A 115,343-nucleotide genomic window follows, 5' to 3' on the forward strand; every position below is an offset into this window, starting at 1 on the left:
GCACGATCGAGCACGATCTCGGGATAGTCGCTTTCGGTGATGCGTGCATAGCCGACGCTCACCGTGACATGGCCGACCTGCGGGTAGGCATGCTCGCCCACGAAGCCGCGGAAGCGATCGAGGACGTCGTGCACTTCGGCCTCGTCCTGGGCGGCCAGCAGCACCACGAACTCTTCGCCGCCGAAGCGGAAGAGCACGTCGCTCTGTCGGAAACAGGCACGCATCTGTTGCGCGAGCATAAGGATCACCTCGTCGCCGTACACGTGACCGTAGGTGTCGTTGATGCGCTTGAAATGATCGATATCGAGGATTGCGAGGAACAGCGTCGTCTCGCCATCGGCCGCGCTGCCGCACGACGACGGCGCCCGCGCGCGCTGGCGCTGCAGCTTCAGGAGCCGCTGCAGGCGCTGTTCGAAGCTGCGGCGGTTGTACAGGCCGGTGAGCTTGTCGCGTTCGCTGTCGTTGAGCAGGGCGATGTAGTTGCCGTAGATGCGTGCGAAACCCTCGACCATCGAGCGCACGTCGTCGAGCGCGTCCTCCGATTCCAGCATCAGGGCGCCGATGGCGGCATGGTCGCGCTGGATGGGAATGACGAGCCGGCTGATGCCGTCGTCGGTCACGTCGCTGATCGCCTCGAGCATCTCCATCGCGCACACGATCGTGTCGATGGGGTCGCCTTCGCGGCCCGGATCGATGGCTTCCACGACGAGACCGCCGTCGGCTTTGCGCGAGCACACCACGATCGATTCGACCGGGTGCTGCATGCTCTCGCCACGCTTGCACAGGGTGACGCTGTTGACCGGCACCAGCTCGGCGAGCGAGAGCACCACGCTGTGATCGAGCGCGTCGATGTCGCGGTGGTGCGTGAACTCGGCCACGGAGGCGAGCAGGCGGGATTCCGGCAGGATGCCGGCCAGGGCATGCCAGGGCGCTCTCATCGACGCGGCGCCCTCGCGATGGACGCCTCGCAATCTGTGCAACGGATTCGCACCAACCACCTCCCCCGAGTGGGGCGCGTACTCCGCGTCCCTGTGTGCATGCTCATGGCTCGCCCTGCCTACTGCTTCCCCTGAACCTTGATAGCGGCAGATCAGTTCGTAACTTTAGGGCAAAAGACGAAAGAAGTGACGAATGTGTGAAGGACGTCCCGTTTTTCGATCTTCACAAAGATGAAGCGATGTGTCAGGCGTGCGGCGGCCAGTGGCTCAGCAGTCCCGGATCCACACCCACCCGCCGGCACGACCGCGACGCCACCCCTTCCGTCAGTGCCGCACGGAACAGCGGCGCCATGCCGCGCAGCGCGATGGCGGCGAGTCTTGCCTTTCGCAGGTCGCCATCCGTGCGGCCCAGGAGCTGGTTCGCCCAGTCGGGAAGCAGGGCGGCCCCGGCGTGCAGGAACACGTCGCGCGAGAGCCCCGCCAGCGGCACGGGGAGGTCGAGACGCGCCAGGACGTCGAGCACGGTACGCGAGCGCTCGCCGAAAACGAGCGATGGCCGGATGCCCTCGATGTATGCGTCGAGCGCGGCGACCGATCCCGGTACGTCGCGGGCGCCGAGCGCCTCGGCGATGCGTCGCGTCTCGTCGAGGTACGTGTCGGCGATGCGATCGGTGACCTCCAGCGGACCGTAGGTCCGGAAGCCGGCGAGGAAGCTCGACATCTCGCTGACGTGGACCCAGGTCAGCAGGTCCGGATCGTCGGCGGCGTACGGAACGCCGGCCTCGTCGACGCCGCGGACGTGGCGATGGATGGCCCGCACGCGTTCGATCATGTCGTGCGCCGCCGCGGTGGGCGCGTAGGTGGTTGCGCCGACGAACGCCGTGGTCCGGCGCAGGCGTCCCACGAGATCGCCACGAAAGTTCGAATGGTCCCACACGCCGGCCAGCGCACGCGGGTGCAGGGTCTGCAGATAGAGCGCGCACAACCCGCCGGCGAGCATGCCGCAGAAATCGGCATGCATGCGCCACGTCACGCTCGATGGGCCGAAGAGGCCAGGGTCGCCGGGCGGATGGTCGTAGTCGATCGCGCCGGTCTGCGGTCGCGGGAATGCCGTCAGCACCCACCGCCGGATGGGCGCCGAGGCGGGGCGCAACAGGTGGCCGAAGGCGCCCACCGGTCAGTCGCCCGTGAGCCAGCCCCGCCATTTGAAGAACAGCACGGGCAGGAGGATGCTGAGCGCGATGGCGCCGAGTGCGAGCGGGTAACCGTAGGTCCAGTCGAGTTCCGGCATCCGCTTGAAGTTCATGCCCCAGATGCCGGCGAGGATCACCGGAGGAATCGTGGCGACGGAGGTCACCGTCAGCACCTTCATGACGTGGTTCTGGTCGGTGCTGATGAAGCCGAGGCTGGCGTCGAGCAGGAACTGCAGCTTGTTGGTGAGCTGGTCGTCGAACTCGTCGAGCGTGCGCAGATCGTGATCGACCACGCGCAGGCGCAGCTCCACCTCGTCGGACATCCACTCGGGCTTCTTCGCGCGCACGAACGACACGATGCGCTGCACGCCCAGCATCGACGAACGGTTGCGGGCCTGGGCGCCTTCGAGACGGCCCACCTCGAGCATGCAGTTGCGCAGGGCGGGTGTACCGATGCGCTCGCGGGTGAAGATGCGGTCGGACAGTTTCTTCAGGTCGCCCGAGACGTCTTCCATGAGCTGCGCGGAGAGGTTGACGATCGCCTCGATGAGCGTGGCCAGCGCGTCGGCGCTGGACTCCCAACGGTGGCTCCTGCAGCTTTCGCTGGCGAGGTCGAAGGCGGGCGACGCCTCGAAGCGCAGCGTCATCAGCACGCGGTTGGTCACCACGATACCGACGGGTGCCGCGTGATGGCCTTCGCCGCTGTCCGCGAAGTAAGGGATCGACAGATACATCGCGTCGTCGTCGGTGCGGATGCGGCTCGACAGCGCGAGGTTGCCGAGATCGCCCCGCTCGGGCACGCGCAGGCCGGTGATCTCCGCCGCGCACCGGCGCTCCTCCTCGCTGGGGTCGAAGAGGTCGATCCAGATGGGCTTCTGCGGTTTGCCCGCCCCCGGTTTCCATGGGGTGGGGACGCCGCTGTGTCCTTGCTCGTGGATGATCAGCACGTACGAAAGGCCCTGAGAGATCGCAGGAAGTTGCCGGCCATGGGCCGGAGCCTGACGCAGTTTACGCCCGCGGTGTTTGCGCGGCGTGGATGGCGCAACGCCGCGGACGCGCGCATGCTTGCGTGCAGGCCCCTTCCGGAGATAGATCGATGAGCGATGTCGCGAAGCCGTTGGAGATCGTCCACGACGAGACGAACCAGGTGTTCCGGGCCACCGTGGACGGGTACGACTGCGAGGTCGAATACCGTCTGCGAGGCCACACGATGGTGATCACGCATACCGGCGTGCCGTCGCCGGTCGGCGGCCGCGGCATCGCCGCGCTGCTGACGAAGCGCGCGGTCGAAACCGCCGAGGCGAAGCACTGGAAGGTCGAGCCGGCGTGCAGTTACGCGGAGACGTGGTTCCGGCGGAATCCGGAATACGGTCGCCTGCTGGCCTGAGCCCGCGCTCCTGCAACGCTGCCGGGGTACGTGTTAGGTTTCGCCTTCCGAAACACGACCAGGGCACCATCGATGCGTACAAAGTGGATCGCCGCCGCCATCGCGCTTGCGTGCGCGGGCGCAGCTCATGCCGACACGTCTGCGAAGAAGGCGGAGGATCCGCGGATCGCCGCGATCCTCGACTCCCTCGGCAAGGTCCGCACCATCGAATCGGTTTCGCTGTCCCCCGATGCGAAGCATCTCGCCTGGACGGTGAAGACGAACGGCAAGACGGTGCTCGAAGTCGCCGACGCCGACGGTCGTAACGCGCACCGCGTCACGACCACCAAGGGGTGCAGCGAATCGTCCGCGCTGTGGGCGCCGGACTCGCGTCATCTCGCCTTCCTCTCCGACTGCGCCGGCAAGGCGCCCGGCGTGGAGGAGGGCAGGCAGAACGACGTCCATGTCGCCGACATCGGTGCCAAGGGCCCGCCGCAGCGGCTCACGCGCCTCGCCGGCTACGTCGACGGACTCGCATGGCGCCCCGACGGCAAGGCGCTGGCTTTTCTGTACGTGCCGAACGCCACGCGTCGCGCGAGCGCCACGGCCGCGGCGAAGCCGCAGATCGGCGAGATCGGTGTCGAAGGCATCGAAGTGCAGCAGGTCGCCATCGTCGACGCCTCGGGTGGCGCGGTGCGCACGGTCACGCCGGCCGGGATGCACGTCTACGAATTCGCGTTCGCCAACGACGGTGGCCGCATCGCCTACGTCGCGGCCGAACCGCCGGGCGACAACAACTGGTGGATCGCCCGACTCTACGTGCAGCCGACGACGGCCGGCGGCAAGCCGGTCGCGGTGGTCGACACCGTCAAGCTCAACGGCCCGCTCAAGGACATGCAGATCGCCGTGCCCCGGTTCTCGCCGGACGGTTCGCGCATCGCCTTCATCGGTGGCCTGATGAGCGATCAGGGCTCCACGGGTGGCGACATCTGGACCGTGCCTGCGGCGGGTGGCGGCGCGCCGGTCGACGTCACGCCCGGCATCCATACGACGCCCGCCTGGATCGCCTGGGCGGCGGACGACAGGCTCATCGTCGGCGAGCACGCCGCGGGCGTCAGCCGCGTATCGCGCTACGACCTGCCGGCCACCGGGGCGGCGACGGCCACGACGCTGTCCGACCTGCCGATGACCATCGGCGACGGTCGTCTCTCGATGTCGCTGTCGCTGGATGCGGCCGCCACGAAAGCCGCCTTCGTCGGCAGCGCCTTCGAAACCGCGTACGAAGTGCAGGTCGCCGGGCTGGACGGCGCCATGGCGCCGAAGGCCGTCACCGCGTTCAACGCGGGCCTGAAGCCGTCGTGGGGCAAGGCCGAATCGATCTCGTGGAAGAACGAGGGCAACGACGTCCAGGGCTGGCTGCTCTATCCCGCGAACTACGACCCGAAGAAGCGCTACGGCATGATCGTGGCGATCCATGGGGGCCCGGCCGCCGCCGTGACGCCTCGCTGGCCGGGTGTCGGCTACGGCGGTGCCCCGCTATCGGCCCTCGGCTACTTCGTCTTCATGCCCAATCCGCGCGGCAGCTACGGTCAGGGCGAGGCGTTCGTGCAGGCGAATCGCAAGGATTTCGGCTACGGCGACATGCGCGATGTGCTCGCGGGCGTGGACGCCATCGAAAAGACCCATCCGGTCGACGACAAGCGCCTCGGCCTCACCGGCTGGAGCTACGGCGGCTTCATGACGATGTTCGGCGTGACCCAGACCCAGCGCTTCCGTGCCGCGGTGGCCGGCGCGGGCATCTCGAACTGGCAGAGCTATTACGGTCAGAACCTGATCGACCAATGGATGAAGCCGTTCTTCGGCGCCTCGGTGTACGACGATCCGGCGGTCTACGCGAAAAGCTCGGCGATCAACTTCATCAAGCAGGTGAAGACCCCGACGCTGATCGTCGTGGGCGAGCGCGACGCCGAAACCCCGGCCCCGCAGTCGTTCGAGTTCTGGCACGCGCTGCGTGCGCAGGGCGTCCCGACGTCGCTGGTGGTGTATCCGGGCGAAGGCCACGGCTTCGCCCGCGACGAGAGTCGCCGGGACGTCCTGGCCCGCGCGCTGGCCTGGTTCGACCGCTATCTTTCGGCGCCCGCCCGCTGAACCGAGGGTATCCGCCGACCCTCCGAGGGGGTCGACGGATTGCGTTTTTTCGCGGACACAGCATCATGCGGGAGGGAGAGGCCGTCTCAGGGCATCGAAAGACGCCGACGGATTTCGTCGCACGACCTAAAGTCGAGAGAGGGAATGGCCGATAATCCTGGGGACAAGTGGCATTGCGTCCGGCCTTCTCGCGAGGCGGCCGGCGTCGCCCTTGGGTCTTTCGTTGAATCCGCGGGTCGGTCGCCATGCGCGCCGGTCGGCAACGTGTCCCGCAACCCGGGCCGGAGCGTGGCGTGCTGACATATCGTAGTGTCGAGGGCGGCTGGCATGCCGCATCGAATTGCGCCCGCGGGTCCATGTTCGGGGCCGGCGGCGAGTCGGTCTGCACGCCCTTCAGCACCGGCGGCGCGGGCCTGGGCTGGCTGGCGGCCCTGCTGGCCGTCTGCGCCCTGGCGGCCGTGGCCATCGCCTGGCTGCTCGGCCAGCGTCGTCGCCTGCACGCACGCCTGCACGATCCGCGCGAACAGGCCAGCCGCGCGCTGGCCTTCCACGCCTACCACGACACGCTCACCGGCCTGCCGAACCGCGCCTACGTCATGCGCGAGCTCGAACAGGCGCTGGCCGCGCCGGAAACCGCGTCGCTGGCGGTCATGTTCATCGATCTGGACGGCTTCAAGTCGATCAACGACACGCTCGGCCACGAGGCCGGCGACGTCTTCCTGCGCGCCGTGGCCACCTCGCTGCGCAGCAGCGTGCGGGCCCGGGACATCGTGTCGCGCTTCGGCGGCGACGAATTCGTGGTGGTCGTGCAGACCTACGGCGGCATGGAGAACCTGGTGCGGGTCTGCCGCAAGGTGCTCGACCTCGTGTCGAAACCGGTAAGCGTTTCCGGCCAGCTCGTCGCCGTCAGCCCCAGCATCGGGGTGGCCGTGGCCCCCCAGGACGGCCAGCTGGCGGCCACGCTGATCCGCAACGCCGACGCCGCCATGTATGCGGTGAAGGAAACCGGCAAGGCCGACTTCCGGTTCTACGAAGAGGGCATGCTCGAGATCGCCCGCGAGCGCCTGGCGCTCACCGTGGAACTGCGCGAGGCCCTGCAGGCGGGCGAGCTCACGGTCGAATACCAGCCCAAGCGCAACCTGCGCGACGGCACGCTCGCCGGCGTCGAGGCGCTGGCGCGCTGGCACCACCCCACGCGCGGCGACGTACCGCCGTCCGTGTTCGTCGCCATCGCGGAGCGGTCGGGCCTGATCCACGCGCTGGGCGAATACGTGCTGCGCGCCGTGCTCAATCAGGTGCAGGCCTGGGACGCGTCGGGCACCGCCGTCGACTACGTCGCCATCAATCTGTCGATGCACGAGCTCAGCCGCCCGGCCTTTGTCGACACGCTGCATCGTGCCGTGCGCTCCTATGGCGTCGATCCCACGCGGATCCGCTTCGAGCTCACCGAGTCGTCGGCCATGCGCCAGCCGGAAGAAACCATGCGCCAGCTCGTCAAGCTGCGCTCGCACGGCTTCGACCTCCTCATCGACGACTTCGGCGCGGGCTACTGGAACCTCAGCCACCTTCGCGAACTGCCGGTGGGCACCATCAAGATCGACCAGTCGTTCGTGCGTGGCAGCGCCATGAACCTCGCGGATCGCGAAATCACGGAGGCCATCGTCGGCCTCGCCAAGAAGCTGAACATGCGCACCATCGCCGAGGGCGTCGAGACCGAAGCCCAGGCCGACTGGCTGCGCGAGCTCGGTTGCGACATCGGACAGGGCTATTTCTTCGCCCGCCCGATGACCGCCGACGCGTTTAGCCGTTACCTCGCGCCGACACCGGTCTATGCAGGCTGACCGCCTGAAGCGGATCGCTCGTTTTCCGCGTCTTCGAGCACGCCTGATCGCCCTCGCCGGGTGGCTGTGCTGTGCGCTGGCGATGGTGGCGGCCGCGCAGGACGCGCAGCCCGTGGGCGTCGATCCCTGGGCGGTCTACGAGGCCGCGTGGTTCGACACCGTGGGCGTCGCCGACGGCCTGCCGCATTCCACGACCACGGCGATCGTGCAGGATTCGCGCGGTCTCATCTGGATCGGCACCTTCGGCGGTCTGGTGCGCTACGACGGCTACCGCATGCAGGTTTTCGGACAGGAGCCCGACTCCTACGCCGGTGCCGTGCTCCCCGATTCGTACGTGCGCGCACTGATGCCGCTGCCGGACGGCGGCCTGCTGATCGGCACCAACGCGGGCGGTCTCGTCCGGTTCGATCCGGTGAGCATGCGTTTCCACGTGTACCCCGTCGGCCCCGGCGGCACGTCCAACGGAAAGATCTTCGCGATCGCGCGCGCCCGCCAGCCCGGGGTGTTCTGGATCGCGACCGAGAGCGGTGTCGACCGGCTCGAGCTGGCATCGGGCAGGATCACCCGCGAGTCCATGCAGCCCGGCGACGCGAAGGACATGGTGGCGCGCACCTTCGTCGTCAGCGAGGACAAGACCGGTAACCTCTGGGCGGGCACGGACAATGGCCTCTTCGTGCGTCGCACCGGGGGCCACTTCCTGCGCGTGCGCTCGCAGGACCCGAAGGTCGACGAAATCCTCCACGACCAGGTCTGGGCGCTGCTGCAGGGCAGCCACGACCGTCTCTGGGTCGGCACGGGGCAGTCCGGCGCGATCTACATCGATGCGAGCGGCCAGGGCCGCGAGGTGCCCGGCTTTTCGGGCAAGAACGGGCTCGCACGCCGGCGCACCGTGCGCGCGTTCCACGAAACACCGCAAGGCGTGCTCTGGGCGGCCACCGACGGCGCGGGTGTCGTCACCTACGATTACGTCACCGGTCAGCTGCGCACGCTGGCGCATGACGCGGCGATGCCGTCGTCGCTGCCCGGCGACATCACCCGCGACATCTTCCAGGACACCTCGGGCAACATCTGGGTGGCCACCGAGCTCGGCGCCGCGCACTACGACCCGAACGGTCGCAAGGTGTTCTCGGTGCTGCCGTCGCCGCTGGAATCGCACACGCTGTCCAATGCCAACGTGCACGCGGTGTTCGTCGATCCGCGCGGGCGCGTGTGGCTCGGCCTGGGCATGGGCCGCATCGATGTGCTCGACCTGGCCAAGGGCACCATGCGTCACCTCCAGCTCGGTGGCGAACAGGCCGAGCGCGACGTCCAGGCGTTCGTCGTGGCGCCCGACGGCGCCATCTGGGCCGGCGCCCAGGGTATCTCGCGCATCGATCCCGATACCTTCGAGATGCGCAGCTCCATGATCCCGAGCCTCGATGGGCGGCTGATCCTCTCGATGCGGCGGGACGGCGACGACCTCCTGATCGGCGGCTACGACGGCCTGTTCCGTTACGACACGAAGACCGGCGCGGTGACGCAGATGCGCCACGACGACGCCGATCCGAAGAGCCTGGTGGGCGATCAGGTCCGACACATCGTGCGCATGCCCGACGCCTGGTGGTTCGCCACGATCAGCGGCATCAGCATCGCGTACGACGGCGAGAAGAGCTTCGTGAACCTGCGTCACGATCCTGCCAACCCGTCGAGCCTCCCGCACGACTACACCGGGTCGATGGCTTTCGATTCGCGCGGCCGCCTGTGGCTCGGCACGTTCGGCGGCATCGCGTACCTCGACGACTTCAAACCCCGGGGTCCGTTCCGCTTCGGCCTGATCGGTTCGCGCGACGGCCTGACGAACACCAAGATCAACGCGCTGCTGGTGGACCACGACGATCGCATCTGGGCGTCCATGGCCAACGGCGTCGCGATGGTCGAGGCCAGCACGCATCGCGTCGCCGACCTCGGCATCCGCGACGGCCTGCGCATTCCCAGCTACATCCATCGGGCGGCGGCCGAGGCGCCGGGTGGCGAGCTGATGTTCGGCGGCCTCGGCGGACTTACCGTGATTCGTCCCTATTGGGAGGCGCCCGCCGCCGGCCCGGCGCGACTCGCGATCACGCACGTGTCGATCAACGACAAGCCGCTGCCGCTGGACCAGGTGCCGGGCGACGGCGATTCCGTGACGCTCGGAGGCGACGGCCGCAACCTGCGCGTCGATTTCGCGCTGCTCGATTTCCGGGCGCCGCTGGAAACGCATTACGCCTACCGGATGGACGAGGCCGACGGCGCCTGGAATACCGTGGCCCGCGGCATCCCGCCAAGCGCGATCTATACCAACCTGCCCAGCGGCACCTACACGCTGCGCCTGCGCGCGACGGTGAAGGGCCTCGACGCACGTTCGGTGGAGACCTCGGTGCGCGTCGTGGTCACGCCGCGCTGGTACGAAAGCCCGTGGACGCTGCTGCTCGGCGTGGCACTCGGCGTGGCGGTGTTCTTCGGCCTCGTGTCGCTGCGCACGCTCTACCTGCGTCGGCGCGCCGAACTGCTGCAGGCCCAGGTCGACGCCCGTACGCGCGACCTGAAAACCGCGAACGAGCGGCTCGATCACCTGGCGGGCACCGACGAACTCACCGGCTCGCTCAATCGTCGCCGGTTCCTGGAGCAGGCCGAGCGCGTGCGGCAGGGTGCCGCGAACGACGGTATCCCGTTCAGCGTCGTCCTCATCGACATCGACGATTTCAAGGCGGTGAACGACACCTACGGCCATCTGGCCGGCGACACGGTCATCCGCGAGACGATGCGCGTGATTTCGTCGATGTGTCGCGCCGACGATCTCGCCGGCCGATTCGGCGGCGAGGAGTTCATCCTCTGCCTGCCCGGTGCGCTGGCCGAGCACGCGCTGGACATCACGGAACGTGCCCGCCATGCGCTGGGCGCCATGGTGATCGTGCACGGCGACTACCGCATCCGCATCACGGTGAGCGCCGGCGTGGCCATGTGGCGCGCGCCCGAGTCGCTGCATTCGCTGCTCGGGCGGGCCGACGAGGCCCTTTACCAGGCCAAGAACGAAGGCCGCAACCGCAGCCGCATCGCGAGCCTGTAAGGTTCCGTGGGAGCCAGCAGGCTGGCTCCCACCTCAGTCCCGGAAATTCTCGAACTGCAGCGGCAGCTCGATATCCGATTTCTTCAGCAGCGCCATCGCCATCTGCAGATCGTCGCGCTTCTTGCCGGTGACCCGGACCTTCTCGCCGTTGATCTGCGCCTCGACCTTCAGCTTCGCTTCCTTGATCTTCGCGATGATCTTCTTCGCCACGGGCTGCTCGATGCCCTGCTTGACGGTGATCTTCTGCCGCGCCTCGGCGAGGTTGGTCTCGACCTTGCCTTCGTCCAGCGCGCGCAGGTCGATCTGACGGGCGGACAGCCGGGCGCGGAGGATCGGCAGCATCTGCGTCAGCTGGAACTCGTTGTCGGCCTTCTGCGTGATCACGTTTTCTTCGAGCTCGAACTTCGCGGCCGTGCCGCGCAGGTCGAATCGCGTGGACACCTCGCGGTTGGCCTGGTCGACCGCGTTGACGAGTTCGTGCTTGTCGACTTCCGAGACGATGTCGAAGGAGGGCATGGGCGTGGATCCTTGTCGATGGGAGCGGGGCACGAGTTTACGCGAGGGCGGTATCATGTGCGTTTGCACGGCGGATACGAAGCATGGAATACGACGTCCTCGTCGTCGGCGCGGGAGCGGCGGGCCTGATGACGGCCATCGTCGCCGGTGGGCGCGGGCGCCGGGTGCTGGTGGTCGACCATGCGAACCGGGCCGGCAAGAAGATCCTGATGTCCGGCGGCGGGCGCTGCAATTTCACGAACACCGCCACCACGCCGGCGAATTTTCTCTCGGCGAACCCGCATTTCTGCAAGTCGGCGCTGGCGCGCTACACCCCGTGGGATTTCATCACCATGGTCGATCGCCACCGGATCGCGTGGCACGAGAAGGCGCCGGGCCAGCTGTTCTGCGACGAGTCGTCCAAACAGATCGTGCGCATGCTGCTCGACGAATGCGCCGCCGTCGGCGTGCGCGTGGAGACGAGTTGTCCCGTGTCGCGCCTGCGTGCCGTCACCGATGGCTTCGCCTGCGAAACGCCGCTGGGGCACGTGCGCGCCACGTCGCTGGTGGTCGCCACGGGCGGTTTGTCCATCCCCAGCCTCGGCGCGACGGGCTTCGGCTACGAGCTGGCGAAGCAGTTCGGCCACGCTGTGCTGCCGCTGCGGGCGGGGCTGGTGCCGCTCACGATGAGCGGCAAGCACCAGGAACGCTTCGAAGGCCTGTCGGGCGTGGCTCTCCCGGTCGAGGCGCGGGCGAACGGCGCGTCGTTCCGGGAGGCCATGCTGATCACCCACCGCGGCGTCAGCGGACCGGCGATCCTGCAGATCTCGTCGTACTGGGAGCCGGGCGCGGACCTCCGCGTCGACCTTCTTCCGGGCATCGACGCGGGCGAGGCGCTGCGCGACGGGCGCGCGGAGCGCCCCGCGGCGGAACTCAAGACGGTGCTCTCCGGCCTGCTGCCGCGGCGCCTCGCGGAGCGTCTCTGCGAGGTATGGCTGCCGAATCGCCCGATGCGCCAGTACCGCGACGCGGAGCTCAACGACATCGGTGCCCAGCTGGCCGACTGGCCGGTGGTGGCCAGTGGCACGGAGGGCTATCGCACGGCCGAGGTCACCCTCGGCGGCGTCGACACGGACGAGGTGTCGTCGTCCACGATGATGTCCCGTCGACAGCAGGGCCTGTATTTCGTGGGTGAGGTGCTCGATGTCACCGGCCACCTCGGTGGCTACAACTTCCAATGGGCCTGGGCCTCCGGTCATGCCGCCGGCCTGGCCGTCTGAGCGGAGCAGGATCATGCGTATCGGTTTCATCGGTTTGGGCAGCATGGGTGCCGGCATGGCCGGCAACCTCGTCAAGGGTGGCCACGAGGTCACGGTATGGAACCGCTCGCCCGGTGCGGCGCGGCCGCTGGCGGAGCAGGGCGCCAGGGTGGCGGAGAGCGCTACCGCGGCCGCCTCGGGCGTCGAGGTCCTGCACAGCATGCTCGCCAACGACGCGGCGGTGCGCGATGTGTTCCTGGACGGGGGCGTGCTCGACGCGCTGCCGAAGGGCGCCGTGCACGTCAACCACGCGACGATCTCGATCGCGCTGGCGCGCGAACTCGTCGAGGCGCACGAGCGTCGCGGTCTCGGCTACGTATCGGCGCCGGTGTTCGGCCGTCCCGCCGTCGCCGCGGCGGGTGGCCTCAACGTCGTCGCGGCCGGCAAGCCGGATGCCCTGGCGACGGTACAGCCGCTGCTCGCCTTGCTCGGCGCGAAGGTCTGGCCCATGGGCGACGATCCCATCCGCGCCAGCATCGTCAAGATCGGCGGCAATTTCCTCATCGGCACGGCCATCGAGAGCATGGCCGAGGCATCGGCGCTCACCCGCGCCCATGGCGTGTCCGCCCGGGAATTCCTCGAGGTGATGGGCGGTTCGCTGTTCTCGTCGCCGGTCTACACGATCTACGGGGGGCTGATCGCGGAAGAGAAATACACGCCCGCCGGCTTCAAGATGTCGCTCGGCTTCAAGGACATCGGACTGGCACGCTCCGCCGCCGAGGCGGAACGGGTGCCCATGCCGTTCGCCAGCGTCCTGCACGACACGTTGCTGGACGCCATCGGCGCCGGCGACGGCGATCTCGACTGGGCCGGTCTGGCGCGGGTCGCGGCCGCCCGGGCCCATCTGAAGGATTAGGGTCGGAGTTTTCCTGGTGCGTTAAGCGGATTTACGCACGTCTTCACAATCGCTAGCCCGCCGGCTCCGCGACAATCGGGCCGCACGCTGTGTGCGGTTCGCAGGATTCACGTCATGACGGCAAGCTGGAAAAAGGTCTACGAAGGTCAGCACGAGGGGCGCAAGGTCGAGGTCCGCGAGTCGGACGACAACACGTACAAGGTGCTCACCACGCAGACGGTGCACGAGGAAGGCATCGCCTACCAGGACGGGCCGAATTTCGTGCACATCTCGCCCAGCAGCATCGGCGAGCAGGTCGAGAGCGAAGTGATGGCGCGCAGCACGCTCGAAGAAGCGCTGAAGGAGCTCCACTTTTCGCCGGATACGATCAAGAGCATCTGCAGCGGACTGGCTTGACGGACGAGCGCGCGTTTCTGCCATGATGGCGCCTCGTTCCCCTGAAGGCGCACTACCTCCATGGCAGAAACGATGTCCCCGACGATAGAGCGCACCGTTCCGCGCATCCTGATGTGCGCGCCCACGTTCTTCGAGGTCGACTACGTCATCAATCCCTGGATGGATGGCCATGTGCACGACACCTCGAGCGAGCGGTCGGGGCGGCAGTGGGATGCGCTGAAGGACACCGTCTCCCGGCATGCCGACGTCGTGGTGCAGACGCCCGTGCAGGGGCTGCCGGACATGACGTTCTGCGCGAACGCCGGGCTCGTGTTCGGCAACACGTTCGTCCCCAGTCGTTTCCGCCACGCGCAGCGCCGGGGCGAAGAAGCGCCCGATCGGGCCTGGTTCGCGCATCACGGTTTCGACATCGTCGATCTTCCCGACGGCATGCTCTTCGAGGGCGCGGGTGACGCTCTTTTCGATCGCGGCGTCGCGCGTCGCCTGTGGCTGGGTCACGGTCACCGATCCGACGTCGCGGCCGGCCCCGCGCTGGCGCGCCTGCTCGACGTGGAGGTGCTGCCGCTGACGCTCGTGGATCCGCGCTACTACCATCTGGACACGTGTTTCTGCCCGCTGCCCGATGGCTACACGCTGTACTTTCCCGACGCGTTCGACGCGGCATCCCTCGATCGCATCGAGCAACACGTGGCGCCGGCCCTGCGTATCGCGGTGGACGCGCACGACGCGGCATCCTTCGCGTGCAACGCGGTGAGCACGGGGCGCGTGGTGATCCTCAACCGCGCCAGCGGTGATCTTCGCGCGCGCCTCGAGGCGGCGGGATTCATGGTCATCGAAGTCGCCCTGGACGAATTCATGAAGGCCGGCGGCGCGGCGAAGTGCCTGACCCTGCGGCTGGATGAGCTGACGAACGGATAGCTGGCGGCCTGGCTACCTTCGGGCGGGAGCCAGCCTGCTGGCGATGGTTGCTCGCGATGAAGCCACCGGCCGCCGGGTGGGAGCACCCTTCGCGCGCGAGCGCGCTCCCACGGAAAGCTACGACCGCCGCCGCGCGAGCCACTTGTCGAGCTCGTTGGCGAAGGCCTGGCGGTCGCGCGGATGCATCGCCGCGGGGCCGCCGGTGTCCACGCCGGCCCCGCGCAGTTCCTCCATGAAGTTGCGCATCGACAGGCGTGCGGCGATGGTGTCCTTCGTGAACATCTCGCCGCGCGGGTGCAGCGCCAGCGCGCCCTTTTCGATGGCGAACGACGCCAGCGGAATGTCCTGGGTGACGACGAGGTCGCCCGGCTCGACGCGGCGCACGATCTCGTCGTCGGCCACGTCGAAACCGCCCGGCACCTGCAGCGCGCGGATGAAGCGCGACGGGGGCGTCCGGATCCACTGGTTGGCCACGAGGGTCACCTCTACCTGCTCGCGGTCGGCGGCACGGAAGAGGATGTCCTTGATGACGTTGGGACAGGCGTCGGCGTCGACCCAGATGCGCATGGCGTCAGGCGTCCTGCCAGTCCACGTGGCCGTCGACGATCGTGTTGGTGCGGCCGCCCACCCAGACGGCGTCGCCGTCGATGCGGATGATGATGCGCGCGTCGTGGCCGACTTCCCGGCCCTGGCTCACCACGTAGCCGCGTGCGAGCGTCCCGCTCGTGTCGCGCTGGGCGATGTAGGCGGCGATCAGGCCGTTGGCGGCGCCCGATGCGGGGTCCTCGACGATGCCGACGCCGGCCGGGAAGGCGCGAACCGCCAGACCGTCGGCGGAGCGCGCGAAGATGCACAGCCCGAGGGTATCCGTGGCCATGGCGAGCGCGCGGATCGCCGCGTGGTCCGGTTGCCAGCTGCGCAGGGCCGCCTCGTCGGCGAATTCGGCGATCCACCAGCGGCGCCCGCCCTCGACGCAGGCCGGCGGCAGCAGGCCCGGCTTCACGCCGTAGAGCACGGCGGACAGCGTCTCGCCGCCGCGCGATGCGTCGCTCACGATGCGCGCCTTGGGCGACTGCACGAAGAGCTCGCGCGCTGTGCCGTCTCCCTCGACCCGGATCGGCAGCACGCCGGCGCCGCATTCCTGCCACACGATACCGGCGGCGTCCGGGCGGACCATGCCCGCGTCGAGCGCCGCGTGCGCGCTGCCGATGGTCGGGTGACCGGCGAACGGAATCTCCTTGGTGGGCGTGAAGATACGCGCGCGGTAATCGGCGCCTTCCGCTCTGGACGGCAGCAGGAAGGTGGTCTCGACGAGGTTGGTCCAGTGGGCGAAGCGTTGCATGCGCTCGTCCGACCAGCCGTCGGCGTCGATGACGACACCGAGCGGGTTGCCGCCACCATGACGGGCGGCGAAGACGTCGAGCTGCTTGTAGCGGATGAGGGGCATCGGGGGGAACCGGGGCGGGGAGACCGCCATGATAGCCGTCCGCGGCCGGCGGGGCAGGACCGTGCGGCATTCGACATCGGCGCGCGATCCCGCCAAGATGCGCGCTGGCAAGAGCGATAAGGACGCTGTTTCAACGCATGATCACGCTGCTCATCATCCTCGTGACCTGTGTGGTCTCGATCGTCGCCTTCCGTAACCAGCGCCTGCTGGACGACCTCATCCTCTGGCCCCCGGCGCTCACCCGCAGCCGCGAGTACTACCGCCTGGTCTCGTATGGACTGGTGCATGCCGACGGCGGGCACCTGTTCTTCAACATGTTCTCGCTGTATTTCGCCGGCCGGATCATGGAGCAGTTCTTCACCGCCGCGATGGGTCCGCTGGGTTTCCTGACGTTCTACATCGGCGCGCTGGTGTTCTCGATCCTGCCGTCTTACCTGGCCAACCGCCGGAACGCGGGCTATCGCAGCCTCGGCGCGTCGGGCGCGGTGTCGGCCATCCTCTTCGCCTTCATCCTGCTGGCACCGTGGGCGCGCATCTACCTCATCGTCATCCCGATGCCGGCGATCCTCTACGCCGTGCTTTTCGTGGTGTATTCGATCTACATGGACAAGCGCGGCGGCGACAACGTCAACCACAGCGCGCATCTGTGGGGTGCGCTCTATGGCGTGCTCGTCACCATCGCACTGCGGCCCGCGGTGCTAGGCAATTTCCTCGCTTCGTTGTCCTCGCCGCAGTTCTGAGCACGCGGAAACTGAATCCCTGCAACGTCCGCATGTGACTTCGGGCCGCAGCTGTTACATCATGCGTGCCGTCCGGAACGAAAAGCTGTCGATTCGATGACGTCCGGCATGAACGCGACTTCCCGGGTGGGGTGGTTCGCGTCGCCTACTACCGCATGAGGAATGAACGCATGGCTACGACCCGAAAGTCCGCCGCGAAGAAGTCCGCGGCACGCAAGACGGCCACGAAGAAGACCGCCGCCACGAAGGCGACCCGCAAGAGCGCCGCACGTCCGGCGGCGAAGCGGGCGTCCGCGAAGAAAGGCACTGCTCGCAAGGTCGCCGTGAAGAAGACGGTGGCGAAGAAGTCGGTCGCGAAGAAGACGGCGAAAAAGGCCGCCGTGAAGAAAACCGCGGCGCGGAAGCCGGTCGTGAAGAAGTCGACGGCGAAGAAGTCGACGGCAAAGAAGTCAGCCGTGAAGAAGTCCGCCGCGAAGAAGTCGTCCGCGCGCAAGGTGACGGCGGGAAAGACCTCGGCACGCAAGAGCCCGACGCGGGCATCCGCGACGCGCAAGGCCGTCGCGAAGAAGGTGGTGGCGAAGAAAGCCGCGCCGCGCAAGGCCGCCGCGACGAAGGCGCCCGCACGCAAGACCGCCGCCACGAGCGCACCACGGAAGGCCGCCGCCAGGGCGCCGGCACGCAAGGTCGCCGCGACGCGGACGGTCGACACCAGGCCCGTCGCGCGCAAGCCGGCCCCGCGAAAGGTGGCGGCGACAGTGACGAGCGCGCCGCCGCTCGCAGCGAAGCCGAAGCCGCGCGCGACGCCGAAGCCGCGTCCCAGGGCGACACCCGCCGCGCCCGCGGCGAACGACGAAGCGGTGCAGCACATCAGCCAGGAAGAAGCCGTCGCGCACATCCAGGCGTTGCTCGACGCCAAGCGCGAACGTGATCGCCAGCCGCCGTCGTGGCCGTCGGGCGAGCAGCACGCGGCCGGTTCCGTCGACAACGGTCCGGTGAGCGGCACGAATCCCACCGCCAAGGTGCCGTCGCCGGAGGCGAATCTGCCGAACCTGTCGCACGAACGCGGTGACCAGCAGAAAAGCAAAGGCTGACGCGAAAGCTGAATGAAAGAAGAGGGCCGCCACGCGCGGCCCTCTTTTTTTAGCGGCCATTCAATCGGGCGGGCGCAGTGTCCGGGTCGTCCCCACGGAGATCGCCCCCATGCGTCGAGCGCGTGCACTGTTGCTGGTGCTGGCCGGTTGTCTGCCGCTGGCCGGCTGTTATTACGATCCGGGTTACGGCTACGTGCGCAACGGCACGGGCGGCGACGCTTACTACGGCGAAGAGACCACTGTCGTGTCGCCGGGTTATGCGCCGGGCTATTACGGTGGTTATGGTGGTTACGGTCCGGGCTACACCAGTCTCTCGGTCGGTACCGTGTGGTACGACGGGTACGACGGCCGGCGTTATGACCGCGATCGCAACTGGCGTGGCACGCCGCGCGGCGATTGGCACGACCGGCGTCCCGGCAACTGGCAGGGCGACCGTCGACCGCCGCCGGGCGGCTGGCATCGTGGCGATCGCGACAACGACCGGAACGACCATCGACCGCCGTCGCGCCAGTGGCAGCGCGATGGCGACCGTCCGCGCGGCGGCAACTGGAACCGCGGCGGCGACCGCGCGCAGGGCGGCAACTGGAATCGTGGCGGCGACCATCGTCCGCCGCCGTCCGCCGGTGCCCGGCCGACACCGTCGCAGCGCCAGTCCGGCGCGGGCCGGGATCGCAGCCGGTTCCGCAGCACCACCGACTGAGATATCGCGCGCCGACATGTAATCGGCACGGGCTGACGACGCGGCGCGGTCCCGGCGGAAGGCGGAGAATCGTAGCCTCGACGTTCCTCACGTCGACGCCGGAATCGTGCCGCCACTCAGGCTTTCACTCGTCTCCTGTGCGATCGCCGCGACCGTCGGTTGCGTCGTCGTGCAGGCCCTGCCTGCCTTGCCGGCGTGGTACTACCTGGTGCTCGCCGCGTCTGTGTCCCTCGGCATCGGCGTCCGCTCGCGACGCCCGACGCTGCGCCTCACGGCCATCGTCGTGTGGTTCGCGGTGTGGACGACGTGTCGGGCGATGTGGGCCATGGACGCGCGGCTGCCGGCGGACGACGAGGGCAGGGACATCGTCGTCGAAGGCCGCGTGGTCGACCTGCCGCGGCGCATCGGTGCGGATGCGTCGTTCGTCTTCGCACCCGTGTCCGCGGACGCCGGGTCGACGCTCCCGGGTGGTCGTCTTCGCCTGACCTGGTATCGCGCGGCATCGCCACCGAGGGCTTGCGAGCGCTGGCGTCTGAACGTGCGCCTTCGCCGCCCGCGCGGCACGGTCAATCCAGGGGGCGGGGATGCCGAGCGCACAGCGCTGCAACGAGGCATCGTCGCGACGGGCTATGTCCGCGATTCGACGCGGAATGCGCGGCTCGCCACGCCAGTGTGCATCGACGGCGTTCGCGAACGCATCGCTTCGGCGATCGACGCCTCGGTGGGTGCGCGCGACGCGCGCGTGCTCAAGGCGCTGGCGGTCGGGGACACGCGCGGTCTCGACGCCGCCGACTGGGACGTCGCGCGGGCGACGGGCGTGTCGCACCTCATCGCGATCTCGGGGTTTCACGTGGGCGTGGCCGCGGGTGGTGGCGTGCTCTTCGCACGGGCGCTCTATGCGTGGCTACCGTGGCTGGCGCTGCGGCTTCCGCGGCAAGTGGCGCAGGCGGCGGCCGGTCTCGCGGTATCCGGGGCCTATGGACTGGTCGCGGGCATGAGCCTGCCTACGGTGCGCACGCTGTTGATGGTGGCCATCGTCGTGCTCGCCGGGCTCGGTCGCCGCCGCGCGGGCGGCATGTCGTTGCTCGCGTTCGCCGTGCTCGCGGTGCTGGCGGTCGATCCGCTGTCCGTGCTCTCGGCCGGATTCTGGTTGTCGTTCGCCGGCGTGGGTTTCCTGATGCTTTGCGTGGCGCCGCGTGAGCGCGGGTGGCGCGGTTGGGCAGGCGAGTTGCTGCGGGCGCAGGCGGCGATGACGATCGCGTTGTTGCCGCTGTCGTTGTGGTTGTTCGGCACGGCGTCGCTCGTGGGCTTCGCGGCGAATCTGGTCGCCGCCCCGTTGGTGAGCTTCGCCGTGGTCCCGCTGACGTTGCTGGGCTGCGTCGTGCACGCCGTGCCCGCACTCGCGGACATGCCTTTCGCGGCGGCCGCATGGCTGCTGTCGTGGCTGTGGCGCCTCCTGGAGGCGATGGCGGGCTGGCCCGGCGCGCGCATCGGTGTGGCGGACAGCGCACTGCCCGCGACGCTCCTTGCCACCTTCGGCGCGGCCTGGCTCTTCATGCCGCGCGGCGTGCCCTTGCGCGGTTACGGCCTCCTGCTGTTTTTGCCGCTCGCATGGCCGCCGCGCGACGACCCCGGAGGTGGCGCATTTCGCGCGTGGGTGCTGGACGTGGGGCAAGGGCTCGCCGTCGTCGTTCGCACGCGGTCGCACACGCTCGTCTACGACACCGGCCCCGCGTACGCCAACGGCGGCGACGCCGGCGCCGGCATCGTGTTGCCCGCGGTCGCCGCGCTGGGCGCCGGACCGGTGGACCGCCTCGTCGTCAGCCATGGCGACAGCGATCATGCGGGTGGCGCGCCATCCATCATGCGGCGGTATCCGTCGGCCTCGCTCCTTTCGGGCGAACCGGGTCGCGTCGGGCTCGGCGCCCGTCATTGTTCCCGCGAACGGTCGTGGACGTGGGACGGCGTGCGCTTCCGGTTCCTTTCCGTGCCGGTCCGGGCGGGCGAGACCACGAAAAGCAACGACCGCTCGTGCGTCCTGGTCGTCGAGGGCGCCGCCGGACGGCTGCTATTGACCGGCGACATCGGCACGGCGGCGGAGCGGCGCATGCGTCGCGAGGATCTCGCCTCCGCGTTGCCCACGGTGACCACGATGGCCCACCACGGCAGTCGGCACTCGTCCGGCGCGCCATGGCTCGACGCCGTGCGGCCACGGATCGCGGTCGCTTCCGCGGGCTGGCGCAACCGGTTCGGCCATCCCCATCCCTCGGTCGTCGACCGCCATGCCGACATCGGCGTCGACGTCTACACGACCGGTCGCAGCGGCGCGACGCGCATCGATTTTCCAGCCGATGCGCCGCCGGCGGTCGTTCGCGAATGGCGTCGGCCCGTCGAGCGGTACTGGCGCGAATGATCCGGTGCGTTACCGCATGCGTCGGGACGTGACGGAATGCGCAGCAATGGTCACGCCGGACTCCGGAATGCTGCGCTGCATTTGACATTCGAAATTTAGAACGATTTAAATGCCGATTCCGCAAACGAGGGGATAGCGCGTGACGGCATCGAAGCAGGCTTGGGGAAGGGCGGTTCTGGCACTGGCGATCGCGGCGGCCGTGGTGCCTTCGGGCGTCCTGGCGGCAACGGCGCGTTTCGACAGTTCGTTCGAGGCGAACGATCCGGCGCTGCTGGCCAAGGCCACGGGTGGTCTCGACCTCCGCGTGGTGGGCGGCCCGCCCGCCGAGGCCGTGCTGACCGCCAAGGCCGACGTCGGCTTCACCGGCACGCACTCGCTTCGTTACACGGGCACCGCGACTGGCACGGCCACCGCGGCTCGCCTGTTCGACACCGACGTGCCCGTGGAAGAGGGCACGACCCTCTCGTGGCTCGTGTTCCCGCGCTCCAACAAGAACGACCTGACCAATCCCGCCAACTACGCCGCCGTGGATGTCGTCTTCGACGACGGCTCGCGCCTGTCGACCACCACCGCGCGCGACCAGCATCGCGTTCCGGCGACGGCGAAGGGGCAGGGCGAGGGCCGCGTGCTGTATCCCGACCAGTGGAACTACGTGAGCGTCGACCTCGGCGCGGTCGCGAAGGGCCGCCGCGTCCGGTCGATCGAGTTCGTCGCCGACGCGCCCTCGGGCAAGCATTTCGAGGGTTACCTGGACGACGTGCGCATCGGCATCGTCAAGGACACCCGAAGCACGCACCCGACCGACTACGTGGACACCCGCCGTGGCTCGAACGCCAACGCGAACTACTCCCGCGGCAACAACTTCCCCGCCGTGGCGATGCCGCACGGCTTCAATTTCTGGACGGCGACCACCAACGCCGGCTCCAACTGGATCTACCAGTACCAGGAGCGCAACGGCGCCGACAACCGCCCGCGCATCGAGGCCTTCGGCCTGTCGCATGAGCCGAGCCCGTGGATGGGCGAGCGACAGACCTTCCAGATCATGCCCGCGCAGGTCGCTTCCGGCGTGCCTCCGCTGAAGCGCGAAACCCGCGCGCTGTCGTTCGGCCACGACGCCGAAACGGCGCACCCGGATTACTACCGCGTCGGCTTCGACAACGGCATCGTGACCGAGATCGCGCCGACCGACCACGCGGCGATGTTCCGTTTCACGTTCACGGACAAGCGCGCTCAGCTGGTGTTCGACAACCTCGACGACCGCGCCGCCGTCACGCTCGACCCGGAGCACCGCGCGATCCAGGGCTGGTCCGACGTGAAGAGCCGACTCTCCACGGGCGCGACGCGCATGTATTTCTACGCCGAGTTCGACAAGCCGGTCGCCGATAGCGGCCGCCTTACGGGCGAGAAGCGCGACGCCGCCTCCGCGTGGTTCGGCTTCGACACGTCGAAGAAGGGCGACCGCACCGTGACCATGCGCATCGCCACGTCGCTGATCGGCGTGGATCAGGCCAAGGCGAACCTCGCCCAAGAAATCGCCGCGAAGGACGACTTCGACAGCGTCCGCGAGCGCGCCCGCAAGGCGTGGGACGACCGACTCGGCATGGTCAGCGTCGAGGGCGCCACCCGCGACGAGCGCACCATCCTGTACTCGAGCCTGTACCGCCTCTTCCTGTACCCGAACAGCGCCTACGAGAACACGGGCACGAAGGACCATCCTGTCTACAGCTACGCCAGCCCGTTCTCCGCGCCGGTCGGCGAGAACACGCCCACGCGCACCGGAGCGCGCATCGTCGAGGGCAAGCCGTACGTCAACAATGGCTTCTGGGATACGTACCGCACGGCGTGGCCGGCGTACGTGCTGTTCACGCCCAAGGAAGCCGGGCAGATGATCGACGGCTTCGTGCAGATGTACCGCGACGGCGGCTGGATCGCCCGCTGGTCGTCGCCGGGTTACGCCGATCTGATGGTCGGCACCAGCTCGGACGTGGCCTTCTCGGACGCATGGCTGAAGGGCGTGCGCAATTTCGACGTCGCGTCGTTCTACCAGTCGGCGATCCGCAACGCGTCCAGCGTCAGCACCGACGTGAAGGGCGCCGGCCGCAAGGGCATCGAGCGCGCGTTGTTCAACGGCTACACCGACGACAAGGTCAGCGAAGGCCTGTCGTGGTCGATGGATGGTTACATCAACGATTTCGCCATCGGCAATCTCGCCGCGGCGCTGTCGAAGGATGCGTCGGCGGGCGGCGATTACAAGAACTACGCCGACGACGCCATCTGGTACCGCGAGCGCGCGCTGGGGTACGCGAACCTCTTCGATCCGGCAGTCGGCTTCTTCGTCGCCCGCGATCCGGCGGGCAAGTGGCGCTGGACCGCGAAGGAATTCAGCCCCATCCGCTGGGGCGGCGACTACACCGAGACGAACGCCTGGAACATGGCCTTCCACGCGCCTCAGGACGGTGCGGGTCTCGCCGGCCTCTACGGCGGCCGCGAGGCACTCGGCGCCAAGCTCGACGGCCTTTTCAACACCCCGGGCAAGTTCGAGGTGGGCGACTACGGCGACGTGATCCACGAGATGATCGAAGCCCGCGACGTCCGCATGGGCCAGTACGGCCACTCGAATCAGCCGTCGCACCACATCATCTGGATGTACGACGAAGCCGGCCAGCCGTGGAAGACGCAGGACAAGCTGCGCGACGCGGTGTCGCGCCTCTACGTCGGCAGCGAGATCGGTCAGGGCTACCCCGGCGACGAAGACAACGGCGAGATGTCGGCGTGGTACCTCTTCGGCGCCGCGGGCTTCTATCCGTTGCGCATGGGCACGCCCGAGTACGTCATCGGTGCGCCGCACTTCCCGCATCTGACCTTCACCCTGGAAGGCGGCGCGCGCATCGACATCCGCGCCCCCGGCGTCAGCGACACGAACCGCTACGTGCAGTCGCTGAAGGTGAACGGCCAGCCGTGGAACAAGCTGACCCTTCCGCACGAGGTACTGGCGAAGGGCGCCACGCTCGACTTCGAGATGGGCCCCGCGCCCTCGAAGTGGGGCACGGGTCCCGACGCGTTGCCGGCGTCGATCACGCCGGAAGGCGAAAAGCCCGCGCCGCTGCACGATCTGACCCGTGCCGACGCGGTGACGATCGGCGGCCGCAAGGACGCGAAGCTGGCGGCCGTGGCCGATAACGACTCGTCGACGGAGTTCGCCCTGCCCGAAGGCAAGGCCGAGATCGCCTACCGCTTGGTGGAGGCCGCGACTGCGAAGGTGTACACGATCACGTCGGCGGCCGCGCTCGCGGCACCGTCGCAGTGGACGCTCCAGGGCTCGACCGACGGCAAGCAGTGGACGACGCTGGACGAGCGCAAGGGTGAGGTCTTTCCATGGCATCGCCAGACCCGGGGCTTCGTCGTCGCGCACCCCGGTGCGTACGCGCAGTACCGTCTGGTGTTCGAAGGCAAGGGCGCCACGGCCGTGGCCGAGCTGGAGCTTCTGGCTCCCTGACAGCACCGCGGGACCGTGGAGGGCATGTGAAGACTGCCAAGGACGCCTCAGTCGGCGTCCTTGGCCCTGCTATCATGCCGCACTGACTTTTCTGGTTCCGGGGTTCACGTGCTCGAGATCCTTCTGGCTGGCGGCTGGGCGTTGGCGCCGATCCTCATCTGTTCGCTGGCGGCGCTCGCCATCGTGCTGGAACGCTTCTGGGCGCTTCGCCGCGCGGCCGTGCTGCCGCCGGGGCTGGGTGTCGAGGTCCGTGAGTGGGCACGCTCGTCGAAGCTCGACGCCGCGCACCTCGCGGCCCTCGAGAAGGGCTCGCCGCTGGGCGAGCTCTTCGCCGGCGCGCTGGCGGTCCGCGACCGTCCCCGCGAGCTGATCAAGGAGCGCATCGAAGACACCGGCCGCCATGTCGTGCACCGCATGGAGCGTTATCTCAGCACCCTCGGCACCATCGCGCTGATCGGTCCGCTGCTCGGCCTGCTGGGTACCGTCATCGGCCTGATCCGCATGTTCATGAACGTCATGGCCGGCGGCATCGGCGATCCGACCAAGATGGCCGGCGGTATCGGCGAAGCCCTGATCTGCACGGCGTTCGGCCTGATCGTGTCGATCCCGGCCTACGTGCTGCACCGTTATTTCCGTTCGAAGGTCGGCGGCTACATCGTGCTGATGGAAAAGGAGGCGACCGCGCTCCTCGACGACCTGTCGGCACCGCGTCCGGTCGCCCGCCGTCGCACCGCCGCGCCGGAAGCCGCCGCGTCGCAGGCCGGTTGATCCATGCGCATCGGTTCCCGCCGCGAAGACGACTTCGAGATCAACGTGATCTCGTTGATCGACGTGCTGCTCACCCTGCTGATGTTCTTCGTGCTCAGCACCACGTTCATCGAACACTCCCGGCTCAAGGTGAACCTGCCGAAGGCCGACGCCGAAGCGCGCGAAGGCACGGACAACGCGCTGACGCTGGTCGTCGATCGCGATGGCCATTATTCGGTGGGTAGCGACGAAGTGGCCGGCGAGGGCATCGAGCCGCTGAAGAGCACCATCGAGCGTGTCGCCGGTCCGGACCGCGGACGGCTCGTGGTCATTCGCGCCGACGCCATGACCCCGCACCAGAACGTGGTGCGTGCCATGGACGCCCTCGGCCAGCTCGGGTTCACGCGTCTCTCCATCGCCACGACTCCCGGCGACGTGGCGGCATCCCGGTGAGCGCGCAGAAGGTTTCGGTCTGGGATGCCCGCACCTGGCAGACCTACAAGCGCCTGCTGAGTTACACGCAGCGTTTCCGCACGGCCGGCTACGTCGCCATCGTGGGCATGATCGTCGACCCGATCTGCCTGTCGGTGTTCACCGGCATGCTCAAGCCGCTGATCGACAACCTGTTCGTCGACAAGGATCCATACACGATCTTCTGGATGCCGATCTGGATCGTCGGCATCTTCCTCGTGCGCGGCGTCGCGTCGTACTGCACGGATTACGGCATCGCATACGTCGGTCGCAACGTGGTGCAGGCGATCCGCGTCGATGTCTTCGCCGCCTACCTGCGGCTGCCGGCGACGTTCTTCGCGCGTGAGCCTTCGGGCCAGCAGATCTCCCGCATTACGTATACCAGCGAGCAGGTGGCCTCGGCCTCGGCCGATTCGCTGAAAGTGGCCGTGACCGAGGGCCTCACGGTCATCGGCATGCTGTGCGTGATGCTGTATCACAGTGCTTACCTCACCATGGCCCTGCTGGTACTCGTCCCGTGCGTCGTGGTGATCGTCACCGTGATCAGCCGTCGTTACCGCAAGATCAGCAAGCGCATCCAGGGCAACATGGGCACGGTGACGAGCGCGGTGGAAGAAGCCGTCGCCGCCAATCGCGAGGTCCGCATCTACGGCGGCCAGGTGCGCGAAGAAACGCGCTTCGGCGACGTGGCCGAGCGTCAGCGCCATCTGAACCTCAAGGTGTCGGCGACGAGCGCGATGTCCAGCGCCACGATCCAGACGACCGGCGCGGTCGCATTGGCCACGCTCGTGTTCCTCGGCACGCGTCCCGACGTGCTGAACAACATGACACCTGGCGTATTCACGTCGGTACTGACCGCCATGGGCGCCATGCTCCCGTCGCTCAAGCGGCTTGCGGGTATCCAGGCGAGCCTGCAGAAGGGGGTGACCGCGGCGGACGACCTCTTCGCCATCATCGACGAACCGGCCGAAGTCGATAACGGCACCGAAGAACTCGTTCGTACGAAGGGCGACATCCGCTTCGAAGACGTCAAGCTCGTTTACGAGCGGAACAACCATGTCGCGCTTCGCGGCGTCGACCTTGTCTGCGCTCCCGGCACCGTCACCGCGCTCGTGGGCCGGTCCGGCAGCGGCAAGTCCAGCCTCGTCAGCCTGCTGCCCCGGTTCTACGAGCCGACGGAAGGCCGCATCCTTCTCGACGGCCGCGACTACACGCAGTATCGGCTTCCGTCGCTTCGCCGGCAGATCGCGTGGGTCGGGCAACACGTGGTGCTGTTCGACGACACGGTCGCCGCCAATATCGCGTACGGCGAAATGGCCGGCGCATCGGAAGCCGACATCGTCGCCGCGGCGCAGGCCGCGAACGCGATGGAGTTCATCGAACGGTTGCCGGAAGGCCTGAACACGCGCATCGGGCAGGGCGGCAATTCGCTTTCGGGCGGACAACGCCAGCGCATCGCCATCGCACGCGCGATCCTGAAAAACGCGCCCATCCTCGTCCTCGACGAAGCCACGAGCGCGCTCGATACCGAGTCCGAACGGCTCATCCAGGATGCCCTCACACGCCTGATGCGCGATCGCACCACGCTCGTCATCGCGCATCGCCTCTCCACCATCGAGCATGCGGACCAGATCGCCGTGATGGATCAGGGTCGCATCGTCGAACTCGGCACGCATCGTGAACTGCTCGACAAGGGCGGCCAGTACGCGGCCCTGCATCGCATGCAGTTCCACGAGCAGGCCCCGGCGGCCTAAGCCGTGGCCCTCGGTGCCTCGTTGCAACGTCGTTGGTACGGTGACGGCACGCCGCCGTTGTGGGCCCGCGTGCTCGAGGCGATCTACGCTCGTGGCGTTCGCCGTCAGGCCGAGCGCTTCCGTGCAAACCCGGCCAGCGTCGTCAGGCTTCCGGTGCCGGTGGTCGTGGTGGGCAACATCACGGTAGGCGGTACGGGCAAGACGCCGCTGATCGTCGCGCTGGCAAAAGCCATGGCGCAGCGCGGATTCCATCCGGGCATCGTGAGTCGCGGTTACGGCGGCAGCGAACGTGGCCCGTATCTGCTCACCGGCGACGACGACCCCGCCCGCGTGGGCGACGAACCGAGCCTCATCCGGCAGAGCGGCGTACCCGTGGCGATCGGGCGCGAACGCCCCGAAGCCGCCCGGTTGCTCGTCGACGCCGGCTGCGACCTGATCCTCGCCGACGACGGCCTCCAGCATCACCGGCTGGGTCGAGACGTCGAAATCTGCGTCATCGATGGCGAACGCCGCCTTGGCAATGGTCACCTGCTGCCGGCAGGCCCCTTGCGCGAGCCCGCCGATCGCCTGTCGACCGTCGACTTCATCGTCGTCAACGGCGGCGTGCCGAAGGGCCATGAAATCGGTATGACGCTGGAAGGCGGTGTCGCGGTAAACATGGCAGACGACAGCATCGTGGCCCCTCTGAGCGATTTCGCCGGTCGGCCCGCCCACGCGGTCGCCGGCATCGGCAACCCGTCGCGCTTCTTCGCCAGCCTCACGGCCCACGGCATCGCCGCGCACGGCCATCCGTTCTCGGACCATCACGCATTCACCCGTGACGACTTCACCTTCGCCGACGGGTGCCCCGTGCTGATGACGGACAAGGACGCCGTGAAGTGCCGCGCGTTCGCGCGTCCGAACTGGTGGCGCGTACCCGTCCGGGCGAACCTCCCCGAGTCGTTCTACGACGCGGTGGCGCGGCGGATCACGACGGAAGGGTAGCGACGGCTCGGCTTGCACCATCGCGTTGGGTTTCGCATGGCCGCGAAGTGCCCTCGTCGCACCGGCTCGGCTTCGCCATCGCGTTCGGTTTGCGCTGTCGCGAAGAGCCGTCGGCCGCCGCCCTCGGCGCTCCGGGCTTCACCGTCGCTTGGGAAAGGATGCCGCTGCGCGGCCATGTTCGATGGCTGACGCCCCTGCGCGCCCGCGCGGCGAGCGGGGGTTTTCGACTCGGCTCCTGCCTCGACGAAAACGGCTGGCCATCCGGGCCGGCCCCCTGCGGGCCTGATCCGCCCGCCGCGCTCGGTTCCGCAAGTCGCGCCAAGGGCGGCGGCCGACGGCTCTGCCGACCGGCTAGGCAAGCTGCTTGTGTAGGAGCCGCTATGGCGGCGAGCTCTTGGCTTTATGTGGGAGCGGCCTTGGCCGCGATGGGTGCTTGCGGCAAGCACCCATCGCGGCCAAGGCCGCTCCCACAGACAGGCGGCCGAAGGCATCGCTCGCAACGGCAAGCACCCATCGCCAGCAGGCTGGCTCCCACCCGACGGTAGCCGTCTTGTCGCCACCCGGCACCTCAACGGTCGGCAGAGCCGTCGGCCCTCACCCTCGGCGCGACTTGTGGAGGCGAGGGATTCGCGCGGATAAGGCCCGAAGGGGGCCGGCCTGGATGGCCGGCCGTTTTCGTTGAGGCACGGAGGCCGAATCGAAAACCCCCGCGCGAAGCCCGTGCGCGCCGGGGCGCAGCCATCAGACAAAGCCGCGCAGCGGCACCCTTACCCAAGCGACGCCGGAGCTCGGAGCGGCGAGGGTGAGGGCCGACGGCTCTTCGCGGCAACGCGCAAGCCAACGCGACGGCGAAGCCGAGCCAGAGCGCCGAGTGCGACCGCCGACGGCTCTTCGCGGCCACCCGAAACCCAACGCAATGGCGAAGCCGAGCCCCTCGGACGCAAAAAAAAACCGGCCGCAAATGCGACCGGCTCTTCATCACCGCAATGGACCCAGTGCTTACTGCACGCGCTGCACGTTGCCCTGGTCGTCGACGACCACGATGTCGCCCTGACGGATCGCCGAGGCGTCCTTCACCTGCACGTTGGTGTAGCCGCCGGTGCCCATCTTCAGGCGCAGCGTGTAGCTCTCGCTGCCGCCGCCCTTGCCGATCGCGTTGCCGGCGAAGCCGCCACCGACCGCGCCGCCGACGGTGGCGAGGGTACGACCCTTGCCCTTGCCGACCTGGTTACCGAGCACGCCGCCTGCGATGGCGCCAATAACGGCACCGGCCGTGCCGTGTTCGCGGCCGGCGACGACGTTGTGCTCGATGCTCTGGACCACGCCGCACTGGTCGCAACGGACGTAGATGCCGTCGGGACGGGTCAGCGTCGCCGCCGAGACGGGGGCGATGGCGGCCGTGGCGAGCAGGGCGGCGAGGGGTAGGCCAAGCACGGTCTTGATGTTCATGGAATCTCCTTAGGACGATGGCGAGTGTAGTCGTCTGCGGCACCAGTCTAAGCATGTCGACTGAACGAAGGGCGAGCACGATTCGCACTTCACGTCGTTGATGGATACTAGGCCGATGACTACAGCCATTGTCTGGTTCCGCCGCGACCTCCGTCTTGCCGATAACCCCGCTCTGACCGCGGCGCTGAAGGCCCACGACACGGTGATCGCGCTCTACATCCATGCCCCCGGCGAGGAGGGCGAATGGGCGCCGGGCGCCGCCAGTCGGTGGTGGCTGCATCACTCGCTGCATGCCCTCGATAAGACGCTGCGCAGGCACAAGGGGCATCTCCAGGTGGTGGAAGGGCCCTCGCTGGATGCCCTGCGCGCCACGATCGCGGCGACGGGTGCCGAGGCCGTCTACTTCAATCGTCTCTACGAGCCGCGCATCGTGCGTCGCGACAAAGCCGTGCGCAAGGCGCTCGAAGGCGATGGCGTCGAGGTCGCGTCGTGCAATGCCGCGCTGTGGTGCGAACCGTGGGACATCGCGACGAAGCAGGGCGACCCGTATCGCGTGTTCACGCCGTTCTGGCGAAACCTGCGCACGCGCATCGAGGGTGTGGAACCGCTTCCCATACCCGCGCGGGCATCGTTCGTCGACCTTCCAGCCGGAGCGACGATGGCCATCGACGACCTGAACCTGCTGCCGACGCTCGACTGGGCAAAAGGCTTCGCGGAATGGACGCCGGGCGAGGACGGCGCGCACGAGATGCTCGCGCTGTTCGCCGACGACGCGCTCGGGCACTACGCGGAAGGGCGGGACCTGCCGGCGCGCCATGGCACCTCACGCCTGTCGCCGCACCTGCACTGGGGTGAGATATCGCCGGTACAGATCGCCACGGCCCTGCGCGAGCACGCCGCGCGTCGACGTTCGGCCGACATCGAACCGTATCTCCGCCAGCTTGGCTGGCGCGAATTCGGGCATCACCTGCTGTTCCATTTTCCGAAGACGCCCAGGGAGAACTTCAATCCGGCGTTCGACGGCATGCGCTGGGCGAAGCGCGATGCGCACGTGCTTCGCCGGTGGAGGCAGGGCAAGACAGGCATTCCCATCGTCGACGCCGGCATGCGCGAGCTGTGGGCCACCGGATGGATGCACAACCGCGTGCGCATGCTCGTCGCCAGCCTGCTGACGAAGAACCTGCGGCAGCACTGGGTGATCGGGTCGAAGTGGTTCTGGGACACGCTCGTCGATGCCGACCTGGCGAACAACGCGATGGGCTGGCAATGGGTCGCCGGCAGCGGCGCCGACGCCGCGCCGTATTTCCGCATCTTCAACCCCGTGACGCAGTCGGAGAAGTTCGATCCGGAGGGCGCGTACATCCGCCGCTGGGTGCCCGAGCTGGCCCAGGCACCGGGCCGGCTGGTGCATGCGCCCTGGGAAGACGCGGCGTTCCTTCAGCGATCGGGCTACCCGCGCCCGATCGTGGACCTGAAGCGTTCGCGCGAAGACGCGCTCACGGCGTACCGGTCGTCCCGGGGCGCTCGCGAAGAAGCAACGCCAGCACGGGAGGAGTGATCATCGCGGTGAGCAGCGACATGGCGACGATGATGGCGTAGATGCGTTCGTCGAACACGCCGGCGGCGAGGCCGAGGCTCGCGATCACCACGCCCACCTCGCCGCGCGGCACCATGCCGAAGCCGACGATGGTCGCGCCGCGGCGGCCGAGGCTCAGCGCGCCGAGGAAGCCGCCCGCCAGCTTGGACACGATCGCGATGATCGTGACCACGGCGAGCATGGTCAGCGCGCTCGCGCTGGCCAGTTCCGAGAGATTGACCTTGGCGCCCGTCACGACGAAGAAGAAGGGCGTGAGGAACGCCAGCAGCGGCGCGGTCTGTTCTTCCAGCTGGTGCCGCTGCCGGGTTTCCGAGGCGATCATGCCGGCGAGGAACGCGCCGATGATCGCCGCGAGATGGAACTTCATCGACAGCCAGGCGAGGCCCAGGCAGAGTGCGAGCACGATCGCGAGCGGCGACATCGGATGGCTGGGCTTGTCGAGCCATCCGGAGCCACGGCGCATCACCCGCGTGCCGCCCCAGCCGATCACCGCGACGAAGCCCACGGCGCCGAGCAGCGTCATCGCGAGGCTGCCCACATCGACCTTGCCGCCGCCCTGCAGCGACGACACGATGCCGAGCAGCAGCATGGCGAGAATGTCGTCGATCACCGCGGCGCCGAGGATGATGCGTGCCTCGCGCCGCTGCAGCACGCCGAGCTCCTGCAGCACGCGCGCCGTGATGCCCGCCGACGTGGCGACGAAGGCCGCGGCCACGAACATGGAGCGGATCCAGTCGAAGCCCGAGCCGTGCGCCCAGAGGGCGCCGAGACCGAACGGAATGAGCACGCCGAGCACGCCGACGAGGAAGGCGCTCGCGCCGACCTTCTTGAGGTCGTCGAGACGGGTTTCCAGGCCCACGGAGAAGAGGAGCAGGATCACGCCGATCTCGGCGAGCACATCCAGCGGCGTGCCCGTGGCGATGTCCGGCAGGGTCACCCAGCCCAGGGCGGAGGGGCCGACGGCGCAGCCCGCCGCGATCTCGCCCACGACCGAGGGCAGCTTCACCCGCTGGGCGATCTCGCCGCCGATCTGTGCCGCCACGAAGATGATGAACAGGGTGAGCAGGATGCTCGCGGAGTCGTGCATGGATCGTTCCTGATCGAAGCCGCGAAGAAAGGCGCGGTGTCCTCTTGAGGGTACCCCATCGTGCCGTCAGGGTGCCCCGGTGGCAGGGACGGCGCGAGGGTCGCGCAGTCGCCCGAATATCCAGCTCGCCGCCAGCGTGATCATGCCCAGCACGATCACCGACCAGCGGAAGGCCCACACGTAGCCGTCGGCGCTGTGCGCGCCGAGGAAGCCGGCCATCAGCAACGACGCCAGCGCGATGCCGAAGCTCATCGAAAGGTATTGCGCCGTGGAGGCCATCGACGACGCCATGGAGGCGTACTTCACGTCGAGGTCGACGTAGGCGAGCGTGTTCATCGACGTGTATTGCACCGACATCACCGACCCGTACACGAACACGAACACGGCGATCACCCAGGGCGGCGTCTGCGGGCTGAGCAGCGCGAACGAGCAGAGCACCGCGGCCACGGCGATGGTGTTGCCGAGCAGGAGCCGGCGATAGCCGAAATGCGTGAGCAGCCGGTCGATGAAGGGTTTCACCGCGATCGAACCTACCGCCTGCGGCACCATCATCAGGCCGGCCGTCAACGGCGACCAGCCGCAACCGATCTGCAGGAACAGCACGAGCAGCAGGTACATGCCCGACACGCCGAGCCGCGTGAAGAGGTTGCCCGCGAGCGACACCCATACGCTGCGCACCTTGAGCAACGAGAGGTCGCTCACGGGATGGTCGGTGCGATGGCTGTGCCGCACGTAGAGCGTGCCTAGCGCGACCGCGCCCAGGGCATACGCCGCGATCACGAAACCGCGGCTGCTGCCGCCCAGCGATTCCGCGGCCATCAGGCAGAGCGCCGAGGCGCCGGCGAAGAGCAGGAAGCCGGAGGTGTCGAAACGGTGCGCCCGATCGAGCCGGTAATCGGGCATCTCGCGGCGGTTGAGCAGCAGGCCGACGATGCCCACGGGCACGTTGATGAGGAAGATCAGGCGCCAGCTGGTGAATTCCACGAGCGCGCCGCCGATGAGCGGTCCGGCGACCGAGCCGAGCAGCCCGAAGGTGGCCACCGTGGTCATGGAACTCACGAATTCGCGGCGATCGATGCTGCGCACCAGCACATAGCGGCCCACGGGCATCAGCGCCGCTCCGCCGAGGCCCTGCACGATGCGCGATGCGACGAGCTGCGGCAGGCTCTGCGCCACGCCGCACAGCAGCGAGCCGAGCGCGAAGACGAGGATGGCCCCGCCGAACACGCGCCGCGTGCCGAAGCGGTCGCAGAGCCAGGGGCTCATGGGGATGAAGATCGCCAGCGTCAGCACGTAGCTCGTGAGCGCCGTACGCATGTCGAGCGGCGTCACCGCGAGCGCGCCGGAGATGGCGGGAACGGCGGTGTTGACGATCGTGGAGTCCAGCGCCTGCATGAAGAACGCGGCCGATACCAGCCAGATCAGGCCGCGGTAGCGGGCCCGGCTGGATGGCTCGGCGGGCGCAAGCGCCGGTCGGTCTGTCGGGAGGGTCTGGACGTCGGGCTGATCGGGAGGTGCGATGACGTCGAGAGGTGGCATAGCGGTGCGATTATATCCGATGGGATGATTGCTTTTGCCGCGCGTCCGGCCGACAGTTCAGGGTCGCGTCGGTCAAGCGCACCATCACGGACCCTCCACATGCCTCAAGCCAACGCCCCCCTCGAAGCCGTCGACCGCGCGCAGGTGCTGCGCCAGCGCATCGAGGATGCGAATTATCGCTACCACGTGCTGGACGAGCCCGACATCGCGGACGCCGAATACGACAGGCTCATGCGCGAGCTGGAAGCGCTCGAAAACGAGTACGCCGACCTCGCCAGCGACGATTCGCCCACACGACGCGTCGGCGCGCGTGCGCGCGGCGGTTTCGCCGAAGTAGTGCACGCGGTGCCGATGCTGTCGCTCGGCAACGCGTTCGAGCAGGACGGCGACACCGATCGTGAGAAATATCGTGAGGTGGCCGACTTCGAACGTCGCATCGAGCAGACGCTGCATCGTCGCCAGCCCGAATTCTCGGTCGAGCCGAAGCTCGACGGCCTCGCCATCAGCCTCACCTACGAGAACGGCGTCTTCGTGCAGGGCGCCACGCGTGGCGACGGTGCCGTCGGCGAAGACGTCACCGCCAACCTGCGCACCGTCAAGGCGATTCCGCTGCGGCTGCGCGGCGAAGGCTGGCCGCGCCTGATCGAGGTGCGCGGCGAAGTGATCATGCCCCGGGCCGCGTTCGAGGCGTTCAACGAGCGCGCGCGCGCCGCGGGCGAGAAGCCGCTCGCGAATCCGCGCAATGGCGCGGCCGGCTCCCTGCGCCAGCTCGACCCCGCCGTCACGGCGAAGCGGCCGCTGGCGTTCTTCGCGTATGCCGTGGGGCGCGTGGAAGGCGGCGAGCTGCCCGATACGCATTCCGCCACGCTGGCCCGGCTGCGGGAGTGGGGCTTCCCCGTCTCGCCCGAGGTGTCGAAGGCGAAGGGCTTCGACGGTCTGCTGGCGTATTTTCGCCGTATCGGCGAAAAACGCGACAGCCTGCCGTACGACATCGACGGTGTCGTCTACAAGCTCGACGACTACGCGGGGCAACGCGAGATGGGGTTCGTCTCGCGCGCGCCGCGCTGGGCCATCGCGCACAAGTATCCCGCGCAGGAGCAGGAAACCACGGTCGAGGCCATCGAGATCCAGATCGGCCGCACCGGTGCCGCGACCCCGGTCGCGCGTCTGGCACCCGTGCAGGTCGCCGGCGTCACGGTCACCAACGCCACGCTGCACAACGCCGACCAGGTCGCGCGCCTCGACGTACGCGTGGGCGACACGGTGATCGTTCGCCGGGCGGGCGACGTCATTCCCGAGGTCGCACGCGTCGTGGAAGCCGAGCGCCCCGCCGGCACCGTGCCGTGGAAGATGCCGGCCACGTGTCCGGTCTGCCACTCCGAGCTGCTGCGCGAGGAAGGCGCGGCCGCGTATCGCTGCTCCGGTGGCCTGATCTGCGCCGCGCAGCGCAAGGAAGCCCTGATCCACTTCGCCTCGCGCCGTGCCATGGACATCGACGGTCTGGGCGATCGCTTCGTGGACGCGCTCGTGGAGTTCGACATGGTGCACACGCCGGCCGACCTCTACGCGCTCACGGTCGACAGCTTCGTGCGCATGAAGACGCAGGCCGACGAACGCGACGGATCGACGCCCGAGACGGTCAGGCAGGGCAAGGTCGCGACGAAATGGGCCGAGAACCTCGTCGACGCGATCGAGGCCAGCAAGCGGTCCACGCTGCCGCGCTTCCTCTTCGCGCTCGGCATCATGCACATCGGCGAAAGCACGGCGAAGACACTGGCCGGCTGGCTCGGCTCGCTGGAACACGTACGTCACACGCCGGCACCCGTGCTGCGCGTGCTGCCCGATATCGGCGACGAGGTCGCGACCTCCATCGCCGCGTTCTTCGAACAGGAAGGCAACCAGAAAGTGGTGGACGCGCTGCTCGCGGCGGGCATCGTCTTCGCCGACGAAGGCGCGCCCTCGCCGAAGCTGCGCGACCGCCTCGGCCTGGACGTGCTGCTGGACGCCGCGAAGGTCCCCAAGCTGGGCCCGAAGAGCACGGGCATCCTCGCACGCAACTACGCCAGCCTCGACGCGCTGGTGAAGGCCGGCGAGCACCAGTGGATCGTCGCGGGTGTGCCGCAGGCCGCCGCCACCAACCTCGCCGCGTATCTCGGCGACCCGGACCGCATGGCGGAACTGCGCGAGGCCGACGAAGCGATGCGCCGGCTGGCGGCCGCGCTGCCGGCGAAAGCCGCTTCCGCGTTGCCACTGGAAGGGCTCACCTACGTGATCACCGGCACGATGGAGACGCTCAAGCGCGACGACGCGACCGAGCGACTCGAATCGCTTGGCGCCAAGGTCGCCGGTTCGGTGTCGAAGAAGACCACGGGTGTCTTCGCCGGCGAGGCCGCGGGGTCCAAGCTCGACAAGGCGACCGAACTCGGCGTGCCGGTCCACAGCGAAGCCGATCTCGTCGCGCTGCTGACCGAACACGGAGTGGCGCCGTGAGCGACCTGAAGCACCTGCGGCTGCGCGCCGGCCTCTATACGTGCATCCGCGCGTTCTTCGCCGAGCGCCACGTGCTCGAGGTGGAGACGCCGATGCTGTCGGCCGCGGGCAATACCGATCCGAACATCCAGAGTTTCTCCACGCGTTTCACGGGGCACGTCGATGCCGGCTCGCCGCAGCGCTGGCTGCGCACGTCGCCGGAGTTTCCGCTGAAGCGGCTGCTCGCCGCGGGCGTGGGCGACTGCTACGAGATGGGACGCGTGTTCCGCGATGGCGAGGCCGGTGGTCGGCACAACCCAGAGTTCACCATGCTCGAGTGGTACCGCGTGGGCTGGGACGATGCGAAGCTCGCGCGCGAAGTCATCGACCTTCTCCAGATCCTGCTGCTTCGTGCGGGGCGCACCGTCGACATCGTCGAGACGACGTATCGCGGTCTTTTCCGCGATACGCTCGGTGTCGACGCGCTCACCGATCCGGTCGAACGACTGCGCGAGCCGCTATCCCCTATCGGCATCGATCCGGAAGGCCTCGAGCGCGACGACTGGCTCGATCTCCTGATGACCCATCGCATCCAGCCGAACTTCCCGCGAGATCGCGTCACCGTGGTCTCCGACTTTCCCGCCAGCCAGTGCGCGCTCGCGCGCATCCGTCACGACGACCCGCCGGTGGCGGAGCGATTCGAGGTCTACGTGGGGCCGTACGAGGTGGCGAACGGGTACCACGAGCTCAACGACGCCGCGGAGCAGCGCCAGCGCTTCGAGCGCGACAACGCGAAGCGTCGCGCGCGCGGTACGCCGGAAGTCGCCATCGACGAGTCGCTGCTCGCGGCGCTGGATCGCATGCCGGACTGCGCGGGTGTCGCCATGGGTATCGAACGGCTGCTGATGGTGCTCGCTGGCACCGACGCGATCGCCGACGTGCTCGCTTTTCCGTTCTCCGAGGCCTGATCGCCATGCTCGAAGCCATCCATCATGTCGCGCTCATCTGCTCGGATTATGCGCGGTCGAAGGCCTTCTACACGGATGTGCTTGGCCTGAAGGTGATCCATGAGGCGTACCGCGAGGCGCGCGATTCGTGGAAGCTGGACCTGGAGGTTAGCCCCGGCGTGCAGCTGGAACTGTTCTCCTTTCCGTCGCCGCCGAAACGGCCGTCGCGGCCCGAAGCGCAGGGTCTTCGCCACCTCGCGTTCACGGTGACGGACATCGACGCGGCGGTGGCGAAACTCGCTGCGCACGGCGTCGCATGCGAACCGATCCGCGTCGACGAATTCACCGGCCGCCGCTTCACCTTCTTCGCCGACCCCGACGACCTGCCGATCGAACTCTACGAGAAGTAGCCAAGCCATTGCCCCGCAGCCGGCACTTCTCGCGGGAGCGGCCTTGGCCGCGAAGGGGTGCTTGCCGCGAGCACCCATCGCGCGCGAGCGCGCTCCCACAGACAAGCCCGCCGTATCGGCCATGGTGACGAGTGCTTGTGGGAGCGGCCTTGGCCGCGAATGGGGGCTTGCCGCGAGCACCCATCGCGCGCTAGCGCGCTCCCACAGGGAAGGTCAGAACTCGAGTTCCTGCGCTGCGCACAGGTAATCCACCATCGGCGCAAGGCGTTTGAAGTTGTCCACGACGAACGGTAGCAACTCGGACGAGCATGCCATCGCCTCGTCGAAGTCCTGGCCGGCGGCGAAGTTCTTCCGCTTGAGGTCCTCGATCAGTTCGTGGTTCGCGTCGAACCCGCGCGGCGGACGCGTGAGGCTTTCACCCCAGAACGTGAAGCGCTCCCGGAAGGCCTTTCCCTGCGTCGCGCGCTTCCACGCGCCGGGGTTGTCGGCGAGGAACTCGCGCAGCTTCTTCAGCACCGGCGGCTCGGGATGCCACATGCCGCCGCCGACGAAGCATTCGCCCGGCTGGATGTGCAGGTAGAACCCTGGCGCCTGGATCTCGCGGCGGCGCTCGTGGAAGAACCGCGATCCCTGCCAGCCCTTGTACGGCTGCTTGTCGTTCGCGTAACGCGTGTCGCGATGAATGCGGTACAGCGAGCCGCCGACCTTGCGCGTGTCGGCCACGAAGTGCGTGCTGATCTTCGCCAGCGGCGCGGCGAGGTCGCCGATCAGCGCGGTGAACGGCTCGCGCACGTGGCGCTCGTAGTCGTCCTTGTGCTCGTGGAACCACTCGCGATTGTTGTTGCGGACGAGGGCCTTGAAGAAACGGAACGTGGCGGGCGTGAAATAGGATGTCGGCATGGTCAAGTCAGCGGAGTTCCAGGCTCCACGCCTCGAGCTGGTCGAGCAGCGCGAGGGGCGCGCCGGGCAGCGCGCGCAGCGTGGCGAGTTCGGTGTCGTAGTCGTCGAGGGTCAGTGTGGTCAACGGGCCACGGCGGGTCAGGCGGTCGACGCGGAACGCCTCCCAGCGCGCGTGTTCTTCGAGCGTGAGCGTTTCCGGCCAGTTTCGTGCCCGATAGCGGAACAGTAGCTCGGGGTATCGCGGGTCGCGGAACGGAAACGCGCGTGTCCCGAGCTGGTCGGGCGGCGTGGCGCGCACGTCCGCCAGAAGGCGACGGTCGGCGTCGGGCAGGAAGGCGCCGTAGAGCGCCAGCTCCGGATCCTCCGCCGGCGGCAGGTCCGACGCCCGCGCGTAGACGCGCCGGAGCTTTTCGGCGAGCCCGGGGCTGTTGCGTAGGGCGTCGAGATTGCGTTCCACGGCCGCCATGTCGACGCCCAACCGGCCGTGATCCACGCCCTTGAGCACGGACAGCGGCGCCAGCGCGGGGGCGTGGTTGGCACGCACGGTGCGCAACGCGATGCGCTCCACTCCCTCGGGGAGGTCGGCGCGCGACACGAACACGCGGTCGGCGATGTCGTCGTGGTCCAGCGCGATCAGGTCGGCCGGGTCGGCGGTAAGGTCGTAGACGATGACCTCGCCGGCGCGCGTCGGATGCGCGGCGACCGGCGCGATCACGGTGAGGCATTGGCGGCTGGCGGGATAACGCGACGAAACGTGCACCACCGGCGTCATGGCGGCGACGTCGAGCATTTCGAACACTCGCTGCTTGCGGCGCAGCGCGTAGTACCAGTCCCAGAGTTTTGGCTGTCTGGCGCGGATGAGGCGGGCGAGGGCGATGAGCGCCTCGACATCCGACAGGGCGTCGTGCGCGCGGTCCTGCTTGAGGCCGTTGGCCGTGGCCAGGTGCTCCAGCCGGAAGCTGGGCGTGCCGTCCTCGCGGGTGGGCCACACGATGCCGTCCGGGCGCAGCGCCTGGCACATGCGCACCAGGTCGATCAGGTCCCAGCGCGAGTTGCCGTTTTCCCACTCGCGACCGTACGGGTCGTAGAAATTGCGGTACAGGAGGTGCCGGGTGAACTCGTCGTCGAAGCGCAGCGAGTTGTAGCCCACGGTGCAGGTGCCCGGCGCGGCGATCTGCTCGTGGATCGCCGCGGCGAAGGCCGCTTCGGACAGGCCCTCGCGCTCGGTCAGCTGCGGCGCGATGCCGGTGATCAGGCAGGCGGCGGGCTGGGGCGGCATGTCGCGTGGCGGCCGGCAGTAGATCATCACCGGGTCGCCGACGATGTCGAGGTTGGCGTCCGTGCGAATGCCGGCGAACTGGCTGGGACGGTCGCGTCGGGGATCGGCGCCGAAGGTTTCGTAGTCGTGCCAGAAGAAGGTCGGTTCGGCCATCCCGGCATGATCTCACGTTCCGTTCACCGGGGTGGGAGCCAGCCTGCTGGCGATGGGTGCTCGCCGTGGGAAGCCATCGCCAGCAGGCTGGCTCCCGCCGGATCGGTGCCTACAGGTTGGCGGCCTGCCGGGTTAGACTCGGCATCCTCAAAGGAGCACCCATGACACCTGCGCAGCACGACGACAACCTCATCTGGATCGACCTGGAGATGACGGGACTGGATACCGACAACGACTCCATCCTCGAGATCGCCACGATCGTCACGGACAAGGATCTGAACGTCATTGCCGAAGGCCCGGTCTTCGCCATTTCGCACAGCGACGCTCGGCTGCAGCAGATGGACGCGTGGAACCGGAACCAGCACGGGCGCTCCGGCCTGTGGCAGCGGGCGGTGGAGTCCGACGTCACGGTCGAGCAGGCCGAGCAGGCCACGATCGACTTCCTCAAGAAGCACGTGCCCGTCGGCAAGTCGCCGATGTGCGGCAACTCGATCTGCCAGGATCGGCGCTTCATGCACCGCGAGATGCCGGCGCTCGAACGCTATTTCCATTACCGGAATCTGGACGTGTCGACCCTGAAGGAGCTTTCGCGCCGCTGGTCGCCGGAGATCGCCAGGGGCTTCGCGAAGGATTCAGCGCACACCGCGTTGTCCGACATCCGCGATTCCATCGACGAGCTGCGCTACTACCGTCGATTCATGGGCGCCATCGGCGGCACGCAGCAGGGCTGATCCGCATGAGCATCGATCCGTTCGCCACCGTGCTCGACTGCAACGGCCGCGCGCTGTCGCTCGACCGGCCGCGCGTGGTCGGCATCGTCAACGTCACGCCGGATTCCTTCTCGGACGGCGGCCGTCACGACTCCCTCGACGCCGCCTACGCCCACGCGCTGAAACTGGCGGAAGAGGGTGCCGATATGCTCGACATCGGCGGCGAGTCCACGCGTCCCGGCGCCGACGACGTTCCGGTGGAGGAAGAGATTCGTCGTGTCGTTCCGCTGATCGAGCGACTGGCCGCAGCGACGACGCTGCCGATTTCCATCGATACCTCCAAGCCCGAGGTCATGCGCGCCGCCGTCGGTGCGGGCGCGGGCATGATCAACGACGTCTATGCGCTGCGCCGCGAAGGCGCGCTGGATGCCGCCGCCGAGCTCCGCGTGCCGGTCTGCCTGGTGCACATGCAGGGCGAGCCGCGCTCGATGCAGGCGGCGCCGGATTACGACGACGTGGTGGGCGACGTCCACCGCTTCCTGACCGATCGCCTGTTCGCCTGCGAGCTCTCCGGCATCGATCGTCGCCGCGTGCTGGTCGACCCCGGCTTCGGCTTCGGCAAGAGCCTCGAGCACAATCTGGCCCTGCTGCGCGCCACGGCCCGATTCGCGGAACTGGGTGCGGGGGCGTACATCGGCGTCTCGCGCAAGTCGTTGATCGGCGCGCTGACCCACCGGCAGGATCCCGCCGCGCGGGTGCACGGCTCGGTGGCCGCGGCGATGATCGGCGTGCAGCGTGGCGCCGTCATGGTCCGCGTGCACGACGTGGCCGCCACCGTCGATGCGCTGGCCGTGTGGTCCGCCGTGAAGGCCGGCGACACCGCGCCCCGCCATGACAGGCCGGCGACGCCCCGCTGGCCGGACGACGAGTAGCGCCGGACGGCTAGCCCCTCTGGCCAGCTCCGCACCCCCCGCGGCATCGGAGTATCCTCGCCCGATCCGGAAGTAAGGACGACAACACCATGAGTGAACGCAAGTATTTCGGCACGGACGGCATCCGCGGTCACGTCGGCACGTACCCGATCAGCGCCGATTTCATCCTCCGTCTCGGCCGCGCCGCCGGTGCCGTGCTGGCGCGCCGCCGCGCCGCCGACCGTCGCCCCGCCGGCACCGGATCCGAGCGCCGCGACCCGAACCGCAAGGTCATGGTGGTCATCGGCAAGGACACCCGCGTGTCCGGTTACATGTTCGAGGCGGCGCTGGAGGCGGGTCTGGTCGCCTCCGGCGCCGACGTCCGCCTGCTCGGCCCCATGCCCACGCCGGGCGTCGCGTACCTCACGCGCTCGCTGCGCGCCGATGCCGGCATCGTGATCAGCGCGTCGCACAACCCGCATCAGGACAACGGCATCAAGTTCTTTTCCGGCCAGGGCGAAAAGCTCGACGACGAGCTGGAAGCCGAGATCGAGGCCGAGCTCGAAGCCGATTTCGTCACCGTCGCCTCCGAGGCGCTGGGCAAGGCCAGCCGCGTCGACGACGCGGTCACCCGTTACGCCGAGTTCTGCAAGTCCACCGTGTCGGACGATTTCTCGCTGGCCGGCATGCGCATCGTGCTCGACTGCGCCCACGGCGCCACGTACCAGGTCGCCCCGAAGGTGTTCCGCGACCTCGGCGCCGAGGTTTCGACCATCGGCGCGGAGCCCGACGGTCTCAACATCAATCGCGGCGTGGGTTCCACCGATCCCGACGGGCTCGCGCGGACCGTGGTCGAGCGCGGTGCCGACCTCGGCATCGCCTTCGACGGCGACGGCGACCGTGTGCGCGTGGTCGATCGCGATGGCACGGTCACCGATGGCGACGACATGCTCTACGTGATCGCGCGCCACTGGAAGAAGAAGGCGAGCCTGCCGGGCCCCGTCGTCGGCACCCTGATGAGCAACTACGGCCTGCAGCGCGCACTCCGGCAGCTCGATATCCCGTTTGTCCGGGCGAACGTCGGCGACCGCTACGTGCTCCAGCAGCTGAAGGAACACGGCGGCGTGCTCGGTGGCGAGACGTCCGGCCACGTGCTCTGCCTCGACCGCTTCACCACCGGCGACGGTGTCGTGGCGGCCCTCGCGCTGCTCGAGGCGCTCTTCGAATCCGGCGAGTCGTTCGCGGAGGCCCGCGCCGGGCTGGTCAAACTGCCGCAGACCATGGTCAACGTCCGGGTGCAGGGGGCCAAGGAAGCCCTCAAGTCCGAGACGGTCGTCCAGGCTCTGGCCGACGTCGAGGCCGCGCTGGAAGGCCGTGGCAGGGTCGTCCTGCGTGCCTCCGGCACCGAGCCGCTGGTGCGCGTCACGATCGAGGCGGCCGATGCCGCCGAAGTCGACCGGCTGGCGGGCCAGCTGGCCGACGCCGTAAAATCGGCGGCCCAGGCCACGGCCTGACCCTCGATCGCGTGCACGCAGGTTTCCCATGAATACGGTTCAGAAGTCGGTTCCCACCCTCGATATCCGCCGCTACGACACCGATCGGGACGCGTTCGTCGCCGAGATCGGCGCCGCTTACCGCGAATTCGGTTTCTGCTGCATCAGCGGCCACGGTATCCCGCGTGAGGACATCGACGGGGCGTACGAGGCGTTCAAGGCGTTCTTCGCGCTGCCCGACGACACCAAGCGCAAGTACCACATCCCCGGCAGCGGCGGTGCGCGCGGCTACACGCCGTTCAAGGTCGAAACCGCGAAGGACAGCCAGTTCGCCGATCTCAAGGAGTTCTGGCACATCGGTCGCGAGATTCCGCGCGACTCGAAGTTCGCCGACGTGATGCCGCCCAACGTGTGGCCGGACGAAGTGCCGGGCTTCAAGGAAAAGGGCTACGGCCTGTACACGAAGCTCGATCAGCTCGGTTCGCGCGTGCTGCGCGCGCTCGCGCTGCATATCGATCTTCCGGAGACCTTCTTCGAAGACAAGATCGATGTCGGCAACTCGATCCTGCGTCCGATCCACTACCCGCCGATCGAGCAGGCCAACGTGCCGAACGTCCGCGCCGGCGCGCATGAAGACATCAACTTCATCACGCTGCTGGTCGGCGCCAGCACGGCCGGCCTCGAGGTCCTGAGCGACGGCGAGTGGCTGCCGATCACCACCGAAGGCGACGCCATCGTGGTGAACATCGGCGACATGCTCCAGCGCCTCACCAATCACGTGTATCCGTCGACGACGCATCGCGTGACCAACCCGAAGGATCCAGGCGCCGCGCGCAAGCCGCGCTATTCGGTGCCGTTCTTCCTGCACCCGAACCCGGACGTCGTGCTCGACGTGCTGCCTTCGTGCATCACGCCCGACAACCCGAAGCGTTACCCGAAAGCCATCACGGCCCACGAGTACCTGCTCGAGCGTCTGCGCGAAATCAAGCTGGCCTGACACCTTCTTAGCGGGATATTCACCGGGTGGGTCGCAGCATCGACCTTCCCGGTACTCCCCGGAGCATCCCGTGAAACCGATCAGCCCGCCTTCGCGAGCCAAGCGCTCGTCACCCCGAAAAACGACCAGCACGCGGTCGCCGGCGCAGCGCGCCCGTCGCCAGCGCACCATGAAGGCCCGCGGACGCGGCTGAGCCGCTTGCGGAAAATCAGGGCGCCACGATGTCGGACGGCGCCGCGCGTTCTCCTCGATGCAGCCAGGGATGCGCGAACACCGCGATCAGGATGATCGCCACGCCGACGTAGAACGTCCACCCCAGCTCCCGTTGCTCGCCGAGCAGCGGAATCGCAAGCACGATCGCGTAGACGGGCTCGAGGTTCGTCACCATCTGCGTCGCGAACGCGGAGAGATGGCGCAGCGCGGACAGCGCCAGCGCGAAGGGGAGCAACGTACACCCATACGCCAGCAAGATCAGGAGCGCGCCGTCGTGCGCGTCAGGCAGCGGAAAGGCCGGCACGGCGAAGAACGGCGCAAGGGCGGTGAGAAACAGCGTGCCCGTGCCGAGTTCGACGCAGGTTACCGTGAGCGAATCCGCGCGATCGATCAAACGCTTGTTGAGCGCGCTAAAGAAGGCCACGAAGATCGCCGAGAGCACGCCGATGGCGAGGCCAAGGCGCATGTCTCCGGGGAGCCCGCCCGCCACGAGGGCCACGCCGGGCACCACGGCCGCGCCGATCATCAGCTCCCGCGGATCGAACCGACGACCGGCCACCCACGGTTCGACAATGGCCAGGAACACGGGACACAGCGCGATGCAGGTCGCGGCCACGGAGGCGTTCGCGAGCTTGATCGCGCCGTAGAACGTGAGCCAGTGCAGTGCGACGATCACGCCGATGCCGGCATAGGACAGCGCCAGCCGCGGCGACATGGCGCGCAGACCGCGCCACACCCGCGGCACGCAGAGCAGCGTCCCCGACACCAGCAACATGCGCCACCACACTAGCGGCAGGGCGGGCAGGGCGATCAGCTTTCCGAGGATGGCGGTGAAGCCCCAGAGCAGGACGCAGAAGTGGATCTGGAGATGAGCACGACGGGCAGGCGACATCCGCGAAGCTTGCCCGAAGCCGCACGGCTTTTGTAGGGGCCGCTGACGCGGCTTCCAAAGGCCGATCTGTAGGAGAGCCTCGGCCGCGATGGGTGCTCGCGGCAAGCCCCTTCGCCAGCAGGCTGGCTCCCACCAGGAGCCCACTACAGCAGGTGTGGGAGCGGCCTCGGCCGCGATAGGCGCTCGCGGCAAGCCCCCATCGCCAGCAGGCTGGCTCCCACCGGCCGTCCCGCTTACCTTGCCGACTTTCCGGCTGGCGGGGCTTTCGGCGGACTCTGCTTCAGATCGTCCAGCAACGGCTTGCACTGCGTGGCGTCCGCCTTGCCGCTTTCCGGCACGGCCAGTGCGCCCAGCGCCGCCACCGGCGCCGCGAACACCGCCAGCGCGGCGGCGCCACCGGCGCGCAGGATCAGAGGCCCGGCGTGGACGCCCGGCGCCGGATTCGCGAACGTCCCATGGACGTACAACGGCGAGCGCAACGAGAACAGACGGAAGCCCTTCGTATGCGGAACGATGTCGAGATTGAGCTTCTCGTCACGGAAGTTCACGTCGCCCGTGACGTTGATCAAAGCCTTTTCCGTGTCGAACGCGAACAGCCGCGATTCCATCACGCCATCGGTGGCGACGAGATCGGCGGCCATGCAATTGATCTTGACCACGTCGTCGCCGAACAGCTTCGTCACCGCGTAGCTGCCCACGTTGAGGCCCGCCAACTCCAGCAACGATCCGCTGATCGCGCCATCGTTGATCAGCAGCTTCACCTCGCCATTGGAACTGCCCAGCAGCGCCGCGGGTGAATTGCCGACGGCGGTGAGCGACGCGTCGCCGTTCAACTCGCCGAAGCTCGTCTGCATCGGTGCGAAGGTGGGGAAGAGCTCCTTGAGCTTCAGGTGACGGGCTCCGAGGTTGAAGCCCCCGCGCAGAGGCGTCTTCGAACCGTCGAGCCGGATGTTGCTGCCCACGGTGCCGCCCGCCACGCCGAACTTGAGCGGGTCGAGGGTAAGCACCGCGTCCTGCATGACCAGATGCGTCGAGACGTTCTCGAACGGCAGCCGTTCGCCATGAACGATCTTGACGCCGGTGAACGTGACATCGGCATCCATCGCGTTCCACCGATCGGTCTTGAACGGCTCCACCGGCAGCACCTTGCCGGCCGGCTGCTTCGCGGTGTCGCCGCGCTTCGCCTTTTCGGCGTCGCTGCCGCCACCGATCAGCGGTGCCAGATCGGCGAAGAGCAGCTGGTTCGATTTCAGCTTGCCGGACAGCTTCGGCCGCGCGCCGCGCGTGTCGAACACGAGGCTTCCGCCCAGATCGCTGCCACCGACCCGGCCAGTGAAGTTCTCGTACGTGAAGACGCTCGCGCCTTGCTTGAGGTTGGCCTTGAGATGGCCTTCCGTCGCGAAGGGCGGCGTGTCCGGAAGCGTGATGCCCGTCAGGTCGTAAAGATGCGACATGCTGGTACCCGAGAACCACAACCGCACGTCGAGCGCGCCCATGTTGATCGGATCGGTCAGCGTGCCCACGAAGGCGATGTGCGTATCACCGAACCGCGCATCCGCCTGCACCGGGAATGGGCGACTGGCGTCGCGCAGCGCGAGCACGCCGCCGGTGCGGGCCTTGGCCGACACGGTGGATTTCTTGTACGTGCCCTTGGCATCCCAGGCGAAGTAATAGAGCTGTTTGTTCTTGGTTTCGTCCTGGCGGTCCTTTTCGTCGGCGTCGCTCTTCGCCATCGTCTTCGCGCTGGCGCCCGTGGTCTTGTTCGCCTGCGCGCGCGAATCCTTCTCCTGCTGCGCCATGATCTCGTTGAACGGAATGCCCTTGCCGAGCGGCGTCACGTCGATGCCCATGACGATCTGGTTGGTCGCGTCCGAGAAGTCGATGTGACCCTTGTCGAACGCGATCGCGTTCAGCTCCATCTGCCATTCGGACGGCCCGGTGCTCTCGGGCATCTTGAACGTCCACGTGTTGTCGCCGTTCTTCACGCGCTCCAGCGCGATCCGCGGCCGGCCCAGCCGAATCTCGGGTACCACGATGCGATGAGCGATGAGCGGGAAGGGCGACAGCCGGAACTCGACGGACTCCAGCGTGGCGAAACGCTTGTTCTTCGCCCAGTCCGGATTCGCGACGGTGATGTCGAGGGCTCTGAAATGCGGCCAGGGGATGAGTCCGACCAGACCGCCTTCTCCGGGCTCGCGCGACCAATGCGCGGACAGGTCGCCATTGATGGCGAACGGGCGACCGATGGCTTCGGACACCTTCTCGTTGATGGTGGGTTTCAGCCGGTTCCAGTCGAAGAAGGCGATGAAGAGAATGATCGCCACGATCAGAACGACGAGGATGCCCAACACCCACGCCAGAATTTTCCTGCCACGCCGCATCGTGCCGCTCCCATCCCATGAACGGACATAGGGGTATCGCGGCGGCCGCAAACGTTATGTGTTCATGGCAGGGATCGATTAAGCGACGTCGATACGCCGTGACGATGACGAGCCCCGGAGATTCAGCCAGCTCGCGATGGCTTCCGGACAGAGGGCAGCGCTAAAGCGGCTTTCGCAGAGCATCCTGTGGGAGCGGCCTTGGCCGCGATGGGTGCTCGCGACAAGCCCATCGCCAGCAGGCTGGCTCCCACCGAAATCCACACGGCTCGCTCTTCTGTGGGAGCGGCCTTGGCCGCGAACGGGTGCTCGCGACAAGCCCCACCCAGGCAACCGCATCAGTCGGCCTGCCAGTAGCCCGTAGCCTTGACCCATTCCTTGTCGACGCCGCGTTGTTCCACCAGCAAGGAGCGCAACGCACGGGCACGCTTCGATTCCGTGGCCACCCACCAGAATGTATCGCCCTGCGGTATCGGCAACGCCGCAAGCGCCTCGTCCATCCGTGGCGACGCTCCGGCGACGAACCAGGTGACGTCGCGCGCGAGTGCCTGTCGCTCTTCCGCCGACGACACTTCGATCAGCACCGTGACGTTCCGGTCCGCCGGCATGTGTTCGAGCCACCGGCCGATCGCGGGTAGCGCGGTCGCGTCGCCCACCATCACGTAGTGATCGAAATCGTCCGCGACGACCATCGATCCGCGCGGACCGCCGACATGCAGGACGTCCCCCACGCTAGCGGTCTCCGCCCAGCTGGACGCGGGCCCGTCGCCGTGGATCACGAAATCGATGTCGAGCTCGCCGGCCGCTGCGTCGTACCTGCGAGGGGTGTAGTCGCGCGACGGCGAGTGCTCGCCGTCGGCGTAGACAGGACCGTTCTCGCTGAAGACGGGCAGGTTCATCGTGCCGGCCGGGGTCGGGAAGAACAGCTTCACGTGGTCGTCCGGCGCGGCGGATACGAATCCGGCGAGGTCGTCGCCGCGAAGCGTCACCCGCACCATGTGCGGGGTGACGTGCGCCACGCGCGCCACTTCGAGGCGGCGCATCTTCAGCGGGTGGCGGACGCGTCGGGCCTGATGACGCTCGTCGGTCATTGGCGCTCCCCCACGGCTTTCGCGGCCGCGTCGATCAGTCGGGCGACGCGCGCGAGTTCCGCTTCGTCCCAGCTCTTGTGATGGTTCATCAGCTGATGCTTCAGCCGATGCATGGCCTCGCGCACTTCGTTGGGCACGGTCATGCGGCGCATATGGCGGGACATCACCTGCAGCCGCTCCGTGAGCGCGTCGAGGCTGTCGCGATTCTCGGCGAGGAAGGCGCGGCCCGTGTCGGTGATGGCGTAGAGCTTCTTACCGCCCGTCTCGGCCTCGACGCGGGCATAGCCGAGCTCTTCGAGCATCGTCAGGGTCGGATAGATGGCGCCGGGGCTCGGGCTGTACTGGCCGTCGAACATCTCTTCGATGGTGCGGATCAGTTCGTAACCGTGGCGTGGCTGCTCCTCGATCAGCGCCAGCAGCAGGAGCCGCAGGTCGCCCGTCCCGAACATCCGGCCGCCGAAGCGGCCACCGCCACGCCCGCCACGCATGCCGTCGCGGTCGTCGAATCCGAACGGGCCGCCGCCGAAGCGGCCGCCGCCGCGGCCGACGGCATGCATGTGCTCGTGGAGCCGATGGAAAAAATGCATGGATGCTCTCCGATATATCGTACGTAGTGCACGTACGATATATCGTGAGTAACGGTCGTGCAAGTGTGTCCTCGGTGGGAGCCAGCCCGCTGGCGAAGGGTGCTCGCGGCAAGCACCCTTCGCCAGCAGGCTGGCTCCCACCAAGAGAGCATCACCCGAAGGTGAACGTGAACGCGTGGAAATTCGCCTTCGGAATCCGGATCGTCAGCACGTGATCCTTGTAGTCGGTCGCGGTGTACAGCGTGTACAGCTGCGATGCCTGGATCGTCACCGGCGGCTGCGGCTTGCCGTCGACCAGCACCTCGACCGTCACCGGATCGTTCGCGCTGGCGACCATGTGCACCTTCTTCGCCTTGAAATGCAGGCGGATCTCGCCGCTGGCACCGGTCAGCGTGGCGTTCTGACGGCCGATCTCCCAGCGACCGACCAGCGCGAACTGGTTCAGATCGAGCCGCGAGGGCGCGGTGAAATCGCGCGTGCCGGTGCGGCCACCTTCGGGGCTGGCAAGGTTCTGGCCGCGGTCGCCACCGAAGTACATCTCCGGCGAGCCGATCTGGTTGAAGTCCGGCGCATCCTTGTCCTCGGCGATGGCCTTGGCGTCGAGCCGCGGCAGGCCCAGCAGGGTGCGGATCGCGTTCTCCATCTCGGCGTAGTTGCCTTCACCGAAGTGATGGGCCACGACGTTGCCGCGCTGGTCGACCAGGTACTCGGCCGGCCAGTACTGGTTGTCCCACGCGTCCCACGTTTCCAGATCGTTGTCCTGCGCCACCGGGTAGTGGATGTTGTACTTCCTGATCGCGTCGCGGACGTTGCCCTCCTGTTTTTCGAAGGGGAATTCCGGGGAGTGCACGCCGACCACCACCAGGCCCTTGTCCTTGTACTCGTCGTACCAGCGGGTGACGTGGGGCAGGGTGCGCAGGCAGTTGATGCACGAGTAGGCCCAGAAATCGATCAGCACGACCTTGCCGCGCAGCTGCTTCATCGTCAGCGGCTTCGAGTTCTGCCAGACGGCGATGCCGGCGAATTCCGGGGCGGTCTGGGCCGCGATGGCGGGGCGCGCCAGCCCGAGCGCCATGGCGGCGAGGGCGACGACGAACAGGGCGTGGCGGAACGGGTGGCGCATGGGAACTCCGTGGGGTTCTTGGGGGTACGTGAAGAAGACCGGACCCGGGCCCGGCACCTTACACGCCCGGGTGCGGTAAAATCGCCGTTTTGCCAGCCTCGCGAGCCAGCCGACGCGCCATGACCACGATCAAGCAGGACGACCTCATCACCAGCGTCGCCGACGCTCTCCAGTACATCTCGTACTACCACCCGGTCGACTACATCCGGAATCTTTCCGCGGCGTACGAGCGTGAAGAGTCGCCGGCGGCGAAGGACGCCATCGCCCAGATCCTGATCAACTCGCGCATGTGCGCCGAGGGCCACCGGCCCATCTGCCAGGACACCGGCATCGTCACGGTCTTCCTCAAGGTTGGCATGAACGTCCGCTGGGACGATGCCACGATGAGCCTGGAAGACATGGTGAACGAAGGCGTCCGACGCGCGTACAACCACCCGGACAACAAGCTTCGCGCCTCCGTCCTGGCCGATCCGGCCGGCAAGCGCATGAATACGCGCGACAACACGCCCGCGGTGGTCAACATGACGATCGTGCCGGGCGACAAGGTCGATGTGATCGTCGCCGCCAAGGGCGGCGGTTCGGAAGCGAAATCGAAGTTCGCGATGCTCAATCCGTCCGATTCGATCGTCGACTGGGTGCTGAAGACCGTGCCGACGATGGGCGCCGGCTGGTGCCCGCCCGGCATGCTCGGCATCGGCATCGGCGGTACCGCCGAAAAGGCGATGCTGCTGGCGAAGGAAGCGTTGATGGAGCCGATCGACATCGTCGACCTCATCGCCCGCGGCCCGGCGAATCGTGCGGAAGAGCTGCGCCTCGAGCTGTACGAAAAGGTCAACGCGCTGGGCATCGGCGCGCAGGGCCTCGGTGGCTTGACCACCGTGCTCGACATCAAGGTGAAGGACTACCCGACGCACGCGGCGAATCTGCCGGTGGCGATGATTCCGAACTGCGCCGCCACGCGCCACGCGCACTTCGTGCTCGACGGCTCCGGTCCGGTCGCGCTCGATCCGCCCTCGCTGGAAGACTGGCCGAAGCTCACGTACGACGCCTCCAAGGGCCGTCGCGTCGATCTCGACACCATCACCCGCGAAGACGTCCAGAGCTGGAAGCCGGGCGAGACGATCCTGCTCAACGGCAAGCTGCTCACCGGTCGCGACGCCGCGCACAAGCGCATGATCGACATGCTCAACCGGGGCGAGACGCTCCCCGTCGATTTCACCAATCGCTTCATCTACTACGTCGGCCCGGTGGATCCGGTGCGCGACGAAGTGGTCGGCCCGGCCGGCCCGACCACCGCCACGCGCATGGACAAGTTCACGCGCCAGATGCTCGAGACCACGGGCCTGCTCGGCATGGTCGGCAAGTCCGAGCGCGGGCCGGCGGCGATCGAAGCCATCCGCGACAACAAGGCCGTGTACCTGATGGCCGTCGGCGGCTCGGCGTACCTCGTGTCGAAGGCGATCAAGGCGTCACGCGTGCTGGCGTTCGAAGACCTGGGCATGGAAGCCATCTACGAGTTCGAGGTGAAGGACATGCCGGTCACCGTCGCCGTCGACAGCGCCGGCACGTCCGTCCACGAAACCGGTCCGAAGGAATGGCGCTCGAAGATCGGCAAGATCCCGGTGGTGGTCGTCTGAGTTCACGAGGCGCGGCCGCCGTATCGCGCTTCGCGCGATCGCCAGCAGGCTGGCTCCCACCAGAGCATGAGCCTTACCGCTCTGGTGGGAGCCAGCCCGCTGGCGAACCTACGAAGCGAGGCGCCACGTGTGCCTCGCGATCTGTTCGTCTTCTTCCGTCGCCATCACGCGCACGTCGAAGTCGCCGAACCATTGCAGGCCGGCCAGGATCGCATCGCGCGTCGCCGCGTCGTTCTCGCCAATGCCCCCGGTGAATAGCAGCAGGTCGATGCCACCGAGTGACGCCACCATGGCGGCGACATGTTTCCGCGCGACGTGCACGAACACCTCGCGCGCGAGCGCCGCGGATGCCTCGTTCGATTCGCGCAATCCGCGCATGTCGCTGGTGCCGCCCGACAGGCCCTTGAGTCCCGACTCGCGGTCCATCAGCACCTCGAGTCGCGCCGCGTCGTAGCCCTTTTCCCGCATGAGATAGAGCAGCACGCCCGGATCCAGGTCGCCCGGCCGCGTGCCCATCACGATGCCGCCGGTGGGCGTCAGGCCCATCGTCGTGTCGACCGAGTGGCCGTCGCGCACCGCGCAGAGGCTCGCGCCGTTGCCCAGATGCGCGATCACCACGCGCGACGGGATCGTCGCGCCGAGCTGCCGCACGATCGACTCGTACGACAATCCATGAAACCCATAGCGCTCGATGCCGCCGTCGCGCAGGTCGGCGGGCAAGGGCAGGGTGCGAGCGACGGCAGGCATCGTCGCGTGAAACGCGGTGTCGAAGCACGCCACCTGAGGCACGCCGGGGAACGCCGCACGCGCACGTTCCACCATCGCGACCGCCACGGGCACATGTAAGGGCGCGAACGCCTTCGCCTCCTCGAGGTGCACCATCAGCGCATCGTCGATCAACGCGTGCGCACGCACCTTCGGGCCGCCGTGCACCAGACGATGGCCGACGGCATCGGGCGTCGGCAGGCCATGGTCGACAAGCGCCCGGACCACGGTCGCCACCGGATCGGCGTCGCCATCGTGCGACTCCGTCTGCGCGGCCAGCAGTTCCTCCGTCTCGTCGCCATCGACGCGGTAGAGCCCGTACTTCAGCGACGACGAGCCGGCGTTCAGCGCAAGCACATGCCCCGTGCGACTCACGTGGCGTCCTCGGCCTTCCATTGCCAGTCGCGCACATCGGGCAGATCCTGGCCGTGCTCGCTGACGTACAGCTTGTGTCGCTCGATGTCGGACCAGTAGCGCTGCGACGCCTTCGCCCGTTCGCCTTCCAGTCGCGGGATGCGGTTGATCGCGTCGAGCGCGAGCTGGAAGCGATCCATGTTGTTCAGCACCATCATGTCGAGCGCCGTCGTGGTCGTACCTTCTTCCTTGTAGCCGCGCACGTGGAAGTTATCGTGGTTATGCCGCCGGTAGGTCAGCTTGTGCACGATGCCCGGATAGCCGTGGAACGCGAAGATCACCGGGCGATCCTTCGTGAACAGGTCGTCGAACTGGTCGTCGTCCATGCCGTGGGGATGCTCGTCCGGCGTTTCCAGCGACATCAGGTCCACCACGTTGACCACGCGGATGCGGATGTCCGGCACGTACTCGCGCAGCAGCATCACCGCGGCCAGCACCTCCACCGTCGGCGCATCGCCGGCGCATGCCATCACCACGTCGGGGTCGTCGCCCCCGCGACCGGCCCATTCCCAGATGCCGGCGCCGGCCGTGCAATGACGCACGGCGCTTTCCATGTCGAGCCACTGCCAGTCGGGTTGCTTGCCGGCGACGATCACGTTGACGTAGTGGCGACTGCGCAGGCAATGGTCCGCGACCGACAGCAGGCAGTTCGCGTCGGGCGGCAGGTAGATGCGCACGATTTCCGATTTCTTGTTCGCCACGTGGTCGATGAAGCCCGGATCCTGGTGCGAGAAACCGTTGTGGTCCTGGTGCCACACGTGCGAACTGAGCAGGTAGTTCAGCGACGCGATCGGCGGACGCCACGACATCTTGCGCGTCACCTTCAGCCACTTCGCATGCTGGTTGAACATCGAGTCGATGATGTGGATGAAGGCCTCGTAACACGAGAAGAAGCCGTGGCGACCGGTGAGCAGGTAGCCTTCGAGCCAGCCCTGGCACTGATGCTCGCTGAGTACCTCCATCACACGTCCCGCGGGCGAGAGGTTCTCGTCCACCGCTTCGGTATCGGCCAGCCACGTCTTGCCGCTCGCCTCGTAGACGGCCTCCAGGCGGTTCGACGCCGTCTCGTCGGGGCCGAACAGGCGGAAGGTTTCCATGTTCTGGCGCATCACTTCGCGAAGGAAGCGCCCGAGCACACGCGTCGCCTCCGCCTTGTGGTCGCCGGGTACCTTCACGTCTTCGGCGAACGTGCGGAAGTGCGGCATGTGCAGCGGTTTCAGCAACAGGCCCCCGTTCGCATGCGGATTCATGCCCATGCGCCGGCGGCCGGTCGGCGCCAGCGAGGCGAACTCCTCGCGGAAGCGACCATGCTCGTCGAAGAGCTCTTCCGGTTCGTAGCTCTTCATCCAGTCTTCGAGGATCGCGACGTGCTCGTCGTTCTCGAACTTCGCGATGGGAACCTGATGCGCGCGCCAGGTGCCTTCGACGGGCTTGCCGTCCACGACCTTCGGGCCGGTCCAGCCCTTGGGGCTGCGAAACACGATCATCGGCCAGCGCGGGCGCGTCGCGGCGTCGGCGTCGCCACCGCGTGCCTTGTCCTGGATGCGGCGGATCTCGTCGAGGCAGCGGTCGAGCGCCGCGGCGAACGCCTGGTGCATCGGATCGAATTCGTGGCCTTCGACGAAGTGCGGCTCGTAGCCGTAGCCGCGCATGAGGTCGCGCAATTCGTCCGGTTCGATGCGCGCGAGCACGGTGGGGTTGGCGATCTTGAAGCCATTGAGGTGCAGGATCGGCAGCACCGCGCCATCGCGCGCGGGGTTGAGGAATTTGTTCGAGTGCCAGCTCGTCGCCAGCGCGCCGGTTTCGGCTTCGCCGTCGCCCACGATGCACGCGACGACCAGTTCCGGGTTGTCGAACGCGGCACCGAAGGCATGCGACAGCGAATAACCGAGTTCGCCGCCTTCGTGGATCGAGCCCGGCGTTTCCGGCGCCACATGGCTGGGGATGCCGTAAGGCCACGAGAATTGCCGGAACAGCTCGCGCATGCCGGCGGCGCTGCGATCGATGTGCGGATACACCTCGGTGTAGGAGCCTTCGAGGTAGGTATGCGCCACGAGACCGGGCCCGCCGTGGCCGGGGCCGATCACGTAGATCATGTCGAGGTCGCGCTCGACGATCGCACGGTTCAGGTGCGTGTAGATGAAATTGAGGCCCGTGGTCGTGCCCCAGTGCCCGAGGAGACGATGCTTGATGTGATCCTTGCTCAGCGGCTCGTCGAGTAACGGATTGTCGCGCAGATAGATCTGGCCGACGGAAAGGTAGTTCGCGGCACGCCAGTACGCGTGCATGCGACGCAGCAGATCGGGTGCGAGCGTCTCGGTCATCGGGGTTTCCAGGCGACGGGGTCGCCCACCAGCCTATGGCCGCGCGGATTCGGCTGGCGTGAAAGAACGCCCCGCCGATTGGCCGCTCATTCCGCCGAGCCGATCTCGCGCGTATTGCGTTCCATCACCTTGATGGCGTCGTCGGCCTGGCGATGCGCCTCGCGCCGCGCGGCTTCGGAGCGCATGTCCTGCGCGCGCGCACGCTCGGCCAGTTCGCGCGAGAGCGACTCGGACGGGTCCACTGCGGGACGCCGCGGCGGCGGCAAGGGCGCGGCCGCCGGGGAAGCGGCGGGAGCGGCCACCGGGGCCGGCGCCGGCGCGGCCTCGACGGTCACGGGCGGGGCAGGCGGCTTGCGTGGCGCCATCGCCCGCCACACGAACACGCCGAGCAGGCACACCACCAGTGCGCCCACGATAGCGGGAACCAGCCAGGGCCTGTCGCGGCGTGCGGCGGCGCGGGGCACCGTCGTGCGTCGCACCGTGTCGGCGGCCAGTGGTGCCTGCGGCACGCGACCGCTCGGGTCGGGCAGCTTCAGCATCACCCGCAGCGTGTCGCCGTCCACCAGCTGAAGGCGTGGCTGGCGGCGTTGCGCCGTGCGCGCCTCGGGTGTGAACGTGCCGCGCGTCAGGAGTACGCCGCCCGACACGCCCTCGTTGAGCATCGTCGCAAGCAGTTCGTTGACCTCGTCGACGCCGACCTGCTTCGCATCCCACTGCCGGCATTGCACGATGGTGACCTCGTCGCCACGGCGCATCCGCAGGTCGAGACTGGTACCGAGGGCTTTCAGGGAGCGCGGTCGCGAATCGTATTCCACGCGCCAGCCCTGCTCGCGGTAATACTCGGCAAGCAGGTGCTCGAACGTATGCCAGCTCATGCGCGCGAGAGCGTCCGTAGCGGCGGGCGATGCGTGGCGCTCAAGATCCATGGGTCGGCGGACGTAGAGACGGGAACGAACCGGCGATGATAACCGGATGTTGACGCAGTGCGCAGAACCGGCAAACGACGAGGATTCACGTACGTGAAAATCTTGCCGGTTATGTGCCTCGCCGGTACATTGGCAGGTTGTGTTGGGAATTTCAGGGGAAATCGGGTGTTGAAGCAAGTGCTCGCCGCGTCCGCGGTACTGGTGCTGTCCGCGTGCGGCGGAAAGACGATGATCGAAAGCGACATGAGCCACCTCGTGTCGGCCAGCCCGGCGTCGCCGTGGCTCACCGTGGAGAATCCTGGCGTCGCGGTGCTGACCGTGACGGGACTCGAACAGAAGCAGAAAGTGCAGGTGGCGCCGGACGTCGCCACGGCCGTGGAAGCGCGCCTGCGCACCATGCTGCAGCCGAAGTACTTCACCGATCTGATCGTCAACTGCCGTGGTCTGCAGGTGGCGGTGGGAGCGAAGACCGAGGCCGAACCGCCGTCGCTCGACATCGACATGAGCGTCGGCTGCCGGATCGTGGCGCGCGGGCTGGTGTCGACCCGATCGTATCGGCTGCACCGGTCGCAGGCGATCGACCCGGCCGCAGCGCACCTCGACACCGCGGTGCCGGCACTGATCGACGGCGCGTCGACCGAACTGGCCGACCGCATATGGACCGGCGTACTGGCGACCGGCGCGAAGCGCTGATCGTTCGATCGGGTGGGAGCCGGCAGGCTGGCTTCCACCGAAAAGGAATCGCTCAGGCTTCCGCCACCACGACCCGGTGCAGGTCGTTGCGGGACGCCACCAGCCGCTCCTGGCTGAAGCCGAGTCCGGGATGTGCCAGCACCATCGCATCGGGTTCGGCGGCACCGCGCTCCACGAGCACGTCGAGCATGGCCACGCGACTGGCGGCGAGCAGCGCGCGGCCTAGCGGCGTGCGTGCACCGGCATCCGCCGGGTCGGCGCGCTCGGCCAGCGCCTGCACCACGCGCGACGGGAAGCTCCAGTGCCGCGCCGCATGCAGCGACAGGCGCTCGATCTGTTGGCCTAGCGCCGCCACGAACGGACGGCTATACGCCAGCGCCGCCGCATCGGACTCGCGCGCCACTTCACGCAGGATGGCCTGCGCACCGGTCTGGCTCGCGATGCCCGCGAGGAACGCCTCGAACGGATCGCACACACCACGACTGAGGAAGGCGCACGCACGCGCACAGCGCTCGGCGTGCTCCCAGAGGCGCTCGCCGGCATGGCGTCCCAGGTCGCCATCGTTCGTACGCAGGATCGGGCGCATCACCATCTGCATCACCACGCGGCGCAAGCCGTCGTGACCCATGATCGCGATCGCCTGCGGCAGGCCGGAGACCGGCCGCGCGGTGCGGAAGTAAGCGCTGTTCGCGACACGGATCACTTCGCCCATCAGCACGGTGTCGCGCGAGATCTGTTCGGCCAGCGCGCGATTGTCGGCATCGTCGTTGCGCAGGGAACGCATCAGCTGAGGCACGACGGCGGGAAGACGGGGCAGGGTGCTCACGTCGAAGCGTTCGCTGCCGAAGGCGTCGCGCACGCGGCGCAGGGTGTTCTGCTCGGCGGGCGTCAGCCCCGGATCGCGCGACGGTCCGATTCCGAAGACGAGGCGGTAGAAGCGATCCTCGATATCGTCCCCGGTCAGCGCTCCGGCCGGCACCAGCGCGGGGTTCGGAACGAATGGCACGGCGTCGGGCAGGGAAAGCCCGTCCGGCCGATTCGCGGCAGGCGCCCGCGCGCTTCCGAACCACTTCCTGAAGAACCGGCCGATCACGTGTGGCTCCCGCGTGCGCTTGGATGGGGACGATGGCCTTCAGTATATGTCGCGGGGACGGGCAAGACGATTGGCGAGTTATGCGCTCAGCGGCGAGCCTTTCCGTGGGAGCGGCCTTGGCCGCGATGGGTGCTTGCCGCGAGCACCCATCGCGGCCAAGGCCGCTCCCACATGAGCAAGGCCTGGCGGCTATTGCGACTCCTGCACGTGCGGGGTCGCTAAGATGCCTGCCATGCCCGACCATCTGCCCATCAGCCGCATCGTCCTGCCGCCCGGCGGGTGGGCCACCGTGCTCGATTTTCTCTGCGAACGTTTTCCCGCGATCGATCGCGAGACGTGGATCGACCGCATGGCGCGCGGCACGGTCACGGCCGATGGCGTCGCGGTCACGCGCACCGCGCCGTACCGTCCGGGCACGGCGGTCGCCTATCGTCGCGAGGTGGACGCCGAGCCGCGCATCCCGTTCGAGGAAGCCATCGTCCACATCGACGACGACATCGTCGTGGCCGACAAACCGCATTTTCTTCCGGTGATGCCGGCGGGACGGCATGTGGAGGAGACGCTCTCGGTGCGCCTGATCCGTCGGCTGGACAATCCGGATCTCGTCGCGCTGCACCGCCTCGATCGCGGCACCGCCGGTCTGGTGGTGTTCTCCGCGCGGCCGTCCAGTCGGGATGCCTATACACGGTTGTTCCGCGAACGTGCGATCGCCAAGGTTTACGAGGCCGTCGCGGCGCCGATGCCTGGACGAGCGTTTCCGTTCGTGCACGAATCGCGGCTCGAGCGCGGCGAACCGTTCTTCCGCATGCGCGAGGTGCCGGGCGAGCCGAATGCGCGCACGCGCGTCGACGTGATCGCGCGTGGCGACGAGCGATGGCTCTACCGGCTGTCACCTGAGACCGGTCGCAAGCACCAGCTGCGCGTGCACATGGCGGCACTCGGCAGCCCGATCGCTGGCGATCCGGCGTATCCCGAGGTGCGCGACGAGCGCGCCGATTTCGCGGAACCGCTTCAGCTGCTGGCCCGCGAGCTCCGCTTCGTCGATCCGATCACCGGCGAACAGCGCGTCTTCCGCAGCACGCGCGAGCTGACGTACTGATGCAACCCGACCTGCCTTTGGGCGAAGGGGTGCTCGCCGCAAGTATCCATCGCCAGCAGGCTGGCTCCCACCCGACGGTGGATCGGCCGTCGCGGGCTTCCCACATCACGGCTGCGGGCGCAAACTAGGCGCTCCCCCGTCGCCCGCTTCCGGATGAATTCCGCACCAGGCTTCCGCACCGTCGCCCTGATCATCGCGAGCGCGATGTTCATGGAGCAACTCGACGGCACCATCCTGGCGACCGCGTTGCCGTCGATGGCCCAGTCGTTCGACGTCTCGCCGCTGCACATGAGCGTGGCGCTCACGTCGTACATGCTGAGCCTCGCGGTGTTCATTCCCGCGAGCGGAGCGATCGCCGATCGCTACGGATCGCGCAACGTCTTCCGGGCGGCCATCGCGTTGTTCACGCTCGGCTCCATCCTCTGTGGCGTCTCGGGGAACCTGCCGTTGCTGGTGGCGTCGCGCCTGCTGCAAGGCATCGGCGGCGCGATGATGGTGCCGGTGGGGCGGCTCGTGCTGCTGCGATCCGTGCCTAAATCCGAGCTCGTCTCGGCGATGTCGTGGCTGCTCGTGCCCGCGCTGATCGGTCCGGTGGTCGGCCCGCCGCTGGGCGGTTTCATCGTGACGTGGGCCTCGTGGCGCTGGATCTTCTACATTAACGTGCCCATCGGCATCGCCGGCATGTGGCTCGCCACGAAGTACATCCCCGACGTGCGCCTGCCCGACAAGGTGCGCTTCGATCACCTTGGCTTCGTGCTGTCCGGCGTCTCGCTGTCGTGCCTCGTGTTCGGTCTCGAGATGGTCAGCCACGGTGGGGCGTCCGTGAACGGATCGACGGCGCTGATTCTCGGCGGTCTCGCCGTCGGTGCGCTGTACATCCGGCACGCGCGTCGCACGGAGCACCCGATCCTCGACCTCTCGCTGATGCGCTTCACCACGTTCCGCCTCTCGGTGATCGCCGGCTCGCTCACGCGCATCACGGCGGGTTCCGTGCCGTTTCTCCTGCCGCTGATGATGCAGCTGGGCTTCGGTCTCTCCGCGGCGCACAGCGGCGTGATCACGTTCGTTTCCGCGCTGGGCGCGATGCTGATGAAGGCGACGGCGGCGCCGGTGCTGCGCCGCTGGGGTTTCCGCGCCACGCTGGTATGGAATGGCGTGCTGTCGATGGTCTGCGTGGCGCTGTGCGCGGCGTTCCGTCCCGACTGGCCCTTGTGGACGATCTACATCGTGCTGCTGGCCTCGGGCTTCTTCCAGTCGCTGCAGTTCAGCGCGTACAACACGGTGGCCTACGCGGACGTACCGAGCGAGCGATTCTCGAGCGCGACCAGCTTCTACACGACGTTCCAGCAATTGATGCTCTCGCTGGGCATCTGCGTGGCGGCCGCCGCGCTCCATGTGTCGGTCGCGTGGAACGGGCACGCGAGTGCGCAGCTGCCGGACTTCAGCGCGGCGTTCATCGTGGTGACGGTGATTTCGCTGCTGGCCGCGCCGGTGAGCGCGCGGCTGCCGCGCAACGCGGGGGCGGAAATGAGCGGGCACCGCGCGCGGTAGGACGTTCCTGGTGGGAGCCAGCCTGCTGGCGAAGGGTGCTCGCGGCAAGCACCCATCGCCAGCAGGCTGGCTCTCACCGGAAGCGCTACAGCGGCAGCGCCAGCGGCTGGCTCACCCACGATCCCGTGACGCCCGGCATCGCCGCCAGACGTCGCGCCTGCGCGATGAAGTCGCGCCGTGGTACTTCCACCGCGCCCATGCTCAGCAGGTGACTGTTCGTCACCTGCGCATCCAGCACCGGAAAGCCCCATTCGTGCAGCAGCCGGCACAACGCGGCGAGCGCGACCTTCGAGCCGCCGGAGCGCGCGCTGAACATCGACTCGCCGCAGAACAGCCGGCCGACGGCCACGCCATAGATGCCGCCCACCAGCGTGCCGCGATCCCACACTTCGACGCTGTGCGCATGGCCGCGCCGGTGCAGTTCCTCGTACGCGGCGATCATGTCGTCGCCGATCCAGGTGCCGGGCTGGCCATCGCGCGGGGCGGCGCAGGCGAGCATCACGCGGCGGAACGACGTGTCCGCCGTCACGCGCCAGTGGCTCTTTCGAAGCTGTTTCCGCAGCGACCGGCTCACGTGCACGCCATCGGTGCGGAAGACGCAGCGCGGATCCGGCGACCACCAGAGGATCGGCTCGTCGGCGTTGAACCAGGGGAACACGCCTTGCCCGTACGCGGCGAGCAATCGCTCGGGCGACAGGTCGCCGCCCCAGGCGAGCAGGCCGTTCGGATCCTCCAGCGCGGTTTCCGGGTCGGGGAACAGGCTCATCCGCGACCGGTGAAGTTGCGGCAGCTGGATCATCGGTCGGCGTACGGCGAGTGGGTGAGCAGCTCTTCGCGATAGGCCTCGCGATGCCGCGCTTCGTGCGCGAGCGCGTCGGCGACCGCGCGACGGAAACCGTCATGGGCGATGTAATGACGGGAGTGCGTCAACGTGGGCAGGAAACCGCGCGCGAGCTTGTGTTCGCCCTGCGCGCCGGGCTCGAAGCGCGCCAGTCCCTCGCGGATCGCATAGTCGATGCCGCGGTAATAGCACAGTTCGAAATGCAGACCCGACACGTCCACGCTCGCACCCCAGTATCGTCCGAATAACGCATCGCCGCCGCGCATGAACAGCGCCATGGCGACGATGTCGTGGGCATCGCGCGCCAGCGCGATCTGGACATTCGAGCCGAGCGAGCGGCCGAGGTATTGGAAGAACCTCGCCGTGAGCGCGGCATGGTTTCCTTTCATGTCGAACGTCAGCTCGTACAGCGCGTGGATCTGTCGCCACTCGGAGTCGGAGAGTTCGTCGCCGCCGCGCATCTCGAGGGTGAGGCCCGACGCATGCGCGTGCGCGCGCTCCTGGCGGATGTTCCTGCGCTTCTTCGACGTCAGCGCGCCAAGGAACGCGTCGAAGTCCGCATAGCCACGGTTATGCCAGTGGAACTGGTAATCGGATCGTGCAAGCCAGCGGTCGTCGAAGGCGTCGAGATCGGCGTCGGTGAGGAAGTTGGCGTGGATGGACGACAGGCCGAGGCGATCGGCTTCGTCGACGAGCGCCGAGGTCAGGCGATTGCGGATCACCTCGGCCACGGGGCTTTCCGGCACCAGCAGGCGCGGCCCGGTCACGGGGGAGTAGGGCGACGCGACCAGCAGCTTGGGGTAGTAATCCCCGCCGGCCCGCTCCCATGCCGACGCCCATGCCCAGTCGAATACGAACTCGCCATGCGAGTTGCCTTTCAGATAGGTGGGCGCCGCGGCGACGAGCCTGCCGTGCTCGAACAGGCCGAGGTGATGCGGCTTCCAGCCGTAATCCTCGCGCAGGCAGCCCTTCGCTTCCATGCCGCTGAGAAACGCGTGCGACACGAACGGATTGCCGTCGGGGACAAGGGCGTCCCAGTCGGCGGCTGGAATGCCGCCGAGGCTATCGAGGAAGTGGATGCCGTCCATGCGGCGGACGCCCCGCGCGCGAGCGCGGGGCGAGCCTTCAGGCCAGCATGTGCTGCTGGTCGAGCCAGCGCTCGGCGTCGAGCGCGGCCATGCAGCCGAAGCCGGCCGACGTGATCGCCTGGCGGTAGACGTGGTCGGCGACGTCGCCGGCCGCGAACACGCCCGGCACCGACGTGGCGGTCGCCATGCCGTTCAGGCCCGACTGGATCTGGATGTAGCCGTCCTTCATCTCGAGCTGGCCTTCGAAGATGCCGGTGGCCGGGGTGTGACCGATGGCCACGAAGAAGCCCTGCACCTCGATGTCGCGCTTGGCGCCGGTGTTGATGTCCTTCACGCGAACGCCGTTCACGCCGGCGTCGTCGCCCAGCACCTCGTCGACCTGGCTGTTCCAGATCAGCTCGATCTTGCCGGCCGCGGCCTTCTCGAAAATCTTGTCCTGCTGGATCTTCTCGGCGCGCAGCTTGTCGCGGCGGTGCACGAGATAGACCTTGCGGGCGATGTTCGAGAGGTAGAGCGCCTCTTCGACGGCCGTGTTGCCGCCACCGACCACCACCACGTCCTGGTCGCGGAAGAAGAAGCCGTCGCAGGTGGCGCAGGCGGAAACGCCCCGGCCCTTGAACTTCTCTTCGGACGCGATGCCCAGGTACTTGGCCGTGGCGCCGGTCGTGATGATCATGGCATCGGCCGTGTACTCGCCGCTGTCGCCCTTGAGGCGGAACGGGCGGGTGGACAGGTCGACGCTATGGATGTGGTCGAAGACCATCTCGGTTTCGAAGCGCTCGGCGTGTTCCGCCATGCGGCGCATCAGGTCGGGACCCTGAACACCCTTCTCGTCGCCCGGCCAGTTGTCCACCTCGGTGGTGGTCATGAGCTGGCCACCCTGCTGGAGGCCGGTGACCATCGTCGGCTTCAGGTTGGCGCGCGCGGCGTACACCGCGGCCGTGTAGCCGGCGGGGCCGGATCCGAGGATCAGGAGGCGGCTGTGCTTGGGGGTGCTCATGTATAATCCTTGGGTTTACTAAAGCGTGTTTCAGTCGTACCGCTCGCCTCTTGCGGCAGGATGCTAAGGCCGTATCGAGGTCCGCGAGGACGTCGTCGACCCGGAAGAATGGGGAAGACGAGGGTGCGATTCAAGACGCCCGGCTCTACGACGGTGGCTGTCCCGTCCCCACGGGGTGGTTTTTGTTCTGTCCGATTCTATCGACTCATTCAGGATCCTCCATAAGATGCGCATCGGTATTCCCTCCGAAACCAAGACCCTCGAAGGCCGCGTGGCCCTGATTCCGGCCGCTGCCGCCGATCTGGTCCGCCGCGGGCACGAGGTCTTCATCCAGGCCGGTGCCGGCGCCAAGAGCGGCTACGCCGACGCCGACTACGCCATGCTGGGCGTCACCGTCGTGCCCGATGCCGCCGCCGTCTATGAGAAGGGCGAGCTGATCGTGAAGGTCAAGGAGCCGATCGAGGGCGACCTGAAGCTCCTGAAGAAGCACCACCTGCTGTTCTGCTACCTGCACCTGGCCGCCGAGCCGGCGCTGACGAAGAGCCTGCTCGACATCGGCCTCACCGGCATCGCGTTCGAGTCGGTGGACGAGAACGGCGTGCTGCCGCTGCTGCTGCCGATGTCCGTCATCGCCGGTCGCATCGCCACCCAGATCGGCACCACGCTCCTGCACCAGCCCAACGGCGGCAAGGGCAAGCTGCTGGGCGGCATGGCTTCCACGCCGCGCGGCAAGGTCGTCGTGCTCGGCGCCGGCGCCGCCGGCGGCAATGCCGCCGCGCTCGCCGCCTCGGCCGGTGCCAACGTGGTCGTGTTCGACAAGCGCCCGGACCGCATGGCCGAGATGATGGCCCTAGGCCCGAACGTCACGGCCCTCTACGCCTACGAGTCGTCGGTGGCCGAAGAAGTCCGCAACGCCGACATCGTGGTCGGTGCCGTGCTGATCCCCAGCGCCAAGGCGCCGCGCGTCGTCACCGAAGACATGGTCAAGACCATGGAGAAGGGCTCGGTGCTCGTCGACATCTCGATCGACCAGGGCGGCTGCTTCGAGACCTCGCGTCCCACCACCTGGAAGGAGCCGACGTACGACGTGCACGGCGTGACGCACTTCTGCGTCACGAACATGCCGGGCGCCGTGCCGCAGACGTCGTCCACCGCGATCTCGGCCGCCATCCTGCCGTACGTGCAGCGCCTGGCCGCCGGCAACGAATGGCGCGACTACGCGCCGCTCGCCACGGGCATCAACATCGAGGGTGGCAAGGTCGTGCACCCGGCCCTTCAGGCCATGGCATGATGCCGGCAACCGGGACCGAGGTCGTCAGTTAGTGGCGCGAAGCGCGAAAGTCGTAAAGAAGCAGGCGAAGGCGCAGGTCCGGGCCCAGCGGGAGGGCTTGAGCGACGAGCTCAAGCGCCGCCTGCGCGAGGCCGGGGCACTGCTCCTCCTGCCGCTGGCCCTTTACCTCCTCGTCTGCCTGCTCAGCTACAACGACCAGGACCCGAGCTGGGGGCACATGGGCGTCGCCGAACACGCCACCAATTTCGGTGGCGCCGTCGGCGCGAACATCGCCAACCTGCTCCGGTACATCTTCGGCCTGGTGAGTTACGGCTTCCCGTTGTTGCTCCTCGCGCTGGGGATCCAGGTGATCCGCCAGCGCGGCGAGCGCAACGTGCAGCCGTGGGAGCCGTCGCTGCGGCTCATCGGTTTCGTTTTCTTCTTCATCACCGCGCCCGCGCTGATGTACCTCAACGTCGACACCACCATCCTGCCGGAAGGCCCGGGTGGCATCGTCGGCAAGTGGGTGGGGCGTGGGCTGCATAACGCCTTCGGCGACAAGGGCGCGCCCCTGTTGCTGCTGGCCGTCTGCCTGATCGCGATCACGCTGGCCACGGGCCTGTCGTGGTTCCGCCTGATGGACATGACGGGCGAGGCCGTGATGCGTCTCGCCGGCTGGTTCGGCGGCAAGCTGCGTCGTGCGCCGGACGTCATGGCCGCGCGCACCGCGCGAGCCGAGCGCGAGGTCGTCAAGAAAGCCGAGGCGGTCAAGCAGGCGAAGCGCGAACCCGTGCGCATCGAGACCCCGGCACCCGTCGTCGTCAAGAGCGATCGCGCCACGCGCGAGAACCAGATCCCGTTGTTCACCGGCGCGTCGATGGATGGCGAGCTGCCGCCGTTGTCGCTGCTCGACGAGGCACCGCCGCAGGGCCCGGGCTACTCCGAGGAAACCCTCGAGGTGCTCTCGCGTCAGGTGGAACTGAAGCTCAAGGATTTCCGCGTCGAGGCCCGCGTCGTGGGCGTGTATCCCGGCCCGGTCATCACCCGTTTCGAGCTGGAACCCGCTGCCGGCGTGCGCGGCAGTCAGGTGTCCAGCCTCGACAAGGACATCGCGCGCGGCCTCTCCGTGGTCAGCGTGCGCGTGGTCGACGTCATTCCGGGCAAGAACGTCATCGGCCTGGAAATCCCGAACACGAAGAAACAGATCGTCTACCTCTCCGAGATCCTGCGCTCCGAGCGCTACGACCAGGTGAAGTCGCCGCTGGCGCTCGCACTGGGCAAGGACATCGGCGGCAAGGCCGTGGTCACCGACCTGGCGAAGATGCCCCACCTGCTCGTGGCCGGCACCACCGGCTCGGGCAAGTCCGTGGCGGTGAACGCCATGGTGCTCAGCCTGCTGTACAAGTCGAGCGCCAAAGACGTCCGGATGATCATGATCGATCCGAAGATGCTGGAACTCTCGGTCTACGAGGGCATTCCGCATCTGCTGGCGCCGGTCGTCACCGACATGAAGGAAGCCGCCAACGCGCTGCGCTGGTGCGTGGCCGAAATGGAACGCCGCTACAAGCTCATGGCGGCCGTGGGCGTGCGCAACCTCGGCGGCTTCAACAAGAAGGTGAAGGACGCCGAGCACAGCGGCCAGCCGCTGCTGGATCCGTTGTTCCGCGCCAATCCCGACATGCCGGGCATGGTGGCCGAGCCGCTCGAACCGCTCCCGCACATCGTCATCATCATCGACGAATTCGCCGACATGATGATGATCGTCGGCAAGAAGGTCGAAGAACTCATCGCGCGCCTCGCGCAGAAGGCGCGCGCCGCGGGCGTGCACCTGATCCTCGCCACGCAGCGTCCGTCGGTCGACGTGATCACGGGCCTGATCAAGGCGAACATCCCGACGCGCATCGCGTTCCAGGTCTCGTCGAAGATCGACTCGCGCACCATCCTCGACCAGTCCGGCGCCGAAGCGCTGCTGGGCCATGGCGACATGCTCTACCTGCCGCCGGGCACCGCCACGCCGGAGCGCGTGCACGGCGCGTTCGTCGACGACCACGAAGTGCACAACGTCGTGGAATGGCTGCGCGCGCAGGGCACGCCGAACTACATCGAAGGCGTGCTGGAAGAAGTCCAGTCCACGGCCGACGGCAAGATCATCAACGATGCCGGCCTGCCGCAGGATGCCGAGGGCGACGGCGATGGCGACAACGCGCTCTACGACCGCGCCGTCCGTATCGTCACCGAGACCCGCCGCGCGTCGATCTCCGGCGTGCAGCGCCATCTGCGCATCGGCTACAACCGCGCCGCCCGCCTCGTCGAACAGATGGAGCAGGACGGCATCGTCAGCGCCCCGCAGCACAACGGCAACCGCGAAGTGCTCGCGCCGCCGCCCCCGAAGGACTGATTCCGCATGAACCCGCGAAAGCCGGGCGCGCTCCGCCAGCGCCCGTGGAGCCTGCTCGTCACCGGCGACCTCGTGCCGACGGCCGAGGTGCTCGACGAGGTCGAGAGCATCTTCGAGCTCAATCCCTCCATCCCCGGGCTGGAACTGCGCGCCGACGACGGTCGCGCCTGTTTCGTCACGCGTGACTACCCCAGCGGCCACACCGCCGAGGTGGACGACGCGCTGGAAGTCATCTTCGCCGAGCAGACCGAGATCGCCGAGATCGCGGTACTCGGGCAGGAGGCCCGCCCGGTGCATACGGCCACGCGCGAGGCGCCTTACTGGCACCGTGACGGAAAGGCCATCGCCGATATCAGCGAAAAGATGGAAGCCGGCGAGATCTCGCCCGCCGAAGCCATCGACATGCTTAAGTCGCTGTTCGAAACCGATCGCTGACAATCGCGCCGAACCTTACGGAACTCATCTGCCCATGAAACGCCTCCTGCTCGCCGCGACGCTGTCCCTGCTCAGTCTGCCGACCTTCGCCGCCGGCCCGGCGCGCGATCGCCTCGACACCTTCGCCAAAGGCATGCATTCGCTGAGCGGCCGCTTCAGCCAGACGCTGTCGGGCCCGAACGGCGAGCAGGGCAAGACGAGCTCGGGCACGCTCGCCCTGCAGGCGCCCCGGCAGTTCCGTTGGGAGACGACGGCGCCGTACAAGCAGACGATCGTCGCCGACGGCAGCCGGGTGTGGCTGTACGACCCGGATCTCGAACAGGTGACGGTGCGCAAGCAGAGCAGCGAGGAAGCGCAGAGCCCGCTCACGGTGCTGACCGACGTGTCGCGCATCGACAAGGACTTCAAGGTGACGGAGCAGGGCGAACACGATGGCTTCCAGTGGCTGCGTCTGACGTCGACGAGCAAGGACCCTCAGTTCGCGTACGCCGACCTCGGGTTCGACGCCGAAGGCCTGAAGCGCATGGCGTTCCGCGATCAGCTGGGCAACGTCACGCGCATCCAGTTCGCCGGTCTCGTGCGCAATGCGGCGCTGCCGGACGGCACGTTCAACTTCGTCCCGCCGCAAGGCACCGACGTGGTCGGCGATGCCCCGGTGTTGCAGACCCAGCCGGTGAAATAACCCCGGCGGGAGCCACGCTGCTGGCGATGGGAGCCTGTCGCCAGCACCCATCGCGGCCAAGGCCGCTCCCACACCGACCTTAGTGGGCTCCTGGTGGGAGCCAGCCTGCTGGCGAAGGGACTTGCCGCGAGCACCCATCGCGGCCGAGGCCGCTCCCACACCGACCTTAGTGGGCTCCTGGTGGGAGCCAGCCTGCTGGCGAAGGGGTTTGCCGCGAGCACCCATCGCGGCCGAGGCCGCTCCCGCAGGACGATCGGCCATCAGAGAGAGCGCTTCCGGCTACGTACGCGGTGTTTCCCGCGCATACGCCACGCGCCCCGGGATCCGGGCCGTCACCGTCGCGCCGCGCTTCGGCGTCGACGTCACGTCCAGTCGCCCGCCCAGGCGAGCCGCGCGTTCGCGCATGCCTACGATGCCGTAATGCCCATCCCCCGAGGGCAGGCCCGGCGAGGTATCGAAGCCGTCCCCGTCGTCGCTCACGGTCACGGTGAGCCAGCGTCGCCTGTACTCGACCGAGACGACGATCGAGCGCGCGTGGGAATGGCGCATCGCATTGACCATCGCCTCGCGCACGATGCTGTGCAGTTCGTCGATCACGGTGGGGTTCACCAGCCGGGGCGTGCGCAACACACGCACGTCGACCTGCGCGGGGATGTCGAGCTCTTCCGCCTGGCCGGCGACGCGTGCTTCCAGCGACCCATATTCCGCGGCCTGCGTGCGCAAGCCTTTCACGCGGTCGCGTCCCTCGACCAGCAACGCTTCGGCGCGATCGATCGTGCGCTCCAGCACCGAACGCGCGTGATCGTCCTTCGACAGACCGTCCGCGAACGCCTGGAAGCGCAGGATCAGCCCCTGTACGCCCTGCAGCAACGTGTCGTGCAGCTCGCGCGCGATGCGCTCGCGCTCCTGGTGTCGTTCGGTCAGGCGCGCGCGAAGTCGCCGCGTGAGCCAGCGCACGCGCCATCGGTGGGCCATCCAGACCAGCAGCGCGAGGACGGCGACGCACGTGAGCTGGAACCACAGCCGCTCGAAGAGCCGCGCCGGCACCGAGACGTCGAGGGGCACGGAGCGGCTCCAGTGCCGTCCGTCGTACGAGGCTTCCGCGACGAAGCGATACGAGCCCGGCGGCAGGTCCATGTACGACGCTTCGCGATGCGCGCCGGCGTACATGTACTCGCGATCCAGACCTTCGAGCATGTGCCGGAACATCAGCCCCCTTGGTCGTCCGGGCGCGAGCGCGGTGTACGACACCTGCAGGTCGCGACCGTGCTCCAGCGCGACGGCCTCGTTGTGCACGAGCGTGGTGGTGCCAGACGCGATCGAGCGGATCACCACGGGCGGCGGGTCCGGACGTCGGTGCGGACGCGACGGGTCGACCCATGCCAGTCCCTGCGAGCCGGCGAACCACAACTTGCCGTCGCTGGCCGCCAGGATCGTCGGCAGCGGCCGAACCAGCTGGGCCGGTCCCGGCACGCCGTCTTCCATCGTCAGCAACTCGGCGTCCACCGGTTGCGACGGATGGGCGATCGCCGACGACCATGCTTCCGGCGTGAAGTGCAGCGCGCCGGCGATGCCGTAGGCCCACACGCCGCCGTCGCGGCTTCGCACGATGCCCGTTATCGAATCGAGCCTGCCGGCCGGCTCGATGGCGAACGTCCGGAAGCGGTCGCCGTCGAGGATGGACAGGCCGTGCTCCGACCCGACCACGCGTCGACCGTCGATGGTGGCGATGGACGTCACCGGCCCGTGTTCGAGGTGCTGTGCGGCGCCATAGCGATGAAGGCGCGTGCCGTCGACCATGATCACGGTGCCGTTCTGGTAACCGAACCACGGCCTCCCGTGGTCGTCGATATGAATGACGGACGGCGCCACATCGGGCAGGCCGTCGACGGACGACGCGGGCAGCCATGCGCCATCCGGGCGCTGCACGTAAAGGCCGCGCAGGCGCAGGGAGATCCACAGCCGGCCCATGCCATCGCGGCCGATCGCATGCACCAGCGTCTTTTTCTGCGCGGCGTCGGACGGCAGCGACCGTTCCTCGGGAAGCCGGCCCGGGCGCTTGCGCCAGAGTTCGCCGTAGCCACCCAGCAAGACCGAGCCGTCCTTCTCCTGCCACGCCGCCGTGACGGAGCCCTCGAAGTCCTCGAGCGCCGAGGGATCGGGATCGAGGTGCCATAGCAGGTCGTTGTAAGGCGTGTTGGCCGCGCTTCCCGTCCACACCGTGCCGTCGCCCTGTTCGAACAGGGAGAAGTACACGCGGAAGGTCGGGAAACGGACTACGGACAGCCAGCTGTCGCGGAACGTGTCGAAGCCGGCCTTCGTGCTGACCCATACGGTGCCGTCGCGGTCTTCGAGCGTGGTGATCGTGCCTAGCGAGGTGAGCCCCAAGTCCGGGGTCGCGACCTGGGCCGCCGGATTGTCGGCGACGGGCGCCGCGCGCCCGATCGCCGGGGCAGGGATCCTGCACAGGTTCTGGCGGCAGGCGACGCTCCACAACGTTCCGTCGCGATCGAGCAGCGTGGTGGTGCTCGTGGTGTTCAGCGGCCGGCGAAAGGCATGCGGTTTGCCCCATTCGCCCGGCGCGGGGCGCAGGCCATCGCGCGACCGCACCCACAGGCTGCCATCGGGATGCAGCATCATCTGCTGGGTAAGGGCAAACGCCTCGCCCGCGCCGACGAACCCATCGGCGCCCTTGCGGAGGATGAAGACGCCCGAATCGGTGACCATCCAGAGATCGCCGCGTCGATCTTCGAGGAACTGCTGGAACTCGCCGTCGGGTGCCTTCGCACTCAGGTCGTTCCAGCGCGTGCCGTCGAAGCGGAAGTAACCCGCCTCCGTCGCCGCCCAGAGGCGGCCGTCGCCATCCGTGGCGAATTCGTTGACGGCGGCGCGATCGGGCAGGCCATCGGCCGTGCCATAGAACGTCACGGCTTCCCGACGCACGCGCGCGACGCCGCCGTAGGCACGCGACACCCACAGGTCGCCGCCGGGTGCCGCGTAGAGCTGCCATGTGGCCTCGCTTTCGTTGCTCGAGGCGGGCAGCAGCGGAAACTTCTGGAACTCGAAGCCGTCGTAACGAAACAACCCCATGCGCGAGCTGAACCATAACCAGCCGTCTTCCGTCTGCGCCATCGACGGCGAGTCGGCAGGCGCACCGTCCTGCGCATGCAGCGTGCCGTGATGCAACTGGCCGAGGGCGCGCGCGGGGTCCGTGGCGTGCGCGACGCCGGCGCCCACGAGGAAGGCCGCGCAGCAAAGCAGTCGGAACGCGCGGCGCGCGGTGGCAGTCATCGGAAGACGCGGCTCGGTGGCACGGGGACGAGGCACGAGCGTACCGTATCGGGGTCACCAATCCGCAACATCCTGCTTTCATGCCAGACTCCATCCAGGACAGCGGACGTGGTCGGGGGAACATGGGCATGTTTGTGGTGTGGGGCATCGTGGGCGCCATCATCGGTGCCTTCGCCGGGCAGGGCTTTGGCGGCGCCGTTGCCGGATTCGCCATCGGGTTTCTCTGGGGCCGGACCTCCCGGTTGCGGCGCGATCTCGACGACGCGCGCCGGTCGATCGACGCCTTCGTGGCCGGCGCCGTGCCCGCGGCACCCACGCCGATGCCCGCGGCGCCCAACCCGTCGGTAGCGCCACCTCCCGCACCGGTCGAACCGTTGGCTCCGGCGCAGCCTCCGCCGCTTCGTCCCGCCGCACCCGCGCCTGCCGCACCACCACCCGTCGCACCGCGCGAACCCGCCGGCCCCACGCTCGGCGATCGCCTCACGGCCGCCATCAAACGCTGGTTCACCGAAGGCAACGTACCGGTGAAGATCGGCATGCTGGTGCTCTTCGCCGGCATCGCCGCGTTCCTGAAATACGCCGCCGACACCGGCCTGCTGCGCGTGCCGATGTCGGTGCGCCTGACGATCGTCGCGCTGGTCGCCATCGCTGGCGTCGCGTTCGGCTGGGTGCAACGCGACAGGCGTCGCGCGTTTGCGTTGTCGTTGCAGGGCGGCGCCATCGGCGTGCTGGTGATGACGGTGTTCGCCGCGTATCGCATGTACGGGCTGCTGCCCGCGGGCGCCACCTTCGCGCTGCTGATCGTCTTCGTCGGCGCGCTCGGCGTGCTGGCCGTGCTGCAGGACGCCCTCGCGCTGGCCGTGCTCGGTCTCGTGGCGGGATTCGCCGCGCCGATCATCGCGTCGACGGGGCAGGGCAACCACGTTGCCCTGTTCTCCTATTACGCCGTGCTCAACCTCGGCATCCTCGGCATCGCATGGAAGAAGGCGTGGCGCGTGCTCAACGTGCTCGGCTTCGTCGGCACGTTCGGCGTCGGCACGCTGTGGGGCGTGCTGAGTTACCGGCCCGAGTTCTTCGCCAGCACCGAGCCGTTCCTGGTCCTGCATTTTCTGCTCTACCTCGTCGTGCCGTGGTTGCACGTGCTGCGGTCGCCGAAACGCGGGCGCGCGATCCTCGACGGCTGCCTGATGTTCGGCAATCCCATCGCCAGCCTGTTGCTGCAGGGCGCGTTACTGGACTGGCGGCCCATGCCGCTCGCGCTGTCGGCGCTGATCGCCGCCGGCATCTACGTCGCCATCGCGTTCGCGCTGCGCAAGCGCGACGACATGACCTTGCTGCGCGACACGTGGGCCGTGCTCGCCGTAGCGTTTGCCACCATCGCGGTGCCGCTGGCACTGAGTGCGAGCGTGACCTCCAGCGTCTTCGCGCTCGAAGGCGCCGGTCTTATCTGGCTCGGTTTCCGTCAGGGCCGGCGACTGCCGCGTTGGGCGGGCATCGGTCTGCAACTCGCCGCCGCGGTGGCGTGGCTGTTCGCCATCACGTTCCGCTACACGCCGGGGCAGATGCCGATCCTCAATGCGACCTTCATCGGCGGAATGCTGCTCGTCGTCGGGGCGGGCATCGGCGTATGGCAGTTCGACCGCCATGGCACGTCGCGCGGCGCCTCCGCGCTCGCGCGTATCGGCTTGCTGGCGTGGGCGGCCATCTGGTGGCTCGTGGCGTTCGCCGATCAGATCGGCGTGCCAGCGCTCGACGATGCGACGCAGGCCGCCTGCTGGGCGATGCTGCTCTCGGCGACCGCCTTGCTGCTGGCGCTGGCGTGCCCCCGCGCGCGCAAGCTCGATCTCGGCGTGACGCTCGCCTTCGGTGTACCGTTGTTCCTCATCGGCAGTACCGGCGTCGTGCTCGACGCGGCGAACGCGGGTACGCAGTGGATGGCGGGCTGGCCGCTGGTGGCGGTGTTCGTCATGGCGGTGACGGGGTGGTTCACCTTGCGGGGCGTGGCCGCGCATCGCGTCGCCGCGGTGGCGACGTCGACGATCGGGTGGGTGCGCTGGCTGGCCGTCTTCACCGTGTCGATCGCGCTGGCGCTCGATACCGCGACCACGCTGGGGCAGGGCTGGCGGATGCTGGCCGTGTCGCTGCCGACGTTGTCGCTGGCCGGGCTGACGCTGTGGGGGCCGCGCTGGCTGGCGGCGCCACTGCATGAGCACGCGCGCGACATTCGCCTGACCGTCGGGGCGTGCGTCGCCATCGGCATGGTGGCCATCGGCATCGCGGCGCTGGGCGCCGCCGGCAGTCCGCGACCGCTTCCGTTCGTTCCGGTGCTGAACCCCGTCGATCTCCTGCTGGTGGCCGCGCTGCTGTTCGTCGCGCGAGCCATCGGCGACGCGGCGTTGCCCGACGAGGTGCGCCGCACGCGGCCCGCCGTGCTCGCGGCGCTGTTCTTCGTCGTCGCCACCAGCATGACGCTGCGCGCCACGCATCATCTCGGTGGCGTGCCATGGAACGGCGACATGGCGGCGTCGAACCTCGTGCAGCTGTCGCTCACGGTGGTGTGGAGCGTGATCGGCGTGGTGGCCTGGGTGCTTGGATCGAAGCGCGGCCAGCGCATGCTGTGGCTGGCCGGCGCGGTGACGATGGCGCTGGTGCTGCTGAAGCTGCTGCTCGTCGATCGCGGTCATCTGGGCAACCTGTTCGGTATCGCGTCGTTCATCGCGTACGGTCTTCTCTGTACGGTGATCGGTTACCTCGCACCCGCACCGCCCCGGCAGGGCGTGCCGTCCGTTCCGGAGTCGTCGCATGAGTCATGACGCGCGTGGTTTTCTGATGGTGCTGGGCCTGGCCGCGATGGCGGCGCACGCCGAGACGCCACCGACGTTCGCGGTGGGCTATGCGCTGAACACGCCACCCGGTGCAAAGGCCTATGTGGTGTCCATGCCGCAGGACGCTTACGCATGGGCCGCGCGCGATGCCGGTCTGCAGGACGTGCTGGTGGTGGATGGCAAGGGCCGGCAGGTGGCCGCCGGTATCTACCACGCCGCGGAACCGACCTCGCATCCGCTCACGATGGACGCGCCGCTGCTCGCCGTGCCGCCGAGCGCGAACGGCGCCGTCGGTCCGCGCATCCAGCGCAGCACGAATGGCGACATCCTCATCGAACCCGGCGCCGCCGCGACGGGCGGCAAGGCGACCGACTGGCTCATCGACGCGCGTCAGCCGCTGCGCCCCGAGCGCATCGAGTTCGCGCCGCTCGGTCGCGACGCGAGCTTCCGCGTGGACATCGACGCCAGCACGAACCTGCAGGACTGGACGCCCGTGGTGCGCGACGCGTCGATCGTCGCGCTCGGCAGCGGCGATGGCGCCGTGGACGCACGCGTGGTGAAGCTTGCCGGCGCGGCCGCGCGCTACTACCGCGTGCGTGTGACCTCCGGCGATACGCCATGGGTGGACGGCGCCGCGACCCGCGTCACGCTGTCCGGCACGGTGCCCGACGCGTCCGCGAAGGACGAAGCGCCGCGCCGCTGGCTGGAACTCGCGCCGAGCGACACGGCGACCTCGGGGCAGGGCGTCGATTACGACTACCGTCTTCCCGACGCCGTGCCCGTGGGCGCGCTGCGCGTGAAGCTCGGGAAGGGCGACAACGTCGCCCGCTTCGACGCCATCGCCGTGCAGCCCACGATGGGCGGCGAACAGCTCGGCACGCTGGTGGTCACGCCGGGGCAGCACGACGACGCGCATCCTCTGGAGCTGACGCCGATCCGCCGCGAACTGCTGCGCCTGCATTCGGCGACGCCACTCCGCGAGCCGCCGACCCTGCTGGTCGGCTGGCGCCCGGATCGCCTCGTATTTCTGCCCGAGGGCACCGGCCCGTATCGCCTGCTGGTGGGCAGCCGCGGCACGCGGCGTCCCGTGTGGCCCATCGACGACGCCCTCGCGGCCCTGCGCAAGGACGGCGGGCCCGGCTGGCGCCCAGCGGAAGCCTCTACCGGCGCCGTGGAAGTGCTGGCGGGGCGGAAGGCGGTGGACCCGGCCGACGCGCCGTTCGACTGGACGCGCCCGCTGCTCTGGATCGTGCTGCTGCTGGGTGCGGCCGTGGTCGTGGGCATGGCGACCAGCCTGCTGCGCAAGCCGAAGGGCGGCGACTGACCCATTGAGGCGCCATGCACGGCGAACGCGCGATAATGGCCCCATGTCTTTCCAGTCTCCCGGCCTGTTCGCCGAACCCGAAGCCCTGAAGCCCCTCGCCGAGCGCATGCGGCCACGCTCCCTCGACGAGATCGTGGGCCAGCAGCGCGTGGCCGGGGAGGGCAAGCCGCTGCGCCGCGCGCTGGAAGCGGGCAAGGTGCACTCGATGATCCTCTGGGGTCCGCCGGGCTGCGGCAAGACCACGCTGGCGCTGTTGGTGGCGCGTTACGCCGACGCCGACTTCCGCGCGATTTCCGCGGTGATGAGCGGGCTGCCCGACGTGCGCAAGGCGCTGGCCGAAGCCGAAGGCAACTTCGCGCAGGGCCGCCGCACCGTGCTGTTTGTGGACGAGGTGCATCGCTTCAACAAGGCGCAGCAGGACGCGTTCCTGCCGCACATCGAACGCGGCGTCATCATCTTCGTGGGTGCGACGACCGAGAACCCGTCGTTCGAGCTCAACTCCGCGTTGCTGTCGCGTTGCCGTGTGCACGTGCTGGATGCCGTGAGCCCCGACGACATCGTGGCCGCGCTGCATCGCGCGCTGACCGATAGCGAGCGTGGCCTCGGCGATCTCGGCCTCACGGTGGACGAAGGCTCGCTGCGGCTCATCGCCAGCGCCGCCGACGGCGACGTGCGCCGCGCGCTGACGCTGCTGGAAATCGCCGCCGAACTGGCGGAAGACGGCCGCATCGACGACACCACGCTCGAGCAGGTGCTGGCCGACCGCACGCGCCGCTTCGACAAGAGCGGCGAGCAGTTCTACGACCAGATATCGGCGCTGCACAAATCGGTGCGCTCGTCCGATCCCGACGCCGCCGTGTACTGGCTGACGCGCATGCTCGACGGCGGCTGCGATCCGTTGTACCTCGCCCGCCGCATGACGCGCATGGCGGTGGAAGACGTGGGGCTCGCCGAACCGCGCGCGTGGCGCATGGCGCTGGATGCCTGGGACACGTACGAGCGCCTCGGCAGCCCCGAAGGCGAACTCGGCCTCGCGCAGCTCGCCATCTGGCTCGCCATCGCACCGAAGAGCAACGCGGCATACATGGCGTACAACAAGGCGAAGGCGACGGTGAAGCAGATGGGCACGCTCGACGTGCCGATGCACCTGCGCAACGCGCCGACGAAACTGATGAAGGGCCTGGGCTACGGCCAGAACTACCAGTACGACCACGATGTGGAAGGCGGCGTGGCCCTCGATCAGCAATGCCTGCCCGACGAACTCGAAGGCACGACGTTCTACGAGCCGGTCGACCGCGGCCTGGAACTGAAACTCCGCGAAAAGCTCACGGCACTGCGCGCCGCACGAGCCGAAGCCCGCAAGAAGCCCGGTTAAACGACAGAGTTGCAGATTGCCGGTGGGAGCCAGCCTGCTGGCGAAGCGCACGGCACGAGCCGGAGCCCGCGAGAAGCTCGGCTTAACGACAGGTTTGCAGATTGCCGGTGGGAGCCAGCCTGCTGGCGAAGGGTGCTCGCGGCAAGCCCCCATCGCCAGCAGGCTGGCTCCCACCGAAAGACCCCGGCCTCGCCATCCCCCTGCCAAAAGTCCGATACCGCCAGGCCCGCACCCGGACGTACCCTCGACCCACCACCCCGGGGAGTACGCCCATGCGCATCGCCATCGCAACCCTGCTCGGCGGCCTCGTGATGTTCATCTGGGGCATGCTCGCCCACATGCTTCTGCCGATCGGCAGCATGTCGATGCGAGCCCCGCTGGACGAGGGCAAGATCCTCACCGCGCTGCACGACAACCTGCCCAACGAGCACGCGGTGTACCTGCTGCCGTTCTACGACCCCAACACCGAACACAACGACAAGACCAACGAAGCGTATTCCGCGAGAGCGCGATCCAATCCATATGCCTTCATCGTCTACTCGCCCATCGGCAAGGATCCGATGGCGACGTTCCCGTACAACCTCTTCCACCAGTGGCTGTCCGACACGCTCGCCGCACTGATCGTGGCCCTGATCATGATCCGCGCGGGTGTGGGGGTGAGTCGCGGCCTGCTCATCGGCCTGGGCTTCGGCATCTTTACCTGGCTGTCGCTGAGCGTGCCCTACTGGAACTGGTACCGGTTCCCCGGACCGTTCACCCTCGGCTACCTGCTGGAACAGGCGTTCGGCTGGCTGCTGGCCGGCGCGGCCATGGGCTGGTGGCTGGGACGCAAACGTCCGGACTGACGCATTGCTGCGGTGCGTCCGACCGGGCCGTGCTGCCGCCTGACCGTGCTCTGTGGCCGCCTGACCGGTGGGAGCCAACCTGCTGGCGAAGGGTGCTCGCGGCAAGCACCCACCGCCAGCAGGCTGGCTCCCACCGATCTAACCACCCCGACGCACGCCAGGCTCTCCGCCCCGGTCCAGAAACTCGCGACACCGCCACCCCAACGCACGCCAGGTTCTTTGGCCTCGGTCCAAAAACTCGCGCCCCGCCACCCCGACGCACGCCAGGCTCTTCGCCCCGTTCCAGAAACTCGCCACACCGTCACCCCGGCGTACGCCGGGGTCCACGGCCCCGGTCCCCGAGGATGCGACAACGCCCGACGCACGCGTTAGCCTGCGAAGACGTGGATACCGGGAGCCCCTCGCCATGACCTTGTTCGAAAGCCTGCTGCTGCTCCTGCTAGCAGCGGTCGTATTGCTGCAGGTGGCCCGCAGGCTGTCGTTGCCTTACCCATCGATGCTCGCACTGGCCGGCGCCGGCATGGCCCTGATCCCCGGCACCCCGGAATTCCCCATCGACCCGCGCACAGCATTGCCGCTGTTCATCGCACCCGCGTTGATGGACGCCGCGTTCGACTTCCCCGTCTCCACGGTGAAACGCTTCTGGCTGCCGCTGGTGTTCTTCGCGGTAGGCGGTGTGGTGGTCACGGCCTTGCTGGTGGGCTGGGCCGGATGGGCCTTCGCCGGGCTGCCGTTCGCCGCCGCGCTGGTGCTCGGGGCCATCGTCGCGCCGCCGGACGCCGCGGCCTCGACGGCGATCCTCTCCGGCATGTCGATCCCGCGCTCCACCGACGCCATTCTCCGCGGCGAAAGCCTCTTCAACGACGCCGCCGCGCTCTTGCTGTTCGGCGCCGCTCTCACGGCGCAGACGGCCGGCGGACTCACGCTGACGCAGATCGGCGGCTTCGCCATCGCCGCGCCGGGCGGCGTGCTGTTCGGCATCGCCGCGGGTTACGTCTTTCCGATGATGACGCGCGCGATCTGCGGCGCGCTCGACTCCAACCTCATGCAGTTCGTCAGCACGTTCCTCGTGTGGATCCTCGCCGAGCACCTGCACCTGTCGCCCGTGCTCGCGGTGGTGGCGCTGGCGATGACCATCGCCACGCGCAACGTCTCGCCGAGCACGCCGCGCCTGCGCGTGCAGTCCTACGCGGTGTGGACCATCGTGGTGTTCGTGCTCAACGTGCTCGCGTTCCTGATGATGGGCCTGCAGGCGCGACGCATCGTCGGCGGCATGAGCGGCGAGCACCTGCGCGAGGCGGTGACGTTCGCGTGCATCGTCTCCGCGATCGTCATCGTCTCGCGTCTCGTCATGATGTTCGCCTTCAACCGCGGCATGGCCTGGTACCGCCGCAGCCGCGGCCTGGAACAGACGGCCACGTGGCGGCAGGGCGTGCTCGCTGGCTGGTGCGGCATGCGTGGCCTGGTGACGCTCGCCACCGCGTTCATCCTCCCGGACAATTTTCCGCAACGCGACGTCGTGGTGCTTACGGCCTTCGCCGTGGTGCTCGCGACACTGGTGGTGCAGGGCATGACCCTCATGCCGCTGATCCGCCTGCTCGGCCTCGACCAGACCGCCACCACCGAACGCGAAGTGCGCGCCGTGCGCCGCGAACTGGTGCAGGCCGCCCTCGACCGCCTGGCCGACGAAGTCGGCGAGGAGCGCAAACGTCTCGACGACCTCTACCGCATGGAGTTCGATGCCCTCGGCGAAGAAGGGAAGGCCGAGGCCCTGAACCGCTACCGCGAACTGTCGCTGGCGGCACTGGCCGCCCAGCGCGACGCCCTGGAGCGCAGCCGCAACGACTTCCAGCTCACCGACGACGACTACAACTTCCTGCTGGAGCAGCTCGACTGGCGCGAACTCTCGGTCCTGCCGCCGGAGACGACCCGCATTGGGGCCTCCTGAAGGCTCTGCGGATGCGGGAGGACCCAACGATTTGCCATAATCCCCGTTCGAATCAAACGGAACGCCCATCATGCTGGATCCCGCCCTCCTGCGCGGCCGCCTCGCCGAAACGGCCGAGCGCCTCCGCGCCGCCCGGAACTTCGACCTCGACGTGAGCCTGGTCGAGCGCCTCGAATCCGAGCGTAAGGCGCTCTCGACCGAGACGCAGGAGCTGCAGAACCTCCGCAACACGCGTTCCAAGGCCATCGGCCAGGCCAAGGCCAGGGGCGAAGACATCGCGCCGCTGATGGCCGAAGTCGCCGGCATCGGCGACCGGCTCAAGGCCAACGAACAGGCCCTCGACGACGTCCAGGCGAAGATCAACGACATCGCCCTCGGCATCCCGAACCTGCCCGACGCCTCCGTGCCGTTCGGCAAGGACGAGAACGACAATCTCGAGATCCTCCGCTGGGGCCACCCGCGCCCGTTCGACTTCCCGGTGAAGGACCATGTCGATCTTGGCGAGCGCCACGGCTGGCTCGACGCCGACGCCGGCGCGAAGCTGTCCGGTTCGCGCTTCACCGTGCTGCGCGGCCAGCTCGCGCACCTGCACCGCGCACTCGCGCAGTTCATGCTCGACATGCACACCACCAAGCACGGTTACCTGGAGCACAACGTCCCGCTGATCGTGAATCGCGCGGCGATGGAAGGTACCAGCCAGCTGCCGAAGTTCGAGGAAGACCTCTTCGCCACCGAAGTGAGCGAGACGAAGCGCTACCTCATTCCTACGGCCGAAGTGACGCTGACCAACCTCGTGCGCGAGAGCATCGTCGAAGCCGACGCGCTGCCCATGCGCCTCGCGGCGCACACCATGTGCTTCCGCGCCGAAGCCGGCAGCTACGGTCGCGACACTCGCGGCATGATCCGCCAGCACCAGTTCGAGAAAGTCGAAATGGTGCAGATCGTCGCGCCGGACACCAGCATGCAGCAGCTGGAAGAACTCGTCGGCCACGCCGAAGCCGTGCTCCAGGCGCTGAAGCTGCCGTACCGCAAGGTGCAGCTGTGCACCGGCGACATGGGCTTCGCCGCCGCCAAGACCTACGACCTCGAAGTGTGGCTACCCAGCCAGAACACCTACCGCGAAATCAGCAGCTGCTCCAACTGCACCGACTTTCAGGCACGCCGCATGCAGGCCCGCTGGCGCAACCCGACCACCGGCAAGCCGGAACTCGTGCACACCCTCAACGGCAGCGGCCTCGCCGTCGGCCGCACGATGGTCGCGGTGATGGAGAACTTCCAGCAGCCGGACGGCAGCATCGAGGTGCCGGAAGTGCTGCGGCCGTATATGGCGGGGATCGAGTCCATCGCCTGAGGGCTGGGGCAGGGTACAATCGGCGCGCTGGGTGACCGGCGCGTTCGAGTTCCAAAGCCGGTGGGTGCAATGCCTGGCGGTGCGATTAAAACGGAGAGATGGCCGAGTGGTTTAAGGCAGCAGTCTTGAAAACTGCCGTAGGTGTAAGCCTACCGTGGGTTCGAATCCCACTCTCTCCGCCAGTGAGTCAATCTAATCAACAACTTGAGCGGCGTTTAACGTTTCGCCCATCAAATATTCCACCAACTGGGTGGGTGGTGGGGAGTGGCGGTAGCGCCCTGAGCGAACGGAGACCGTTGCGATAAGAGCGCCCGCCAACGGCCGCGTGAAAGCGTCGGGTGACGCCTGCGTAGGACGCATTTTTTGCTTGCCTCTCCGGTCAGATCTCGGCATCCTCCGCAAATGGATCAGGGGGATGGACGTATGGAAGGGAATGTTTTGGGGTTAGAACGTTCAGGAAATGACAGAGCTACGCTGCTACTCTGGAGTGCTTTGCCTGGCGTGTTTCTAACCAAGGATTCGCTGTGACGACTCCCAACCCGGCACCGATCTTCAACGACCTTGTCGATGAATTGACGGCACTGGAAGAACGCTTTCCGCTTCCTGAGTTTGAGCTCGCAAAGCTCAAGCGTCGGGCGCTGCCCATGCAGCGCGACTTTCCAGATGCTTACTACAGCTTCATGGGGATGGTCGACTCGGTGCTGATGGACAGTGAAGGGGTTCGCCGGAACTTCAATAGAGCACTGCAGTCCGCCGTGAGCAGCGGTGTTCTCCTGAATTATCTGCTCGCGCTGATCATGGTTCGCGACCACAGGGCCATGCTCAAAGTTGCGCGCGACAACTTGGCAGCGTATCGCTCCGATGTGATGTTTCAGCAAGCTTTCTTCAGAGTGCTGCTCGAGGGCGGCGCGGTCGAAGCAGCGGCAGACCTCGTTGCCTCGTGGTGCAATCAGGTCGAGCGGTCGGACGACGACGCTTTATCCAAGGTCGGACTTCGTCCGTATTGGGGTGTACCTACGCCAGCGGATTCGAAGGCGTTTGCAACTGCACTGTTGTTCAGTGATTGGGCAGCGCGGACCGGCGTCTCGGAAGAGGACGCGGTAGTTGCAGTTCAGGAGTTTAGGGCGGTTCTCCCGAAGCGCCGCGCCGGCTTTACGTGGCGTGCCGCGTTCGTCATGGATGACGATGTCCCGTCCCTTTCATATTCGGTTTCGTTCGAGGGCGAAGATCCTAATGCTCTTTCTCGATACGAGATGGCAGCATATGCGCGCTTATCAGAATTGGATCTGCCAGCCGTCACTGAAGGCTGGGTCGTTTTCGGAATGGAGTGAGCGCGTGGGAATTTCTGCTGCAGCTATTTTGTCTGACTGCTGTTTTTTTCCGCTTGACGGCAGCGCCGGTGCATCGGAGGCAACGATCCGCGCGGTGATCAGCCGAACCTACTACTCCACATATCACACTATTAGGCCGCATGTTGAATCGCTTCCGGAAGTTAAAGCTTCGGTGCGACCTGGCTTGATCGGTCATCGCGAGGCATACCGCCGCCTCCAGCGATGGGACCACCCCGACGCCGATATCAGGAAGAATTTCCGCAACGCGGCTAAGGTGGCGTCGCTGGCTCTTTTGAAGGCGATCGAGGTGCGTGAATGCGCTGACTACGATCTCGCGGCCACGATCACCGAGGTGGATTGTGAGCTTCAGGTTTCGAGGCTCGCTGCGGTGACGACTTTCGCCTCCCGCTATGCCGCTGCGATCGCTCCATCGATCCCAGCCTGATTTACCCCGCTCGCGCCAACCACTGGTTGGACTGACTCGCTCAGAGCGGATCGAACCCGATGTCGTCCAGCGTGCTCGCCAGCGTGAGCATGGCCTCGCCGTAGCCGGGCCTCGGCTCCGTGCCGGGCTGGCCGAGCAGGCTTGCCACTCGCAGCGCGACCTCAACGGCCGCATGCAGGCCGGCGACCTCGAGCTTGTCGATGACCAGACGGACGCGGAAGCGCGCCTCGTCGAAGTCGCGGTCCAGCGCAGCGTCGTTCATTGCCGCAGCGTCGCGTACGATCTCAGCAATCTCCAGAACTCGGGTTTCGCGCGTGGACATGGCCGGCCCTAGGGCTTTTCGCCGCCCTTCGGGCGCGCGAAGGGCGAAGCACCGAGCGCGTTGGGCTCGACCGGCTGCTCGCTATTCAGTGATGCGGCCAGCTTCTGGAGCTCGCTGTGGATCGCTTTACGCTTCTGCACCTGCCCGGGATCGCCAAAACCGCGCTTCCGGTAGGCCTCGTTCGTTTCCTGAACCAACCCCTTCAGCAGGATCGCCGTTCCACGGGCTTCCTCGGGGGCCGGAAAGAACGTAATCAGTGCGTCGAGCAAGACGGGATGTGACCGCCGCACCATCGGGTCGGCTGTCTCAAGCAGCTCCACGAAGACGTCCACCCAGTTCGAGGACGGGGCCGGCTCAAGGATCGCGCGCATGGGCTCCCTGTCTCGCAGATCCGCCGACGGGTCGAACGGGGGCACATCGAAATACTTCACCCGCACGTCGGGTCCGCCTTGGCGCTGCATAGGCCATCCTTCTGGCTCTGGGGGAGGTCATTCTAGCGGCCGCGCGCAGCCCGCGAAATTCCCGTGCAAGGTCCGGCGGTTGCCGGTGGTTCCTCGCGCGAGGAGCGCGCACCGTCCACATTTCTGAGACCGGCCCAGCGTAACGTCGCCGGCCATGCACAGCATCGCCAACATCGAGTGGAAGCCGCCTGCAGTCGAGGGGGCGGCGTGGTTCGCCCTCGTCGATGGGGTGAGCGTCGCCTACATCACGAAGACCGCGCATGCGGACGGCCGGTGGCGTGCCGCGGTCACCCCCGGGCCGAGCCGGGAGCTTCACTGCTACGCCCGGGCCGAGGACAAGGCGATGTACTTCGTCGAGCGCTACCTAAGCTGCCATATGCCCGACGTACGTGAGCTCGACCGGCAGCGGCGCGCCTTGCGTGGGTCGGGCGGCGCACTGCCGCCCAGGAAGCCGAAGGGCGCGGAGGATCGGTCTTGATCCTATTTCTTCGCCGGAGGCGCCGGCGGCGGGGCGGGCGGAGCCTTCGGCAGTTCCGTCATCTGCGGCGGCGGCAGGCCCTTGTCAGTACGCTCCGGCCCAGCGCCACTGAGCCGGGTAAGAAAGGCAGGAGGCATGGCGTCGCCAACGTGGACCACTGATTTCGTGGCATCGGACTTCGAGTTGGTCATGGGATGCTCCGCAAGGTTGGTGTAGACAAAGTACACCATGAAGATCGCGCCGAGCGCGAAGAAAGATCCCGCCACGGGGTTCAGTATCCAAATCGCCGACGACCATCGGTTCTTTTCTTTGAGGGCCCCGTTATCCTCTAAAAGGTAGTACCGATTTGCTCGCCTTACCTCGTGTCGGCCAGCTTTCAACGACACCAGAAACGATCCAATGGTTGTCATCAAAGCAAGCAGCCACAGTATCCATGCTGCGAGCAATGCCCCTTTGTGTGCCGCTTGAGAAAAGTCAGGGACAAGGTCCTTGATAAACGTCAGGGATAGGGCCAGCGCACCAGTGCTGAACGTCAGGATCGCGCGGTCGTAGGCGTCACTGGTCGACGTCTCGCGCCTGTTGTGTTCCTCAAGGAATTTCGCATAGATCTGGCGCTTTTCCTCGACGGAGTACTCGTGTGTATCGGTCACGGTTAGATCCCTCCCCAGATCGACGCAAGACTATCTGGACCGCCCCGCTGGTGCCAGATGCCTGACCGATTCACCTTCTGCCCATCGCTCATACCCCTCGGGTGTCGAGATTGGAGCGCCACTTCGGCCGCGGCGGTGGTGCGCTTGCCGGCACTCCGGTGATCGCCGCCCACGCAACGACAGGCCACCCATCGGCTCGGATGTGATGCCGAATGCCGTTCTTCAGCAGAGTGGCGATCACGGTTCGGCGCGTGCCGGCGCCGGTGAGTTCCTTCACCTGGTCGAGGGTCAGGAAGACCGGTTCTTGAGTGTCTGGTCGCATTGCTCGACTCATTCGATTTCGATGCCGAAGAATAGACCGCATGCGATGTAGTCGGGAATGGCTACATTCGGAGCGGCGACACTTCGATCCCTTGCTCGCTATCGAGGCCGTAGACGGCGAGCGCAACCGCCAGAACGAGATCGTCGTGCGCTCCCTCTCGGGCGCCAAAGGTGGCGTTGCCGACCGCTGTATAGCTCACGCGGAAGTCGGCAAGCTCACGTCGGAACGCCTTCGCCAGCAGAAGGTTTGGTGACATGAGGAGCCGACCGCTGTGCATCAGTGCCTGTAAACGGCTGACTAACTCGAGCTTCGGAACGCTGTGGCCGCCATGTCCATTAGGCCCAGGCTGGCCGCCGAAGGTGATGGTGACAGGCTGGATATTGGGGACGCGCTCCTGCTTAAAGATGTCGTACACCGCGCGCCCGACGCCCGTGTAGTCGATCCAGACGTCAGGGTCATGCTCGGCAATCGCCCGAAGGGCGAGGAGTCGCTTGAGGCGCTCAGCCTGCGCCGGATACGACTCCCCGAGGGGTGCCTGCTGAAGTGCGTGGAGTCGGTACACCGGGCGGTCGTCGCGCAGAGTCGCACGGAGCGATGGCAAATACGCCAGTGGAGCGCCGACGTCGACCTCTCGGCTCGTCTTCTCGATGACCGCGATACTGGTTGGGTCCTTGGACTGGCCAAGGTCGACGCCCACGGTGAGGCGTCGACGCGTGTGGAGGAACGTTTCAGTCGATATCGTTGCTGCTGCGCTCATGCCCACGGCTCCATGGTCTCGTCAATCATTCCGTCAATCAGCTCCGAGCTGAAGAAGGATTCCTCGTTGTCCACGAACTCGCACAGGAACTCCTGGCGCACGTACCAGTCGCCCTTTTCGGCGAGTTCTTCTGCGAGAAATTCATCTGTGATATGCGGGCAGTCGTGGGCAGTCACCCGCGTCTTAACCCACCCAGTGTCGGACTCCCAAGCCTCGTAGAACCAGCCGCGGCGACCCCAAGGGGGGTGGTCAGGGCGATCAGCTGGCAGTTCGGTGACGCGGCGCGCATGGGGCGAATAGCGGCGTAGATACTGTCGGGCACTCGGCTCGCTTCGTCGATGATAATGGCGCGAGGCGCGCTGAAGCCGCGGATATTGGCGTCATCGTCACCCGGAAGCGCGACCATCATGGATCCGTTCTCGAGGTGCATCTCCGTCTTTGTAGCGCTCGTGATCCTCGGTACCCCGGTCAGGTTTTTGTAGACATCGAGCGTCTTCTTCAGGAAGAGCTTGGACTGGCGGAGCGTGGGCGAGATGACGAGGTACAGGCCGGGCGCGTACACCATGCCGTGAGCACACTTCGCTCCTACAGTGGTTGACTTGCCGCCCTGGCGGCTCACAAGGATCAGCCGCTTCTTCGCCTCGGAGCGGATTACGTCCTCTTGCCACGCCGCCGGCTCGGTTGGTTTCCCCTCGGCGTCACGTACGCCCTCGCGAAAAACGTGCGCGGGATCTGCGGCACGCCGGAAATCGATTGCCGCGCTCATTTCTCCAACTCCTGCACCGCGCGGCTGACGTACGCGTCGACCTCGGCGAGGGTCACGCGCACCATGCCGGCGGGCGCTTGCGTGCTGTGGCCGTACTCGATGGCTCGAGCATAGGGAAGGTTGTTCATGACGTAGATGTCTTGCACTCCATTTGCATGCTGGATCACCGCGATACCCTGCTGGATCGCGCGCTGACCTGATTTATCGACTTCGTCGAAGACGGTTGTGCTCGGCGCGCCCAGTGAGACGGTCCAGTTCGCGCGGAGCCGTCCACCGACGTAACCAGCCGGCGCCTTTATGCCCATGCCGTCGTTGAGCCTCCGGCCTGCCTTCAAACGACCAGTCTTGGTGAGGTTCGACGGGTCTTGCCGGAGCGAGCTGTTGTGCGCGGCGACTTCGGCGTTGTAGTTCCGCGCGGTCGAGTTGATCGCCCACAACTCAGGATTACCCACAGGGCTACGCATCACTACCGACGTGAGGATGTCCATCGACACTTTGCGCACGACTACGGCGGGGGCGAGCTTCGCCTTTTCGACGAATCGCGCGATGTCAGCAGAGAAGGTGCTGGCCGTCATGCTGCCTCTATCGCCGGGAGCGTCGATTCCATCGGCAGATTGATAGCAGCCTCCGCGGCTTCGATTGCACGGCCGCATGCCGCAATCGCTTGAGGACCGAGAGGGCGGAGCTCACGCACAAGAGCGGTACGGATCTGGTGCCACATGGGCGACTGAATCAGGTTGATCTGCTGGTTGACAGTGACATTGCCGACGCTGAGCTCACCCAAGAGCTTGGCGATGCGTTCCGTCACCTTTCCCGCCTCACTAATCGCGGCTCGCTCGCCGGCGAGATCCTTGATGGCAAAGGACATGTCGGCGTTGCGGTAGAGGATCTGCCTCTGGCGAGTGAAGTTGTCCAGGAGCGACTTGGTTTCAACTTCGCGAACCTGCGCAAGCTCCTCTTCGGAGCGGGCGGAACGCATGCGGAGCCGACCTAGGAGATCCCCGGGCATGTGCTTCTGCCGATGACGGCCAAGGGCGTCGTCACTGACGCTATGGCGAAGGCCAAGTACGCGCAGGGCGATACCGTTGGCTAGGCCAATCTCGATGCTGGCTCGATCGGGATGTTCGCAGATGGAGCATGGCCGGGCCATCAGCGACGATTCCTGTCGCTGTAGATCTGGCCACCCGGACGGAGCGCCTTGGCGATCTCCTGGCTCGCGGCGTTTGCCATCGCCTGACCGAACTGCTTTGCGAATGCTTGGTCACCGCCAGAGGTCTGCACGCTCGACGCGCCGTCGCTGTTGACCGTCACGCTGACGTTCACCACTGTGCCGTCGTTGGACCCCGCAGTGCCACCGCCATTCACGGCTACGCCGAGCTTTCCGTTACTGCCTCGCGAAAGCGGCATGATGGCTTCCGGTCCCGCCTCGCCCATGAGACCGGCACCCTTCGCGAAAGCGAACATCGTGGGCTGGCTGACGATCTGACCGCTGTACGAGGAGAGGCTCGGCGAATTGAAGACGCCGCCCTTTGCGAAGCCGCTGAAGCCGCCGTCAAAGATACTGGCCATCGATCCGCCCATGGCCCCGGAACCGGTCGCGGCACCGCCACCAAAGATCGCCATCAATGCTTGCGAGGCAGCGATACGGATCTCCATGCGAGCGAGGTCCTTCAGGATCGAAGACGCCAAGCTCTTGAAGCTGGCCTTCCCATTGACGGCGAAGTCAGCGAGCGCATCGCCCATGCTTTCGTAGCTGTTGATGAAGAAGTCGTGCGTCATGCCGGCCACGTTGCGGCCATCGTCGAGGGTGTCGGCATACGCGCTTCGCGCGCCGTTGTGCCAGTTCTCGCGGGCGAGATCGACCTCGCGGAAGCCGTTCACTTCGACAGCGATACGCTGCTGCGTGTAGCTGTCGAGCGCAGCCAATTCGTTCGCGTACATCTCGCGCGTGTCGTTGTCGGTCGACCGGTTCATGTCGTGGACGAGCGCGATGCGTTTCCGAGCGGCGTCCGCGTAGATCTGGTTCAGCTGTGCTTGCCGAGCGATCTCCATGCTGCCGAGGCCGTAGGACTGCACCTGGAGATCGATATCGGCGCGGCGCGCAGAGATGAGGTCGGCAAGGCCGCTCTCGTACACCTCGATAGCGGCAGCGGCGCGGGTGCGCTGGTCGAAGAGCTTGCCCTCGGCGGCGATCTCCGCCTCGATCTGGGCGCGATCCTGCGTGTAGTAGTCCGGGTCGGCTTTTTCACGCTTGGGCTTCGGGTCTTTGTACTTGGACGCGATGCCGGCGACGATGGTCTGCTCGTTAGCCTGAATCTGTGCGGCGAGTTTGATGTCGCCAGCGGCGAAGGCTTTCGCGACGAGGTCGTTGGCTTTCGTATGCGCAGCGGCAATCTCGGTCGCGCGCTTCTGTTCGATGGTCGCGAATCCTGAGGCCTCCTGATCGAAGGCGATCGCGGCACTGGCCAGCTGCTTCTTTCCTCCATCGAGGTACGCTGCTCGCAATTCTTGCTGCTCCTGACGTGTGAGATCGGCGAGCTGCTTCCGCATGTTGGCGATCGCGCTCTGCTTCGACCGGTCAGAGAGGTCGGGCGATGAGAACGACTGGAGATTGTTGATCTTCTCGCCGAGCGCCTGGATCTGCTGGGCGATCGTGGTCTGCCGGCCGGCCCCGCCGATCATGGCGTCCCAGGCGCCGAGAGCGCCGTCCTTCACCTTGATCCAGCCGCGCTCGAGATTGGAGAGGCTACCCTCGACCGCGTTGGCGCGCTCCACGGCGACCTGCGAGTAGGTACGAATCGCGAGGGTTGCCGCATCTTGCGTGCGGCCCTGGTCTTCCAGTGCAGAGATCTGGCTGTAGATCGAAGCGGTCAGGAAGTGGTACTTGGAGTCGAGCTCCGTGATCGCCTTCGTCGGTGCATCCGCGAGCTTCGCGAACTGCTGCACGGTCTCGTCAACCGCCTGTCCCGACGTTCTCGCCAGCGCGACCGACGCGATGCCGACTTCGGCGATCTGATTCGCAGTGAATTTTCCGGACTGCGTGATCTCGGCCAGAGCCGCGGCGGCGGCACGCTGCGTGCCGGCGACCTGGCTGAGGCCGCGCGCCATGTCCTGAAGGTATTCCGTCGTCACGCCGGCGTAGTTGCCCGTCGCGATGATGGAGCGGCTGAGCGCCTCGTTTTCTTCCGCTCCCTGCACCCATGCGGCCCCCAGCGTCGCGATGGCGGCGCCTGCAATCGTTGCAGGGTTCACGAGGCCGACGATGTAGCCAGCGGTTGCCTTCAGGGCAGGTGCGATGCCGCCGAACTGGTCCTTCAGCTGCCCGCCTTGCTGGATAAGGACAGTCAGCGGCGCTTGGCCTGCAGCGAGGCCGGTGACGATGTCGGTCAGCTGCGGACCGATCATCCGTGTCGCGTTTGCGATCTCCTTCGAGGACTTCGCGGCCACGGACGCTTTGGCGGCGTATCCGCCAAGGGCGTCAGCTGTGCGGTCCGTGGAGGCGCCTAGCGCCCCTGCGGACTTCTCGGCGCGCTTTGCCGCTGCGTCCAGCTTGTCGAGTTGTGCGGCGCCCTCGGTGGCGCCCTGCGTGGTGACTCGCACGCCTAGGCTGGCGATATCCATTTAGGCGGCCTGCTTCCCATTGTGCGCGTCGCGCGTGGTGGCGATGAGGAGCTCGGTGGAAAATGCGCAGATGCGCTCGGGCGGGAGGCCCTTGCAGCGCAGGGCCAGCTCTTCGTTGATCAGGCGGTGGCCGTGACGGGAGAAGCGTACGGTGTTCATTACGCGGCGCTCCGCTGCTTCTCGATCTGGATTTGACGCTTCATGTCCTCGATCTGGCCTTGGTCGTAGCCGAAAGCCTTGGCGGCCTTCTCACGCCCCGCGCTCACAAGCGCTTTGAGTGCGCCCTCACCCATGGCCGTGGTGCGCAGGGTGATCGACGACAGGTGGGACATAGCTCGGCGTCCCCATTCGACCTGCGAGCGACCGGCCTCGATGGCAAAGGCCTCGGTCGGGTTCTCGATGCGGCGGCCGCGGTTCCATGACTCCCTCACGACACGGATTTCGTGATCGAGCTGGGCATACGGGGAGCGGAGAAGGGCGATCTCGAGGCGCTGATGCTCGGGACCGCTGTTCATCGCGTCGAGGAGCTTGTGGCGGCCATCCATATCCAGGCTGCGCCAGTAGTCGCGCAGCTCGCGATCGATGATTGCCTCGGCTGCGGCCTCGCGGTGCAGCTCGGGTACCCGCAGGAGCTCGGCCTCGCGCTTGTCCAGACTGCCCGAGTAGCTGTCCAGCGCTTCCAGCGTGGCTGCGACCTGGTCAAGCGTGCGCTCGCGGTGGGGGCGCAGTTGGGCGTCCTTGCCCTGGCCCGTGAGGTGGGGGTCGGCCTGCACCTGCTGAGTCTTCGCGTGCAGGTCGTTGACGGCATCGAGTGCGACGGCAAAGCGAATCGCCGGTTCGCCGGCGAGGTCGGTGTCGGACAGTGCCGGAAGGTGGAAGGGGGTACCGGCGGCGACGTGCTGCACGCCGTGCTCGGTCTTGTTGGATTGGTCGAGGGACATCGTTGGATCCTGTGAGTGGCTTCGCGCCGTTAGCGCGGGAGTGTGTCGCGACATGCCTATGATGAGCAGTTTGATGGGCGGTCATTCGTTGTAAAGACCTCTGCCTTGGCGCAGAACGCGTGCAGGAGATATTTGGCGGAGAAAGGCTCCGCCGAAGTGGTAAGGAATGGCGCGTGAGTGAGCCGCACGTGCCGCGCTAGCTGATCCACGACCCCCTTGCGCCGCCCATCGACTGCGGGAGTGCGGGAGTCATGCGGTAGTTGCTGCGGTGGTTGCTCTACCCGCGTATCCCGCGCCCCCGGGTGCGGCGGTAGTCGCACAGGGGGTATGGGGGATATTTACCGCCGCACTTTTACGCTGCGATATCGGCCGCACGTTGCGGCAGTTCCCATCGCGTTCCGGTGTGGCGATCCGGCTTTTTGAACTCGGCCCTGATGATGCGACCGTCGCGTGACAGCTTCACCAGCGCGGCCTGGACGCGGCGCTTGCCGTCATGGTTCCGGTATTGCGGCCCGAGCTCCGGCAAGCTCGCGAGGACGTGCCACGCAGTCGACGGACCTGCGGTAGCTGCGGTCACAGTAAGTCCCGCGTTGATGGCGTGCACCAGAACACCGTAAACCGCATCGGCATCCGCCGCAGCGATGAGCGCTTCAGCAGATTCCCGCGAACCTCCGCCATCCGCCGGTACGAGCACGCCATTGCGCGCCTGCTGGAGCAGGATCGGCTGGGCCTTCGCGGCGAGGTTCGACTTCTCGTGGCGCAGTTCCATCGGCCCGTTGTCATCCTTCACGAGGGCAAGTCGGCTACGCGCGGAGTTGTGCCACGCTGCCGTGCCCAAGTACGAGTTGCCCTGAGCGCCATTCTTCGCACTGGCCTTGTCGACGTGCGCAAGAAGCACGAGGCCGGCATCGTTGCGCATGGCGATCGCCTTCAGCCGCCGGAGGAATGCCTTCACCTGCATAGGATCGTTTGCATTGCCGCCGAAGCTCTCGGACGCGTTATCGATGATGGTGAGGTCTGCGCCTTGGACGGCCTCGCTGACAACGCCAAGGAGTGGGGTCTCGCGCATCGTTACGACTCCGCCGGCGCCGTGCGGCACCATCAGCTCGGGAGCGATGTCGGTGCCATCGAAGATACGCAGGTTGGCGCGGACCTCGTCAGCGGGGAGGGAGTACTCATCGATGATTGCGCGGAGGCGAAAGAGGATGATCGGCGCGTCATCCTCGAGGCTTACGAAGACCGCACGACCCTGCTCGATAGCGAAGGGGCCCCAGCCACGTCCCGCCGCGACATGCGCGCAGATCACGAGGGCGAGCATCGTCTTCCCGAGCCCCCCGTGCCCGCCAAGCAAGGTAACGACGCGCCGCGGAATGAGCGGCTCGATAACGAATCCCGGCGGACTGAGCGATGCGGTGAGGAGCGCGGAGAGGTCGATCTCCTTGAGACTCGGCATGTCGTCATTCGCGGCGATCGCTGGCATGGCCGACGCCGAGCTCATGGGATTCACCCACCCAGCGGCCTGCGCTGCGGCGAAGACCGCACGAAAGCTGGTCTGTGAGCCGTCCAGCGTGTCCCAGGTGCGCGCGTCGGCAGGGCGCCACTTGTCGGACGTCTGGGACCAGCTGATCCAGAGCTCGCGCCCCACGTCACCCAAGCTACGGAGGCGCTGACCATTCTCGATCCAGACCTGACGATCATCCGCTCGAATCGACGCGAGAGCGCTTCGAAGCTCCGCAACCTGCTGAGGGGTTACCGCTTCGCCTCGCGTCACCGAGACCGATGGTTGCGATGCATGCGCGCGGTGGATGGGACGCAGCACGAGCTCGACGTGGTCGGCCAAGCACGTCGGCTCGCCGAGACCAGCGCCCTCGCCGGTGACAGTGAAGAATCGACCGCGCGAGTACGCCTCGATGCCGGAGCCATTGCTGCCTGCAGGCGCAAATTCCTTCCCATAACCGATCGCGTGAATCCCCCTGCCTGACGGACTTGCCTCCACATACCCGGGCAGGTCCTCGGCGAGCAGCTGCAGCGCCGGGCGGTTCGGGACGTCATCGAAGTCGATCCCTTGCCAGTAGTTGCCGGTACCATCCGCCCCCAGCGCGAAACCAAGGCCGGTGTATCCGCCGGCGGCGAGCACAGCCACGGCGTCATCGAAGGTCGCTAGGCTGTTCGTGTCGACCGCAGTGTCGAGTTGGCCGTGACGATGCACGCCAGTCGTGTAAAAGGGCACTTTCCTCGACTTCGAGTCGCTTGGCTCCTCTCTCCAGAGCAGCCACCGGCGCGCGGCGCGCATGGACTCGGGCAGTTCGTCGAATGATGCTGCCATCGTCGCCACCGTCACGCGCGGATCTCGCGAGCCAGGGTTTCCGCTAGGCTTGCCGCCTTGCGCGTTGCGATGAGCGCCTCATTCAAGTCCAGCACGAGAGCAGGCGAGTGAGTTTCGTCGAGCGTGTGCAGCGATAACAGCTCGGACGCAAGGCCGGTCGTAGTCTGGATCCGGCGTACGTCGTCGCGGAAGCTGCTGAGGTGCGCGGCGAGCCTCGGTCGCGCCTTTCGCTTCACGGCACGTTTGCGCTTCGGCTTCGGCGCAAGTACGGCATCGATCGCGTGGAGCATATAGGTGGCGTAGCAGATCTCGCGCCAATCGGTTTCGGTTCGCAGCTTCTGCGAAGCGATAGCGCGGTGTTTCCGGAGTTCCATTCGCCCGGTCGCCGTTTCCGCCATGGTGGCGAGCAGTTGCGGGCTGTTCACGACGGCTTGGCGGGACGCGTGCGTGACGTCGTCCTGATCGGGGCCGAGCGGCGGGATATCCATCACGCGGCCTCCTTCGCTGCGGATTCGATTACGCGCTGACACTCGGCTTCGGTAATCAGCGTGCGTCGGCCAAGCTTGATGCGCTTGACCATCCCATCGGCCATGAGTTGAAACAGGTACGCACGACTGACGCCGATTCGGCGCGCGGCATCTCCGACGCTATGTGCGAGAGGGGGAAGCGGCTCAGTATCGCTTGCTTCGTTCGTCATAGTGGCTCCAGCACGGGTTCTGCGCATAAAAAAAGCCGCTCCGTTGAGTACGTGAGCGACTCTGCTTTCCACCGGGCGAGTGCACCGGATGATGAAATTCTTGCGCACGTAGCAACGTTGTCAAGGTCTACTAGAGTCTTGTCGACTTATCCGTACCGGCCATCGCGGCAACGCGTGCGGCCGCCTCATTGATGATATCGATGTGGCGCTGAGTGATTCGAAACTCGGTGCTCGCGGCCGTGCCGCATAGCGCGCGCACTTCCTCTGGCGTGCTGGACGCCACGCTACCCGGAGCGAGATCGAGGCCGGCATCAACTGCGCGCAGGGCGCGTATGAGCGCGGCGCGGTCGGCGGAATTGAGGCCGAGAGCGGCGGCGAGAACGGTGTTGATGGACATGGGTAGGCTCCTTCGGTCTGGGGAACCGCCACCTCGCGTTCTCACACGACAGGGTGACGGACGTGCCGGGGTGAGAAACCAGGGACCAAAGGAGACCTGGCCGGGCCGAAGCCCGCCCGACACGCCCGCCATAAAATCGGGGCATGAAAAAAGCGCCTGCCGGCGCTTTGCGCCTTTGGTTTTCCCGGGTTCTCACGCCCGGTCGCCGATTGTGCGGCGACGATTAATGCTGCTCCTGCCTAGGCCGGCATGTCAAGCGGCTTTCGCAGGCTCAGATGCGGCGGCGAGCCAAGCACGCACATCACCGACGCGCCAGCAGGTCATGCGGACGCCAGGGAGCCGAATCGGCTGAGGGAAGGATCCGTCGCGCACGTGTCGCCACAGCGTGGCTCGGGCGAAGGGGAGAATGCCCTCTGGCCGTACCAGCTCCTTCTCGCGAAGAAGCGTCGAATCGGGGAGGGCATCAATATCGTGAGGCACTGAGTGACACCAATTGAGACAAGGTGATCTCATTAGAAACTGGTGCCAAACGTTGTCAAGCTGCTACTCCTTGCGCCATTTCTCAGCCACCTTCGCATAAATGATCTCGAAAGCATCAGCGATGTCTTGGGCAGTTTTCTTTGCGTCGCCCCCGCCCAAGTACCCACTGGTTCGGCCGATGTACGCCACGAGGAGGTCGCGGGTGATCTCGCTAGCCGTTGCACTACGGTCTGACATTAATTTCCCCTTGATTGATGGTTCCTCACCCCGCTCCGATGGTAGCGCAGGCCTCACGCGGAAGCGCGCCTCTGAAGTGCCACAACCTTCGAGTCTCCGCCGGCACGCTCGACGAACGCAGACCACTCCTCCATGAGCAGCGCTCGCTTCGCGAGCAAGTTGCCGCGCCGGTATGCGGCCTCGACCTTGTTTCCGATCGTGTGCGCCAAAGCCATCTCGACGACGTCCCGAGGGTACGCCGTGCGTTCCGATGCCCAGTCGCGAAATGACGAGCGAAAACCATGAGGTACAGCGAGGCGTCCTTCCTTCGGATCCATAAAGCCGGATCCACCACCTCTCGTGTCCGATGCGTGCATCAGCTTGATTACCTTCGATAGCGTCATGTCAGACAGCTCGCCGCCGCGCGGGGCCGGAAAGACGTGTTCTCCAGCGAACCGAGGTAGGCCGCGGAGGAGCGCGATGGCTCGCTTGGAGAGCGGCACGACGTGCTCGACTGAAGCCTTCATTCGGCCGGCTGGCACGGTCCACGTGCCAGCGTCGAGATCGATCTCCGGCCAGCGCGCGCCGCGCACCTCCTGAGACCTGGCGGCGGTGAGGATCAGGAACTCGAGAGCGCGGTCAGTGACGCTCGCGCGCGTCCGCAGCTGCATCATGAACCCCGGAACCGAATTGAAGGGGAGGGCAGGATGGTGGCTTTTTGCCTTCACCTTCGCCGGCGCCGGAAAGAGCTTGTCGAGGTTTCCCTTCCATCGCGCGGGATTCTCGCCGGATCGGTGCTTCGAAACCGTCGCCCAATCCAGCACAGCCTCGATGCGCCCCTGAACACGTTTCGCAGTTTCGGTCTTCGTCTGCCAGATCGGCGACAGGATGGTCTCGATGTGGTGCACATCGACCTGGTCGACTGGAAGGTCGCCGATGAGCGGGCTCGCGTACGTCGTCAGCGTGCTTGACCACTGTGCAAGGTGCTTCGCGTTCTTGAATCCAGGCGCCTTACTGGCGACGAGTCGCTTCGCCGCCTCGTCGAATGTGATTGCACTTACGAGGGCCGCGCGCGCTGCTCGCCGCTGAGCAATCGGATCGATGCCTTGATCGATCTTTGAACGACACGCGCGCGCCTTATCGCGGGCTTCAGTCAATGTCACCGAAGGAAAGCCGCCGAGGCCCATCTCGCGGCGCCGGCCACCGATCATGACTCGAAGCACCCATGCAGCCGCTCCTCCTCGCACATGAAGCAGCAAGCCAGCAACTCCGCCCACTGCGTGCATCCCGGGTAAGCGCGCATGGTTCTTCACCCACAGCGCGGACTGCTCCTTCGCTTTCTTCGGCATGATCGTTTCCAAACGGTCCCCCAACCGGGGAGCGATTGGAATGTACAGGGTGAGACAACCTTAGGCAACGAAATGCCTATGAAATAGACGTATGAGAGACATCGGAAGACGTAACGAGACAAGCGGAGACACCATGGCAGCGGGCACTCTCTCCGCCAGACCAGGCTAAATGCATAAGGATTTTCTTCGCGTCAGTCAGATTCGGTGTGTGGACACCCGCTGGGACTCTTCTATGTGGCTTCCTCATCACTTGGTTCGTTCTTCCACGAGCGTGCTTCATTTTCGGCAGAAAGTGCCGTCAGACCTTCAAAGCGCTTTTGGTCTGCTCGTCATCACGCGTAGTCTGGGCACTCGGAGCGCGCGACTGGCCCGGGCACAGGTCTACGTCATGTCGGCGCGCGTCGCTGCGACATTCGATGAAGCACGGAGGCTGATAGGGATTAACGAGCCCGTTGCAAATAACCCGTTTGGCTTGCCGCTGTGTGTTGACCTGCCATGCCCGCTAAGCCCGTTCAGCCTAAACGCCAAGTACCGACCACCCGGCAGAAGTCGCTCTGTCGGCCAGAGAATGCTGCGTTGCTGACAAGCCTCCGGGAGCTGCGCGTGGCCGCGAAACCCTCTCAGAAAGAATTCGCCGACCGCCTCGATGCGAACCAGAGCTTCGTCTCAGTCGTCGAAAAGGGAGTCGTGCGCATGGATGCGTTGCAGATTAGAGACTGGTGCGAAGCAGCCGGGGTCTCGATGGAGGCATGGCTAAAGGTTTTCGGTGCCTTGCTAGAAGCCCGGGAGGCACTGCGCGGCGACAGTCGCACACAGGACAGGCCATGACAAAGCCCCAGAGCCTTTACCGCTATCGCCCCTGCGACGACGGAATTTTGGAGCGTGAAGTCGAGGCTCTGGAACAGAGCTATCTGTTCGCCCCGCCGTTTTCAGCGATGAATGACCCGATGGAAGCCTTTCTCGAGGTCGGGGACGAGGTAGACCAACTGTTCATTCAACTCGCCCCGCAGGCGGCTGATGCGCTCAATCACTTTTATGGGGTGGTCACGCGGTTCGTCGAGAAGACGGCACTGATTTCTTTCTCTCAGAACCATGAAGCCCTGCCGCTGTGGGCTTATTACGCGAGTAACTTTGCTGGTTTTTGCTTGGAGTTCGACCCGCTGGCGTTGCATTACGGCGCCTTGCAAGGCGACCAACTGCACCAAGTGACCTATGCGGAGCGCGCTCTGCCGGCCCTATCCATGCAAGAGATGTTTCGGTCCAGAGAACAGGTTGGACCGGTGGTCACATCGCGTTTGACGCGCAAGCGCCACGAGTGGGCCCACGAGCAAGAGTGGCGATACATCACGGGCGTGGTCGGACCGAAGCACTATCTCGATTCCGCGCTCACCCGGGTGTTCTTAGGCCCCCGCATGGCTCCGGCGCATGCCAAGCGTATCTGTGCAGCCTTGAAGGGCCGGCCGGTCGACATCCTGCAAGGCACCATCAGCGGGTACCACTTGCGCTTTGACCTCCTCCAGGCGGCGACGCCGCCGAAGCAGTGCCCGCGAGTCGGTATCGGCCGGTTCCGACCGGATGTCGATTTGTTTTCGAATGCTGAACTGGCCGCCTTTCTTAAGGTTCCCTTTGAAGAATTGGTCCACGAATGCGAGCGGCTCGATGCCGACCCGAATATGGACGGGTTCGCCGACATTGGTATATCCGCTGAACACCCGGACTGCTTGTTTATTTGGACCCGCTACGCCCTGCGAAACAATCGCCCCATCCACTGGCGGCGGTGGTATGACTCCCGCATGCGCCAAGTGGACGCCGAGGACCGCCACGGCCAGAGGACAGGGAAGCACGGGACGCATTAGGGCGCCCTCGACTGTAGTATTTCCAGGTAAATCCGCATGCAGGCGGAACTGCCGCCTCCTTGGGGTGCCGACAGGGGGGGGCGTGGGTTAACACGCCATCATTGGCTCAGCCGGCCAGCGCACATGCTGTAGGTGTTGTTGCTGAAATTCGGAACGGGCATCTCGCCCGTTCACGCATCGTGAATAAGCAACACCGAAGACTGCGATTCGGAAGCCCAGAACGAGGTTAAAAGTAAGGCTCGCAGGCTCAGTCAGCTCCCGCGCTGGATGCAGTGGTATAGCCTTCAAACTCTCGGCCGTACTCTGTGACCACCATGGTGCAATAGTTGGTGAGGTTGGATCCCCAGGGCGAACCTTCAGGCGAATGGATCAACGATAACGACTCTAGATCCTTAAGCAACCGTGTGGCTGGAATGCTGTTTGATCTTCCGATTACGTCGGGAACCTCTCCCAGGAAGAGCCTTTCTTTTTCTCGAATCTCGGTTCCGTGCTCATACCGCTGCCGGGCGCCCATCCAGCGTAGCAATTTCAAATGGCTGGAGGTCATTTGGCTGAGGGTCGATAGGTAGACCGACAACTTCTCTTCGCTGGGCGTCTCATCTTTGATCGTATTGAGCACCACGGCAATCAATCGCTGCTGAACGCCGGCATCACTGGTGCGCAGGGCCACATCGCTTGTCTTCAGGACTGCGGTAAGGACGGCGTCTTGGCGTGCCTGATGACGCCCGACTTCTTCCACTTGGACGGTGACCTGATTCAGAGCCCCACTGAGGTCGTGGAACCACTGGGTCCGACGCTTCTGGAACGGGTCTTCAATGAGAGCGTTTAACAGCTCAAGAGCGGCGCCTGAAAAAACGGGCATCGCCCCAATCACTGCGCGAGCCATCCGATGGATTTTATCCGGCACGGGCTCGACCGGCGGGTCGTAATGGTCCACATCAATCGGAGACATATGGCGATCTCAGCTAGCTTCGATGGAGCATCATAACTCTGCCCTCGACCTTGTCGGCTAGCGCATAGGCACCCTCTAGCGATCCCCGGTGTGGCTAGGTCGCTCCGCGAGCTAGCGTTGACGATCATACTGACCAGGGGTAGCGGCCCGCGCCATCCCAGCGGTTCTTCGGAGCTTCCCGTCAGCCTGAGACGTCGAAGTGCATAAAGTCACCGGGCGCCTTCAGATGCGTCCATGCGTCCATGCGTCCATGCGCCGCGAGCCGCCGCCGTGTGGTCATCGCGTCGCCCTGCAGGTTGCCATCCACCACCGGCCGCGACCTAGAATCTCTCGGCGAGGGCAGCCGCTAGTGACATGAGCCCGCTAGCGTTGCAAGTCGCTGTAGACATCGAAATATCAAGCGGAATCTGCATGTCCGCGACCGGACCGTGGCGCAGATTTCGCCTAATCCATTATTCGAATGCTTGCTCGTCTTCGCGGGTCCGTGTCCGCTCGCTGTCCATCCAGCGGGCGATGTCATCGGCCCGGTCATCGAGCCACCGAAGCACGCTTGGGGATGGCGGGTCGAGCGATCGTAGTTCAGTCACGCGCAGTTCGATAAGCGCAGCAAGTGTCGTGCTGCAGGTTTTCGGTTGCAGCCGGTGAAACACGGTGCCGAGAAACGACCTGCCATCAGGCGCGTGTTCGAGCACATCGAGGAACGTTCGTGACAGTGTACCTTGCGCAGCGGCACGCTTTTCCACGTAGAGTACCATGTGAGCCGAGAGAGCATCAAAGCGCAACACCGGTTCTGCGCCTGCCCAGTCGACAAGCGTAGTCGATGGCACATTGGAGAGGGGTTCGGCAAACGGATGGCTTGCAAGCCAGTAGCGTCGCGTCTGGTCGTTCGTTCCGGCGAGAAGGAGCACATCAAGGGCGACCTTAGGCTGGACAGTGAACAGGGCGGGAAGCGTGTGTGTGCAGTCGTGTGGATGTAGCCTTGAGGTGTCAAAGCCGTCGAGCAGCCGCAGACACGTCGCTTTTGCGGCGGGTGCTCCGTCGGTCCCGGCGAGGCAGACAGCGATGAGCAGTTCCATGTAGTAATCGCGCATGGTCGTCATGCTTGAGAAATCGAACCGATTGAACAGAAACCTTCCAGCGTCGACAAGCGCGGGATCGGTCAACTCTTGGTCGCTTTTTTCCTGATACAACCGGCCATGGAGGACTTCGAGGGCGACCGCCGGGCCGTTTGGAAGCATTCCGATTTCCCGGAGTAGGTCTGCAACGCGGCCAGGGGGTGCGCGGCGGAGCGCATGGCGTAGCGGCAGGAAATAACCCGCCGGAACTATGCCCTGTTTGGCCAGTCCGATCAGTCGTTCGAGGCCCGCTTCGCCGGGTACGTCCACACTCTCGAGCGCAGGCAGAAAGCGGGAAACATCAGCATCGGTCGAGAGGTCTTCGAGCGCGGCATCCGCAGAGCTCGCATCGCGTGCCTGCCATGCCCGGACAAAGCCCATAAGCACGGTCGCATTTTTCGTCCTCTCGATGTCGGTCCGGAACAAGTCGAGGAGCTCTGTCCAGATCGCACCAGGGTCGACAGCACCTTCGGCAAGGCCGTATCCGCAAGGATACGCGCGCGTCCAGCCGTCGGTGTCGACGAGCCGCGGCAGGAAAGCGGTCCGGCTTGCTTCATCCAGCGCAAGTTCGCGGCCGATGGCGAACGCGGCGGCGTCCGCTTTTCCCCATCCCGGCTCACCGCCTTGCGCCAGTTCGCTGTCGTCGTCATCGTTGCCGGCATTTGGGTTGAGCACGACGCCCCGGGCGCGATCAAACAAATCGGAGGGTGCTAGGCGTTCGATGAGTCTTGCAAGGCGTGGGTCGGCCGGGGCCTGGACCAGACGGATCAGGTACTGGGTGCGGAGTGCAGCAATCCAACCTTCGATCCACACTCCCGTTTCCGAAAGTCGATCTACCGCAGCCTCGAGTGCGTCTTGGCATGGTTCGAGTCGCCATAGCGTGCCAAAGTGCCGAGCAAGTAGGGAGCCAGCGTCGAGAGCATCCGATGCAAGCTCGACCGTCAGCGCAATGGCGTCCTGGAACCATGCACCAACGTCCTCGTCGGTCGAGGGCAGCCAGCCCCAATCCCTCGGCCGCGCCCCGAAGCCGGCATGCCATACGGACGAATTGCCATTGGCGTCGAGTAGCGAATCGAGCGCCACAGGCACGCAGGCGGCAACCGCCGGCATCGTTGCAAGCATCCGGACAAAGGTCCTTCGCATGTCGGGTGTGGCGTGTGTACCGGAGAGCTGGATCTGGAACAGTGCGGCAAACGTGCGCCGCGCTTCGTGGTAACGCGCCTTTGTGCCTTCGGCAATGACGCAGCGGGCGAGGAGGGTTGCCGCCTGGTCAAATGAGGACGCGTCAAAGGCCAGAGCGTGAATGAGCCGGACCCAAGTGCCGAGACATTCGATCCGGTCCATCGCACGGAGCACATCGAGGGTCAACGTCGTGGTCGCTCGGGAAAGTACGGCCTCGGGCGCGATGGGTGCCGCCATTGTCAGTAGGCGAATGCCTGCGATGTCGAGCGAGGCAAGGTCGCCGAAGCGACCGCCGGGAGCCATCAGGCGCTTCATGAGCGCCTGTGCCTCGTCCACATCGTGCAAGTACCCGATTCGGTGCATAAACGAGTGGAGCATGCGGCGCGGAAGGACGGCGATGAATCCGTCGAGTGCTTCCGGCCGGATGCGCTTGAGTGCACGCGCCGTGAGCCGGTTTGCGATGGCATGCGGCAAGACCGCGCGCCACCGGCCACGCGCTTGTACTATGCCGCGCTCAGCGAGCGTCGCGAGCGACGCAAAGAGACCGTCGGCCGTTCCGTTGCGCAAGCGTGCCATGTGGGACAGCTCACCGCCGTCGGCATCCATGGCTGTGTCGACCGAGTACAACAGTGCGAGATCCTCGGCATCCATGCGCAGCGACTGGTCGTCGACTTTCCGCTGGCGGAACAACCGGTCGAAGAGGTCGTCGCTCCTTAGCTGGCCGAGAGTTTCACCTTTGCGCACAGTCCCGGCAAGCGCACCGGCGACACGAAAGTTGCCGTCACTTATGCTGGCGATGGTCGCGGCGTTGACGCGCGAGACCGACGGGTGGGCGCGGGCGAGCCACTCGGTGACAATGTCAGGTGAGGCCGACTGCAAGCGAAAGACATTCGTTTCCTCCGGCTCGTCATCACTCACGTCATACTCGACCGTGAGCAGACTCAGCCGGCTTCCGTCAGACCTGCAAATGGCCGTCAGCACGGCATGCGTTGCCGCGTTGCAGTTGTCGACTACGAGGATGGCGCGCATGCCTTCCTCGACGAGTTGTTGGGCAAGATCGCGCGCCGAGGTCGCAGGCTCGGTGCCGTAGTCGGTGTAAAGCGTGACGCCGGGATCTAGCGCGCTTGTGCCAATGGCATTTTCAAACAGTGCCTGAACCAGCCGCGTCTTTCCAAGACCGGACAGACCGACGAGCCGCACGCATTCGCAGGGTTGCGAAAGTATCTTCCGCAGCCGCGCAATGCCTTCTATGACCGGTACGGACTCGGGCGGCGAGTTCGTCTCGTCGACAACGCACGTGTTGTCATCAGTCAAGAACGGCAGATCTCGGTTGACACTAGTGCCGATCCACATACCGGGCGCGCTCCATCCGGCCACTCCTCGTCCGCTGCGCGACCGCACCCAGGAGGCAACGCCCGGATAGTGGTTCGCCCAAGTGGCCAGGCGGTCGCGGTCGTAAAAATCGCTGGCGAGGTTTCCGGCGTCCGTTTCGTCGCTTACGGCATCGACAATGGCGGCACGCCGCTCGTCGAGCCGCGTTTTTGTGACGGAGCCTTGCGCACTGACCATGACGTACGCCCCGCCCTGCGCAATCAGCGCCTTGATGGAGGGCCGTAGGTCTCCCTTTGGCCGCATCTCCGCTTTGATTCCGACAGGCTTCATGTCCGGCCTTTTGACTTGGAAGCCGGTAACCATGCGGGGAATGAAGTCCGCCCCGACAAGCGGAACGGTGCACTCGACCGAGACATCGATGCCCCCATCGCTCGCATCCTGGTGGCCACCTGCCGTCACCGCTGACAGCGGTAGGCCCCGCGCTCCGAGCTCTGCGAGGGCAAGACGGGCGACTAGTGTGCGTAGGTCCTCGTCGCGGAGCTTTGCGATGTCGTCGCCGGTGACGTCGAGGATGTGGGGCATGGCGGTTCTCCGTTTCCAGTAACCGGATCGTCGCATGTCGTGCCTCCGGCATGAAGGTCCGCCGGCCGCGCCTAGGAGATAGTAGTGCGGGCGCCACGTGGCGAAGGGGCTTTTTCTGGACTCCGTCGGTACTGAAATCGCTGAGGGCGAAAATCGCGCTTGACGGCAGGTGGGATCGGTATCTCCCGGCGACGAATACACAGTCAGTGCAACGACTGTCCAGCAGAGCGGGCTGGGAGATGGGTGGATCTCGACGAGGGGCGCGCTACGCCAGACCGGTATCGAGACCAGCGTCGATATAGTCTACCGCTCCCATGGCCTGTTGCTGCGGCCGCCGCAGCGACCAGTGCAGATCGTATCGCTGGGCCCGCATCGTCTCCGGCTGGCATGGGCGTCGGACAGCGAGGTCTGCGTAAATCGGGTCATGCAGCAGAATAGGGGATGCTGGCGTCGCCGGCACATGCTGGTGCTGATTGGGCCACCAGCCGTGTGATCGAATCGGTACGGCCTAGCTAGTTCCGTGGCGCCCTCCAACCAGGAGAGAGGCTGTTGGGAGAACCAAGGTTGAGTTCACCCGTTCCATCATGTCTTCCTAGAGACCCGCATGCACAACGCTGATTCGTAGAGTCGGGGTTAGTCCGCATCAACGCGCTGCCCGCGCTTGGCGACGGCCGTGTGATGCGGCACCATCCGACGCTTATGGAACATCACGGGACCATCTGGATGACGACGCCTACGCGCTTGGCGGTTTTGTCGATAATCGCCACATTGACATCGCTTGGCACGGCCTGCGCCGCAGACCGTCTACCTATCACGATCCGCACCGAGACCTTCCCGCGCCCGCCGTATTCAGAGGCGACTTACTACGTGTATGAGCGGGACGGCAAGGTGATATGCACGAAACTGGCCGTATGTGACAAATACGACGAATGCGATACGACCTACCACGCGGGTGCATTCAAGGATCCGGCGGATGTTCAGACCGGGAAGCCTTATGGCGGTTCACCCGCGGCGTTAATCGCGGAGGCCAAATTGCGTAAGCACCAGTGCCTGGCCAAATTCGTGCCGGACGCGCTCTGATTTGCTGCCTCGTATCGACGGATCGAACCCATGACCACGCAACGACAGGCCGACTTCCTCGCCGCCGCCTATGCCTCCGGCATTACCTCGCCCCGAGAACTTGCAAACCTCATGGCTCAGGTTACGCAGGAGTCCGGCGGGCTGACTCAGCTTGAGGAGGGGTTTCGCTACCCGAACGGCCTCCAAACGGTGCCCGTCCGGGTTGCTCGGGAGAGTGCCGATGGTCCAGCTGCGCATCGCGCGGCGATGAACGGCAATCCCGAGCCATTGGCCGAATTGATGTATAGGGGACGGATGGGCAACGACCAGCCGGGCGACGGTTACAAGTATCGCGGTAGAGGGTATATCCAGATCACCGGTCACGATAACTACCAAGCAGTAGGCGATGCGCTCGGGATGGACCTGGTCAATCATCCCGAACTGGCGGCCACTCCCGAGGGTGCGACTCGTACGACGCTGAAGTTCTGGCAGGACAACATGCCGGCGGACGCCCGAGAGGATGTGCGCCGGGCAACTCATGTGATCAACAAAGGCGACGTGGGTCTCGTCGATCGCGAACGTCACTTCGCCGCGTGGGAAGCCAAACTCACACCGGAGATCATGGCGGGTCTTGCTCGGGGGGAAATGCTTCTGGCTGTCGGGCGGGAAGTCGCCCAGACGCATGGGCACGACGGTCATGCGTTGCGCGAGGGCGATCATGGCGCGCCGGTAGTTGCGGTGCAGACGCAATTGAGCGCGTTGGGATACCTCCGCGACGCGGAGGGTCAGCCGGCGGCGGCCGATGGCCACTTCGGCCCGCGCACGGCGAGCGCTGTTAATGCCTTCCAGCGCGATCACGGGCTTCAGGCTGATTCTGTTGTCGGATCGGCCACTCGTCAGGCGATTCAGGATGCTCAGACACAATCGAAAGAGCATGCCCTTGAAACGCGGGCACAAGGACCTGGCGATTCGAAAGCAGCGGTATGCCCGCTCTTGAACGAGGCAGCCCATCCGGATCATGGTTTGTTTCGACAGGCTCAGTCGCACGTGTATGGGCTCGATGCGAAGCTCGGCCGCACGCCTGATGTTTACAGCGACAACTTGGCGGGAATGCTGACCGTCCACGCACGCGCCGATGGTCTGGAGCGCATCGATCAGATTGCCTTGAGCACCGACGGCCATCGCCTATGGGCCGTCCAGACGCCGCCCGGTCGTAGCGATCACCTATTCGATCTTAGAACCAGCGTGCCTACGGATGCAGCGAAGACGCCGATAACCGAGAGCAGCGCGCAGTGGCCTCAGGCGATGGAGCAGTATCAGATACAGCAGCAAGCACGTCAGATGGTGCAATCGATAGTGGTGGAACAGGTTGAGCAACAGGCACCTGCTCCGACGCGATGATGTTTGGTTTAGCGGAGACCCAACGAAATGCCATCAGCAATGACGGTAACTCGTGGCCCGCCGCGCCCACTGAGAGTCCGAGAGGTTCCGCGGCGGTGGAGCATCGCTGATGCGACCGTTGGGGTCCAAACGATGAAGCGATTTGCATCACACGTCGGCCGCTCCGTCATCGCTGCGTTGATCGTGTGGTCTCTGCTAATGGTTGGTGGCTGCGAAAGTGACCAAGCCGTATCTGGCAGGTGGACTCGGTGTCGCCTGAAGGCGGATACACGGTCCATGCAGAGACAGTCCAGCAGAGCGGGCCGGGCAACGCCGCGATATGGACAACGGTTGCGCTGCGCCAGACCGGTCACGACGCCAGCGTCGATATCTCGACCTCACCCACAGCCTATTGCCTCGACCGCCGCGGCGTGCGGTTCAGATCGTATGGCTGGGCCCGCGACGTCTTCGGCTGGCGTGGGCGCCAGGCAGCGAGGTCGACTTCCAGGCCGTTAGGGCGATGGGGTTGGACATAGAGCCGGTGACTGCTAACGGCAGTCTGTAAGGCCAGCGTGATGGCCGAGCCGTCGACTGCCGCATCACGAGGGGGACGGGAGCTAGCCATGTTCGATACCTAGCTCAATAGCTGCCTGACACCTAGAAGGCCAGCACGCATTTGATGTCGCCGCTGAAGACGACGTCGCGTGGTGTCAGCGTCAGCAACAGTGCAGCCCGCGCCATTTTCGGAGTCGGGGTCAAGCGTCACACCGAAGGCGCGTCCGAGCGACTCGGGCTTGAGCATGGCCGTGCTGTCCAAGGTCGACAGGAAGGCAAGCAAATGGTCGGCGGCCGCGCGCGCCCCGGGGAGCGCGTGGGCTTCGAGGGAAGACGGCATGGCATCGTCCTGCGAGGGGGAGGGGGCGGAACTGTCAGCGTTGCGGGGTGCGGCTTGACGCGCCGGGGTGGCGCAAGCGACCAAGAGCGTGGCGAAAACGCTGGCCAATACGGCAGCGCGGCGCATCATCGGGGCATCTTCCGTGGCTCCTGAGCGGGCTACACCAGTGCAGCGGCGCGACCTATCTTAGCGAAGCGGGGACGATGTCGCGTGGGGACTGATGCACGATTTCGGTAAACCCATGAACTGCCTTTGGCGGGTCAAGGCCGCGCCACATCGTCGGATGCGTTTGCCGGACAGCACTCTCTCCGTTTCCTGTCAGCCTTGCTCAGGTGCAAGGCTGTCGGTTCGACCATCGCGCTGGATTTGTGTGCACGTCAGGGACGCAACGGCGGATCCGACGATTTGCCACCGCCTGGGTGATCGGCGTTCGCATGCGCATGGCTACGAGGGTTCTCTTGGCGGCCACTCGTTTCCCCGCTCGACAGCCTCGCCTCACATAACCCCGCAGGTTTCCATCCCGTCACACGTGTCGTCGGTGGCAGGGTGGACTCATGCAGGATAAGGGCGAAAGCCCGCCGAGGGACCTTGCCGATGGCCATGAGGAGCATCGGGTCATTCGCCGGCATGACGAGATGGTTGCCGGGACCGGTACCGATTTGCGATCCACCGGGCATCTCGAGGCATGTATCACCGTCCAGGGCGTAGAAGGCTTCGGGACCCGAGTGCTTGTGGATGGGCGCGCTCATGCCAGGACTGAACAGCGAGTGCACGTACTCCGCACTGTATGCCGCTGCCTTGGCGATGGGCAACGGTCCGACGGTAGCGACGTGGATGCCCCCTTTCGGACGCCAGTGTTTGCCGGCGACGGTAAAGAGCCAGACCTTTCCAAAATCGCTGACGACCGTCCCGTTTTTCGTGGACGCCGACCGTGCTTCGTTCTCGTCCGCGAACTCGTCGATGTGCCAGTACACCGGCTCGTCGGGCAGGGCGCCGAGGTCCTGGTGCGCAAGGAGGCACGCGGGGCCGGGGGATGTCATGGTATTTCCGGGGCGGCAAGGCAACGATGTCACCACCGCACCGGAATCCTGGGTTTGTGCGCTGCCTTGCGAAGTCATCAAAGCTGCCAATGCAAGGGTCGCGATGGCAATGAACGGCGGAATGGATCCGGACGGCATGGGCGCTCTCCAGGATATGAGCCGGTGAATCTAATGGGGAACGTTCTTGTCCGCCATCAGCCATAAGGAGGGCTTCGCTGGCTACGGGGCAAAGCAGTCTTCACTTTGCCCGCCCACAACAGGTCGGGCTATGCGGCTCGCTCCGGCACCGATTCAGGGCGCACAGAGTCCACTGATGGACCTGGACTGTCCGGGCGCCTCGCGTGGCTTGATGCCCACTCCCGCCAGGCGCCTCGCGATGGCTGGATAGTCGGTGTAGCCGCGCTCTCCGCCTCCGAAGAACGTTTCTTCATCGGCAACGTTGAGCGGCAGGCCAAGCCGCAGGCGCAGCGGTAAATCGGGGTTGGCCACGAACGGGCGGCCAAAGGCAACTGCGGCGGCGACGCCGTCGTTGATCGCCCGCGCCGCGCTCTCTGCCGTATGGCCGCCTGCGCTGATGATCGCGCCGGTGTAGGCGACCCGGACCGTTTCCGTCCATTCGTCGATGTCGGATGTGGGGGAGCCTGGCTCGATCAGGTGAAGCCATGCGAGGCTGCGCGCGTCGAGTGATGCAAAGGTCTTTGCGTAGAGCGCCACCGGGTCACTGTCGGTCAGGGCGCCCATGCGACCGAAGGGCGAGAGGCGCACGCCCGTCAGGTCAGGTCCGATCGCATCGCTGATGGCATCGACCACGTTGAGCAACAGCCGCACGCGGTTGTCGATGGGGCCGCCATAAGCTCCTCCCCGTCGGTTGGCGCCGTCGTGCAGGAACTGGTCGAGCAATGAACCGTTGGCCGCATTGATCTCCACACCGTCGAACCCGGCGTCGAGGGCAGAACGCGCGGCTTTCCAGAACGTGGAGACGACGGCATCGAGTTCGGTGTCGTCGAGCGCCCGAGGCACATCGAAGGGCACTCGTTCGAAAGCGCGAGTCACCGCGCGCCCCGACGCAGCAATGGCGGAGGGGGCCACCGGATGGAACGCGGGTGGCAGGTCCGTCTTCGACACAAGCCTTCCGTGGTGGACGAGTTGTAGAACGATTCGCCCGCCTTCATCGTGCACGGCGTCCGTCACTGCGCGCCACGCGGCTACCTGGCGGGCGGTGTAGATACCGGCCATGCCGGGATATCCCGCGCCATCGATCGACACGGCGGTGGCCTCGGCGATGATGAGGCCGGCGGCCGCGCGTTGCGCGTAGTATTCCGCCGTAGCCGGATGTGGAACGCCGCCGATGGCTCGCATGCGCATCATGGCCGGCATCACGAGACGATTAGGCAAGGCCAGGGCACCGAGCCTGACGGGGGTGAAGAGGACATCATGCTGAGCCATGGCTTGTTCCTTTGCCGGGCACGAGGCATCCGGACGAAAAGCTGAGATGCGCAAAGGCTATGCCGCTGCCCGGTTGCCCGGTAGCCACGCTGGCGTGCTAACACTTATGCAAGGCGTGCAAGTGCGGCGCCGGCCGGTAACGATCCGGCAAGATTCAAGACAGGCGCGGAAGACGTTGGCATACCGCTCCCTTCCATCTTCGAGGAGACACCCGTGGGCGAGCGCAGCAAAGACTTCCCGACGCTTCGTCTGTTCACCCGCGTCGCCCGGCTCGGCAGCTTTTCGGCCGCGGCACGCGACTGCGGGATGTCCCAGTCGCAGGCGTCGCGGATGATAGCCGAGCTCGAATCCGAGCTCGGGGCGAGGCTTCTGCTTCGGACCACGCGCGCCGTGGTGCCCACGGATACGGGGGCTGCCTTCCTGGCCAGCATCGAACCCATTCTTCTCGCACTCGACGAAGCCGAGCTGGCGATTCGGGACGGAGGTGAGCTGCGAGGCGTCCTCCGGGTCAGCGCGCCTACCTCGGTGGCAGTCCGGGAGATCATCCCTCGTCTCGCACCCTTCTTTGCCCGCCATCCCTTGCTTCAGGTCAACATGACCCTCGACGATCGTCGCCAGGATCTTGTGCGGGATGCGGTCGATGTCGCCATCCGGTTCGGGCGCCTCGCCGATTCCGGCGCCACGGCGCGTCAGATCGCCACCGTGCCGCGGGTCGTCGTTGCTGCGCCCGCGTACCTCGCTTCGGCGGGGATACCGCACGATCCTCAGGCTCTCACGGGCCACCGCATCGTTGCCGGGCCCGCATCCAACGTTCCGACCGGATGGGTCTTTGAGAAAGACGGTGAAACGGTCCATCCACAGGTCGACGCGATGTTCTCGACGAACGAAAACGAAGGTGTCATCGCCGCGACACTCGCAGGCATGGGGATTTGCTCGACGGTGCTTTGGGCATGCAGCCGCGAGCTCGACGAGGGACGACTGGTTCGGCTTTTCCCCGAATGGAAAACAACGCCGGCCGCCGTCCATGCCTACTTTCCGTCAGGGCGCGCGACGCGGTCGGCTGCGCGGGCGATGGTGGACCATCTGGTCGCCGACCTGTCGGGAACGGGCGAGGAAACGGCACGCAGCGACGATCCGGCCGTCTAGCGGGAAACGACGTTCGTCAACCGTCCCCTGGAGATGCCGGGCTTGTCTCGGCCCGCGCCACGTCGAGGAGGAAGGCCTGAAGGTCAACGACCCTTCCTCGCGCGCAAAGCTCGGCAGCGGTCAGATGATCGAGCGCCGCGATGGTCTCCTCGCGCCACCAGGCATCGACACGACGGGGGTCCGGTTCGATTCGCCCGGCCAGTGACCGCGCCGCACGTTCGAGCCTGCGTCGCGACAGCTCGTCGTAAGGGTGCGGTAGATACCATGGCATCCCGATGCGCCGGATGGCGTCGCGCATCGCGAAAGAGTGCCCGGCACGGGCTCTGGCGTCGCTGGCATCCATGATGACCTCCTGGACGTTGCGGACTCGGCGCCAGTATGGCCGAGCTGCAATCGGTGCACTTGGATCAACGAAACCGATTGTCCTGATAGCAACCGCTGTTGTCGCCGTCTGATGGTTTTGGGACATCCAGCGATGTTTGTTCTAGCGCCCGCCCGCGCTTGCCATGACGATTAGCCTGGCTTTCCGCTCTGCGGAAAAAAATCGACGGGAGACTCCATGGCTGCAGGTCGGCCCACACAGTGGCACACGAAAAATGTGACCATCCGCGAGCTTTATGGGCTCGACACAAAGCATCGGCCGGTCGCACCCGTGCGAGCCGAAACGGCAATGGTGCCGGGCACCGAAGAAGCGGGGCACGACGTACTTCTGTCGCATAGCTCCTTTCAGGCACTGTTCGCCGATGTGAAACCCGACGTCTATGTCGCGGCGGTTGTCGTTGCGTGCTATCTCGGCGTTTCTCGTCATTCGATCCAACGCAAGCTCAATGACCTGTACGCCACCGATGCCCGCCCGTGGCGCTCGATGCTTGCTGAAAGACATCATGCAGGTGGGGTGGCGTTTCGTGACGAGCTTTTTCGATGGTCGTTCGTGCGCGAGGAACTTGCGTACGACATGGTGCCTGAGGTGCGTCGGACAAACGCGCGGCGCGATGAGCTCAGGCAGCGATCCGAGCGGCGGCGTCAGATCCGTCGTGTGCCGTTCCTCCAGAGCGGGCCGCCGTCCGACGCGGTCCAGTTCGTCATCAACGGTCAAGGACTGGTCGTCGGCGCCCTGGGCCAGGGACATACAAGCGCGATGGCGTTCATTGCGGTCATCAATGAGGGCGGCCGGCTGATGGCACTCGATCCCGTCGATGCACTGGGACGGCCATGGTCTGACATGGGCGCACGCGGCGCGTGGGAAGCGGTGGTGTTCGAATCGCTTCTTGCCCAGGCAGAAGCGATTCGCCAGGCATTGTCCCGCGGACGCGAGATGACAGAGCGCGTTATCTTCGGACCCAGCCAGCGTGCAAACGCGTTCGGAGATCGCCTCAACTGAGGCGGTATCCGCGTGGGCCGTTAGGCTTCAACCGGGTCGAAGGCTCGCAGGCCCTTGGCAATCGCCGGGCGCGACGAGAGGTGCGCAAACCATTTCGAAAGCCGGGGGCGCGCAGCCCAATGAGCATCACCGCGAAGACCGGCCACGAAGACGACCGCGGCGATGTCGGCAAGTGTATACATCTCCCCCGCTACGTAAGTCGATTCTTCGAGGGCGTCTTCAAGCCAGTCGAGGCGGTCATGGACGATGCCATCGAGATGATTCGCACCCGAATGTTCGCCGGTCCGGCGAAGCATGAAGGCGGCCTGCGCAAAGCTGATGATATCCGTGGCCACCATCATCAACCGCTCGAGACACATGGCATAAGCACGCGAGCCTGCCGGCGGCATCAGCGGCTGGGTACTCTGGCTTGACGCCCAAAGCATGATGGCGATGGACTGGGAAAGGACAAACGTCTCGCCGTCGTGATCAACCATCGTCGGCACTTTTCCGGTCGGGTTGAGGACGAGATATTCGCTCCCGTATTGCTCGCCGCGCTCGAGGGTGACGCGCACGCGACGGTAGTGGATGCCCGCTTCTTCGAAAGTGACAGCGACGCGGAGGCAATTGCCGGTGCGATCGCCAAACAAGTCAATCATGATGGTCCTGGCAGGGAAGGAAAGGGGAAGCAATCACGCATGGTCCGATGGCGCGCCCGTGGATGCTTGACTGCAAGTGTCCGGTTTGCCGGAAACAGCCGGTGGCTTATCTTTTTGCGACTATCCCCGTAGACCCTGTTTGCGTCTCCAGACAGACGCCTGAGCAAGACCATCGGTGAGGCCCGGCTGGCGGAATCCTTTTCCTGAAAGATGACGTCCGAACCGGTAGGACGGTCGGCCGCGATGGCTCCGGCGCCGCAAGCCCCATGAGGGCGCGCAGACCTCTGCGCGCCCTTTCACCTCAGGGTCGGTATTGCCAGAGCACCGTCGAGCCGCTGACGACCTGCGCGGTGCCGTCGTTTCGCACATTGAAATAGGCACCCGGATGGCCGGCGGTGCCGGTAGCCCAGCGCGGCACGCCCTTGACGTCATAAACAACGAAGTTGCCGTCGCCCTGCATGCCGACCGCGCCAGGGACGATGCCCTTTGTCCCGGCAGCATAAAGCGACGTTGTGCCTCGCCACACGGCGACCTCGCCGTCGTCTGCGACCTTCAGTGACACAAGCCCGCTGCAGGAGGTCAGTGGTCGGGCAGGGGTGACTGACTCGTTGGCGTGAAGAACGCCACAACTCGGCGCGGGATCGAGCGGACCAGGGTCGGTAGGCACCGTTTCCGACGGTTCCACCTCGCCGTGAAAAACGCGTCCGGCTTCGTACATCAGGCGCAAATACCAATCCGACGGCAGTTTGTAGCCGTCGGCGTCGAGGTTGACCCAGTTCATCTGGTCGGGCGACGTTTTCGCACTCGGCGATGTCTTGATGAGCTGTGTGCCTTCATTGATCTCATCGAACATGGCCACCTTTACGAACACTGCGCCGGCTTCGTGGACGGCCTTGACCTCCTGCCAAAGCAGCTCGCCGCCGTTTCGCTCCGTTCCCGTGTCGAGCGCGACGTGGTCAAGGCGCCCCGCGCTGCCAGGTATCATGACCGGCATGAGGAGCTGGCCGTTGGCGTTGGTCTGCGCGATGTCCGGGAGAAGGTTTCGCGTGCGCCATCCTTCCACGCCATTGGGCGCCGGCTTGCTGTCGATGACGCCGACCGTCCACGGCTGAATGACATCGAGTTCGGAGAGAACCTCTTTCCAGCCCGGCTCCGTGATGTCGCGCCATTCCTCGCCGGTCCCGCCCATCACTTCGGCGTGCGCGACGGTCTTGAACCACTGAATGAGTTTATGGACAAGCTCGGGGCGCTGGGGTTTGCCGCCAGCGCCGACCATGCCAAGACCCCAGATGGACACAAGGGGTTTGCCCGCCTCGCGCTGATAAGCGGGGCTGTCGGTCAGGTGAACATCATTGACCAGATGCAGCCAATCGCTGGTGATGTCGCTCAGGATCACATCGTCGCTTTGCGAGTAATACGGAATCTGTTGTCCGTTGACGGTAATGTCGCCGTGCGACAGGTCGTATTCGATGGCAAACGAACGCCCGTTTTCCTCGGCGGCCTTCATGGCATGTCGGAAGATGGCTTCGTCCTCCTCGCGGTAGCCGGCGGTTTCGCCGATGAAGCGCTGCATGAGTGCCCCGTCGATGTTGTACTCCCTCATCCAGCGGAAATGCACATCGGCAGTCTGTTGGGGGTAGGAGGAGAACAGGTATGCCGGACCTCCCTGCACGGTCATGTACGGATTCACGCAACGGGCCGGGCCGTCCCCGAAGTCGGTGACGTCCGGATAGCTTGGCGGATAAAAGTGGTCGGTCCGTGGCTCGGAGTCCGACCAGTGCAGCCAGTTGTTGGCGGGCGAGCCGTCGCCCGGGCAGCGGAACCATCCCTGATAGCCGACCATAACCTTGCCCCTGATGGTCGAGGTATCGACCGGCGGACTATTGGCGAAGGCGGCGTTTGCGAAAAGCAAACCCAGCATGGCTGGGAGCACGAGATCCCTGCTGCGTCGTATGTCGGTCTTCATGCAATGTCCTGTCTGA

96 protein-coding genes and 1 tRNA gene (1 of these 97 only partly in view) are annotated in these 115,343 nt (G+C 66.5%); 49 read left to right on the plus strand and 48 right to left on the minus strand.

The genetic code is table 11. From position 1 onward, the window contains the following. The 3 genes from BMX32_RS13325 to BMX32_RS13335 form a co-directional block, all read right to left on the minus strand. Positions 1–938 carry the 5' portion of a GGDEF domain-containing protein gene (locus tag BMX32_RS13325; RefSeq protein WP_049808789.1) on the minus strand. Its footprint begins 121 nt before the window's first position, so the window shows 938 of its 1,059 coding nt (coding positions 1–938); it begins with the start codon at positions 936–938; its stop codon lies off the left edge, out of view. A gap of 244 nt (positions 939–1,182) precedes the next feature. Further along, a complete protein-coding gene (locus BMX32_RS13330; protein WP_244511523.1) occupies positions 1,183–2,058 on the minus strand; it encodes an oxygenase MpaB family protein in 876 nt (291 codons plus the stop codon). A 57-nt stretch (positions 2,059–2,115) separates the two neighbouring features. Continuing rightward, entirely contained in the window at positions 2,116–3,078 is a 963-nt protein-coding gene (locus BMX32_RS13335) for a CorA family divalent cation transporter (protein WP_170843653.1), read from the minus strand. Between the two features lie 149 nt (positions 3,079–3,227). Between BMX32_RS13335 and BMX32_RS13340 the strand changes: the two genes are divergently transcribed. From BMX32_RS13340 to BMX32_RS13355, 4 genes are all read left to right on the plus strand, one after another. Then, positions 3,228–3,518 carry a GNAT family N-acetyltransferase gene (locus BMX32_RS13340; protein WP_029214096.1) on the plus strand — a complete coding sequence of 97 codons (291 nt, stop codon included), beginning with the start codon at positions 3,228–3,230 and terminating at the stop codon, positions 3,516–3,518. A 72-nt stretch (positions 3,519–3,590) separates the two neighbouring features. Then, positions 3,591–5,645 (plus strand): alpha/beta hydrolase family protein, encoded by a 2,055-nt coding sequence (locus BMX32_RS13345; protein WP_089979479.1) that lies wholly within the window; start codon positions 3,591–3,593, stop codon positions 5,643–5,645. Positions 5,646–5,938: 293 nt separating this feature from the next. Further along, positions 5,939–7,486: a putative bifunctional diguanylate cyclase/phosphodiesterase gene (locus tag BMX32_RS13350; RefSeq protein WP_139206736.1), complete on the plus strand. Its 1,548-nt coding sequence runs from the start codon at positions 5,939–5,941 to the stop codon at positions 7,484–7,486. Beyond that, complete coding sequence (locus BMX32_RS13355) at positions 7,476–10,571, plus strand: ligand-binding sensor domain-containing diguanylate cyclase (protein ID WP_089979482.1); 3,096 nt, start codon at positions 7,476–7,478, stop codon at positions 10,569–10,571. Before BMX32_RS13350 ends, BMX32_RS13355 begins: the two co-directional genes overlap by 11 nt. A gap of 33 nt (positions 10,572–10,604) precedes the next feature. Here the strand turns inward: BMX32_RS13355 and BMX32_RS13360 are convergent, their stop codons facing one another. Next, a complete protein-coding gene (locus BMX32_RS13360) occupies positions 10,605–11,087 on the minus strand; it encodes a YajQ family cyclic di-GMP-binding protein (RefSeq protein ID WP_029214099.1) in 483 nt (160 codons plus the stop codon). 83 nt (positions 11,088–11,170) lie between these two features. On the opposite strand from BMX32_RS13360, the gene BMX32_RS13365 reads away from it, so the two are divergent. From BMX32_RS13365 to BMX32_RS13380, 4 genes are all read left to right on the plus strand, one after another. Next, the gene (locus BMX32_RS13365) at positions 11,171–12,346 is read left to right on the plus strand and encodes a BaiN/RdsA family NAD(P)/FAD-dependent oxidoreductase (protein WP_089979484.1); all 1,176 of its coding nucleotides are present in this window, start codon (positions 11,171–11,173) and stop codon (positions 12,344–12,346) included. Between the two features lie 13 nt (positions 12,347–12,359). Further along, complete coding sequence (locus BMX32_RS13370) at positions 12,360–13,241, plus strand: NAD(P)-dependent oxidoreductase (RefSeq protein WP_089979485.1); 882 nt, start codon at positions 12,360–12,362, stop codon at positions 13,239–13,241. 114 nt (positions 13,242–13,355) lie between these two features. Continuing rightward, positions 13,356–13,637 carry a hypothetical protein gene (locus BMX32_RS13375; RefSeq protein ID WP_029214102.1) on the plus strand — a complete coding sequence of 94 codons (282 nt, stop codon included), beginning with the start codon at positions 13,356–13,358 and terminating at the stop codon, positions 13,635–13,637. Between the two features lie 72 nt (positions 13,638–13,709). Further along, positions 13,710–14,555, plus strand: a complete 846-nt coding sequence (locus BMX32_RS13380; RefSeq protein WP_244511524.1) for a dimethylarginine dimethylaminohydrolase family protein — start codon at positions 13,710–13,712, stop codon at positions 14,553–14,555. Between the two features lie 117 nt (positions 14,556–14,672). Here BMX32_RS13380 and BMX32_RS13385 read toward each other — a convergent pair whose 3' ends face one another. Both BMX32_RS13385 and BMX32_RS13390 read right to left on the minus strand, forming a co-directional pair. Then, a complete protein-coding gene (locus tag BMX32_RS13385) occupies positions 14,673–15,122 on the minus strand; it encodes a YaiI/YqxD family protein (RefSeq protein WP_089979487.1) in 450 nt (149 codons plus the stop codon). Between the two features lie 4 nt (positions 15,123–15,126). Further along, a complete protein-coding gene (locus BMX32_RS13390) occupies positions 15,127–16,002 on the minus strand; it encodes a PhzF family phenazine biosynthesis protein (RefSeq protein WP_029214105.1) in 876 nt (291 codons plus the stop codon). A 137-nt stretch (positions 16,003–16,139) separates the two neighbouring features. Between BMX32_RS13390 and BMX32_RS13395 the strand changes: the two genes are divergently transcribed. The 9 genes from BMX32_RS13395 to lpxK all read left to right on the plus strand — a co-directional run bounded on the left by BMX32_RS13395 (position 16,140) and on the right by lpxK (position 28,398). Further along, complete coding sequence (locus tag BMX32_RS13395; protein ID WP_089979488.1) at positions 16,140–16,742, plus strand: rhomboid family intramembrane serine protease; 603 nt, start codon at positions 16,140–16,142, stop codon at positions 16,740–16,742. Between the two features lie 170 nt (positions 16,743–16,912). Next, entirely contained in the window at positions 16,913–17,833 is a 921-nt protein-coding gene (locus BMX32_RS13400; RefSeq protein ID WP_089979490.1) for a histone H1-like repetitive region-containing protein, read from the plus strand. Between the two features lie 109 nt (positions 17,834–17,942). Further along, on the plus strand, positions 17,943–18,533 hold the full coding sequence (locus tag BMX32_RS13405; protein WP_211664217.1) for a hypothetical protein: 591 nt from the start codon (positions 17,943–17,945) through the stop codon (positions 18,531–18,533). A 106-nt stretch (positions 18,534–18,639) separates the two neighbouring features. Continuing rightward, positions 18,640–20,946 (plus strand): DNA internalization-related competence protein ComEC/Rec2, encoded by a 2,307-nt coding sequence (locus tag BMX32_RS13410; protein WP_170843654.1) that lies wholly within the window; start codon positions 18,640–18,642, stop codon positions 20,944–20,946. Positions 20,947–21,085: 139 nt separating this feature from the next. After that, on the plus strand, positions 21,086–24,442 hold the full coding sequence (locus BMX32_RS13415; RefSeq protein ID WP_244511525.1) for a GH92 family glycosyl hydrolase: 3,357 nt from the start codon (positions 21,086–21,088) through the stop codon (positions 24,440–24,442). A gap of 108 nt (positions 24,443–24,550) precedes the next feature. Continuing rightward, positions 24,551–25,210, plus strand: a complete 660-nt coding sequence (locus BMX32_RS13420) for a MotA/TolQ/ExbB proton channel family protein (protein ID WP_244511526.1) — start codon at positions 24,551–24,553, stop codon at positions 25,208–25,210. Between the two features lie 3 nt (positions 25,211–25,213). Next, positions 25,214–25,642, plus strand: coding sequence for an ExbD/TolR family protein (locus BMX32_RS13425; protein ID WP_089979491.1), 429 nt, complete (start codon positions 25,214–25,216; stop codon positions 25,640–25,642). Beyond that, a complete protein-coding gene (gene msbA / locus BMX32_RS13430) occupies positions 25,639–27,414 on the plus strand; it encodes a lipid A export permease/ATP-binding protein MsbA (RefSeq protein ID WP_089979493.1) in 1,776 nt (591 codons plus the stop codon). Before BMX32_RS13425 ends, msbA begins: the two co-directional genes overlap by 4 nt. A gap of 3 nt (positions 27,415–27,417) precedes the next feature. Next, on the plus strand, positions 27,418–28,398 hold the full coding sequence (gene lpxK, locus BMX32_RS13435; RefSeq protein ID WP_089979495.1) for a tetraacyldisaccharide 4'-kinase: 981 nt from the start codon (positions 27,418–27,420) through the stop codon (positions 28,396–28,398). 999 nt (positions 28,399–29,397) lie between these two features. Here lpxK and BMX32_RS13440 read toward each other — a convergent pair. Beyond that, entirely contained in the window at positions 29,398–29,847 is a 450-nt protein-coding gene (locus tag BMX32_RS13440; RefSeq protein WP_089979496.1) for a glycine zipper 2TM domain-containing protein, read from the minus strand. Positions 29,848–29,962: 115 nt separating this feature from the next. Here BMX32_RS13440 and BMX32_RS13445 point away from each other — a divergent pair, with 115 nt between their 5' ends. Further along, positions 29,963–31,405, plus strand: a complete 1,443-nt coding sequence (locus BMX32_RS13445; protein ID WP_089979498.1) for a cryptochrome/photolyase family protein — start codon at positions 29,963–29,965, stop codon at positions 31,403–31,405. Here the strand turns inward: BMX32_RS13445 and BMX32_RS13450 are convergent. Together BMX32_RS13450 and BMX32_RS13455 are read right to left on the minus strand one after the other, a co-directional pair. After that, on the minus strand, positions 31,344–32,531 hold the full coding sequence (locus BMX32_RS13450; protein ID WP_089979499.1) for a cation:proton antiporter: 1,188 nt from the start codon (positions 32,529–32,531) through the stop codon (positions 31,344–31,346). The two genes, BMX32_RS13445 and BMX32_RS13450, sit on opposite strands and share 62 nt — an antisense overlap. A 66-nt stretch (positions 32,532–32,597) precedes the next feature. Continuing rightward, on the minus strand, positions 32,598–34,070 hold the full coding sequence (locus tag BMX32_RS13455; protein WP_089979501.1) for an MFS transporter: 1,473 nt from the start codon (positions 34,068–34,070) through the stop codon (positions 32,598–32,600). 99 nt (positions 34,071–34,169) lie between these two features. Here BMX32_RS13455 and ligA point away from each other — a divergent pair, with 99 nt between their 5' ends. The 3 genes from ligA to BMX32_RS13470 are packed head-to-tail and all read left to right on the plus strand — an operon-like array spanning position 34,170 to position 37,896. Next, on the plus strand, positions 34,170–36,560 hold the full coding sequence (gene ligA, locus BMX32_RS13460; protein WP_089979503.1) for an NAD-dependent DNA ligase LigA: 2,391 nt from the start codon (positions 34,170–34,172) through the stop codon (positions 36,558–36,560). Beyond that, on the plus strand, positions 36,557–37,507 hold the full coding sequence (gene epmA, locus BMX32_RS13465; protein WP_089979504.1) for an EF-P lysine aminoacylase EpmA: 951 nt from the start codon (positions 36,557–36,559) through the stop codon (positions 37,505–37,507). Before ligA ends, epmA begins: the two co-directional genes overlap by 4 nt. A gap of 5 nt (positions 37,508–37,512) precedes the next feature. After that, positions 37,513–37,896 carry an SMU1112c/YaeR family gloxylase I-like metalloprotein gene (locus BMX32_RS13470; RefSeq protein WP_089979506.1) on the plus strand — a complete coding sequence of 128 codons (384 nt, stop codon included), beginning with the start codon at positions 37,513–37,515 and terminating at the stop codon, positions 37,894–37,896. Between the two features lie 213 nt (positions 37,897–38,109). Here the strand turns inward: BMX32_RS13470 and BMX32_RS13475 are convergent, their stop codons facing one another. Further along, the gene (locus tag BMX32_RS13475) at positions 38,110–38,796 is read right to left on the minus strand and encodes a DUF2461 domain-containing protein (protein WP_089980335.1); all 687 of its coding nucleotides are present in this window, start codon (positions 38,794–38,796) and stop codon (positions 38,110–38,112) included. A gap of 7 nt (positions 38,797–38,803) precedes the next feature. After that, positions 38,804–40,228, minus strand: coding sequence for an exodeoxyribonuclease I (sbcB, locus tag BMX32_RS13480; protein WP_089979507.1), 1,425 nt, complete (start codon positions 40,226–40,228; stop codon positions 38,804–38,806). Between the two features lie 161 nt (positions 40,229–40,389). Here sbcB and orn point away from each other — a divergent pair, with 161 nt between their 5' ends. The 4 genes from orn (at position 40,390) to BMX32_RS13500 (ending at position 44,339) form a co-directional block, all read left to right on the plus strand. Then, on the plus strand, positions 40,390–40,959 hold the full coding sequence (gene orn / locus BMX32_RS13485) for an oligoribonuclease (protein ID WP_089979509.1): 570 nt from the start codon (positions 40,390–40,392) through the stop codon (positions 40,957–40,959). A gap of 5 nt (positions 40,960–40,964) precedes the next feature. Further along, positions 40,965–41,870, plus strand: coding sequence for a dihydropteroate synthase (gene folP / locus BMX32_RS13490; RefSeq protein WP_170843655.1), 906 nt, complete (start codon positions 40,965–40,967; stop codon positions 41,868–41,870). Positions 41,871–41,959: 89 nt separating this feature from the next. Beyond that, positions 41,960–43,363, plus strand: coding sequence for a phosphoglucosamine mutase (gene glmM / locus BMX32_RS13495; RefSeq protein ID WP_089979510.1), 1,404 nt, complete (start codon positions 41,960–41,962; stop codon positions 43,361–43,363). A 28-nt stretch (positions 43,364–43,391) separates the two neighbouring features. Beyond that, positions 43,392–44,339 carry an isopenicillin N synthase family dioxygenase gene (locus BMX32_RS13500; protein WP_089979512.1) on the plus strand — a complete coding sequence of 316 codons (948 nt, stop codon included), beginning with the start codon at positions 43,392–43,394 and terminating at the stop codon, positions 44,337–44,339. A gap of 208 nt (positions 44,340–44,547) precedes the next feature. Here BMX32_RS13500 and BMX32_RS13505 read toward each other — a convergent pair whose 3' ends face one another. The 5 genes from BMX32_RS13505 to BMX32_RS13525 form a co-directional block, all read right to left on the minus strand. Then, positions 44,548–45,444 (minus strand): DMT family transporter, encoded by an 897-nt coding sequence (locus BMX32_RS13505; RefSeq protein WP_029214007.1) that lies wholly within the window; start codon positions 45,442–45,444, stop codon positions 44,548–44,550. A 233-nt stretch (positions 45,445–45,677) separates the two neighbouring features. After that, the gene (locus tag BMX32_RS13510) at positions 45,678–47,825 is read right to left on the minus strand and encodes an AsmA family protein (RefSeq protein ID WP_089979513.1); all 2,148 of its coding nucleotides are present in this window, start codon (positions 47,823–47,825) and stop codon (positions 45,678–45,680) included. 335 nt (positions 47,826–48,160) lie between these two features. Next, the gene (locus BMX32_RS13515; RefSeq protein WP_089979515.1) at positions 48,161–48,913 is read right to left on the minus strand and encodes a siderophore-interacting protein; all 753 of its coding nucleotides are present in this window, start codon (positions 48,911–48,913) and stop codon (positions 48,161–48,163) included. Next, positions 48,910–49,500 carry a PadR family transcriptional regulator gene (locus tag BMX32_RS13520; RefSeq protein WP_211664218.1) on the minus strand — a complete coding sequence of 197 codons (591 nt, stop codon included), beginning with the start codon at positions 49,498–49,500 and terminating at the stop codon, positions 48,910–48,912. Before BMX32_RS13520 ends, BMX32_RS13515 begins: the two co-directional genes overlap by 4 nt. A gap of 151 nt (positions 49,501–49,651) precedes the next feature. Beyond that, entirely contained in the window at positions 49,652–50,623 is a 972-nt protein-coding gene (locus BMX32_RS13525; RefSeq protein ID WP_089979517.1) for a thioredoxin family protein, read from the minus strand. 119 nt (positions 50,624–50,742) lie between these two features. Here BMX32_RS13525 and BMX32_RS13530 point away from each other — a divergent pair, with 119 nt between their 5' ends. Beyond that, complete coding sequence (locus BMX32_RS13530; RefSeq protein WP_029214069.1) at positions 50,743–52,260, plus strand: fumarate hydratase; 1,518 nt, start codon at positions 50,743–50,745, stop codon at positions 52,258–52,260. Between the two features lie 108 nt (positions 52,261–52,368). Here BMX32_RS13530 and BMX32_RS13535 read toward each other — a convergent pair whose 3' ends face one another. The 3 genes from BMX32_RS13535 to BMX32_RS18670 all read right to left on the minus strand — a co-directional run bounded on the left by BMX32_RS13535 (position 52,369) and on the right by BMX32_RS18670 (position 56,638). Further along, positions 52,369–53,400 (minus strand): acetate/propionate family kinase, encoded by a 1,032-nt coding sequence (locus BMX32_RS13535; RefSeq protein WP_211664219.1) that lies wholly within the window; start codon positions 53,398–53,400, stop codon positions 52,369–52,371. Next, positions 53,397–55,763: a phosphoketolase family protein gene (locus BMX32_RS13540; protein ID WP_089979520.1), complete on the minus strand. Its 2,367-nt coding sequence runs from the start codon at positions 55,761–55,763 to the stop codon at positions 53,397–53,399. Before BMX32_RS13540 ends, BMX32_RS13535 begins: the two co-directional genes overlap by 4 nt. 86 nt (positions 55,764–55,849) lie before the next feature. Further along, entirely contained in the window at positions 55,850–56,638 is a 789-nt protein-coding gene (locus BMX32_RS18670) for a restriction endonuclease (RefSeq protein ID WP_170843656.1), read from the minus strand. A gap of 216 nt (positions 56,639–56,854) precedes the next feature. Between BMX32_RS18670 and BMX32_RS18675 the strand changes: the two genes are divergently transcribed. After that, complete coding sequence (locus tag BMX32_RS18675; RefSeq protein ID WP_170843657.1) at positions 56,855–57,382, plus strand: hypothetical protein; 528 nt, start codon at positions 56,855–56,857, stop codon at positions 57,380–57,382. Between the two features lie 52 nt (positions 57,383–57,434). On the opposite strand, the gene BMX32_RS13550 is transcribed toward BMX32_RS18675, so the two are convergent. Next, positions 57,435–58,475 carry an HDOD domain-containing protein gene (locus BMX32_RS13550; RefSeq protein WP_089979523.1) on the minus strand — a complete coding sequence of 347 codons (1,041 nt, stop codon included), beginning with the start codon at positions 58,473–58,475 and terminating at the stop codon, positions 57,435–57,437. A gap of 232 nt (positions 58,476–58,707) precedes the next feature. On the opposite strand from BMX32_RS13550, the gene BMX32_RS13555 reads away from it, so the two are divergent. Continuing rightward, positions 58,708–59,574 (plus strand): pseudouridine synthase, encoded by an 867-nt coding sequence (locus BMX32_RS13555; RefSeq protein ID WP_211664220.1) that lies wholly within the window; start codon positions 58,708–58,710, stop codon positions 59,572–59,574. A gap of 153 nt (positions 59,575–59,727) precedes the next feature. Further along, complete coding sequence (locus tag BMX32_RS13560) at positions 59,728–61,125, plus strand: MFS transporter (protein ID WP_089979527.1); 1,398 nt, start codon at positions 59,728–59,730, stop codon at positions 61,123–61,125. Between the two features lie 85 nt (positions 61,126–61,210). Here the strand turns inward: BMX32_RS13560 and aat are convergent, their stop codons facing one another. The 3 genes from aat to trxB are packed head-to-tail and all read right to left on the minus strand — an operon-like array spanning position 61,211 to position 64,054. Then, positions 61,211–61,891 (minus strand): leucyl/phenylalanyl-tRNA--protein transferase, encoded by a 681-nt coding sequence (gene aat / locus BMX32_RS13565; RefSeq protein WP_343123857.1) that lies wholly within the window; start codon positions 61,889–61,891, stop codon positions 61,211–61,213. 29 nt (positions 61,892–61,920) lie between these two features. After that, positions 61,921–63,054, minus strand: a complete 1,134-nt coding sequence (locus BMX32_RS13570; protein WP_089979530.1) for a GNAT family N-acetyltransferase — start codon at positions 63,052–63,054, stop codon at positions 61,921–61,923. A gap of 37 nt (positions 63,055–63,091) precedes the next feature. After that, positions 63,092–64,054 (minus strand): thioredoxin-disulfide reductase, encoded by a 963-nt coding sequence (trxB, locus tag BMX32_RS13575; protein ID WP_029214077.1) that lies wholly within the window; start codon positions 64,052–64,054, stop codon positions 63,092–63,094. Positions 64,055–64,280: 226 nt separating this feature from the next. Here trxB and BMX32_RS13580 point away from each other — a divergent pair, with 226 nt between their 5' ends. From BMX32_RS13580 to lolA, 4 genes are all read left to right on the plus strand, one after another. Beyond that, complete coding sequence (locus BMX32_RS13580) at positions 64,281–65,345, plus strand: alanine dehydrogenase (protein ID WP_029214078.1); 1,065 nt, start codon at positions 64,281–64,283, stop codon at positions 65,343–65,345. 97 nt (positions 65,346–65,442) lie between these two features. Beyond that, complete coding sequence (locus tag BMX32_RS18950) at positions 65,443–67,722, plus strand: DNA translocase FtsK (RefSeq protein ID WP_280140843.1); 2,280 nt, start codon at positions 65,443–65,445, stop codon at positions 67,720–67,722. A 6-nt stretch (positions 67,723–67,728) separates the two neighbouring features. Further along, positions 67,729–68,157 carry a hypothetical protein gene (locus BMX32_RS13590; RefSeq protein WP_089979533.1) on the plus strand — a complete coding sequence of 143 codons (429 nt, stop codon included), beginning with the start codon at positions 67,729–67,731 and terminating at the stop codon, positions 68,155–68,157. Positions 68,158–68,191: 34 nt separating this feature from the next. Then, positions 68,192–68,839: an outer membrane lipoprotein periplasmic chaperone LolA gene (gene lolA, locus BMX32_RS13595; protein WP_089979535.1), complete on the plus strand. Its 648-nt coding sequence runs from the start codon at positions 68,192–68,194 to the stop codon at positions 68,837–68,839. A gap of 279 nt (positions 68,840–69,118) precedes the next feature. On the opposite strand, the gene BMX32_RS13600 is transcribed toward lolA, so the two are convergent. Next, complete coding sequence (locus tag BMX32_RS13600) at positions 69,119–72,130, minus strand: sensor histidine kinase (RefSeq protein WP_089979536.1); 3,012 nt, start codon at positions 72,128–72,130, stop codon at positions 69,119–69,121. A 128-nt stretch (positions 72,131–72,258) separates the two neighbouring features. On the opposite strand from BMX32_RS13600, the gene BMX32_RS13605 reads away from it, so the two are divergent. The 9 genes from BMX32_RS13605 to BMX32_RS18485 all read left to right on the plus strand — a co-directional run bounded on the left by BMX32_RS13605 (position 72,259) and on the right by BMX32_RS18485 (position 83,574). Beyond that, the gene (locus BMX32_RS13605; RefSeq protein ID WP_244511528.1) at positions 72,259–74,943 is read left to right on the plus strand and encodes a DUF2339 domain-containing protein; all 2,685 of its coding nucleotides are present in this window, start codon (positions 72,259–72,261) and stop codon (positions 74,941–74,943) included. Next, a complete protein-coding gene (locus tag BMX32_RS13610; protein ID WP_089979539.1) occupies positions 74,933–76,279 on the plus strand; it encodes a DUF3999 family protein in 1,347 nt (448 codons plus the stop codon). The genes BMX32_RS13605 and BMX32_RS13610 overlap by 11 nt, the downstream gene beginning before the upstream one ends. 43 nt (positions 76,280–76,322) lie before the next feature. Then, complete coding sequence (locus BMX32_RS13615) at positions 76,323–77,654, plus strand: replication-associated recombination protein A (protein ID WP_089979541.1); 1,332 nt, start codon at positions 76,323–76,325, stop codon at positions 77,652–77,654. Between the two features lie 272 nt (positions 77,655–77,926). Continuing rightward, entirely contained in the window at positions 77,927–78,499 is a 573-nt protein-coding gene (locus BMX32_RS13620; protein WP_029214086.1) for a hypothetical protein, read from the plus strand. A gap of 406 nt (positions 78,500–78,905) precedes the next feature. Then, on the plus strand, positions 78,906–80,447 hold the full coding sequence (locus BMX32_RS13625) for a cation:proton antiporter (RefSeq protein ID WP_089979543.1): 1,542 nt from the start codon (positions 78,906–78,908) through the stop codon (positions 80,445–80,447). Positions 80,448–80,517: 70 nt separating this feature from the next. Then, positions 80,518–81,798, plus strand: coding sequence for a serine--tRNA ligase (gene serS, locus BMX32_RS13630; RefSeq protein ID WP_089979544.1), 1,281 nt, complete (start codon positions 80,518–80,520; stop codon positions 81,796–81,798). A 92-nt stretch (positions 81,799–81,890) separates the two neighbouring features. Next, positions 81,891–81,980, plus strand: a tRNA-Ser gene (locus tag BMX32_RS13635). A 342-nt stretch (positions 81,981–82,322) separates the two neighbouring features. Then, on the plus strand, positions 82,323–83,129 hold the full coding sequence (locus tag BMX32_RS13640) for a hypothetical protein (RefSeq protein WP_089979546.1): 807 nt from the start codon (positions 82,323–82,325) through the stop codon (positions 83,127–83,129). Between the two features lie 4 nt (positions 83,130–83,133). Further along, entirely contained in the window at positions 83,134–83,574 is a 441-nt protein-coding gene (locus tag BMX32_RS18485) for a hypothetical protein (protein ID WP_139206737.1), read from the plus strand. A gap of 40 nt (positions 83,575–83,614) precedes the next feature. On the opposite strand, the gene BMX32_RS13650 is transcribed toward BMX32_RS18485, so the two are convergent. Together BMX32_RS13650 and BMX32_RS13655 are read right to left on the minus strand one after the other, a co-directional pair. After that, a complete protein-coding gene (locus BMX32_RS13650) occupies positions 83,615–83,896 on the minus strand; it encodes a hypothetical protein (protein ID WP_139206738.1) in 282 nt (93 codons plus the stop codon). Between the two features lie 8 nt (positions 83,897–83,904). Beyond that, positions 83,905–84,357: a hypothetical protein gene (locus BMX32_RS13655; RefSeq protein WP_089979550.1), complete on the minus strand. Its 453-nt coding sequence runs from the start codon at positions 84,355–84,357 to the stop codon at positions 83,905–83,907. A 154-nt stretch (positions 84,358–84,511) separates the two neighbouring features. Here BMX32_RS13655 and BMX32_RS13660 point away from each other — a divergent pair, with 154 nt between their 5' ends. Then, on the plus strand, positions 84,512–84,835 hold the full coding sequence (locus BMX32_RS13660; RefSeq protein WP_089979551.1) for a hypothetical protein: 324 nt from the start codon (positions 84,512–84,514) through the stop codon (positions 84,833–84,835). Positions 84,836–84,837: 2 nt separating this feature from the next. On the opposite strand, the gene BMX32_RS13665 is transcribed toward BMX32_RS13660, so the two are convergent. From BMX32_RS13665 to BMX32_RS13735, 15 genes are all read right to left on the minus strand, one after another. Next, entirely contained in the window at positions 84,838–85,485 is a 648-nt protein-coding gene (locus BMX32_RS13665; RefSeq protein WP_089979552.1) for a hypothetical protein, read from the minus strand. Between the two features lie 88 nt (positions 85,486–85,573). Continuing rightward, positions 85,574–85,807, minus strand: a complete 234-nt coding sequence (locus BMX32_RS13670; protein WP_089979554.1) for a DUF4224 domain-containing protein — start codon at positions 85,805–85,807, stop codon at positions 85,574–85,576. A gap of 61 nt (positions 85,808–85,868) precedes the next feature. Continuing rightward, positions 85,869–86,564, minus strand: coding sequence for a hypothetical protein (locus BMX32_RS13675; RefSeq protein WP_089979555.1), 696 nt, complete (start codon positions 86,562–86,564; stop codon positions 85,869–85,871). Continuing rightward, positions 86,561–86,740 carry a hypothetical protein gene (locus BMX32_RS13680; protein WP_089979557.1) on the minus strand — a complete coding sequence of 60 codons (180 nt, stop codon included), beginning with the start codon at positions 86,738–86,740 and terminating at the stop codon, positions 86,561–86,563. Before BMX32_RS13680 ends, BMX32_RS13675 begins: the two co-directional genes overlap by 4 nt. After that, positions 86,737–87,330, minus strand: coding sequence for a hypothetical protein (locus BMX32_RS13685; RefSeq protein ID WP_089979558.1), 594 nt, complete (start codon positions 87,328–87,330; stop codon positions 86,737–86,739). Before BMX32_RS13685 ends, BMX32_RS13680 begins: the two co-directional genes overlap by 4 nt. Further along, positions 87,327–87,905 (minus strand): hypothetical protein, encoded by a 579-nt coding sequence (locus BMX32_RS13690; RefSeq protein ID WP_089979560.1) that lies wholly within the window; start codon positions 87,903–87,905, stop codon positions 87,327–87,329. Before BMX32_RS13690 ends, BMX32_RS13685 begins: the two co-directional genes overlap by 4 nt. Beyond that, positions 87,902–88,309, minus strand: coding sequence for a hypothetical protein (locus BMX32_RS13695; RefSeq protein WP_139206739.1), 408 nt, complete (start codon positions 88,307–88,309; stop codon positions 87,902–87,904). The genes BMX32_RS13690 and BMX32_RS13695 overlap by 4 nt, the downstream gene beginning before the upstream one ends. 170 nt (positions 88,310–88,479) lie before the next feature. After that, on the minus strand, positions 88,480–90,951 hold the full coding sequence (locus BMX32_RS13700; RefSeq protein WP_089979563.1) for a phage tail tape measure protein: 2,472 nt from the start codon (positions 90,949–90,951) through the stop codon (positions 88,480–88,482). Beyond that, positions 90,952–91,110: a hypothetical protein gene (locus BMX32_RS18680; protein ID WP_170843658.1), complete on the minus strand. Its 159-nt coding sequence runs from the start codon at positions 91,108–91,110 to the stop codon at positions 90,952–90,954. Further along, positions 91,110–91,892 (minus strand): hypothetical protein, encoded by a 783-nt coding sequence (locus BMX32_RS13705; protein ID WP_089979565.1) that lies wholly within the window; start codon positions 91,890–91,892, stop codon positions 91,110–91,112. Before BMX32_RS13705 ends, BMX32_RS18680 begins: the two co-directional genes overlap by 1 nt. 352 nt (positions 91,893–92,244) lie before the next feature. Beyond that, positions 92,245–94,218 (minus strand): AAA family ATPase, encoded by a 1,974-nt coding sequence (locus BMX32_RS13710; RefSeq protein WP_139206740.1) that lies wholly within the window; start codon positions 94,216–94,218, stop codon positions 92,245–92,247. A gap of 11 nt (positions 94,219–94,229) precedes the next feature. Beyond that, complete coding sequence (locus BMX32_RS13715) at positions 94,230–94,706, minus strand: hypothetical protein (RefSeq protein ID WP_089979568.1); 477 nt, start codon at positions 94,704–94,706, stop codon at positions 94,230–94,232. Next, positions 94,706–94,915 carry a MerR family transcriptional regulator gene (locus tag BMX32_RS13720; RefSeq protein ID WP_089979570.1) on the minus strand — a complete coding sequence of 70 codons (210 nt, stop codon included), beginning with the start codon at positions 94,913–94,915 and terminating at the stop codon, positions 94,706–94,708. Before BMX32_RS13720 ends, BMX32_RS13715 begins: the two co-directional genes overlap by 1 nt. A gap of 130 nt (positions 94,916–95,045) precedes the next feature. After that, the gene (locus tag BMX32_RS13725; protein ID WP_089979571.1) at positions 95,046–95,312 is read right to left on the minus strand and encodes a hypothetical protein; all 267 of its coding nucleotides are present in this window, start codon (positions 95,310–95,312) and stop codon (positions 95,046–95,048) included. Positions 95,313–96,082: 770 nt separating this feature from the next. Then, positions 96,083–97,357, minus strand: coding sequence for a tyrosine-type recombinase/integrase (locus tag BMX32_RS13735; protein ID WP_089979574.1), 1,275 nt, complete (start codon positions 97,355–97,357; stop codon positions 96,083–96,085). A gap of 603 nt (positions 97,358–97,960) precedes the next feature. Here BMX32_RS13735 and BMX32_RS18685 point away from each other — a divergent pair. Continuing rightward, positions 97,961–98,185 carry a helix-turn-helix domain-containing protein gene (locus tag BMX32_RS18685; protein WP_170843659.1) on the plus strand — a complete coding sequence of 75 codons (225 nt, stop codon included), beginning with the start codon at positions 97,961–97,963 and terminating at the stop codon, positions 98,183–98,185. Further along, positions 98,182–99,213 carry a DUF2971 domain-containing protein gene (locus BMX32_RS13740; protein ID WP_170843660.1) on the plus strand — a complete coding sequence of 344 codons (1,032 nt, stop codon included), beginning with the start codon at positions 98,182–98,184 and terminating at the stop codon, positions 99,211–99,213. Before BMX32_RS18685 ends, BMX32_RS13740 begins: the two co-directional genes overlap by 4 nt. Positions 99,214–99,460: 247 nt before the next feature. On the opposite strand, the gene BMX32_RS13745 is transcribed toward BMX32_RS13740, so the two are convergent. Together BMX32_RS13745 and BMX32_RS13750 are read right to left on the minus strand one after the other, a co-directional pair. Then, the gene (locus BMX32_RS13745) at positions 99,461–100,165 is read right to left on the minus strand and encodes a hypothetical protein (protein WP_089979578.1); all 705 of its coding nucleotides are present in this window, start codon (positions 100,163–100,165) and stop codon (positions 99,461–99,463) included. Between the two features lie 452 nt (positions 100,166–100,617). Beyond that, complete coding sequence (locus tag BMX32_RS13750) at positions 100,618–104,376, minus strand: hypothetical protein (RefSeq protein ID WP_089979579.1); 3,759 nt, start codon at positions 104,374–104,376, stop codon at positions 100,618–100,620. Between the two features lie 723 nt (positions 104,377–105,099). Here BMX32_RS13750 and BMX32_RS13755 point away from each other — a divergent pair. Together BMX32_RS13755 and BMX32_RS13760 are read left to right on the plus strand one after the other, a co-directional pair. Then, on the plus strand, positions 105,100–105,456 hold the full coding sequence (locus BMX32_RS13755; RefSeq protein ID WP_211664222.1) for a hypothetical protein: 357 nt from the start codon (positions 105,100–105,102) through the stop codon (positions 105,454–105,456). Positions 105,457–105,486: 30 nt separating this feature from the next. Then, positions 105,487–106,836: an XVIPCD domain-containing protein gene (locus tag BMX32_RS13760; protein ID WP_089979581.1), complete on the plus strand. Its 1,350-nt coding sequence runs from the start codon at positions 105,487–105,489 to the stop codon at positions 106,834–106,836. Positions 106,837–108,087: 1,251 nt separating this feature from the next. On the opposite strand, the gene BMX32_RS13770 is transcribed toward BMX32_RS13760, so the two are convergent. Together BMX32_RS13770 and BMX32_RS13775 are read right to left on the minus strand one after the other, a co-directional pair. Further along, positions 108,088–108,888: a cupin domain-containing protein gene (locus BMX32_RS13770; RefSeq protein ID WP_139206741.1), complete on the minus strand. Its 801-nt coding sequence runs from the start codon at positions 108,886–108,888 to the stop codon at positions 108,088–108,090. A gap of 153 nt (positions 108,889–109,041) precedes the next feature. After that, on the minus strand, positions 109,042–110,196 hold the full coding sequence (locus tag BMX32_RS13775; RefSeq protein WP_089979586.1) for an alkene reductase: 1,155 nt from the start codon (positions 110,194–110,196) through the stop codon (positions 109,042–109,044). A 213-nt stretch (positions 110,197–110,409) separates the two neighbouring features. On the opposite strand from BMX32_RS13775, the gene BMX32_RS13780 reads away from it, so the two are divergent. Then, the gene (locus BMX32_RS13780) at positions 110,410–111,342 is read left to right on the plus strand and encodes a LysR family transcriptional regulator (RefSeq protein WP_211664223.1); all 933 of its coding nucleotides are present in this window, start codon (positions 110,410–110,412) and stop codon (positions 111,340–111,342) included. Positions 111,343–111,358: 16 nt separating this feature from the next. On the opposite strand, the gene BMX32_RS13785 is transcribed toward BMX32_RS13780, so the two are convergent. Next, positions 111,359–111,685 (minus strand): hypothetical protein, encoded by a 327-nt coding sequence (locus tag BMX32_RS13785; RefSeq protein ID WP_089979588.1) that lies wholly within the window; start codon positions 111,683–111,685, stop codon positions 111,359–111,361. Positions 111,686–111,940: 255 nt separating this feature from the next. Here BMX32_RS13785 and BMX32_RS13790 point away from each other — a divergent pair, with 255 nt between their 5' ends. Beyond that, on the plus strand, positions 111,941–112,723 hold the full coding sequence (locus BMX32_RS13790) for a hypothetical protein (protein ID WP_139206742.1): 783 nt from the start codon (positions 111,941–111,943) through the stop codon (positions 112,721–112,723). A 20-nt stretch (positions 112,724–112,743) separates the two neighbouring features. On the opposite strand, the gene BMX32_RS13795 is transcribed toward BMX32_RS13790, so the two are convergent. Both BMX32_RS13795 and BMX32_RS13800 read right to left on the minus strand, forming a co-directional pair. Next, positions 112,744–113,361: a glutathione S-transferase family protein gene (locus BMX32_RS13795; protein WP_089979592.1), complete on the minus strand. Its 618-nt coding sequence runs from the start codon at positions 113,359–113,361 to the stop codon at positions 112,744–112,746. A 301-nt stretch (positions 113,362–113,662) separates the two neighbouring features. Beyond that, the gene (locus BMX32_RS13800; RefSeq protein ID WP_089979593.1) at positions 113,663–115,327 is read right to left on the minus strand and encodes a hypothetical protein; all 1,665 of its coding nucleotides are present in this window, start codon (positions 115,325–115,327) and stop codon (positions 113,663–113,665) included. Positions 115,328–115,343 lie beyond the last annotated feature (16 nt).

Source organism: Luteibacter sp. UNCMF331Sha3.1 (assembly GCF_900109915.1).
Lineage (GTDB): Bacteria > Pseudomonadota > Gammaproteobacteria > Xanthomonadales > Rhodanobacteraceae > Luteibacter.

What these genes read in the sequence shown, in the direction of transcription:
- BMX32_RS13340 (WP_029214096.1), top strand. Translation starts at nt 3,228, where the DNA reads ATGAGCGATGTCGCGAAGCCGTTGGAGATCGTCCACGACGAGACGAAC.
- BMX32_RS13345 (WP_089979479.1), top strand. Translation starts at nt 3,591, where the DNA reads ATGCGTACAAAGTGGATCGCCGCCGCCATCGCGCTTGCGTGCGCGGGC.
- BMX32_RS13355 (WP_089979482.1), top strand. Translation starts at nt 7,476, where the DNA reads ATGCAGGCTGACCGCCTGAAGCGGATCGCTCGTTTTCCGCGTCTTCGA.
- BMX32_RS13360 (WP_029214099.1), bottom strand. Translation starts at nt 11,087, where the DNA reads ATGCCCTCCTTCGACATCGTCTCGGAAGTCGACAAGCACGAACTCGTC.
- BMX32_RS13365 (WP_089979484.1), top strand. Translation starts at nt 11,171, where the DNA reads ATGGAATACGACGTCCTCGTCGTCGGCGCGGGAGCGGCGGGCCTGATG.
- BMX32_RS13370 (WP_089979485.1), top strand. Translation starts at nt 12,360, where the DNA reads ATGCGTATCGGTTTCATCGGTTTGGGCAGCATGGGTGCCGGCATGGCC.
- BMX32_RS13375 (WP_029214102.1), top strand. Translation starts at nt 13,356, where the DNA reads ATGACGGCAAGCTGGAAAAAGGTCTACGAAGGTCAGCACGAGGGGCGC.
- BMX32_RS13380 (WP_244511524.1), top strand. Translation starts at nt 13,710, where the DNA reads ATGTCCCCGACGATAGAGCGCACCGTTCCGCGCATCCTGATGTGCGCG.
- BMX32_RS13385 (WP_089979487.1), bottom strand. Translation starts at nt 15,122, where the DNA reads ATGCGCATCTGGGTCGACGCCGACGCCTGTCCCAACGTCATCAAGGAC.
- BMX32_RS13390 (WP_029214105.1), bottom strand. Translation starts at nt 16,002, where the DNA reads ATGCCCCTCATCCGCTACAAGCAGCTCGACGTCTTCGCCGCCCGTCAT.
- BMX32_RS13395 (WP_089979488.1), top strand. Translation starts at nt 16,140, where the DNA reads ATGATCACGCTGCTCATCATCCTCGTGACCTGTGTGGTCTCGATCGTC.
- BMX32_RS13400 (WP_089979490.1), top strand. Translation starts at nt 16,913, where the DNA reads ATGGCTACGACCCGAAAGTCCGCCGCGAAGAAGTCCGCGGCACGCAAG.
- BMX32_RS13405 (WP_211664217.1), top strand. Translation starts at nt 17,943, where the DNA reads ATGCGTCGAGCGCGTGCACTGTTGCTGGTGCTGGCCGGTTGTCTGCCG.
- BMX32_RS13425 (WP_089979491.1), top strand. Translation starts at nt 25,214, where the DNA reads ATGCGCATCGGTTCCCGCCGCGAAGACGACTTCGAGATCAACGTGATC.
- BMX32_RS13440 (WP_089979496.1), bottom strand. Translation starts at nt 29,847, where the DNA reads ATGAACATCAAGACCGTGCTTGGCCTACCCCTCGCCGCCCTGCTCGCC.
- BMX32_RS13445 (WP_089979498.1), top strand. Translation starts at nt 29,963, where the DNA reads ATGACTACAGCCATTGTCTGGTTCCGCCGCGACCTCCGTCTTGCCGAT.
- BMX32_RS13450 (WP_089979499.1), bottom strand. Translation starts at nt 32,531, where the DNA reads ATGCACGACTCCGCGAGCATCCTGCTCACCCTGTTCATCATCTTCGTG.
- BMX32_RS13455 (WP_089979501.1), bottom strand. Translation starts at nt 34,070, where the DNA reads ATGCCACCTCTCGACGTCATCGCACCTCCCGATCAGCCCGACGTCCAG.
- ligA (WP_089979503.1), top strand. Translation starts at nt 34,170, where the DNA reads ATGCCTCAAGCCAACGCCCCCCTCGAAGCCGTCGACCGCGCGCAGGTG.
- BMX32_RS13470 (WP_089979506.1), top strand. Translation starts at nt 37,513, where the DNA reads ATGCTCGAAGCCATCCATCATGTCGCGCTCATCTGCTCGGATTATGCG.
- BMX32_RS13475 (WP_089980335.1), bottom strand. Translation starts at nt 38,796, where the DNA reads ATGCCGACATCCTATTTCACGCCCGCCACGTTCCGTTTCTTCAAGGCC.
- sbcB (WP_089979507.1), bottom strand. Translation starts at nt 40,228, where the DNA reads ATGGCCGAACCGACCTTCTTCTGGCACGACTACGAAACCTTCGGCGCC.
- orn (WP_089979509.1), top strand. Translation starts at nt 40,390, where the DNA reads ATGACACCTGCGCAGCACGACGACAACCTCATCTGGATCGACCTGGAG.
- folP (WP_170843655.1), top strand. Translation starts at nt 40,965, where the DNA reads ATGAGCATCGATCCGTTCGCCACCGTGCTCGACTGCAACGGCCGCGCG.
- glmM (WP_089979510.1), top strand. Translation starts at nt 41,960, where the DNA reads ATGAGTGAACGCAAGTATTTCGGCACGGACGGCATCCGCGGTCACGTC.
- BMX32_RS13500 (WP_089979512.1), top strand. Translation starts at nt 43,392, where the DNA reads ATGAATACGGTTCAGAAGTCGGTTCCCACCCTCGATATCCGCCGCTAC.
- BMX32_RS13505 (WP_029214007.1), bottom strand. Translation starts at nt 45,444, where the DNA reads ATGTCGCCTGCCCGTCGTGCTCATCTCCAGATCCACTTCTGCGTCCTG.
- BMX32_RS13510 (WP_089979513.1), bottom strand. Translation starts at nt 47,825, where the DNA reads ATGCGGCGTGGCAGGAAAATTCTGGCGTGGGTGTTGGGCATCCTCGTC.
- BMX32_RS13515 (WP_089979515.1), bottom strand. Translation starts at nt 48,913, where the DNA reads ATGACCGACGAGCGTCATCAGGCCCGACGCGTCCGCCACCCGCTGAAG.
- BMX32_RS13520 (WP_211664218.1), bottom strand. Translation starts at nt 49,500, where the DNA reads ATGCATTTTTTCCATCGGCTCCACGAGCACATGCATGCCGTCGGCCGC.
- BMX32_RS13525 (WP_089979517.1), bottom strand. Translation starts at nt 50,623, where the DNA reads ATGCGCCACCCGTTCCGCCACGCCCTGTTCGTCGTCGCCCTCGCCGCC.
- BMX32_RS13530 (WP_029214069.1), top strand. Translation starts at nt 50,743, where the DNA reads ATGACCACGATCAAGCAGGACGACCTCATCACCAGCGTCGCCGACGCT.
- BMX32_RS13540 (WP_089979520.1), bottom strand. Translation starts at nt 55,763, where the DNA reads ATGACCGAGACGCTCGCACCCGATCTGCTGCGTCGCATGCACGCGTAC.
- BMX32_RS18670 (WP_170843656.1), bottom strand. Translation starts at nt 56,638, where the DNA reads ATGAGCTGGCATACGTTCGAGCACCTGCTTGCCGAGTATTACCGCGAG.
- BMX32_RS13555 (WP_211664220.1), top strand. Translation starts at nt 58,708, where the DNA reads ATGCCCGACCATCTGCCCATCAGCCGCATCGTCCTGCCGCCCGGCGGG.
- BMX32_RS13560 (WP_089979527.1), top strand. Translation starts at nt 59,728, where the DNA reads ATGAATTCCGCACCAGGCTTCCGCACCGTCGCCCTGATCATCGCGAGC.
- aat (WP_343123857.1), bottom strand. Translation starts at nt 61,891, where the DNA reads ATGAGCCTGTTCCCCGACCCGGAAACCGCGCTGGAGGATCCGAACGGC.
- BMX32_RS13570 (WP_089979530.1), bottom strand. Translation starts at nt 63,054, where the DNA reads ATGGACGGCATCCACTTCCTCGATAGCCTCGGCGGCATTCCAGCCGCC.
- trxB (WP_029214077.1), bottom strand. Translation starts at nt 64,054, where the DNA reads ATGAGCACCCCCAAGCACAGCCGCCTCCTGATCCTCGGATCCGGCCCC.
- BMX32_RS13580 (WP_029214078.1), top strand. Translation starts at nt 64,281, where the DNA reads ATGCGCATCGGTATTCCCTCCGAAACCAAGACCCTCGAAGGCCGCGTG.
- BMX32_RS13590 (WP_089979533.1), top strand. Translation starts at nt 67,729, where the DNA reads ATGAACCCGCGAAAGCCGGGCGCGCTCCGCCAGCGCCCGTGGAGCCTG.
- lolA (WP_089979535.1), top strand. Translation starts at nt 68,192, where the DNA reads ATGAAACGCCTCCTGCTCGCCGCGACGCTGTCCCTGCTCAGTCTGCCG.
- BMX32_RS13600 (WP_089979536.1), bottom strand. Translation starts at nt 72,130, where the DNA reads ATGACTGCCACCGCGCGCCGCGCGTTCCGACTGCTTTGCTGCGCGGCC.
- BMX32_RS13605 (WP_244511528.1), top strand. Translation starts at nt 72,259, where the DNA reads ATGTTTGTGGTGTGGGGCATCGTGGGCGCCATCATCGGTGCCTTCGCC.
- BMX32_RS13610 (WP_089979539.1), top strand. Translation starts at nt 74,933, where the DNA reads ATGAGTCATGACGCGCGTGGTTTTCTGATGGTGCTGGGCCTGGCCGCG.
- BMX32_RS13615 (WP_089979541.1), top strand. Translation starts at nt 76,323, where the DNA reads ATGTCTTTCCAGTCTCCCGGCCTGTTCGCCGAACCCGAAGCCCTGAAG.
- BMX32_RS13620 (WP_029214086.1), top strand. Translation starts at nt 77,927, where the DNA reads ATGCGCATCGCCATCGCAACCCTGCTCGGCGGCCTCGTGATGTTCATC.
- BMX32_RS13625 (WP_089979543.1), top strand. Translation starts at nt 78,906, where the DNA reads ATGACCTTGTTCGAAAGCCTGCTGCTGCTCCTGCTAGCAGCGGTCGTA.
- serS (WP_089979544.1), top strand. Translation starts at nt 80,518, where the DNA reads ATGCTGGATCCCGCCCTCCTGCGCGGCCGCCTCGCCGAAACGGCCGAG.
- BMX32_RS13650 (WP_139206738.1), bottom strand. Translation starts at nt 83,896, where the DNA reads ATGTCCACGCGCGAAACCCGAGTTCTGGAGATTGCTGAGATCGTACGC.
- BMX32_RS13655 (WP_089979550.1), bottom strand. Translation starts at nt 84,357, where the DNA reads ATGCAGCGCCAAGGCGGACCCGACGTGCGGGTGAAGTATTTCGATGTG.
- BMX32_RS13660 (WP_089979551.1), top strand. Translation starts at nt 84,512, where the DNA reads ATGCACAGCATCGCCAACATCGAGTGGAAGCCGCCTGCAGTCGAGGGG.
- BMX32_RS13670 (WP_089979554.1), bottom strand. Translation starts at nt 85,807, where the DNA reads ATGCGACCAGACACTCAAGAACCGGTCTTCCTGACCCTCGACCAGGTG.
- BMX32_RS13675 (WP_089979555.1), bottom strand. Translation starts at nt 86,564, where the DNA reads ATGAGCGCAGCAGCAACGATATCGACTGAAACGTTCCTCCACACGCGT.
- BMX32_RS13685 (WP_089979558.1), bottom strand. Translation starts at nt 87,330, where the DNA reads ATGAGCGCGGCAATCGATTTCCGGCGTGCCGCAGATCCCGCGCACGTT.
- BMX32_RS13690 (WP_089979560.1), bottom strand. Translation starts at nt 87,905, where the DNA reads ATGACGGCCAGCACCTTCTCTGCTGACATCGCGCGATTCGTCGAAAAG.
- BMX32_RS13695 (WP_139206739.1), bottom strand. Translation starts at nt 88,309, where the DNA reads ATGCGTTCCGCCCGCTCCGAAGAGGAGCTTGCGCAGGTTCGCGAAGTT.
- BMX32_RS13700 (WP_089979563.1), bottom strand. Translation starts at nt 90,951, where the DNA reads ATGGATATCGCCAGCCTAGGCGTGCGAGTCACCACGCAGGGCGCCACC.
- BMX32_RS18680 (WP_170843658.1), bottom strand. Translation starts at nt 91,110, where the DNA reads ATGAACACCGTACGCTTCTCCCGTCACGGCCACCGCCTGATCAACGAA.
- BMX32_RS13705 (WP_089979565.1), bottom strand. Translation starts at nt 91,892, where the DNA reads ATGTCCCTCGACCAATCCAACAAGACCGAGCACGGCGTGCAGCACGTC.
- BMX32_RS13710 (WP_139206740.1), bottom strand. Translation starts at nt 94,218, where the DNA reads ATGGCAGCATCATTCGACGAACTGCCCGAGTCCATGCGCGCCGCGCGC.
- BMX32_RS13715 (WP_089979568.1), bottom strand. Translation starts at nt 94,706, where the DNA reads ATGGATATCCCGCCGCTCGGCCCCGATCAGGACGACGTCACGCACGCG.
- BMX32_RS13720 (WP_089979570.1), bottom strand. Translation starts at nt 94,915, where the DNA reads ATGACGAACGAAGCAAGCGATACTGAGCCGCTTCCCCCTCTCGCACAT.
- BMX32_RS13725 (WP_089979571.1), bottom strand. Translation starts at nt 95,312, where the DNA reads ATGTCCATCAACACCGTTCTCGCCGCCGCTCTCGGCCTCAATTCCGCC.
- BMX32_RS13735 (WP_089979574.1), bottom strand. Translation starts at nt 97,357, where the DNA reads ATGCCGAAGAAAGCGAAGGAGCAGTCCGCGCTGTGGGTGAAGAACCAT.
- BMX32_RS13740 (WP_170843660.1), top strand. Translation starts at nt 98,182, where the DNA reads ATGACAAAGCCCCAGAGCCTTTACCGCTATCGCCCCTGCGACGACGGA.
- BMX32_RS13745 (WP_089979578.1), bottom strand. Translation starts at nt 100,165, where the DNA reads ATGTCTCCGATTGATGTGGACCATTACGACCCGCCGGTCGAGCCCGTG.
- BMX32_RS13750 (WP_089979579.1), bottom strand. Translation starts at nt 104,376, where the DNA reads ATGCCCCACATCCTCGACGTCACCGGCGACGACATCGCAAAGCTCCGC.
- BMX32_RS13755 (WP_211664222.1), top strand. Translation starts at nt 105,100, where the DNA reads ATGACGACGCCTACGCGCTTGGCGGTTTTGTCGATAATCGCCACATTG.
- BMX32_RS13760 (WP_089979581.1), top strand. Translation starts at nt 105,487, where the DNA reads ATGACCACGCAACGACAGGCCGACTTCCTCGCCGCCGCCTATGCCTCC.
- BMX32_RS13770 (WP_139206741.1), bottom strand. Translation starts at nt 108,888, where the DNA reads ATGCCGTCCGGATCCATTCCGCCGTTCATTGCCATCGCGACCCTTGCA.
- BMX32_RS13775 (WP_089979586.1), bottom strand. Translation starts at nt 110,196, where the DNA reads ATGGCTCAGCATGATGTCCTCTTCACCCCCGTCAGGCTCGGTGCCCTG.
- BMX32_RS13785 (WP_089979588.1), bottom strand. Translation starts at nt 111,685, where the DNA reads ATGGATGCCAGCGACGCCAGAGCCCGTGCCGGGCACTCTTTCGCGATG.
- BMX32_RS13795 (WP_089979592.1), bottom strand. Translation starts at nt 113,361, where the DNA reads ATGATTGACTTGTTTGGCGATCGCACCGGCAATTGCCTCCGCGTCGCT.
- BMX32_RS13800 (WP_089979593.1), bottom strand. Translation starts at nt 115,327, where the DNA reads ATGAAGACCGACATACGACGCAGCAGGGATCTCGTGCTCCCAGCCATG.